We start from the raw sequence: 113,756 nt of genomic DNA, 5'->3' as shown, positions 1-113,756 counted from the left end.
TTTGTATGGACAAAGTCAAAAGATCGCAGCCTTCGGCAGCTCCTACATGGATTCGTTTTAGATTTTTGCAGTGACGACCATTTTCTTGGCGTGAGCCAGGGATTCCTTGGTGAGATCGATCCCGCCCAGCATTCGCGCCACTTCTTCTACGCGATCGTTCTTGCTTAATTTGGAGACGGCCGTGCGAGTGGCATCTTCGCCCCGGACTTTGTGCACGAACAGGTGCTGATGCCCTTGTGCGGCAACTTGGGGCAGGTGCGTGACCGTCAGGACCTGCCCGCGTTCACCAAGCCTGCGCAGCAATTGGCCGACGATTTCTGCAGTCGGTCCGCCAATGCCGACGTCCACTTCGTCGAACACCAAGGTCGGGACCCGGGACGTTTGCGCGGTGATTACCTGGATCGCCAGGCTGATACGCGACAGTTCGCCACCCGATGCCACCTTCGCCAGGGCTTTTAATGGCTGCCCCGGGTTAGCGCTAACCAACAGTTCCACCTGTTCGAGTCCGTTCGGAAGCAATTCATTGCTGCTGTTCGGTCGCAGCTCAATGGCAAAGCGCCCTCCGGGCATGCCCAGGCGCTGGATCTCCTGTTCCACCGCGTTGGCCAGGCTGCTGGAGGCTTGGTGGCGCAGGTCGCTCAACTCTCGAGCCTTCTCCTGATAATGACGGGCATAAGACGCCAGCTCATCACTCAGTCGCTCGATGGATTCATCGTTGGCGTTCAGGGTTTCGATTTCATCCAGTAACCGCTGTTGCATCTCTGCGACCTCGGTTGGCTGGATGCGGTGCTTGCGTGCCATGGTGTAGATCGCATCGAGGCGTTCTTCCAGGTATTGAAGGCGCGCCGGGTCTGCGTCGAAGTTATCCAGGAAGCGGTTCAGCTCACCCACGGCTTCTTCAACCTGGATCTGCGCGCTGGTCAGCAAGCTGCTGGCTTCGCCCAGCGCGCCAATCGAGTTGTTCACGCTCGACAGGCGATTAAGGCTTGCAGTCAGGGCGTTCAGGACATTGCCGGAATCACTCTCGCTACATTGTTCGACCACTTGCCGGCAGATACCCAGCAAGGTTTCCGCGTTGGTCAGGTTCTTGTGTTCCTGTTCCAACTGCTCCAGCTCGTTGTCGCCGAGGCCAAGGTTTTCAAGCTCTTCAAGTTGGTAGCTGAGCAACTGATGGCGAGCGCGCTGCTCGTCGCCGGAGTTGGACAGTCGCTCAAGCTCCTGGTGAGTCTGGCGCCAGCGCTGGGCGGCCAGGTGCACCTGGCGGGCAAGGTCCGTGGCACCGGCGTATTCGTCGAGCAGGCGGCGATGGGTATCGGTCTTGAGCAGGGACTGGTGTTCATGCTGGCTATGGATGTCGATCAGCAGTTCGCCCAGGGCCTTGAGGTCGCCCAGCGGGCAGGGGGTGCCGTTGATGTAGCCGCGCGAGCGCCCTTCGGCGGTAATGACTCGGCGCAGGATGCACGGGCCGTCGTTCTCGAGGTCGCGTTCGGCGAGCCAGGCGCTGGCTTCCGGGATGTCGGCCAGGTCAAAGGTTGCCAGGATGTCGGCTTTGTCTGCGCCGGGGCGGACCACGCCGCTGTCGGCTCGATCGCCGAGGGTCAGGCCCAGGGCGTCGAGCATGATCGACTTGCCGGCGCCGGTTTCCCCTGTGATCACGCTCATGCCTCGATCGAGTTCAAGATCGAGATGTTCAACGATGGCGTAGTTATGTACGGACAGGTGCACCAGCATGAAGGCCGCTCCCAGGCTTTAGGTCTGGTTATTTATACAGTGTTTTATTTGCGGCTGACAATGCCCCTCGTTAGCTCGATTTGCTTGATCCGACGAAATCCTTAGCGCGGAGGGGAATGACAATGCAGCTGTTTTTTGTAGGGTTAATGTTTGATCAGCCCTTGAAGCCGGATTTTGCGGCCCCATATAGCTGGACAGAAGCGCGAGTCAGGCTCGCGGACGATATTGAAAGGAGAATTCTATGGCTGACGAACAGACAGTGGATACGCAAAATCTAGACGCCGATCAGGCTTCCCAGGCTTCGGGTGATGACCTGGCGGCTCGTGTACAAGTGCTCGAAGAGCAACTGGCAGGTGCGCAGGATCAGGCTTTGCGTGTAGCCGCCGATCTGCAGAACGTCCGCCGTCGCGCCGAGCAGGATGTAGAAAAAGCTCACAAGTTCGCGCTGGAAAAATTCGCCGGCGACCTGCTGCCGATCATCGACAGCCTGGAGCGTGGCCTGGAATTGTCCAGCCCGGATGACGAAAGCATTCGTCCGATGCGTGAAGGCATCGAGCTGACCCTGAAAATGTTCCAGGACACCCTGAAGCGTTATCAGCTGGAAGCGATCGATCCGCATGGCGAGCCGTTCAACGCCGTTCTTCATCAGGCAATGGCCATGCAGGAAAGCGCTGACCTCGAGCCAAACAGCGTGCTCAAGGTGTTCCAGAAGGGCTACCAGCTTAACGGTCGCCTGCTGCGCCCGGCGATGGTCGTGGTCAGCAAGGCTCCGGCGCCAGTTTCGCCTTCTATTGACGAGCAGGCTTGAAATTAGCCGCAAGGCCCCCATTTAGAAGTCAAGCGTTTAAGTGCTACCGCAGTTAGCCACCACTGCTGCGGCAACCAAATCCAAAGTTTCGGGAGAGTGAACATGGGCAAAATTATCGGTATCGACCTGGGGACCACCAACTCCTGCGTCTCCGTGCTTGAAAACGGCGTAGCCAAAGTTATTGAAAACGCCGAAGGCGCGCGTACCACGCCGTCGATCATCGCTTACGCCAACGATGGCGAAATCCTGGTCGGCCAGTCCGCCAAGCGTCAGGCTGTGACCAACCCGCATAACACCCTGTACGCCGTGAAGCGTCTGATCGGTCGCAAGTTCGACGAAGAAGTCGTGCAGAAAGACATCAAGATGGTTCCGTACAAGATCGCCAAGGCTGACAACGGTGACGCCTGGGTTGAAGTGAACGGCCAGAAGATGGCGCCGCCACAAATCTCGGCTGAAATCCTGAAGAAGATGAAGAAGACCGCCGAAGACTACCTCGGCGAGCCAGTGACTGAAGCGGTGATCACCGTTCCGGCCTACTTCAACGACAGCCAGCGTCAGGCGACCAAGGACGCCGGCCGCATCGCGGGCCTGGACGTGAAACGTATCATCAACGAACCAACCGCGGCTGCTCTGGCTTACGGTATGGACAAGGCCAAGGGCGATCACACCGTGATCGTTTATGACCTGGGTGGCGGTACTTTCGACGTTTCCGTGATCGAGATCGCTGAAGTCGATGGCGAGCACCAGTTCGAAGTGTTGGCCACCAACGGCGACACCTTCCTGGGTGGTGAGGACTTCGACATTCGTCTGATCGACTACCTCGTCGACGAATTCAAGAAAGAAAGCGGCATGAACCTCAAGGGTGATCCGCTGGCGATGCAGCGCCTGAAAGAAGCCGCTGAAAAAGCCAAGATCGAGCTGTCTTCCGCTCAGTCGACCGACGTCAACCTGCCGTACATCACTGCAGACGCTACCGGTCCTAAGCACTTGAACGTGAAGATCTCCCGCGCCAAGCTGGAAGCGCTGGTTGAAGACCTGGTTCAACGCACTATCGAACCTTGCCGCATTGCGCTGAAAGACTCCGGTATCGACGTTGGCGCGATCAACGACGTGATCCTGGTCGGCGGTCAGACCCGTATGCCTCTGGTTCAGAAGCTGGTGACCGAGTTCTTCGGTAAAGAAGCACGTAAAGACGTGAACCCGGACGAAGCTGTTGCCATGGGTGCTGCCATCCAGGGTGCGGTACTGGCCGGTGACGTGAAAGACGTTCTGCTGCTGGACGTTAGCCCGCTGACCCTGGGTATCGAAACCATGGGTGGCGTGATGACTGCGCTGATCGAGAAAAACACCACGATTCCTACCAAGAAATCGCAAGTGTTCTCGACTGCCGACGACAATCAGGGCGCCGTGACCATTCACGTGCTGCAAGGTGAGCGTAAGCAGGCTGCACAGAACAAGTCCCTGGGCAAGTTCGACCTGGCCGAGATTCCACCAGCACCACGTGGCGTGCCACAAATCGAAGTGACCTTCGACATCGACGCTAACGGCATCCTGCATGTAGGCGCCAAGGACAAGGCCACCGGCAAGACTCAGTCGATCGTGATCAAGGCCAACTCCGGCCTGTCCGATGAAGAGATCGAGCGCATGGTGCGTGACGCCGAGGCCAATGCCGAGGAAGACCGCAAGTTCGAAGAGCTGGCCGCTGCCCGTAACCAGGGTGATGCACTGGTTCACTCGACGCGCAAAATGGTCGCTGACGCTGGCGACAAGGTAAGCGCTGAAGAGAAGACTGCGATCGAAGCTGCCGTGGTTGCCCTGGAAGCCGCTGTAAAAGGCGACGACAAGGCTGCTATCGAAGCCAAGGTTGAAGAGCTGTCGAAAGTCTCCGCTCCAGTGGCGCAGAAGATGTACGCCGAACAGGCTCAGCCTGCTGAAGGCGCGGCACCGCACGACGACAAGGCGCAAAAGGCAGACGACGTTGTCGATGCTGAGTTCGAAGAAGTAAAAGACCACAAGTAAGTTGTTGGTCGGCCGGTTGACTGCCTTCAGGCGGTGACTGGTAGGATGTCGCCGCGCGGGAGCTTGCTCCCGCGTTGGCGTGTCTGGAGTCAGCGAATTTTTACAGCATGCGACACGGTTCGCTTGTTGGCGGCATGGTCGGGAATGCTCCTGCTTTCCGAGCCGAAAGTGCCACATTGAAACAAAGACCAGGATCGTTGAATTGACGTGAGTTGGGTCCGGGCCTGTATTGGGGCTCAACGAGTTTGACGAGGCTCAGGAGAGGTTTGTCGAACGTCCTCAAGAGTGCAGAGACTTATGGCAAAGCGTGACTATTACGAAGTATTGGGTGTTGAGCGAGGTTCAAGCGAGGCGGACCTGAAAAAGGCCTACCGTCGCCTGGCGATGAAGCATCACCCGGACCGTAATCCTGATGACAAGGCGTCGGAAGAGATGTTCAAGGAGGCCAACGAGGCCTACGAAGTGCTCTCCGATTCCAGCAAGCGTGCGGCCTACGACCAGTACGGTCATGCCGGTGTCGACCCGAGCATGGGTGGTGGCGGCGCCGGTTTCGGTGGCCAGAACTTCTCGGACATCTTTGGTGATGTCTTCAGCGACTTCTTCGGTGGCGGTCGCGGTGGTTCCCGCGGTGGTGCCCAGCGAGGCAGCGACCTGCGTTACACGTTGGAGCTGAACCTGGAAGAAGCGGTGCGTGGCACCAGCGTGAATATTCGCGTTCCGACACTGGTCAACTGCAAGCCATGTGACGGCTCGGGTGCCAAGAAAGGCTCTTCGCCGGTGACCTGCCCGACCTGTGGCGGTATCGGCCAGGTGCGCATGCAGCAAGGGTTCTTCTCGGTGCAGCAAACCTGTCCGCGTTGCCACGGCCAGGGCAAGATCATTTCCGATCCTTGCGATTCCTGCCATGGCGAAGGTCGTGTCGAAGAGTACAAGACCCTGTCGGTCAAAGTGCCGGCCGGTGTCGATACCGGTGACCGCATTCGCCTGTCGGGCGAGGGCGAGGCGGGTGCCCAGGGCGGGCCAACCGGCGATCTGTACGTGGTGATCAACGTGCGCGAGCACTCGATTTTCCAGCGTGACGGCAAGCATCTGTTCTGTGAAGTGCCTATCAGCTTCGTCGATGCGGCGTTGGGTGGCGAGCTGGAGATTCCGACCCTCGATGGTCGAGTCAAGCTGAAAATCCCTGAGGGGACTCAGACCGGCAAGCAGTTCCGCGTGCGTGGCAAGGGCGTTGCGCCTGTGCGTGGCGGCGGTGCGGGTGACTTGATGTGCCGTGTGGCAGTCGAGACGCCAGTCAACCTGAGCCGTCGCCAGCGTGAAATGCTCGAAGAGTTCCGCAGCTCCCTGGCGGACGACAACAGTCATTCCCCGAAAACCACGGGCTGGTTCGAAGGCGTGAAGCGCTTCTTCGGCGATTTGTAAGGAGACAGGCATGCGACGTATAGCTGTGATGGGCGCCGCCGGGCGCATGGGCAAAACCCTGATCGAGGCTGTGCAACAGGCGCCAGGTGCCGGCCTGACGGCGGCAGTGGATCGTCCTGACAGTACGCTGGTCGGCGCGGACGCCGGTGAGCTGGCGGCTATCGGTCGCATCGGCGTGCCGCTGTCGGGTGACCTGGATCGCGTGGTCGATGAGTTCGACGTGCTGATCGACTTCACTCATCCGACGGTGACCCTGAAAAACCTCGCCTTCTGCCGCAAGCACAACAAGGCGATGATCATTGGCACCACCGGCTTCAGTATTGAAGAGAAGCAGTTGCTGGCAGAGGCGGGCAAGGATATCCCGATCGTCTTCGCGGCCAATTTCAGTGTCGGTGTAAACCTGTGCCTGAAGCTGCTCGATACCGCCGCCCGGGTGCTGGGCGATGATGTCGATATCGAGATCACCGAAGCTCACCATCGGCATAAAGTCGATGCGCCGTCCGGTACGGCCGTGCGCATGGGTGAGGTGATTGCCGATGCCCTGGGTCGCGACCTGAAGAAAGTCGCGGTTTACGGTCGTGAGGGCCAGACCGGTGCTCGCGAGCGCGAGACCATCGGTTTTGCCACGGTGCGCGCTGGCGATATTGTGGGTGATCACACTGTGTTGTTCGCAGCCGACGGTGAGCGTGTCGAGATCACTCACAAGGCCTCCAGCCGCATGACCTTCGCCAAGGGTGCGGTGCGTGCTGCTTTGTGGCTCGACGGGCGTGAAGCGGGTCTTTATGACATGCAAGACGTGCTCGACCTGCGTTAAGATGCACCCTAAATCGGGCTCGCGCACAGCGTGTGAGCCCGGTTTTACCCCGCCAAGCGACGACCTGTCGCATTCTCCAGCCTTTAAGGCTCATTGGCGGTAGACCAAAAATGCCTTTTTCTGTAAGCTACAGCTTTAGTGTGTCCACTAAAAGCGCGCAGAATAATTCAGTGAAGAAGCGGGGTGACGTGTCCATACGTCACTCCGCTTTTTTACAACCTGCGATCGCCCTTTCAGGCTTTATTTACGGGAGGTCTTCTTGACTAAGCCAGCCATACTCGCCCTTGCTGATGGCAGCATTTTTCGCGGCGAAGCCATTGGAGCCGACGGTCAAACCGTTGGTGAGGTGGTGTTCAACACCGCAATGACCGGCTATCAGGAAATCCTTACCGATCCTTCCTACGCCCAACAGATCGTTACCCTGACTTACCCGCACATCGGCAATACCGGCACCACGCCGGAAGACGCCGAGTCCAACCGCGTCTGGTCTGCTGGCCTGGTCATCCGTGACCTGCCGCTGGTGGCGAGCAACTGGCGTAACACGATGTCCCTGTCGGACTACCTGAAGGCCAACAACGTCGTGGCCATCGCCGGTATCGACACTCGCCGCCTGACGCGCATCCTGCGTGAAAAAGGTGCGCAGAACGGCTGCATCATGGCCGGTGACAACATTTCCGAAGAAGCCGCCATCGCCGCTGCCCAAGGCTTCCCTGGCCTCAAGGGCATGGACCTGGCGAAAGTCGTCAGTACCAAAGAGAAGTACGAGTGGCGTTCGACTGTCTGGGATCTGAAGACCGACAGCCACGCGACCATCGAAGCCTCCGAACTGCCGTACCACGTGGTGGCCTACGACTACGGCGTCAAGGTGAACATCCTGCGCATGCTGGTCGAGCGCGGTTGCCGCGTGACCGTGGTGCCTGCACAAACTCCAGCCGCCGAAGCGCTGGCCCTGAAGCCGGACGGCGTGTTCCTGTCCAACGGCCCTGGCGATCCCGAGCCTTGCGACTACGCGATCCAGGCGATCAAGGATGTGCTGGAAACCGACATCCCGGTGTTCGGTATCTGCCTCGGTCACCAACTGCTGGCCCTGGCCTCCGGCGCCAAGACCCTGAAAATGGGTCACGGCCACCACGGTGCCAACCACCCGGTCCAGGATCTGGACAGCGGCGTGGTGATGATCACCAGCCAGAACCACGGTTTTGCGGTAGACGAAGCCACCCTGCCTGCCAACGTTCGCGCGATTCACAAATCGCTGTTCGACGGCACCCTGCAAGGTATCGAGCGTACCGACAAGAGCGCCTTCAGCTTCCAGGGTCACCCTGAAGCCAGCCCTGGCCCGAACGACGTAGCACCTCTGTTCGATCGCTTCATCAACGAGATGGCCAAGCGACGCTGATCGCTCGCCCTGATGTTGCAAAGCTTGAGGGTGGTCCCGATATCGGCGACCCCTTCAAGTCTTCACAGATTGAACAAGACGGCTTGCCGACTGACCTGCGGATTTGAGTGACAAACCCATGCCAAAACGTACAGACATTAAAAGCATCCTGATTCTTGGCGCTGGCCCGATCGTGATCGGCCAGGCCTGCGAATTCGACTACTCCGGCGCCCAGGCCTGCAAAGCCCTGCGCGAAGAGGGCTACCGCGTCATCCTGGTGAACTCCAACCCGGCCACCATCATGACCGACCCGGCCATGGCCGACGCCACCTACATCGAGCCGATCAAGTGGCAGACCGTTGCCAAGATCATCGAGAAAGAGCGTCCGGACGCGCTGCTGCCGACCATGGGCGGCCAGACCGCCCTGAACTGCGCCCTGGACCTGGAGCGCGAAGGCGTCCTGGAGAAGTTCGGCGTAGAAATGATCGGTGCCAACGCCGACACCATCGACAAGGCTGAAGACCGTTCGCGTTTCGACAAGGCGATGAAATCCATCGGCCTGGCGTGCCCGCGTTCCGGCATCGCCCACAGCATGGAAGAGGCCAATGCGGTCCTCGAGAAGCTGGGCTTCCCGTGCATCATCCGTCCGTCCTTCACCATGGGCGGCACCGGTGGCGGTATCGCGTACAACCGTGAAGAGTTCGAAGAAATCTGCGCCCGCGGCCTGGACCTGTCTCCGACCAAAGAGCTGCTGATCGACGAATCGCTGATCGGTTGGAAAGAATATGAAATGGAAGTTGTCCGCGACAAAAAGGACAACTGCATCATCGTCTGCTCCATCGAAAACTTTGACCCGATGGGCGTGCACACGGGTGACTCGATCACCGTGGCGCCGGCACAGACCCTGACCGACAAGGAATACCAGATCCTGCGTAACGCCTCCCTGGCGGTACTGCGTGAGATCGGCGTGGAAACCGGCGGTTCGAACGTTCAGTTCGGTATCTGCCCGAACACCGGCCGCATGGTCGTGATCGAAATGAACCCGCGTGTATCCCGTTCCTCGGCACTGGCCTCGAAGGCTACCGGTTTCCCGATCGCCAAGGTCGCGGCCAAGCTGGCTGTGGGCTACACCCTGGACGAGCTGTCGAACGACATCACCGGCGGCAAGACCCCGGCGTCCTTCGAACCGTCCATCGACTACGTCGTGACCAAGCTGCCACGTTTCGCCTTCGAGAAGTTCTCCAAGGCTGATGCGCGCCTGACCACTCAGATGAAGTCGGTAGGTGAAGTCATGGCCATCGGCCGCACCTTCCAGGAATCCCTGCAGAAAGCCCTGCGCGGCCTGGAAGTCGGTGTTTGCGGTCTGGACGAGAAGGTTGACCTGCGCAACCCGGAAAGCATGAGCATCCTCAAGCGCGAACTGACCGTGCCGGGCGCCGAGCGTATCTGGTACGTGGCGGACGCCATGCGCGCTGGCATGAGCGTTGAAGACATCTTCGGCATGACCATGATCGATCCTTGGTTCCTGGTGCAGATGGAAGATCTGATCAAGGACGAAGAGAAGGTCAAGACCCTGGGTCTGACCAGCATCGACCGTGACCTGATGTTCCGTCTCAAGCGCAAGGGCTTCTCCGACATGCGCCTGGCCAAGCTGCTGGGTGTGACCGAGAAGAGCCTGCGTGCCCACCGCCACAAGCTGGAAATCTTCCCGGTCTACAAGCGCGTCGACACCTGCGCCGCCGAGTTCGCCACCGATACCGCGTACCTGTACTCCACGTACGAAGAAGAGTGCGAAGCCGCGCCGTCGGGCCGCGACAAGATCATGATCCTGGGTGGCGGTCCTAACCGTATCGGCCAGGGTATCGAGTTCGACTACTGCTGCGTGCACGCGGCACTGGCCCTGCGCGATGACGGTTACGAGACCATCATGGTCAACTGCAACCCGGAAACCGTTTCCACCGACTACGACACCTCCGATCGCCTGTACTTCGAACCAGTGACCCTGGAAGACGTGCTGGAAATCGTCCGCGTCGAGAAGCCAAAAGGCGTGATCGTTCAGTACGGCGGCCAGACCCCGCTGAAACTGGCCCGTGCCCTGGAAGCCGCTGGCGTGCCGATCATCGGCACCAGCCCTGACGCCATCGACCGCGCCGAAGACCGCGAGCGCTTCCAGCAAATGGTCCAGCGCCTGAACCTGCGTCAGCCGCCAAACGCCACCGTGCGCAGCGAAGACGAAGCGATTCGTGCAGCCAGCAAGATCGGTTACCCGCTGGTGGTGCGCCCGTCCTATGTACTGGGCGGTCGTGCGATGGAAATCGTCTACGAAGAAGAAGAACTCAAGCGCTACCTGCGTGAAGCGGTTCAAGTGTCCAACGACAGCCCGGTGCTGCTGGACCACTTCCTCAACTGCGCCATTGAAATGGACGTGGATGCGGTCTGCGACGGCAAGGACGTAGTGATCGGCGCGATCATGCAGCACATCGAGCAGGCCGGCGTTCACTCCGGTGACTCCGCGTGCTCGCTGCCGCCATACTCCCTGCCGGCGCACATCCAGGACGAAATGCGCGAACAGGTCAAGAAAATGGCCCTGGAACTGGGCGTGGTCGGCCTGATGAACGTTCAGTTGGCGCTGCAAGGCGAAGACATCTACGTCATCGAAGTCAACCCGCGCGCTTCGCGTACCGTACCGTTCGTGTCCAAGTGCATCGGTGTTTCCCTGGCGATGATCGCAGCGCGCGTGATGGCCGGTAAAACCCTGCAGGAGCTGGGTTTCACCAAGGAAATTATCCCGAACTTCTACAGCGTGAAAGAAGCGGTGTTCCCGTTCGCCAAATTCCCTGGCGTCGACCCGATCCTCGGCCCAGAGATGAAGTCGACCGGCGAAGTGATGGGCGTGGGCGACACCTTCGGTGAAGCATTCGCCAAGGCCCAGATGGGTGCCAGCGAAGTACTGCCGACCGGCGGTACTGCGTTCATCAGCGTACGTGATGACGACAAGCCACTGGTTGCAGGCGTGGCCCGTGATCTGATCAACTTGGGCTTTGAAGTGGTTGCCACTGCCGGTACTGCCAAGCTGATCGAAGCCGCAGGCCTGAAAGTGCGCCGCGTGAACAAGGTGACCGAAGGGCGTCCGCACGTAGTCGACATGATCAAGAATGACGAAGTCACCTTGATCATCAACACCACCGAAGGCCGTCAGTCGATCGCTGACTCCTATTCCATTCGTCGCAATGCCCTGCAGCACAAGATTTACTGCACCACCACCATTGCTGCTGGCGAAGCGATCTGTGAAGCGCTGAAGTTCGGTCCCGAGAAGACCGTACGCCGCTTGCAGGATCTACACGCAGGATTGAAGGCATGAGCATAACGAAGTACCCGATGACCGTTCAGGGCGCTCGCGCCCTGGAGGAAGAGCACGCTCACCTGACCAAAGTCGTCCGTCCAAAGCTCAGCCAGGACATCGGTACGGCCCGTGAGTTGGGCGACTTGAAGGAAAACGCCGAATACCACGCTGCTCGCGAGCAGCAGGGTATGGTCGAGGCGCGGATTCGTGACATCGAAGGCCGGATTCAGAATCAGGTCATCATCGACGTCACGACCATTCCTCACACTGGCAAGGTTATCTTCGGCACCACCGTCGAAATCGCCAACGTCGAGACTGATGAAAGCGTCACTTACCACATCGTGGGTGAGGATGAGGCTGACTTCAAACTCGGCAAGATTTCGGTCGGTTCACCCTTGGCTCGAGCCTTGATCGGCAAGGAAGAGGGTGATGTGGTCGTCGTCAAAACGCCTGGTGGCGTTATCGAGTACGAGATTGTCGAAGTCCGTCACATCTGAAGCAAGGCGCCCGCTGAATGCGGGCGCCATGCTCTGGCAGCTGGCCCAGATGTTGTGGGTCGGCGGTCTGTGGCTGGTGCATCTCGGTTTGCAGCCGGTGTTGGGCCGAATTGGCCTGGCACCGTTGCTGATCGATGAGATCGCCGGCATGTTCGAGACGGTGGTGGTGGGGTTTGCCGCCGTGTGCGTGATCTTTCAGGCTTTAGTGCTGGTACAGGCTAATGGCCTTGCCAGTCTATGGCGGGATTTTCGTGGGCAGGTGCTGCTGGTCGCGTTGTGCGCCTGTGCGATGTTTGTGGCCGTGCCTATCGGCTGGCCGGATGCGCAGCGCTGGCAGGTGTTCAGCTATCTGGTTTTGGGGTTCTCGGGGCTGGTGCTGATTATGCAGCCGGTGCCCGGATGGAGTGTCAGGGTGCGCGAAGCACACCCTTGACCCTTGTCATCACTTGAAGCGATGGACGTTCGACAGCTGCTTGTTGACGCTGAAGTTCTTGCGGTAAATCAGTGCCATCTTGCCGATGACCTGTACCAGATCCGCTTTGCCAACCTTGCACAGCTCGGCAATGGATGCCAGGCGCGATTCGCGATCGAGGATATTGAGCTTGATCTTGATCAGTTCGTGATCCGCCAATGCGCGTTCAAATTCGGCTAACACACCTTCAGTCAAACCGTTGTCAGCCACAATCAAAACCGGTTTCAGATGGTGGCCAATGGATTTGTACTGTTTCTTCTGCTCTTGAGTGAGCGGCATAATCTGACCCTTTCGTCTGGATTCTGTAAAATGGCGGCCATTTTACCCGAGGGTTCGTGGATCCGCCCAACTAATCACGACCCTTATCATCGAGGTGCCCAATGGCGCGTTCCAAGACAAGCCTTGGTTGGCTGAAAAGACATGTCAATGATCCCTATGTGAAGCAGGCGCAGAAGGATGGCTACCGCTCGCGTGCGAGTTACAAGCTTCTGGAGGTCCAGGAGAAATACAAGCTGATCCGTCCGGGCATGACCGTTGTTGACCTGGGGGCGGCGCCTGGTGGCTGGTCGCAGGTCACTAGCCGGCTGATCGGTGGTCAGGGGCGCCTGATCGCCTCGGATATCCTGGAAATGGACAGCATTCCGGACGTGACTTTCATCCAGGGGGACTTTACCCAGGACGAAGTGCTCGCTCAGATCCTGGACGCCGTCGGTAATTCGCCGGTGGACCTTGTGATTTCCGATATGGCCCCCAATATGAGTGGTACGCCTGCCGTAGATATGCCCAAAGCCATGTTTCTTTGCGAGCTGGCGCTTGATCTGGCAGCCCGGATACTCAAGCCGGGTGGTAATTTTGTGATCAAGGTTTTTCAGGGTGAAGGGTTTGATGCTTACGTGAAGGACGCTCGTCAGAAATTCGACAAGGTCCAGATGATCAAGCCGGACTCTTCCCGAGGCAGCTCCCGCGAGCAATACATGCTGGCTTGGGGCTACCGCGGCCGGAGTGAATAAAGCGCGGTTTTTTTGCAGGGCAATAGGAATTTCGTATTTCGCCCTGTGGGAAATAGCGAATATTGTGTAGGAAGAGTTTCACAAAGGGTTACAGACGGCGCCTGCCAGAGTTGTAGGTAATGTAGTAAGTTAGGCCGGTGAATATCATGCGAAGCGCGCGCCAACAGCGGCGCTTGCTTCAGAGGGTAGTTAATTGAACGATATGGCAAAGAATCTGATCCTGTGGTTGATCATCGCGGCTGTCCTGGTGACAGTGATGAACAACTTCTCCAGCCCTAACGAGCCGCAGACCCTCAACTATTCCGACTTCATCCAGCAGGTCAAGGATGGCAAGGTCGAGCGCGTGGCGGTTGATGGCTACGTGATTACCGGCAAGCGCAACGATGGCGACAGCTTCAAGACCATTCGTCCGGCAATCCAGGACAACGGCCTGATCGGCGACCTGGTGGATAACCACGTCGTGGTCGAAGGCAAGCAGCCTGAACAGCAAAGCATCTGGACCCAACTCCTGGTCGCGAGCTTCCCGATCCTGGTGATCATCGCCGTGTTCATGTTCTTCATGCGCCAGATGCAGGGCGGTGCCGGTGGCAAGGGCGGGCCGATGAGCTTTGGCAAGAGCAAGGCGCGCCTGCTCTCCGAAGACCAGGTGAAAACCACCCTGGCAGACGTTGCCGGTTGCGACGAAGCCAAGGAAGAAGTCGGTGAGCTGGTCGAGTTCCTGCGTGATCCGGGCAAGTTCCAGCGCCTGGGTGGCCGCATTCCTCGTGGCGTATTGATGGTCGGTCCTCCGGGTACCGGTAAGACCTTGCTGGCCAAGGCGATTGCCGGCGAAGCCAAGGTGCCTTTCTTTACCATTTCCGGTTCCGATTTCGTCGAGATGTTCGTCGGTGTCGGTGCAAGCCGTGTTCGCGACATGTTCGAACAGGCCAAGAAACACGCTCCATGCATCATCTTCATCGATGAAATCGACGCCGTCGGTCGCCACCGTGGTGCCGGCATGGGCGGTGGTCACGACGAACGCGAGCAGACACTCAACCAGTTGCTGGTGGAGATGGACGGCTTCGAAATGAACGATGGCATCATCGTGATTGCCGCGACCAACCGTCCTGACGTGTTGGACCCTGCGCTGCTGCGTCCGGGCCGTTTCGACCGTCAGGTCGTGGTCGGTCTGCCGGATATCCGTGGTCGCGAACAGATTCTCAAGGTCCACATGCGCAAGGTGCCAATGGGCGACGACGTCGCTCCGGCAGTGATCGCTCGTGGTACCCCGGGTTTCTCCGGTGCCGACCTGGCCAACCTGGTCAACGAGGCGTCGTTGTTCGCTGCCCGTGCCGGCAAGCGCATCGTCGAAATGAAAGAGTTCGAACTGGCCAAGGACAAGATCATGATGGGCGCCGAGCGCAAATCCATGGTCATGTCCGAGAAAGAAAAGCAGAACACGGCTTATCACGAAGCTGGCCACGCCATTGTGGGTCGCGTCGTGCCTGAGCATGACCCGGTTTACAAGGTCTCGATCATCCCGCGCGGTCGTGCGCTGGGCGTGACCATGTTCCTGCCGGAAGAAGATCGCTACAGCCTGTCCAAGCGTGCGCTGATCAGCCAGATCTGCTCGCTTTACGGTGGCCGTATCGCTGAAGAAATGACCCTGGGCTTCGATGGCGTCACCACCGGTGCGTCCAACGACATCATGCGTGCCAGCCAGATTGCACGGAACATGGTGACCAAGTGGGGTCTTTCCGAAAAACTCGGTCCGCTGATGTACGCTGAAGAGGAAGGTGAAGTGTTCCTCGGTCGCGGAGGCGGTGGCCAGAGTGCAAGTTTCTCCGGTGAGACAGCCAAGCTGATCGACTCGGAAGTGCGCAGCATCATCGACCAGTGCTACGGCACCGCCAAGCAGATCCTCACGGACAACCGTGACAAGCTCGACGCCATGGCCGATGCCCTGATGAAGTATGAAACCATCGATGCCGAGCAGATCGACGACATCATGGCTGGACGCACACCTCGCGAGCCTCGCGACTGGTCGGGTGGCACGGGTACCTCCGGTACGCCGCCAGCGGTGCAGGGTGAGCGTCCGGAAACACCTATCGGCGGTCCCGCTGCTGACGTTTAAGGTTTGAAATGACTTTTGTTCAGTCCTCGACCCGGTTGCCTTGCGGCAACCGGGTTCTTGATTTGTCCCAGACGCATGTCATGGGCATTCTCAATGTCACTCCCGATTCTTTCTCCGATGGTGGCAAATTCAGCCAGCTCGATACGGCGTTGCGCCATGCGCAAGCCATGGTTGCGGCTGGCGCCACCTTGATCGATGTTGGCGGCGAGTCTACTCGGCCAGGCGCGAGGGCGGTTTCACCGCTCGAAGAGCTTGAGCGCGTGGCACCAATCGTTGAAATGATTCACCGTGAACTGGATGTGATCATCTCGGTCGATACCTCCACGCCCGCGGTCATGCGCGAATCGGCGCGGCTGGGTGCCGGCCTGATCAATGACGTGCGTTCCTTGCGCCGCGAGGGTGCCCTGGATGCGGCGGCGGCGACCGGCTTGCCCGTTTGCCTGATGCATATGCTCGGTGAGCCGGGTGACATGCAGGACAACCCGCACTACCAGGACGTCACCCAAGAGGTGGGCGAGTTTCTAGCCGAGCGCATGGCTCAATGTGCGACGGTGGGGATTCCAGCTGAGCGGATCATTCTTGATCCGGGTTTTGGGTTCGCAAAAAATCTGCAGCACAATCTAAGCTTGTTCAAGCATATGGAAGCCTTGCATGCCTTGGGGCGCCCGTTGTTGGTTGGGGTGTCGCGAAAGAGCATGATCGGTCAAGCGTTGAGTCGCCCTGTCGGTGAGCGCCTGTATGGCGGTCTTGCCCTGGCGGCGCTGGCAACGCACAAGGGCGCGCGTATATTGCGTGTCCATGACGTAGCTGAAACAGTTGATGTGGTGAAAATGATCACCGCAGTGGAATCAGCCGAATAAGAATTATGGAGTAGTTATGACAAAGAAATATTTTGGCACCGACGGCATTCGCGGTCGGGTCGGTGTTTATCCGATCACTCCTGACTTCATGCTCAAGCTGGGCTGGGCTGCCGGCATGGCGTTCCGCAAGATGGGTGCGTGCAAGGTGCTGGTGGGCAAGGACACGCGGATTTCCGGTTACATGTTCGAATCGGCGCTCGAGGCCGGGCTGACATCGGCGGGTGCCGACGTGATGCTCCTGGGCCCGATGCCGACACCGGCCATCGCCTACCTGACGCGTACCTTTCATGCCGAAGCCGGCATCGTGATCAGTGCTTCGCACAATCCCCATGACGACAATGGCATCAAGTTTTTCTCCGGGAAGGGCACCAAGCTTCCCGATGAGATCGAGCACATGATCGAAGAGTTGCTCGACACCCCGATGACCGTGGTTGAGTCGAGCAAGATCGGCAAGGTCTCGCGAATCAACGATGCCTCTGGCCGCTATATAGAATTCTGCAAGAGCAGCGTGCCAACCGGCACCAGCTTCTCCGGTCTGAAAATCGTCATCGATTGCGCCCACGGTGCGACGTACAAGGTGGCGCCAAGCGTATTTCGCGAGCTGGGTGCCGAGGTCGTGGTTCTGTCCGCGCACCCCAATGGCCTGAACATCAACGACAACTGCGGTTCAACCCACATGGGCCAATTGCAGGCTGCCGTCTTGGCCGAGCATGCCGACCTGGGTATCGCATTTGATGGTGACGGCGATCGGGTGTTGATGGTTGATCACACCGGTGCCATCGTCGATGGCGACGAGCTGCTGTTTATCATCGCTCGCGATCTGCATGAACAGGACAAGCTGCAAGGCGGCGTAGTCGGTACGTTGATGAGTAACCTGGGGCTGGAGCTCGCCCTCGCGGACCTGGCGATTCCCTTTGTGCGCGCCAACGTCGGTGACCGTTATGTGATCGCGGACCTGCTGGAGCGTAACTGGCTGATCGGTGGCGAGAACTCGGGGCATATCGTGTGCTTCCATCACACCACGACCGGTGATGCGATCATTGCCGCGTTGCAGGTGTTGATGGCGTTGAAGACTCGTTCGCAAGGGTTGGCAGAGGCTCGTCAGGCGTTACGCAAGTGCCCTCAGGTATTGATCAATGTGCGTTTCGGTGGCGGTGCAAACCCGCTCGAGCATGCGTCGGTCAAGGAAGCCAGCGAGCGTGTCACCCAGGCCATGGCGGGTCGCGGGCGCGTGTTGTTGCGCAAGTCCGGGACCGAGCCGCTGGTGCGTGTGATGGTCGAAGGCGAAGACGAAACCCTGGTTCGCGGCTATGCCGAAGAGCTGGCAAAACTGGTTACTGAAGTTTCTGCCTGAATTCGGCTTGCCAGCCTCGATTGTGTTGGGTAACATCTGCGCCCACTTTGACCGACGAGGTACAGCATGCGTCGCCCTATGGTAGCTGGTAACTGGAAGATGCACGGTACCCGCGCCAGCGTCGCTGAGCTGATCAACGGCCTACGTGACTTGGCCTTGCCGAGCGGTGTTGAAGTAGCGGTATTCCCGCCTTTGTTGCATATCAGCCAAGTGGTTGATGGCTTGAAAGGAAAGTCGATTTCGGTCGGTGCGCAGAATTCTGCGGTGGAATCCGGACAAGGTGCACTGACCGGTGAGGTCTCGCCTAGTCAGTTGGTGGATGCAGGTTGTTCCCTGGTTCTTGTCGGGCATTCCGAGCGCCGCCAGTTAATGGGTGAGCAGGACGGAGTGCTGATTCGCAAGTTCGCAGCGGCACAGGCAAGTGGCCTGGTTCCGGTGTTGTGCATAGGGGAAACCCTTGAGCAGCGTGAAGCCGGGAAGACCCTTGAGGTTGTCTCGCAGCAATTGGGCAGCATCATCGATGAGTTGGGTGTCGGTGCGTTTGCAAAGGCAGTAATTGCTTACGAGCCGGTCTGGGCCATTGGCACCGGGCTGACTGCTTCGCCGCAACAGGCGCAGGATGTGCACGCAGCCATTCGCGCGCAGTTGGCGGCAGAGAATTCTGAAGTCGCACAAGGTGTGCGGCTTCTATACGGCGGCAGCGTGAAGGCGGCCAATGCGGTCGAACTGTTCGGCATGCCGGATATCGATGGGGGCCTCATTGGTGGGGCTTCCCTGAATGCAGATGAGTTCGGTGCGATTATTCGCGCCGCGGGAAACTGAAAAAATGCTGGAAACAGTCGTAGTCGTTTTTCATCTGCTGGGTGCATTGGGCGTAGTAGCTCTGGTTTTGCTGCAGCAGGGTAAAGGTGCGGACGCTGGCGCGTCTTTCGGAGCAGGTGCTTCAAATACTGTGTTCGGAAGCCAAGGTTCCTCTACCTTTCTTAGTAAGTTTACTGCTATACTTGCCGCAGGTTTCTTCATAACCAGCTTAGGGTTAGGTTACTTTGCTAAAGAGAAAGCTCACCAGCTGACTCAAGTAGGTCTCCCAAATCCAGCAGTGTTGGAAGTACCAAAGCAACAACCGGCTTCTGATGATGTCCCGGTGCTTCAAGAGCAAAAGTCGGCTACTCCAGCGACTGACGTGCCTCCAGCTCAAGAGCAGAAGTAAGAAGGGTTTCAAACGTAGTATTGCCGAGGTGGTGGAATTGGTAGACACGCAACCTTGAGGTGGTTGTGCCCATAGGGTGTAGGGGTTCGAGTCCCCTTCTCGGTACCAATTAGTCAGGAGAGCCCGCTGTTGCGGGCTTTCTTGCAGGTGGAAGGTTACATTGACCCTGTCGGGGATCGGTCGTATACTTCCGCCCCAGCTTTGTCGCGGGGTGGAGCAGTCTGGTAGCTCGTCGGGCTCATAACCCGAAGGTCGTCGGTTCAAATCCGGCCCCCGCAACCAGTTTAAGGAGCCCCTTTTAAGGGGCTTTTTGTTAGCTGGACACTTCCAACGCCGCTGTTCGACGGCGTTTCAAGGATGGGCGCTTCGCCCATTTTTTTATTTTGCATAGCATGCACATACATGCACGAGGGGGTTCAGGTGTCGAGCAAGCTAGAAGAGTTGCAGGCCTTGCTGGCCCCGGTGGTCGTGGCCCTAGGCTATGAATGCTGGGGTATCGAGTTTTCGGCTCAGGGTCGTCACTCGATGTTGCGCGTTTATATTGATAAAGAGGGCGGTGTGCTGGTGGACGATTGTGCCATCGTCAGCCGTCAGATCAGCGGTGTGCTGGATGTTGAAGATCCAATCTCCGTTGAATACACCCTCGAAGTTTCCTCGCCAGGCATGGAACGCCCGCTGTTCACTCTTGAGCAGTTTGCAAAATTTGCCGGTGAACAAGTGAAGATCAAGCTGCGCTCGCCTTTTGAAGGACGACGCAACTTTCAGGGCCTTCTGCGCGGTGTAGAAGAGCAGGACGTCGTGGTGCAGGTAGAAGACCATGAGTTCCTGTTGCCGATCGATATGATCGACAAGGCCAACATTATTCCCAGTTTTGACTGAGGCGTGCCAGATACTGCGGATCCCGCGGATCCAATGGCTTGCGAAAGGCGAGGCGTACGATGAGCAAAGAAGTACTGCTGGTTGTTGAGTCGGTATCCAATGAAAAGGGCGTACCGGCTAACGTAATTTTTGAAGCGCTGGAGCTCGCTCTGGCCACGGCTACCAAAAAGCGTTTCGAGGACGAAGTCGATCTGCGTGTGGAAATCAACCGCCACACCGGTGCGTACGAGACTTTCCGTCGCTGGACGGTCGTCGAAGAAGACGATCTTGACGATCCGGCCATCGAAACCTGGCCAAGCAAGGTTGCCGAGACGCATCCTGGCGCCAAGGTCGGTGACGTTGTCGAAGAGAAGATCGAGTCCATCGAATTCGGCCGTATCGCTGCACAGACTGCCAAGCAAGTCATCGTGCAGAAGGTTCGCGAAGCCGAGCGCGCCCAGGTTGTCGACGCTTACCGCGAACGCCTGGGTGAAATCATCTCCGGCACCGTGAAAAAAGTTACCCGCGACAACGTGATCGTTGATCTGGGCAACAACGCCGAAGCGTTGCTGGCCCGTGAGGACATCATTTCTCGCGAAACTTTCCGGGTTGGCGTGCGCTTGCGTGCGCTGCTCAAGGAAATCCGCACCGAGAACCGCGGCCCGCAGTTGATCCTGTCGCGTACCGCGCCGGAAATGCTGATCGAGTTGTTCCGCATCGAAGTGCCGGAAATTGCTGAAGGGCTGATCGAAGTAATGGCTGCGTCCCGTGATCCGGGTTCGCGCGCCAAGATCGCCGTTCGCTCCAAGGACAAACGCATCGACCCGCAGGGCGCTTGCATCGGTATGCGCGGTTCGCGCGTCCAGGCAGTGTCGGGCGAGTTGGGCGGTGAGCGTGTGGACATCGTCCTGTGGGACGACAACCCGGCTCAGTTCGTGATCAACGCCATGTCCCCGGCTGAGGTTGCGGCAATTATCGTTGACGAAGATGCCCATGCAATGGACATCGCCGTCGGCGCAGACAATCTGGCTCAGGCCATCGGTCGTGGTGGTCAGAACGTGCGTCTGGCCAGCCAGTTGACTGGCTGGACCCTGAACGTGATGACCGAATCGGACATCCAGGCTAAGCAGCAAGCAGAAACCGGCGACATCCTGCGCAACTTCATCGACGAGCTGGAAGTCGACGAAGATCTGGCACAGGTGCTGGTCGATGAAGGCTTTACCAGCCTGGAAGAGATTGCCTACGTACCGCTGGAAGAAATGCTCAACATCGACGGCTTTGACGAAGACACCGTCAACGAGCTTCGCGCTCGTGCCAAGGATCGTTTGTTGACCAAAGCCATCGCTACTGAGGAAAAGCTGGCAGACGCCCATCCGGCCGAAGACCTGCTCTCGCTTGAGGGTATGGACAAGGATTTGGCGATGGAACTGGCGGTGCGCGGCGTAATTACCCGCGAAGACCTGGCCGAGCAGTCTATTGACGACCTGCTCGACATCGACGGCATTGACGATGATCGTGCCGGCAAGTTGATCATGGCCGCCCGAGCCCACTGGTTCGAGTAATTAGGCGCGGCCTGAGGAGAGAAATGCATGACGCAAGTCACGGTGAAACAACTGGCCGATGAGGTCAAAACACCGGTAGAGCGCCTGTTGCAGCAGATGCGTGAGGCAGGTCTGCCGCACACCGCCGCCGAAGAAAGTGTGACTGACAGTGAGAAGCAATCGTTGCTGACTCACTTGAAGAGCAGTCACAAGGCGAAAGTGGAAGAACCACGCAAGATTACGCTGCAGCGTAAAACCACCAGCACCCTGCGTGTTGCTGGCAGCAAAAGCATCAGCGTTGAAGTACGCAAGAAGAAAGTCTTCGTACAGCGCAGCCCGGAAGAAATCGAAGCCGAGCGCAAGCGTGAACTGGATGAACGTCGCGCAGTAGAAAATGCTGCACGTCAGAAGGCTGAAGAAGAAGCCAAGCGCCGCGCCGAAGAAGAAGCGCGTCGCCAGCCAGCTGCTGCGCCGACCGCCCAAGCCCAACCTGCTGCAGCGCCAGCTGCGGTGGCCGAGCCTGTGCGCGAAAGCGCGCCGGTCGTGGCTGCCGCTCCGGCACCTGCAGCCGATACCCGCAAGCGCGACGAGCAGCGTCGTCCGGATAAGCCACGTGCCGACGACAACAGTCGTCGCGGTGGCGGCGATGGTGAGCGCAAAAACGCTCCGCATCGTGCTTCGGTCAAGGAGAAGGCGCCTGCGCCACGCGTTGCCCCACGTACTACCGACGAAGAAAGCGATGGCTTCCGTCGTGGTGGTCGCGGCAAGGCCAAGCTGAAGAAGCGCAACGCCCACGGTTTCCAGAGCCCAACCGGCCCTGTCGTGCGCGAAGTGAAGATCGGCGAGACCATCACTGTGGGCGATCTCGCCCAGCAGATGTCGGTCAAGGCTGCTGAAATCATCAAGTTCATGTTCAAACTGGGTACCCCAGCGACCATCAACCAGGTACTGGACCAGGAAACTGCCCAGCTGGTTGCCGAAGAGCTGGGCCACAAAGTGACCCTGGTCAGCGACACCGCCCTGGAAGATTCCCTGGCTGAGTCCCTGAAGTTTGAAGGTGAGGCGGTTTCCCGTGCACCGGTCGTGACCGTAATGGGCCACGTTGACCACGGTAAGACTTCCCTGCTCGACTACATCCGTCGTGCCAAGGTAGCTGCTGGCGAAGCCGGCGGTATCACCCAGCACATCGGTGCCTACCACGTTGAAACCGACCGTGGCATGGTGACGTTCCTCGACACCCCTGGTCACGCCGCGTTTACCGCAATGCGTGCCCGTGGTGCCAAGGCGACTGACATCGTGATCCTGGTGGTTGCGGCGGACGACGGCGTGATGCCACAGACCATCGAGGCTGTTCAGCACGCCAAGGCTGCTGGCGTTCCGCTGGTTGTCGCAGTGAACAAGATCGACAAGCCAGGTGCTGACCTCGATCGCATTCGTAGCGAGCTGTCGGTACACGGCGTGACGTCGGAAGAGTGGGGTGGTGACACTCCATTCGTACCGGTTTCGGCGAAAATGGGTACTGGCGTCGACGAATTGCTCGAAGCGGTACTGCTGCAAGCCGAGGTCCTGGAACTGACTGCAACGCCATCGGCTCCTGGCCGTGGTGTCGTGGTTGAATCCCGTCTGGACAAGGGTCGTGGCCCGGTGGCTACCGTTCTGGTTCAAGACGGTACCCTGCGCCAGGGCGACATGGTCCTGGTCGGTTCGAACTATGGCCGCGTTCGTGCCATGCTCGACGAGAACGGCAAGCCAATCAAGGAAGCCGGTCCGGCCATCCCTGTCGAGATCCTCGGCCTGGACGGTACCCCGGACGCTGGCGACGAGATGAGCGTGGTTGCCGACGAGAAGAAAGCCCGTGAAGTGGCTCTGTTCCGTCAAGGCAAGTTCCGCGAAGTCAAGCTGGCCCGTGCTCACGCCGGCAAGCTGGAAAACATCTTTGAAAACATGGGTCAGGAAGAGAAGAAGACGCTCAACATCGTCCTCAAATCCGACGTCCGTGGTTCGCTGGAAGCGTTGAACGGTGCCCTGAACGGCCTGGGCAACGACGAAGTGCAAGTGCGCGTGGTCGGTGGCGGTGTTGGTGGTATTACCGAATCCGACGCCAATCTGGCACTGGCTTCCAACGCTGTACTGTTCGGCTTCAACGTGCGTGCCGATGCCGGCGCTCGCAAGATCGTCGAGCAGGAAGGTCTGGATATGCGTTACTACAACGTGATCTACGACATCATCGAAGACGTCAAGAAAGCCTTGACCGGTATGCTCGGCAGCGACGTTCGCGAGAACATCCTGGGCATCGCCGAAGTGCGTGACGTGTTCCGTTCGCCGAAGTTTGGCGCGATCGCCGGTTGCATGGTGATCGAAGGTGTTGTTCACCGTAACCGTCCAATCCGTGTACTGCGTGAAGACATCGTTATCTTCGAAGGCGAGCTGGAATCCCTGCGTCGCTTCAAGGATGACGCTTCCGAAGTACGTGCCGGCATGGAATGCGGTATCGGCGTGAAGAGCTACAACGACGTCAAGGTCGGTGACAAGATCGAAGTTTTCGAGAAGGTCCAGGTTGCTCGCAGCCTCTAACTCGCGCACTTCAAGAGCCGTGATGGCCAGCCGCATGCAATTGCGCGGCGCATCGCCCGGACTCTAAACGCAACGCCCGGTCTGGCTTTTGTCAGGCCGGGCGTTTGCCGCTTTCAGACCTTACGGGTTTCACCGTGGGGCAGTAACAGGTAACAAGACATGGCAAAAGAATACAGCCGTACCCAACGTATCGGCGATCAGATGCAGCGTGAGCTGGCACAACTGATCCGTCGTGAAGTCAAAGACCCGCGCGTCGGCCTGGTCACCATTACCGCTGTGGAAGTCAGCCGTGACGTCGGTCACGCCAAGATTTTCATCACCGTGATGGGCCAGGACAGTCACGAAGAGATCGCGCAAAGCATCAAGGTGCTCAACTCCGCCGCTGGCTTCCTGCGCATGCAGCTGGCTCGCGAGATGAAGCTGCGCAGCGTTCCACAGTTGCACTTCCACTACGATGAAAGCGTCGTGCGCGGTGCGCATCTGTCGGCCTTGATCGAGCGCGCAGTGGCTGAAGACAACCAGCACTCGGTTGCGGCACAAGCCGAAGACACCAAGGAGTAATCGGTGGCTCAGGTCAAACGTATCCGTCGTAACGTCAGCGGCATCATCCTGCTCGACAAGCCGCTGGGGTTCACCTCCAACGCAGCCTTGCAGAAGGTCCGCTGGTTGCTCAACGCCGAGAAGGCCGGGCACACCGGTAGTCTCGATCCGCTGGCCACTGGCGTGTTGCCGCTGTGCTTCGGTGAGGCCACCAAGTTCTCGCAGTACCTGCTCGATTCCGACAAGGGTTACGAAACCCTCGCGCAACTGGGCAAGACAACCACCACGGCCGATGCCGAGGGCGAGGTTTTGCAGGAGCGCCCGGTGACCGTTGGTCGCGCCGATATCGAAGCTGTATTACCGCAATTTCGTGGGCAAATCAGTCAGATACCGCCGATGTACTCGGCTCTCAAGCGTGATGGGCAGCCCTTGTACAAGCTGGCCCGTGCAGGTGAAGTAGTGGAGCGCGAACCGCGTTCTGTTACTATTACGCGCTTGGAATTGCTGGCCTTCGAAGGGGATACTGCGCGGCTTGCGGTGGATTGCACCAAAGGCACCTATATTCGCACCCTGGTGGAGGATATCGGTGAGCAACTCGGTTGTGGCGCTTACGTTGCAGAACTGCGACGTACCCAGGCCGGGCCTTTCACCCTGGCGCAGACCGTGACCCTCGAAGAGCTGGAAGCGGTACATGCCGAAGGCGGCAACGAGGCGGTCGACCGCTTCCTGATGCCATCGGACAGCGGCCTGCTGGATTGGCCACTGTTGCAGTTCTCGGAAGCGAGCGCGTTCTACTGGCTCAATGGCCAGCCGGTACGCGCCCCGGATGCCCCGAAGTTCGGCATGGTACGGGTACAGGATCACAATGGTCGCTTCATCGGTATTGGTGAAGTGAGCGAAGACGGGCGCATCGCGCCGCGTCGACTGATTCGGTCAGAATGACCGGACGAGTGTGGCTGTTAGCAGGCACGGTCACTACTCATTTTTAGATACAGGGATTTGTCCCTGGCCTGTTGAAACTGTTTTTGAAACAGTTTCCTGATAAAAGGATTGCCACATGGCTCTCGACGTTCAAGAAAAAGCTCAAATCGTAGCTGACTACCAGCAAGCTGTTGGTGACACTGGTTCGCCAGAAGTGCAAGTTGCACTGCTGACCGCCAACATCAACAAACTGCAAGGTCACTTCAAGGCCAACGGTAAAGATCACCACTCCCGTCGTGGTCTGATCCGCATGGTTAACCAGCGTCGTAAGCTGCTGGACTACCTGAAAGGCAAGGACGTGAGCCGTTACAGCGCTCTGATCGCTCGCCTGGGTCTGCGTCGCTAATCAGCGATTGCGCTAGAGGTTGGTTGTCTGTCATGCGTCAGCGGGTTTCCGCCGGTGCATGGCAGGCTCCCAGCCTCAAGTTTTATCTGGATACTCGTTTTGCCTGTGCAAGAGCACCCAGGACAACCCGTCGGGCCGATTCCCGGTGTTGCCCAAGAATTTCGCAAGAACCCAGTTTCCCCAAGAGCCACAAAAGAAGGTAGGACACCGTGAACCCGGTAATCAAAAAATTCCAGTTCGGTCAGTCGACCGTTACCCTCGAGACTGGCCGTATCGCCCGTCAGGCCTCCGGCGCAGTATTGGTCACCGTTGACGACGACGTCAGCGTATTGGTGACCGTCGTTGGTGCCAAGCAAGCCGATCCAGGCAAGGGTTTCTTCCCACTGTCTGTTCACTACCAGGAAAAGACTTACGCTGCCGGTAAGATCCCTGGCGGTTTCTTCAAGCGCGAAGGCCGTCCTTCCGAGAAAGAAACCCTGACTTCCCGACTGATCGACCGTCCGATCCGTCCGCTGTTCCCTGAAGGCTTCATGAACGAAGTGCAGGTTGTCTGCACCGTCGTGTCCACCAGCAAGAAGACCGATCCGGACATCGCTGCGATGATCGGTACCTCGGCTGCCCTGGCCATCTCCGGCATTCCTTTCGATGGCCCGATCGGCGCTGCCCGCGTTGCCTTCCACGAAAGCACCGGCTACCTGCTGAACCCGACTTACGAACAACTGAAGGCTTCGAGCCTGGACATGGTCGTTGCCGGTACTTCGGAAGCCGTCCTGATGGTTGAATCGGAAGCCAAAGAGCTGACCGAAGACCAGATGCTGGGCGCAGTATTGTTCGCCCACGACGAATTCCAGGCCGTGATCCAGGCCGTCAAGGAGCTGGCTGCCGAAGCTGCCAAGCCAACCTGGACCTGGGCTCCGCAAGCCGAAGCCACTGAACTGCTGGGTGCGATCCGCGCCGAGTTCGGCGAGGCGATCTCCCAGGCCTACACCATCACCATCAAGGCTGACCGTTACGCTCGCCTGGGTGAGTTGAAGGACCAGGTCGTCGCCAAGCTGTCCGGCGAAGAAGGCCAGCCTTCCGCTGCTGAAGTCAAAGCGGCTTTCGGCGAAATCGAATACCGCACCGTTCGCGAAAACATCGTGAACGGCAAGCCACGTATCGACGGTCGCGACACCCGTACCGTACGTCCGCTGAACATCGAAGTCGGCGTTCTGCCGAAGACTCACGGTTCGGCCCTGTTCACCCGTGGCGAAACCCAGGCCCTGGTAGTTGCGACGCTGGGTACTGCCCGTGACGCACAACTTCTGGACACCCTGGAAGGCGAGAAAAAAGACCCGTTCATGCTGCACTACAACTTCCCTCCGTTCTCGGTGGGCGAGTGTGGTCGCATGGGTGGCGCTGGTCGTCGTGAAATCGGTCACGGCCGCCTGGCACGTCGTTCGGTTCAGGCCATGCTGCCTGCCGCTGACGTGTTCCCGTACACCATCCGCGTTGTATCGGAAATCACCGAATCCAACGGTTCGAGCTCCATGGCTTCCGTTTGCGGTGCTTCCCTGGCCCTGATGGACGCTGGCGTCCCAATGAAGGCACCGGTTGCCGGTATCGCCATGGGTCTGGTTAAAGAAGGCGAGAAATTCGCCGTCCTGACCGACATCCTGGGTGACGAAGACCACCTGGGCGACATGGACTTCAAGGTAGCCGGTACCGCCAAAGGCGTGACCGCGCTGCAGATGGACATCAAGATCAAGGGCATCACCGAAGAGATCATGGAGATCGCTCTGGGCCAAGCCCTGGAAGCGCGCCTGAACATCCTCGGCCAGATGAACCAGATCATTGGCCAGTCGCGTACCGAGCTGTCGGAAAACGCTCCGACCATGATCGCGATGAAAATCGACACCGACAAAATCCGTGATGTCATCGGTAAAGGCGGCGCGACCATTCGTGCGATCTGTGAAGAGACCAAGGCTTCGATCGACATCGAAGACGACGGTTCGATCAAGATCTTCGGTGAAACCAAGGAAGCTGCAGAAGCTGCTCGTCAGCGCGTCCTGGGTATTACCGCTGAAGCCGAAATCGGCAAGATCTACGTCGGTAAGGTTGAGCGCATCGTCGACTTCGGCGCATTCGTCAACATCCTGCCTGGCAAGGACGGTCTGGTTCACATCTCCATGCTGAGCGATGCTCGCGTAGAGAAAGTGACTGACATCCTGAAAGAAGGTCAGGAAGTGGAAGTGCTGGTACTGGACGTGGACAACCGCGGCCGTATCAAGCTGTCCATCAAGGACGTAGCAGCGGCGAAGGCTTCGGGCGTTTAATCACTCCCGCATCTGACCGCTGAACAACAAAACGCCCCGACTGGTTCGGGGCGTTTTGCCATGTGCAGAAAAATCAAAGGATCGTAGCCTTATGCGGGCGTTGCAGAAGGCTGCGATCTTTTGATTTTTAACAGTGTTCGAAGTTGCCTGGCCCCATGGTCAGTGCTAGGTTTAGCCCACTGCCCGTGTAGCTCAGTCGGTAGAGCAGCGCACTCGTAACGCGAAGGTCGCAGGTTCGATTCCTGTCTCGGGCACCAGCGACACGTTGTTTTCAGATGATCCCGAATGGTTCTGAAGGCCAGAAAAGCCGGGCTTCACGCGGTTTTTTTGCGTCAGAGAGATCCTTGATGATCCAGATCCATCTTCCATTCCCCCGATCAAAGAGAACGCCATGACCGTTAAAGAATTGTCTCAAGAAGCCAGACACGAAGAAGCCCTCAAGAAATACGTGCTGGACGTACCCCATTTGCTGGAAGAGATCAAGGACTTGCCACCCGATGATCAGAAGGACCAGATCCAGTGGGCATTCGAGGATGAAGCCGAAGCCCAGGGCTTGCAGCCGTGGGAGTTGACGCTCAAGTACACCTCGACCCCTGAAGAGTACGAGACCGAACGCCTGAAACTGCACAAGGAAGCGGCCGAGGTCTTGGGTGTGGAATGGGAAGAGTACTGCGAGATGAACAATCTGGTGGTCTGACAAAAACGCTCTTTAAGAGGCCGGCTTGCCGACGATAGCGTCCTTCAGATCGCCATCGCCGGCAAGCCGGGCTTCTACAGGTATGCGTTGCTGGTCACAGACTCAGTCGCATCGACAGATCGACAGCCTTCACATCCTTGGTCATCGCCCCAATCGAAATGTAATCCACCCCGGTTTCGGCAATCGGCAGCAGCGTGCTTTCGTTGATCCCGCCGCTGGCCTCCAGCTTTGCCTTGCCGTTGTTCAAGCGCACGGCTTCGCGCATGTCATCCAGGCTCAGCTCATCAAGCATGATGATGTCGGCACCGGCCGCCAGGGCCTCCTTGAGTTCATCCAGGCTTTCCACTTCGACTTCTACCGGCTTGCCCGGCGCAATCTTGTGGGCGGCGGCGATGGCCTGCGGGATGCCACCGCTGGCGGCGATATGGTTTTCCTTGATCAGGAAGGCGTCATACAGGCCGATGCGGTGGTTGTGGCAACCGCCACAGGTTACGGCGTACTTCTGCGCCAAACGCAGCCCTGGCAGGGTTTTGCGGGTGTCGAGCAGTTTAACTTGGGTATTGGCAACGAAGTCCGCCAACTGCTGCGCGCGAGTGGCAACGCCAGAGAGCATTTGCAGGAAGTTCAGCGCGCTGCGCTCCCCCGTCAGCAGCGAGCGAGCTGGCCCTTCGAGGTGGAACAGTACCTGATTGGGTTTGACCCGCTCGCCATCGGCAACCTGCCAGTGCACCGCAACCCGTGGGTCGAGCTGGCGAAACACGGTATCCACCCAGGCGGTGCCGCTGATGACGGCAGCGTCGCGAGTGATGATGGTGGCTTTGGCCAGGCGTTCAGCAGGGATCAGCTGTGCGGTGATGTCGCCGCTGCCGATGTCTTCGAGCAACGCGCGGCGCACGTTGGCTTCGATTTCGGCGTTCAAGTCGGCGAGACGTAGATTCGGCATAAGGCGCTCCACAAACAAAGTGCCCCGATTATAGGGCCATGGTACTGAGCAACCCAAGGCGTCAGAACGGTTGCTGGCGTTCTGAAGCCTGCATTTGGTCGATTGCGTGTGTGATGCCCCCTTGGGGCTGCCTCCTTTTCCTGCGAAGTACGCGCCGGGGTGGCGCAAGGACGCCCTTTACCTGATAATTCGCCTTGGATTTGACGTCATGGCTTTGACGGTCTGGAATTTCAGGAGGCTGGATGCACATCGACGGGAATGTAGTGCCATTGCGCAGGGTCGCTAGTGACCAGGCGACGCAACTGCCACTCGCCCGCCTGCCTGTCATTGTGTTGCAGGTTCGCGACAAGGCAACGCAACAGCTCAGGCAGGGCTTGCAGGCGCTGTTCGATAATGCCGACGATACCCTCTTCGAAATGGCCGACCGGGCACCTGACGATGTTGAGCAGAATCTTTTCTTTGAGGCGATGCGCGATTTGCGTTTGAAACGCAAAAGTATCGAGCGGTTGTTTTTCGAGCAACTCTTCAAGGCGTTCATCAACCTCGGCCAATGCGATCTCGCCTACAGGATGCTGCCTCGGTCATTGTCTCCCAATGCCAGTGTTGCGCCGACTGATGACGCGCCCGAACGCAACCTGGCTGTGCAAGCGATGGTCAACAAGGTGCTCTACCGCGACGGTTTCGCCCTCGACCAGCTCACCGCACGCCTCAGTACGTTGTTGGGACGGACGCTGATCGAACAGCACAATCCCCTGGGGCCCACGGTGCTCTGCAAGTGCTTCCTGGCGGCCGGGCGTCACCTGGGCGTGGACATCAAGGTCAAGCTGATCATCCTCACGCTGTTTGATCGCTATGTGCTCAGTGGCGCCGGCCAGTTTTACGCCCAGGCCAACCAACTGTTGATCGCCACCGGCGTGCTGCCAGGCCTGACACCTGCCCCTACAAACGACGCGATGGATAACAACACCGCTTCTGAGCTTGCCATGCCGGAAGGTGAGCAAGCTGACGCGCTCACCCGTGACGAACGCCGTCGCAGCGAACGGCTGGAGCAGCGGATTCGTGATGCCGAAGAAAGCCGCGCCCAGACCGCTTTGGCCCGACAGCGAGTAGAGCAAGCTTTGAACCAGGCTCTGCTGGGTAAGACATTGCCGCAAAGTGTGCTGGCATTCGTGCTCGACACTTGGAGCAAGGTATTGCTACTGACCTGCCTCAAGCGTGGCCATCTGTCACTGCAGTGGCAGGCTGATGTGCAGACCATGATGCAATTGATCTGGAGCGTCCAACGTCATGACCCGCCCGATGCTCGTGAGCATTTGTTGACGCTGGTTCCGGGGTTGCTAAAGGCTTTGCGCGAAGGGCTGAGCGGTTCGGCGTTCGATCCATTTGCGACCCGTGCGTTTTTCAGCGAGCTGGAGTGCTTGCACGTTCAAATGTTCGAGCATCCAGGGCATTCGCGAGCCGATGCGACAGCGACGGTCGAGGTATTGGAGCCAATCATCCTGCCTACGGCTGAGGAAGGTCCGGTTGATACTGCACGTGTGTTCGACGATGGCGTATTGTTTGAACCAGACCTGGCTTCAGTGATGGGCAAATTGCAGTACCTCAATCGCGTCAAATGATCGCCCCCGATGGCCTATCGCGGCATACTGGCGCCAACACAGTCGTCGTTGAAGGAACCTGTATGCAGTTGGACCCCGCCAGCGGTTGGTGCAAAGGCGTGCATTTATGCCCCTCGCCCAACTTCAATGCGCGCCCCGAGGGCGAAATTTCCCTGCTGGTGATCCACAACATCAGCCTGCCGCCAGCGCAGTTCAAGACTGGAAAGGTGCAGGAGTTTTTCCAGAACCGCCTGGATGTCACGGAGCATCCCTATTTTGAAGGGATTGCGCACCTGCGGGTTTCCGCGCACTTTCTGATCGAGCGTGACGGCACCGTCACTCAGTTTGTTTCTTGCCTTGAGCGTGCCTGGCATGCGGGCGTGTCGAGTTTTGAAGGGCGGGAAACCTGTAACGATTTTTCCATAGGTATCGAACTCGAAGGCACGGATGATCTGCCGTTCGACGATGCGCAATATCGAGCGTTGACGACCCTGACCCGGCAGTTGCAATCGGCATTTGCGGCCATCACCACGCAGCGTATCTGCGGGCACAGCGATATCGCCCCTGGGCGCAAGACCGATCCGGGACCCGCGTTCGATTGGGCACGCTATCGCGCGGCCTTGGCACAAGAGGAAGGATAATGAGTTTTCTGGTGTTGCTGTTGGCGGTATGGATCGAGAAGTTTTCGGCCCTGCGCCACCGGGTTCAGCACGACGCTGGCTGGATTCGTGAGCTGAACAAGCTAGAGCTCAGCCCGCGTCTGGTAGAGCGGCCGTGGCTGGTCCTTGCCGTGCTGGTGTTGTTTCCAGTGGCGGTGCTGGGCTTGCTGCTGGTGGTGCTCGACCCCGTAGCCTACGGTCTGTTGGCGTTGCCGGTGCATTTGCTGGTGGTGATCTACAGCCTGGGGCGTGGTGACCTGCTGGGGGAGCTAGGATCCTTTCGCGATGCCTGGCGTCGCGAAGACCTGCAAGCGGCGGCTCATGTGGCCAAGCGTGACCTGGACATCTGCGCCGACAATGCCGAGCAACTGCTGGAGCGGGTCGAAGGGCATTTGCTGTGGGAGGCCTACCAGAGCTTTTTCGCGATCATTTTCTGGTACTTCCTGCTCGGGCCGGTGGCCGCGCTGAGTTATCGATTGCTGGCGCTGGCCGAAGAACACGGGCAAAACCCGGCTGTGGTCGAGCGCGCGGCGCAACTGCGCCATGCATTCGACTGGGTGCCGGTGCGTCTGTTGGCAGCGAGCTTTGCCCTGGTCGGCAACTTTGTCGCGGTCAGCCGGGTGATGTTGCACGAACTGTTGAACTGGAACATCAGCGCTGCCCAATTGATCGAAAAGGTCGGGCTGGTAGCCGGTGAGATTCCAGCCCCGGTGGTCGGGCCTGAAGGCGTCAACAGCCTCGATCGCATCTGGGAGTTGCTGCTGCGAGCGGCAGTGCTCTGGTATGCGGGGTTTGCGTTGTGGACGGTTCTGCCGTAGGCGCTGGGTTGCCGGGGAACCAGGCGCCGCGGTGTGTCTGTAGCACCGCGTCATCGTTCTTCGCGGGAATGCCGTCACTCTTAAAATGTGTCTTCCGTTAACCTTAAGTTACAAAAATCTCCCCTGATTTACGCTATACAGAGATAGCGCCGAATACTGGCTATCTGCCGTCTCGCTGCGCCCGCCAATAAAAATAAGAAATCGAAGGGAGACTTCCAGTGAAGAGCTTGCTCTATCCCGCCGTCGCGCTGATGAACCGCCTGAGCTTCGGCATGAAGTTCAGCCTGATCAGCGTACTGTTCCTGGTGCCGATGCTGGTAACCAACTTCTACCTGGTGCGTGATTCCTATCGCGAGTTCCAGGGCACCCGGGTCGAATTGCAGAGCCTGGATCTGTTGGGTAGCAGTCTCGCGTTAAGGCGTGATCTGGAAACCCTGAACAATCTTGTGCAGATCAACGTCGCCTTGGGCCAGTCGGGCAAGGCGGGAAATGTCGAGACGCAGATCGGTACGCTTGAACAAGGTGTCCTGGCACGTTTGCAGGGCTTGACGGCAATGGCCACCGATCCGGAGCAGGTCGTGCTGTTCGATGCCAAGCGCGATGAAATGATCAGCGCATTCAAAGCGCAGCAGACGGAAAAGTCCCTGCAAAGCAAAAGTGCACTGATCAGCAAGCTGCTCGGCAATGCACAGGTCTTCGGCCAGATCATCGCCAGTCAGGCCGGCCTCAGCCACGATAGCCAGAGTGACATGCGTCAGCTGAGCGAGCTCGTCACCAACATCACTCCGCGCGTTACCCAGATGCTGGGTGAAGGTCGCGCGTTGGGCTCCTCTTCCTTGGGCCAGGGGTTTCTCAATTCGTCGTCGAGCACGCGTTTCGATGAATTGCTGGTACAGCTCGACAAGCTCCATGCCGAGTACGGCCTGAAGCTGCAGGACGCAACGGGCTCGAGCAACGCCGCACGTGAAACCCTGGCGACCCAGGCTGACAGCAGCAAGGCCTCGTTGAAAAAGGCCAGCGAACTGTTCGAAGAGCAGGTGGTGATGGCCGACACGCTCGATGCACCATGGCAGGCCTTTTACGATCAGGTCTCGGCGCTGATGGGCCAGACCTATCAACTCAATGAAGCCACCTTGAAATTTCTCGGCACCCAGTTGCAACAACGCCTGGAACAGAACCGCACGCACATGATTCTGCAGGCCGTGGCGCTGTCGGTGGTGTTTGTGCTGATTTTTTATCTGTACGGTGCGTTCTACGCCTCGACCCGCACCACCCTCAAGCGTCTTGGCGAGGTCATGGACAAAGTGGCGGCCGGCGACATGACGGTCACTTTCAACGCCCACAGTCGTGATGAGCTGGGTGAGTTGGGCGAGGTGTTCAACGGCACCGTGAAAAAGATCCATGACTTGATCGAGCGTGTCGGACAGACCGTCGGCGAGGTCGAGCGCCAAGCCGGGCAAGTAGAGAGTGTCTCCGCGCAAAGCAACCAGGCCGTGGCTGGTCAGCGCTCGCAGATCGAGCAGGTCGCCACGGCGATGAATCAGATGTCGGCCACGTCCCTTGAGGTGGCGCGCAGCGCTGCCGCCGCCGTCAGCAGCGCCCACAGTGTCAACGACGAAACGGCGAGCGGTCGTGGGCTGGTGGAATCGCAGCAGGGCAGCATCGCTGCGCTGGCCAGTGAAATCGACCAGTCGGTGCAGGTGATTAACCAACTGGCCAGCGACAGCCAGTCCATCAGTCGTGTGCTGGAGGTGATCAAGAGCATTGCCGAACAGACCAACTTGCTGGCACTCAATGCCGCTATTGAGGCAGCCAGGGCGGGTGAGCAGGGGCGCGGATTTGCGGTGGTGGCGGATGAAGTCCGCACACTGGCCAAGCGCACCCAGCAATCGACCGAAGAGATCGAACAGATGATCGCCAAGCTGCATGGCGGTGTTGGGGCCGCGGTCAAGGCGATGAGCGTCAGCCATGAGATGGCCAATGGAACGGTGGGGCAGTCGGAAAAGGTCCAGCAAGCCCTGGACAATATCCTGGGCGCTGTCGGCATGATCGTCGATCAGAACCAGCAGATTGCCGCGGCTGTGGAGCAGCAGACCGCCGTGGCCCACGACATTGACCAGAACATTGTCGAGATCAATCGTGCCGGAGAGCGTACTGCCGAAGGTGCGCACCAGACGGAGGATGCCAGTCGCGCGCTGTCGGCGCAGGTGGTGCAGCTCAAGCAGTTGATCAGCGCCTTCCGGGTCTGAAGACATCTCACCAACCTGTGGGAGTTCAGTCCCACAGGTTGGTGAGCGCCTGAAATTTCTGTAGTACCTCATCCTCTTCTTTTGTAGGAAAGGTCCTTATTTTCTTAGGAACTGCTTTTTTCGTCTTCAATGAAGGACTATCAACGTCACTGACCGCATGGAGGAGGCACGGTTATGGCTGTCGCAACACTTGGTATCCAGGGGCGCTGTGGACATTGCCAGCGCACGCTATTGCTCAAACCCTGGCAACTCAATGCCATTGCAATCAACGAAGCATTCACCTGTACCCACTGTCAGAAAGCCCTGCAACTGAGCGACCCGAAACAGATCAGGCGCTTCAAGACCCTGGACTCGTTAGCCATGTTGAAGGCCAGCCTGCTAATCATGATTTGCAGCACATTGCTGGTGGCGTTGGTACTGGAATGGATTGGAATGCTCAGCGTCGTGGAGCAACTGAACATTTCACTGGTGGCGATTTTCGTCTACTTCGTTGCTCTTCGATTCGCCCGCCAGCGTCAGCACATGACGTTGATTCTCGAGGCCGCCAAGGCCCACGTCGACTGATTACCAGTTGAACAGTTCACGGGCGTTGGCGCTGCTCGCGGCGGCCAGTTGTTCCGGGGCGAGCGACATGATTTGCGCCAGCGCCGTGCAGATCGCTGGCAAGTGCGCCGGGCTGTTGCGCTGGCCGGGGAACATTGCTGGCGCCATGTCCGGCGAGTCGGTTTCCAGCACCACCGACTCCAGTGGCAAGTGGGCGAGTACGCGGTGCATGCGCAGCGCCTGGGGCCAGGTCGCAGCGCCGCCGAGGCCGAGCTTGAAACCGAGCTTGATGTATTCGCGCGCTTCTTCCTGACTGCCCGCGAAGGCGTGGATGATTCCGGCGCGTTTCAACTTGAAACGCTTGAGCGTGGCAATCACCGCCGCATGACTGCGCCGCACATGGATCAGCGCGGGCAGGTGGAAATCCACCGCCAGTTGCAGTTGCGCATCGAACAACGCCTGCTGTCGTTCGCGGTCCAGGGTTTCGATGAAGTAGTCCAGGCCGATCTCGCCCACCGCACACAGCTGGCGATGGCCGGCCAGTCGCCCCAGCCAGTCGCCCAGTTCGGTGAGATGTTCGGGGCGATGATCCTCCAGGTACACAGGGTGCAAACCGAACGCCGCATGCAGGTCGGGATCGCTTTGCACCAATTCCCAGACGCGCTGCCAATTACCCTGATACACCCCCAATACCACCATTTCACGTACCCCGAGAGCTCGGCTCTGGGCCATCAGTGCCTGACGATCCGCGTCGAAGTCGGGGAAGTCCAGGTGGGTGTGGGTGTCGATCAGGTCCATGGCTCAGTCCTGGCGAATACGTTGTTTGAACGTCCGCGCGATGGCCAGCACACCGGGTTGGTAATCGGACTGCTCGATGGCTGCCAGGGCGAGTGCGAGCGCCTTGTCGGCAATCAATTGGTGTTGTTGTGCCATGGCGTTCACCGGCAGCGGCAGGAAATCCAGCAACTGGGTGTCTCCAAATGTGCCGAGACGCAGCGGGCGGGTTTTCAACGGGAAATCGTGCAACGCATCGAACACACCCTGAAGCAGTACATAGGACGTCGTCACCAGGGCCTCGGGCAAATGTCCTACGCGTTGGATCAGTTCTTCCATCAACTGCTTGCCGCACTCACGGCTGAACGAATCAGCGTGTTCGATGAGCACTTCGCCGTCGTACCCGACCAGGGCCTGATTGAAGCCAGCAGCCCGTTCCTGGCTGATGCTCAATTCGGGACGCGCGCCGATCAAGGCGATCTGCTTGGGCAACGGCTCAAGCAGGCTTTGGGTCAGGTGCAGGCTGGCCTCTCGGTCATCGCTGATCACCGAGCAGAAATATTCAGGCTCCATGACCCGGTCGATGGCGATGATCGGAATGCCTTTGGCTTGCAGTTGGCGATAGCTGTCGTCACCCCGCGGCAGGCAACTGGCAACGATCAGGGCATCACAACGACGGGCGCGGAACAGTTGCAGCAATTGCCGTTCGCTGTCGGGTGCATCGTCGGAACTGGCAATCAATAGCTGGTAGCCACGCGCCCGGGCACCTTGTTCAAGGAGCTTGGCGATCCGCGCGTAACTGGGGTTTTCCAGGTCCGGCAGAATGAAGCCCAGGGTCCGGGTGTGGCGACTGCGCAGGCCGGCCGCCTGGGGATTAGGCGTGAAACCATGTTCTTCGACGACCGCGCGCACGCGCTCAACGGTGGCGCTGCTGATACGTTGCTGTTCGGCCTTGCCGTTGATGACGTAGCTGGCGGTGGTGACGGACACACCGGCCAGCTGGGCTATATCACTGAGTTTCAACCCGCTATTCCTTGTTTTTTCGAGCTTGCCTCGACATTTTCATCAATCCTACCCGATTCAGGCAGGCGACCTTGGTCACAACGCATCCGACAAGTTGGGCTTCAACGATGCACCATTATCGAGTAACGTGCCAATCACTCTAGATTAAACGATTCAGCAAGCGTATTTTCTACATTAATGGCTGCTTTGGCCGGTTCTGCCGTGAAACCGCCGAAGATTGTTTTAAGACAAAGGCCTAAGCTGAATCATTCAAAAACAATACCTGGCGCCCCAAGGGCGCCAACAGGAGACAGCATGCTCGAGCTCACCATAGAGCAGATATCCATGGGCCAGTCGGCTGTGGATAAATCCGCCGCGCTGCAACTGCTGGCCAGGCACCTGGTCGACGATGGTCTGGTTGACGAAGGCTACCTCGCCGGCTTGCAGGCACGCGAAGCCCAGGGCTCGACTTTTCTTGGTCAAGGTATTGCCATCCCCCACGGTACGCCAGAAACCCGCGACCAAGTGTTTTCCACGGGCGTGCGCCTGATGCAGTTCCCCGACGGCGTGGACTGGGGTGACGGACAGATCGTCTACCTGGCGATCGGGATTGCCGCCAAATCCGACGAACACCTGCGCCTGCTGCAACTGCTGACCCGCGCGCTCGGCGAGACCGACCTTGGCCAAGCCTTGCGTCGCGCCAGCAGCGCCGAGGCCTTGCTGAAACTGCTGCAAGGCGCGCCGCAAGAGCTGGCGCTGGATGCGCAGATGATCGGCTTGGGCGTCGCTGCCGAAGATTTCGAAGAGCTGGTCTGGCGTGGCGCGCGGTTACTGCGTCAGGCCGACTGCGTCAGCAATGGTTTCTCCGCCGTGTTGCAGCAAGTCGAAGCGCTGCCGCTGGGCGATGGGCTGTGGTGGCTGCACAGTGAACAAACGGTCAAGCGTCCAGGCCTGGCGTTCGTCACCCCGGACAAACCGCTGCGCTACCTCGGTCAACCGCTGAGCGGCCTGTTTTGCCTGGCCAGCCTGGGCGAGGCCCACCAAGCGTTGCTCGAACGCCTGTGTGCGTTGCTGATTGAAGGTCGCGGCCATGAGTTGGGCCGTGCCACCAGTTGCCGCGCGGTGCTTGAAGTGCTCGGCGGCGAGTTGCCGGCAGACTGGCCGAGCGCACGCATTGCGCTGGCCAACGCCCACGGTCTGCATGCCCGTCCGGCGAAGATCCTCGCGCAACTGGCGAAAAGTTTTGAAGGCGAGATTCGCATCCGCATCGTCGACGGCCAGGACAGTGCGGTGTCGGTGAAAAGCTTGAGCAAACTGCTCAGCCTGGGCGCCCGTCGTGGGCAGGTGCTGGAAATCATCGCCGAGCCGAGCATCGCCGCCGATGCCTTGCCCGCTCTGTTGACCGCGATTGAAGAGGGCCTCGGTGAAGAAGTCGAGCCGTTGCCAGCGGTGAGCCAGCCTCGTGAAGAAATCGTCGAGGTGGCCCAAGTACTGCTCGCCCCGGCGCCGGGCAGTCTGGTGCAGGCCATCGCCGCCGCTCCAGGAATCGCCATCGGCCCGGCGCATATCCAGGTACTGCAAACCATCGATTACCCGCTACGGGGAGAGTCCGCCGCCATCGAGCGTGAGCGCCTCAAGCAAGCGCTGGCGCACGTGCGCCAGGACATCGGCGGCTTGATCGAACGCAGCAAGGCCAAGGCTATCCGCGAGATTTTCATCACCCACCAGGAAATGCTCGACGACCCGGAGTTGACCGATGAGGTCGACACCCGTCTCAAGCAGGGCGAAAGCGCGGAAGCGGCGTGGATGTCGGTGATCGAAGCCGCTGCCAGGCAACAGGAGTCCTTGCAGGACGCCTTGCTCGCCGAGCGCGCCGCCGATCTGCGCGATATCGGCCGTCGAGTGCTGGCGCAGCTCAGTGGTGTCGAAACACCGCATGAACCTGAGCAGCCCTACATTCTGGTGATGGACGAAGTCGGTCCGTCCGATGTGGCGCGCCTTGATCCGGCCCGTGTCGCCGGTATTCTCACCGCCCGCGGTGGCGCCACCGCTCACAGCGCGATTGTTGCGCGGGCCTTGGGAATTCCAGCCCTGGTCGGTGCCGGTGCCGCGGTGTTGCTGCTGGCGCCGGGCACGCCGCTGTTGATCGATGGCCAACGCGGGCGTTTGCATGTGGACGCCGACGCGGCGACCTTGCAGCGCGCCACCCAGGAGCGTGATACCCGCGAGCAACGCCTGAAGGCCGCCGCCGAACAACGCCATCAACCGGCGTTGACCACCGATGGCCATGCCGTCGAAGTGTTCGCCAATATCGGTGAAAGTGCCGGCGTCACCAGTGCGGTAGAGCAGGGCGCCGAAGGCATTGGTCTGTTGCGCACCGAATTGATTTTCATGGCCCACCCGCAAGCGCCGGACGAGGCGACCCAGGAAACCGAATACCGCCGTGTTCTCGATGGCCTGGCCGGTCGTCCGCTGGTGGTGCGCACCCTTGATGTCGGTGGCGATAAACCGCTGCCGTATTGGCCGATCGCCAAGGAAGAAAATCCGTTCCTCGGGGTGCGCGGCATTCGCTTGACCCTGCAACGGCCGCAGATCATGGAAGCCCAGTTGCGCGCCTTGTTGCGCGCCGCCGACAACCGCCCGCTGCGGATCATGTTTCCGATGGTCGGCAGCGTCGACGAGTGGCGCCAGGCGCGGGACATGACCGAACGCCTGCGCCTGGAAATTCCAGTGGCGGACCTGCAATTGGGCATCATGATCGAAGTGCCGTCGGCGGCCTTGCTGGCGCCGGTGCTGGCCAGGGAAGTCGACTTTTTCAGCGTTGGCACCAATGACCTGACGCAATACACCCTGGCCATCGACCGTGGCCATCCAACCTTGTCGGCCCAGGCCGATGGCTTGCATCCGGCGGTGCTGCAGCTGATCGACATCACCGTGCGCGCGGCCCATGCCCATGGCAAATGGGTCGGTGTGTGCGGCGAGTTGGCGGCCGATCCGTTGGCGGTACCGGTGTTGGTTGGCTTGGGCGTGGATGAACTCAGTGTCGGCGCACGCAGCATTGCCGAGGTCAAGGCGCGGGTTCGCGAACTCAGCCTGACCCAGGCTCAAACCCTTGCCCAACAGGCACTTGCCGTGGGCAGCGCGAATGAAGTGCGCGCATTAGTGGAGGCTTTGTAATGGCCAGGATTTTAACCCTGACCCTCAACCCGGCGCTGGACCTCACCGTCCAGCTTGCGCGCCTGGAACCCGGTCAGGTCAACCGTAGCGACACCATGCACACCCATGCTGCGGGCAAAGGGGTGAACGTGGCGCAGGTGTTGGCGGACCTCGGGCATCAATTGACCGTCAGCGGTTTTCTCGGTGAAGACAATCAGCAAGCTTTCGAAAACCTGTTCGCCAAACGCGGTTTTGTCGATGCGTTCATTCGTGTTCCCGGTGAGACGCGCAGCAACATAAAGCTGGCGGAAAGCGATGGACGTATCACCGACCTCAATGGGCCAGGGCCGCTGGTCAGCGCCGCGGCGCAGCAGGCATTGCTCGAGCGTCTCGACCAGATAGCGCCGGGGCATGATGCGGTAGTGGTTGCCGGCAGTCTGCCCCAAGGCATCAGCCCGCAGTGGTTGCAGGCATTGATCGGGCGATTGAATGATCTGGGCTTGAAGGTCGCCCTGGACACCAGTGGGCAAGCATTGCGGGCGGCGCTCAAGGCTGCTCCATGGTTGATCAAGCCCAATGCCGAGGAGTTGGCTGAAGTGCTCGGCGGCGAGACGGTGTCGGTCCTGGCCCAGGCGCAAGCCGCGAGTCGCCTGCACGCCCAAGGCATCGAGCATGTGGTGATTTCCCACGGTGCCGAGGGTGTGAACTGGTTCAGCGTCGGTTCGGCGCTGCATGCCACGCCGCCGAAAGTCAGCGTCGCCAGTACGGTAGGCGCGGGCGATTCGTTGTTGGCCGGCATGCTCCACGGGTTGCTCAGTGCCGATACGCCTGAACAAACCTTGCGCACCGCCACGGCGATTGCCGCGATGGCGGTCACCCAGATCGGCTTCGGTATCAGCGATGCAGCGCAACTGGCGCAGCTCGAACAGGGCGTGCGCGTGCGCCCCCTGACAGAACAATAAGAGGGTTGGTCATGAAGTTAGCCATTGTTACTGCCTGCCCGAACGGCATGGTCACCAGTGTGCTGTGCGCCCGGTTGCTCGATGCCGCGGCCCAGCGTCAGGGCTGGAGCACCAGCGTGGAGATCAGCGATTCGGCACATCCCGAACGGCAACTGTCGGCCGCCACGATCGAGGCGGCCGAGTGGGTGTTGCTGGTGACCAGCGCGCCTGTGGATATGTCGCGTTTTGTCGGTAAGCGTTTGTTCCAGAGTACCCCTGCCCAAGCGCTGCAAGACGTCGAAGCGGTATTGCGCCGTGGTGCTGAAGAGGCTCAGGTGTATGTCGCACCGCAAGCCGTGGTTGAGCCGGTGGCCGTCGTTAAAAACGCGCCGCGACTCGTTGCCGTGACGGCCTGTCCAACCGGTGTCGCCCACACTTTCATGGCCGCCGAAGCCTTGCAGCAAGCGGCCAAGCGCTTGGGCTATGACTTGCAGGTGGAAACCCAGGGTTCGGTCGGCGCACGCAATCCGCTGAGCGCCCAAGCGATTGCCGACGCCGATGTGGTGCTGCTGGCGGCGGACATCGAAGTGGCCACCGAGCGATTCGCTGGCAAGAAAATCTACCGTTGCGGCACCGGCATTGCCCTCAAGCAGGCTGAAGCGACACTCAATAAAGCATTGGCCGAAGGCAAGCAGGAAAGCGCTTCGACCGGTGCCAAGGGGCCGGTCAAACAAGAGAAGACCGGGGTCTACAAACACCTGTTGACCGGCGTGTCGTACATGTTGCCGATGGTGGTGGCAGGCGGCTTGATGATTGCCTTGTCGTTCGTATTCGGCATCACCGCCTTCAAGGAAGAGGGGACGCTGGCGGCGGCGCTGATGCAGATCGGCGGCGACACCGCGTTCAAGCTCATGGTGCCGCTGCTGGCAGGCTACATCGCTTATTCGATTGCCGACCGTCCGGGCCTGGCGCCGGGGATGATCGGCGGCCTGCTGGCCAGCACCCTGGGTGCCGGTTTTATCGGCGGGATCATTGCCGGTTTCCTCGCCGGGTACGCGGCGCAGGCGATCAATCGTTATGCGCGGTTGCCGCAGAGTCTCGAGGCGCTGAAACCGATCCTGATCATCCCCTTGCTGGCAAGCCTGTTCACTGGCCTGGTGATGATCTACGTGGTCGGCAAGCCGGTGGCGGGCATGCTCGCCGGGCTCACGCATTTCCTCGACAGCATGGGCACGACCAACGCGATTCTGCTCGGCGTGCTGCTGGGCGGCATGATGTGTGTCGACCTTGGCGGGCCGATCAACAAGGCCGCGTATGCGTTTTCGGTCGGGCTGCTGGCGTCGCAGAGTTATGCACCGATGGCGGCGACCATGGCCGCCGGCATGGTGCCGCCGATCGGCCTGGGCATCGCCACGTTCATTGCCAGGCGCAAGTTCGCCCAGACCGAACGCGAGGCGGGTAAAGCGGCCTTGGTACTGGGGCTGTGCTTTATCTCCGAAGGCGCGATTCCATTTGCCGCCAAAGACCCGCTGCGGGTGATCCCGGCGAGCATTGCCGGCGGTGCGCTGACCGGTGCGTTGTCGATGTACTTCGGCTGCAAGTTGATGGCGCCCCATGGTGGGTTGTTTGTGTTGGCGATTCCGAATGCGATCAACCATGCATTGCTGTACTTGCTGGCGATTGTGGCGGGGAGTTTGTTGACGGCGGTGGTGTATGCGCTGGTCAAGCGGCCGGAAGTGGTGGAGATGGCGGTGGAACCCGTCAACGCCTGACACTGGCCCCCTGTAGGCGCTATCAGGCTCCGGGCGTTAAATCAGATTGATCGTTCCCACGCTCTGCGTGGGAACGCAGCCCGGGACGCTCCGCGTCCCTTCCGGAGCCGAACGCGGAGCGTCCGTTGAGGCATTCCCACACAAAGCGTGGGAATGATCACTGTAGGGTCAGTAAACGTCGCGGCGGTAGCGGCCTTGTTCGATCAAGCGCTCGACTTCGGCGGTGCCCAACACATCGTTCAGCACCTGATCGACGCCTGCGGCCATCCCCTGAAGACTGCCGCAGATGTAGATCACCGCACCCTCCGCCAGCCATTTCTTCAGCTCTTCGGCCGAATCGCGCAAGCGATCCTGCACGTAGATCTTCTCGGCTTGATCACGCGAGAATGCCAGGTCCAGGCGCTGCAAGTCGCCGGAAATCAACCACTCCTCCAGCTCGTCGCGGCACAGGTAATCGTGTTCGCGATTGCGCTCACCGAACAACAACCACTGGCGTTGCTGGCCATCGGCGATGCGCGCCTTGAGCAGGCTACGCAAGCCAGCGAGTCCCGTGCCGTTGCCCAGCAGGATCATCGGCACCGGTTCATTGGGCAGGTGGAAACCGCTGTTGCGCCGCACGCGCAGGCTGATGCTGCCGCCCACGGCGGCGTGTTCGGTCAGCCAGCCGGAGCCGACGCCAAGGGTGCCATCAGGGTGCAGCTCCTGGCGCACGATCAATTCCAGGATGCCGTCGGCGGCTATCGAGGCGATGGAGTATTCGCGCATGGCCAACGGCACGAGGGCATCCACCAGGGACTGCGCATGCAGGCCGACCAAATGGCTGCGGTTCTCGGGCAGCTGCCGGCTGGCGAGGGCTTGTTCCAGCGGTTGCGACAAACCCTCGTGGGTAATCGTCGCGCGACCGTCGATCCCCAATCCTTCGAGGAAGTGCTCGATGGCCCAAGGGCAATTGCGCGGCAGCACCTCCACCAGGTCACCGGCCAGCCAGCTGTTGGTACCTGGCGCCTTCAGGCCCAGCAAGTACACCGATGAGCCGCTGCTGTCGGGGTTGAGCAATTCCCTGCGGACCAGCGTCCAGTTTTCGTAGCTCGGTGCTTGCCAGGTGCCCACAGGCGCCTGACCGGTCAACAGGCCCAGTTGCTGCTGCCAGTGACGCAAGGCATAGGGATCGCCGCTGTCGACTTCCACCGGCGCGAACAAGGTCTTGCCGCCGTGCTCGCCCAGCCACTTGTGCAGGCGCTGGGCAAACCCGCAGAAGTGTTGATACTGCCGGTCGCCGAGTCCCAGCACGGCATAGTTCAGGCTGTCGAGGCTTAACGACCGACCCAGCACCTTGCGCTCGAAACCCCGGGCGCTGTCCGGCGCTTCGCCGTCACCGAAGGTGCTGACCACAAACAGCGCGTTGTTCGAAGCATGCAGGTCCTGCTCGCTGACATCCGCCAGTGGCTGCACCTTCACCGGCAGGCCCGCCGCCTGCAACTGGCCGGCGGTCTGCCAGGCCAATTGCTCGGCAAAGCCACTCTGGCTGGCGAAACCGATGAGCCAGGCCGGGGTGTTACTGTCGGGTTGTGCCAGGCCTTTGCGGGCGTCCTTGATCTGGCGTTTCTTGCGTCGACGATCCAGGTACAGCAGCCATCCGGTGACGAAGAACAGCGGCATGCTCAGGGCCGTGAGCGTCAGGATGATGCGCCCGACGATGCCGAAATAGCTGCCCACGTGCAGCGCGTAGATGCTGGTCAACAGCTGCGCCTTGAAACTCTTGTCGCTGTAGCGGTCATGCCGTTTGATCGCGCCGGTCACCGGGTCCAGGGTGATCTGGTTCAGCGCGCGGTCGTGGGGCGAGTTCTTCAACAGGTAGAAAACGCTTGCCGGTTGCCCGGCTACGGCCGGCATGCGGGTGTTATAGAAACTCAGGTCGGGACCGGCAGCGCTGTAGATGCTGCTCCACATCGCCGAGTAGTCGACCACCGGTGCCGGACCGCTTGGCCCAGGGCCGCGTCCACCGCGAACACGTTCATTCTGTGGCGAATCGGAGAGCAGGCGTGTCAGGCCCTTGTTGTACCACTCGTAAGACCAGGACAACCCGGTCAGCGCGGCCAGGAGATAAAACACCAGGCACCAGGTGCCGGCAACCGAGTGCAAGTCCCAATTGAAGCTGCGGCCTTTTTTCTTCCAGTCGAGGGTCAGCCATGCGCGCCAGCTTTTCCACTGGCGAGGCCAGCGCAGGTACAGGCCGGACAGGCAGAAGAACACCAGGATCAGGGTGCAGGCGCCCGTGATTTGCCGGCCGGTGTCGCCCATGGCGAGGAAGCGGTGCAGTTGCAACATCAGGCCGAAGAAGCCTTGGCCGGTGGCGTCGCCCAGGAGTTCGCCGGTGTAAGGGTCGACGTAACGCATGGGGCCGCGACGCTCGCCCGCTGGCGGGGTGAAGAACACTTTTGCGGCAACGTCGCTGTCGATGCCGACCGAGAGCATCGCCACTTTCATCTGTGTCGCCGCCTCGATCTTCTCCACCAGGTCAGCCGGTGGCAGCACGCCGGCGACTTGTTTCTGGACCTGCAACACGGAAGGGTTCAGCGCGTACAGGATTTCATCCTGGAACGAGACCGTCGCCCCGGTAATGCCCATCAGGGCCAGGACGAGACCTGCGCTGATGCCAAAAAACCAGTGCAACTGGAACAGGGTTTTCTTCAACACGTCGCTCGCCTTGCTCGTTTAAAAATAGTCATCACGGCGCGCATTATGCCGTGGGTTATCGAGGAACATTCCCTTTACACACAAAAGCCCCGTTCACTTGGATGAACGGGGCCTGACCCCTGTAGGAGCTGCCGCAGGCTGCGATCTTTTGATCTTGATTTTGGGCGGTGGTGCAATCGCCGAAGATCAAAAGATCGCAGCCTGCGGCAGCTCCTACAGGTTTGTGTCCATGCTTCTGTTATCAGAAGTGGAAGTTGGTGCTCAACAAGGCAGTCCGGCCCGCCGCCTGGTTGGCGAAGTGGTTGGAGAACGCCTTGTCGTAGTAGGTAACGTCGGTCAGGTTCTGCACGTTCAGCTGCAGGTCAATGTTCTTGGTCAACTTGTACGCGGCCATCGCGTCGTAGCGCACATAGTCATTGACCATGGTGGTGTTGGCCACGTTACCGAACACGTCGTCGACATAGAACGCACCGCCACCGATGGTCAGCCTTGGCGTGACCTGGTAGGTCGTCCAAAGGCTGGCGCTGTTTTTCGGCGTGTTAGGCAGTTCGTTGCCGTCGTTGGCTTTGTTTGCCGGCAGGTCACCACCGTCGACTTGCTCGCTGTCCATGTAGGCGTAACCGGCGAAGACTTGCCATTTGTCGGTGATCTTGCCAGTGGCCGAAAGCTCGACACCCTGGACGCGGGTCTTGCCAGCGTTTTCGTACGTGGTGGTATCGACCTGGACGCGGGCGTTGTCTTTTTCGGTGCGGAAGATATCGGCAGTCAGCGACAAGCGATCGTTGAGCAGGTCCCACTTGGTACCGATTTCGTAGTTCTTGGTGGTCTCCGGCTCCAGGTCGCTTTTCAGCAGGTTGCCGTTGCGATCCGGGGTGCCGCCCAGCGGATTGCCGTCCTGACCTTCGCCAAGCGTGGAGCCCGGAGGTATCGCGGACGTTGCGTAGGACGCATAGATGCTGCCGTTCTCCGCTGGTTTGTAGACCACACCGAACTGACCGGTTACGAATTCGCTGACGTCATCGCCCTTGAAGGTCGTGGTGCCTGCGGCGTTGTAGGTCTTGTAGTCGGTGTCGAAATGGTCGTAGCGCAGGCCCATGTTCACCAGCCACTGTTCGGACAATGTCAGAGTGTCGAACACGTAAAGCGCATAGGTTTTACCCGTGGTGTCGGTGCCGGCGTAGTTGCGGGTGATCGAACCGTTCCATGGATCGTTCGGGTTCGGGTTCGACAGCGAGGTGCAGTTGTATCCGCTCGGAGCTCCGATCATCCCCGGAGTGCATTGGGTGCCTGGATCCCTTGGTGTAACTGGAGTCCCTGGCGTGGTGTCGGTGTTGACGGTATACGAGGACTTCTTGCTTTCCTCGCGGCTCAACTCGATACCGGTCGCGAAGCTGTTCTTGAAGCCTGCGATGTAGACGTCACCAAACAGGTCGGTCTGGTTGGTCGTCGTATCGGTGTTGCTGACGCGGGTGTTGGCCCGACGCCACACGGTACCGTTGTTGACGTTGCCCTTGCTGTCGTCCGGCTGGGTCAGGATGTAGTCCTGCATGCTGCTGCCGTGGCGCAGGGTGTTCTTGACGGTCAACGCGTCGTTCAGGTCGTGCTCGATGGCGATGGTCGCGGTGTCGGTACGACCCTTGCGGAAGTCACGATCGGTCAGGCCGTAGAAGTTGCTGCTATCGCCGCCGGCATAGGGCTTGTCCGGATTGGACTTGGTGCGGGCAGCCGAGCCACCGGCCGGGATGGTGTAGGGAATACCCGAATCTGGCGTGTCGTTGCTTTCCAGATGGTAGTAGTCAAGGTTGACACGGGTGTCGGTGCCCAGGCCGAAGGCCAGAGAAGGCGCGACGCCCCAGCGATCGTAGTCGACGCTTTCGCGACCGGCGACATTGCTTTCGTGGCTCATCAGGTTCAGGCGACCGGCAACGGTGTCGGAGAACTGGTAGTTGCCGTCCATGGTGTAACGCTGGGTCTGGTCCGAACCCCAGGTAAAGCCACCGTCGAACGAGTCGCCCAGATGCGCTTTCTTGCTCACCAGGTTGATGCTGCCACCGGCAGCGCCGCGACCGCCAATGGCGGAGTTAGGGCCCTTGCTGACTTCGATCGATTCAACGGCAAAGATCTCACGGCTCTGCGAACCGGTATCGCGCACGCCGTCCAGGTAGGTATCGCCCTGGGCATCGAAACCGCGGATGAACGGACGGTCGCCCTGAGGGTTACCGCCTTCACCGGCACCGAAGGTGATGCCCGGGACGGTACGCAGTGCGTCCTGCATGTTCAGGGCGCCGGTGTCCTTGAGGACTTGTTGCGGGATGACAGTGATCGAGCGCGGAGTGTCGACCAGGGGCGCGGTGTACTTGGGCGAGGAGGCTTTTTCGACGTTGTAGGAGGTCTCATCCTGGGCTTCGCCGGTGATCGCGGTTGCGCCGAGGGAAATCGTGTTGCTCGGTGCCTGCTCGCTGGTTTTTTCCGCCGCGAAAACCATTTGGCCCGCAGAGCCGGCAGTGATCGCCACGCCAATTGCAGAAGCGAGTAAACGCGGTGAACTGACCGGTAGTTGTGGTTGTTGGCGTGACATTTTTATTCCCCTCCCCAAGGATTTGAGGCCGCGGAATATAGTGTAAACACGTATTTGTATCAATTGCGAAAAATTACTATTCGCACTGAATTTACAATCTTTACAATTTAGCCTTACGGTTTTTACTGTTTCATTCGTCTCGCGGGTTTTACAAGGGCAATAAGAATCAATACCATTGGCATCCCTTTGCTTTCTGGTGCTTGCCCCATGCTGCTGCACATTCCCGGCTTGTTCGAAAAAGAAGAAGTGCAGCGCATTCGCGAGGCTCTGCAACAGGCCGATTGGGCTGATGGCAAGATCACGGCCGGGTACCAGTCGGCCAAGGCCAAGCACAATCTGCAATTACCGGAAGGCCACCCGCTGGCCAAGGAAATCGGCGCGGCCATGCTGGAGCGGCTGTGGAAAAACCCGCAGTTCATGTCAGCAGCGTTACCGCACAAGGTGTTTCCTCCGTTACTGAACTGTTACATGGCTGGCGGCAGTTTCGATTTCCACATCGACAACGCGGTGCGTCAGCCCAAGGGCAGTATCGAACGGGTGCGCACCGACCTCTCGGCCACTTTGTTCTTCAGCGAGCCTCAGGATTACGACGGCGGGGAGCTGGAAATCCAGGACACCTACGGCACCCAGCGGGTGAAGTTGCCGGCGGGTGACATGGTGCTGTACCCCGGCACCAGCCTGCACAAGGTCAACGCCGTCACCCGTGGTACGCGCTACGCCTCGTTTTTCTGGACCCAGAGCCTGGTGCGCGAAGACAGCCAGCGTGCGCTGCTGTTCGAGATGGACGGGGCGATCCGGCAGTTGACCCAGGACGTGCCAGATCACCCGTCATTGATCAGCCTGACGGGCACGTATCACAACCTGTTGCGCCGTTGGGTCGAGGTATGAGTTTTCAATTGCGCCGCCAAGAGGTACTCGATGGAGACCGTCTCAAAGCCATGCTCGACGAAAGCCCGGCCCGTGCGGCCCAGGCGATCGTAGCAGCAGCCCGCGAGGGGCTTGTCGATGCCCAGGCGCTGCTTGGGCAGATCCTGCTGGACGGAAATGGAATCGCCCAGGATCAACCGCTGGCGTTGCGCTGGTTCGACATCGCCGCCCGACAAGGGCACCTGATGGCCCGCAACATGCTGGGGCGATGTCACGAACACGGCTGGGGGTGTGTGGCCGATGCAGCGGCGGCTGCCCGGCATTATCGAATCGCCGCAGAAGCGGGGCTGGATTGGGCGATGTACAACTACGCCAATCTGCTGGCGACCGGGCGTGGGGTGGCTGAGGATCAATCGTCGGCGCTGAACCTGTATCGCCGCGCTGCCGAGCTTGGCCACGCGAAATCGATGAACCTGCTGGGACGCTATCTGGAAGAGGGGCGTGTTTGCCCGGCAGATCCCCAAGCGGCTCGGGACTGGTATCGGCGCTCGGCAGAGGGAGGGGATTTTCGTGGGCAGTTCAGTTTTGCGGCGGTGTTGGCCGCAGAGGGGAGTATCGATACTGCATTGGTCTGGCTACGCAAGGCATTGGCCAATGGCAATCTGAACTTTCTTCGGGTGGCAAGCCAGGCGCTCATGGGCGCAACCGAGCCCCGGATTCACGCAATGGCCGACGACTACGCCAAACGTTGCGCCGAACTGTAGGCACACCTGAAGACAGATCGTTCCCACGCAGAGCGTGGGAACGATCAGGTACAAAAAATTTCAGGCACAAAAAAGCCCATGACTCGTCATGGGCTTTTTGATTTCGGCGTGTAGCGCTTACACGTAGAACGACTTCAACGGCGGGAAGCCATTGAATTCAACCGCGCTGTAGCTGGTGGTGTAGGCGCCGGTCGACAGCCAGTACAGGCGATCACCGATCGCCAGGTTCAGCGGCAGGCCGTACTTGTAGTTTTCGTACATGATGTCGGCGCTGTCGCAGGTTGGGCCGGCGATGACGACTTCTTCCATCTCGCCTTTCTTTTCGGTCCAGATCGGGAACTTGATGGCTTCGTCCATGGTTTCGATCAGGCCGGAGAACTTGCCCACGTCCGTGTACACCCAACGCTCGACGGCGGTGCGGGATTTACGGGCGACCAACACCACTTCGCTGACCAGGATGCCGGCGTTGGCGATCAGCGAGCGGCCTGGTTCCAGGATGATTTCCGGGAGGTCGTCGCCGAAGTCTTCCTTGAGGAAGCGAATGATTTCTTCGGCGTAGGTTTCCAGGCTGTTGGTGCGGGTGATGTAGTTGGCCGGGAAGCCACCGCCCATGTTGATCAGCTTCAGTACGATGCCGTCTTCTTCCTTCAGGCGTTCGAAGATCACCTTGACCTTGGCGATCGCGGCGTCCCAGACGCTGATATCGCGCTGCTGCGAGCCTACGTGGAAGGAGATGCCGTACGGCACCAGGCCCAGGTCACGGGCGAGGATCAGCAAGTCCATGGCCATGTCGGTCTGGCAGCCGAATTTGCGCGACAGAGGCCAGTCGGCAGTGGTCGAGCCTTCGGTCAGGATGCGTACGTAGACTTTCGAGCCCGGTGCGGCCTTGGCGATGTTGCGCAAGTCGGCTTCGGAGTCGGTGGCATACAGGCGCACGCCCTTCTCGAAGAAGTAGCGGATGTCCTTGGATTTCTTGATGGTGTTGCCGTAGCTGATCTGGTCGGCGCTGACGCCGCGGCTCAGCACCTTGTCCAGCTCGTAGATCGAGGCGATGTCGAAGCTCGAGCCTTTCTCTTTGAGCAAGTCGATGATTTCCACCGCCGGGTTGGCCTTGACCGCGTAGTAGACCTTGGCGAATTCGAAACCGGCGCGCAGGTCATCGTAGGCCTGGCTGATCATCGCGGTGTCGATCACCACGAACGGGGTTTCTTGCTTGTCGGCGAACGCCTTCATTTTCTGGAAGGTTTCACGCGCGAAATAGTCTTCGACCTGGATCGACATGCTGGGAACTCCTACTGGCAAACTGAAATTATCAATGGGTGCAAATGAACGTCCTCCGTATCCCCACTTTGGTTCGCCTACTTCCCAAGGCATGTCGCCGAAAGCAAAAAGGCCATGGGAAGCGCTGCTTTCCCTTGGCCTTGCTGTCTCGTCGTCAGTACTTGAGCCGGATGGATCGTTTCCAGCATGGACGTTCGGCGCGAACTTTAGGGCGTGAGGGGCTTGAGATCAACAAAAAATGTCGCGTTTTTGCACGCATCCGTCGTAAGGCAGCCTACAGCTACCTGTGTAACCGACAGGGATGACGGATTGATGTTCCCCCAGGAGGGAGATTTGAAAGGAATTCGAACGGTTTTTGTGGCGAGTGAGCAAGCTCCTTCACCACAAAAACTTTGTTTCGGTGGAAAAGTCAGCAGTAAAGTGACTACATGTGTTGGGTTGCTGGCTTGGTGATTTTTAAAACTAGATTTGATTAAACTGCATTGACAGCAAATGTCGTGGTTGCTTTCAGGTTTGGATAGTTATGCACTGTTGCAGTTACTGTTACGTTGTAGCTTCTCTGTACACTAGGCAAATGGATTCTTGCGAATTGAGTGCCAGTTTTAATGGCAGTCATATTGGAATCCGGCTGCGATGATACTTCCCAGTTGATAAACTCATTGGGGAATGTACTTCCGTTTGGGCCGTGCACGCTCACGCCGGTGTTAGCATTGAGGGGGTTTCCGGTTCTTATAGGCTGTGTAGGGATGCCGCTAATTCTGATTTCATTCGGCACGTTTTTCACACTTTCAGTTGTTTCAGTTTTCATTAATCTAATCCTTGATTCGAAAAAGTTATTGGTCACTCGAGCAAGCTGTTGTGATTCAGATATTTTGTTTGAATCCGGACTGATGGTGTCACGAGTCGAAAGGTGTTGAAACTATCTGAAGTGTTAGTTTTAAGAGTTAAAAAGAATGGAAATTGTGTTTTTGTGAGAGTTTTCTATTTCTAATAGGGGGCAGCTCCTAAAATATAAAGCAGCCTATTACCCCCCTCCATCGGTTGAACGCGGTCGGTTGAAGCAGGCTATCAGGCCGACACAGTTTCGGCCGGCGAAACGATTTGGGTCTTGCCGCCACGTGACTTGCCGGAGCTCAGATACTCGGCAATCGATTCTTGCGTCACCTCGCCCAGAAACACTCGTTCGGCATCCATCACCGGTAGCCACGCTCGATTGAACTCATACATGCGCGACAGCAGGATACGCAAATGCTCGTCGTAGGCCGCCGTAGCGTTGAACTCGCGCAAGTACTGCGCGCAGGCACCGGTCTGACGGTGCAGGTCGCGGCGTCGTACATAACCCAGCGCCTTGTTCTCACCGTCGGTGACCACGACATAACGCCGGTCATGCTCGTCCATCAGTTCCAGCGCCTCGGCCACCAAGGTCTCCGGGCTGACGGACGGGGCGTTATCCGCCGCGTCTTCAGCCTTGACCAGCAACAAGCGCTTGAGAGTGCTGTCCTGGCCGACGAAGTTGCTGACAAAGTCGTCAGCCGGGTGGGCCAGCAGGGTGTCCGGGTGGTCAATCTGCAGCAATTTGCCAGCACGAAAGATCGCGATCTTGTCGCCGAGCTTGATGGCTTCGTCGATGTCATGGCTGACCATGATCACGGTCTTGTTCAGCGCCCGCTGCATCTCGAAGAATTCGTTCTGGATCATTTCGCGGTTGATCGGGTCGACGGCGCCGAACGGTTCGTCCATCAGCAACAGTGGTGCATCAGCGGCCAGCGCGCGAATCACGCCGATCCTCTGTTGCTGGCCACCGGACAATTCCCGAGGGTAGCGATGCAGGTACTGCTTGGGTTCGAGCTTGATCATGCTCATCAACTCGCGGGCGCGGTCGTGGCACTTCTGTTTGTCCCAGCCGAGCAGTTTCGGCACCACCACGATGTTCTCCTCGATGGTCATGTTCGGGAACAGACCGATCTGCTGGATCACATAGCCGATGTTACGGCGCAGGGTCACTGCGTCGAGACCGGTGGTGTCTTCACCATTGATCAGGATCTTGCCCGAGGTCGGTGTGATCAGGCGGTTGATCATCTTCAGCGTGGTGCTTTTGCCGCAACCCGAAGGCCCGAGGAACACGCAAATTTCGCCTTCATTGACGGTCAGGCTCACCGAGTCCACGGCTTTCACGTCTTTGCCGTTGCTTTGGAAGGTCTTGCTGAGGTTTTGAAGTTCGATCATTTGAGCAGTCCTTTAGGAGTCAGCGAGCGTTGCAGCCATTGCAGGAGCAGGTCGGCGAAGATGGCCAGCAGGCTGACCAGCACGGCGCCGACAATCAGCATCGACATGTCGCTGCGGCTGATGGAAGCGAGGATGAGCACGCCGAGGCCGCCGGCACCGATGGTCGCGGCAATGGTCATCACGCCGATGTTCATGACCACGGCGGTGCGCACGCCGGCAAGGATTACCGGCACGGCAATCGGCAGTTCGACCATGCGCAGGCGCTGGCCAAAGGTCATGCCGATACCGCGCGCGGCTTCGCGGATGCCCGGTTCGACGTTGGTCAGGGCCAGGTAGGTGTTGCGCATGATGGGCAGCAGCGAGTACAGGAACACCGCGGTGATGGCCGGCATCGGGCCCAGGCCCTGGCCGAATTTCGAGTAGAACGGCAGCAGCAGGCCGAACAGGGCAATCGATGGTACGGTCAGCAGTACGGTGGCGCTGGCCTGCAGCGGCCCGGCGAGCGTCGGAAAGCGCGTCATCAGGACGCCCAGCGGCACGCCAACCACGATCGCCAAGGTCACGGCGATGCCGACCAGGGTGATGTGTTGCCCGGTCAGGTGCAGTACCTGTGCCCAGTCGAGGTGGGAAAAGGCGTTGATAAATTCCATGGCTTTTCCTCCTTATTTGATTGGATGCTGGCGCAGGAAATCTGCGGCAACGGACGAAGGGCTTTCGTGATCGACATCGACCCGCGCGTTGAGCTGGCGCATGGTTTCGTCATCGAACAGTTCGGCCAGCGGCTTGATCTCTTGCGCCAGTTGCGGATGGGCATCGAGGTAATCCTGACGCACCACCGGCGCAGCGGTGTAGTCCGGGAAGTAATGCTTGTCGTCTTCAAGCAACTTGAGCTTGAAGGCGTTCAGGCGACCGTCGGTGGTGTAGACCAGGCCTGCGAACACCTGGCCATTGCGCAGGGCGGTGTAGACCAGCCCGGCATCCATCTGGCGGATGTTTTTGCGGGTCAGGTTCATGCCGTAGAGGTCAACCATGCCGTCCAGACCGTCGGAACGGTTGGCGAACTCAGTGTCCAGCGCGACAAGGTGATTGGTTTTCGCCTCAGCCTGCATCACGGTGTTCAGTTCGCTGATGGAGTTGATCTGCGGGTAGGCCTTTGCGGTTTTTTCCGGCAGCGCCAATGCGTATGTGTTGCTGAACTTCGACGGAGTGAGCCAGATCAGGCCTTTTTTCGCGTCGAGTTCTTTCACCTTGGTGTAGGACTGTGCGCTGTCGAGTTTTTCGGTGACATGGTTGTAGGCCACCAGCGACACGCCGGTGTATTCCCACATCAGATCCAGTTGGCCACTTTCCTGGGCGCTGCGGGCCAGGTTACTGCCCAAGCCACCGGTCACCCGGGTGTCATAACCCTTGGCGCGCAGGTATTGAGAGGTGATTTCCGCGAGCAGGGTTTGCTCGGTGAATACCCGGGCGCCGATGCGGATAACGGGTTTATCCGCGGCTTGGGCAAATCCTGCGAACAGCAGCATGCAGCCTAGTAAAAAGCTTGATGTTTTCATGATGATTCCTTTGCCGGGGCTTAAGACGGGCGCAAACCGCGTTCGAGCCAGAGACGGCTGGCGAGTGTCACCAGGCCGTCGAGCAGCAACGCCAGCAGGGCGGTGCAGGCCGCACCCAGCAGCAGTTGCGGCTGGTTGTTCAGGGCGATGCCTGGGAAGATCAGGCTGCCCAGGCTGTTGGCACCGATCAGGAACGCCAGCGGCGCCGTCCCGACGTTGATCGCCAAGGCGACGCGCACGCCGCCGATGATGATCGGCACGGCATTGGGCAGTTCGACCCGCCACAGCACCTGAGACGGGGTCATGCCGATGCCGACGGCCGCTTCCTTGAGCGAACCCTGGACGTTTTTCAGGCCTTCGTAGGTGTTGCGCACGATCGGCAACAATGAAGCGAGGAACAGGGCGAAGATCGCGGGGCCGCTGCCGATGCCAAGGACGCCCAGGGCAATGGCCAGTACGGCGAGAGGTGGCACGGTGTTGCCGATGTTGAAGACCTGCATGAAGCGTTCGGCGCGTCCAACCATGGTCGGGCGGCTGAGGAAGATGCCGGCAGGAATGCCCACAATGAGGGCGGCCAGCATGGAAGCGAGGACGAGAATCAGATGAGCTTGCAGGTAAAACAACAAATCGTCGCGGTAGTGTTCGATCGTGTTGATGCCGATCCAGTGGACCAGCAGGGCCAGAAGGGCGATTACCAGCGCGCCTCCTATCAGCCCTTTGCCATAGCGAATAGCCACAGGCGGACTCCTTTTTTTCAGTCGGCGAACACTTTCTCGTGTGGCAACGCCATTCCTGGCTGCCGAAAAAATGATCGCGAGAAGCAGCTCATGCCGGGCGCGGTCCCCTGTAGGAGCGAGCATGCTCGCGAAAAACCTTCAGACAACGCGCACATTCAAGTACCCAGCGTTGTCGTTAACGTCCATCGCGAGCTTGCTCGCTCCTACAGGGGGAGGCGTACGGCTATTGAGCCATGAGCACAGCCTCGTCAGGCCGCTTTGCAGGTATTTCAAGCCCCCGACGAGTGGTCGTTACGGGGGAGTGGACGTCTCCGTGTATTAAAAGGTTCCCATCTGAAGAATCATTTGGCCACCCCTAATGTGCTCAACGGTTCGGTTATTGAATCAAGTTGGGCTATAATCTGCGCCCTTTTTTGAATCACCTGCCAGGCGATTTCCCATGACCAAACAGGCCGCCGAAGTCGCGAAACGCCGCACTTTCGCCATTATTTCCCACCCCGATGCCGGTAAGACCACCATCACCGAGAAGCTCTTGCTGATGGGCAAGGCGATTGCGGTAGCCGGTACGGTGAAATCTCGTAAGTCCGACCGCCATGCCACCTCCGACTGGATGGAAATGGAAAAGCAACGTGGTATTTCCATTACCACGTCGGTCATGCAGTTCCCGTATCGCGAGCACATGATCAACCTGCTCGACACCCCGGGCCACGAAGACTTCTCCGAAGACACCTACCGCACCCTGACGGCAGTGGACTCGGCCTTGATGGTCCTCGACGGCGGCAAGGGCGTTGAGCCACGGACCATCGCCCTGATGGACGTCTGCCGTCTGCGTGACACGCCGATCGTCAGCTTCATCAACAAACTCGACCGTGACATTCGCGACCCGATTGAACTGCTCGACGAAATCGAAGCGGTCCTCAAGATCAAGGCTGCGCCGATCACCTGGCCGATCGGCTGCTACCGTGACTTCAAGGGCGTGTACCACCTCGCCGACGACTACATCATTGTCTACACCGCCGGTCACGGTCACGAACGCACCGAAACCAAGATCATCGAGAAGCTCGATTCAGATGAAGCCCGCGCCCACTTGGGTGACGAGTACGAGCGCTTCATCGAGCAACTGGAACTGGTGCAGGGCGCCTGCCACGAGTTCAACCAGCAGGAATTCCTCGACGGTCAACTGACCCCGGTGTTCTTCGGTACTGCATTGGGTAACTTCGGTGTCGATCACGTTCTCGACGCCGTCGTTGATTGGGCGCCGCGCCCGCTGGCACGAGTGGCCAACGAGCGTACCGTGGAGCCGGTGGAAGAGAAGTTCTCGGGCTTCATCTTCAAGATCCAGGCGAACATGGACCCGAAACACCGCGACCGTATCGCCTTCATGCGTATCTGCTCCGGCAAGTACGAAAAAGGCATGAAGATGCGCCACGTGCGCACCGGCAAGGACGTGCGGATCGGCGATGCGCTGACGTTCTTCTCCTCCGAGCGTGAGCAACTGGAAGAAGCGTTTGCCGGTGACATCATCGGTTTGCACAACCACGGCACCATCCAGATCGGCGATACCTTCACCGAAGGCGAAGTCCTGGGCTTTACCGGCATCCCGCACTTCGCCCCGGAACTGTTCCGCCGCGTACGCCTCAAGGACCCGCTGAAATCCAAGCAACTGCGCCAGGGCCTGCAACAATTGGCCGAAGAAGGTGCGACCCAGGTTTTCTTCCCGGAGCGCAGCAACGACATCATCCTCGGCGCCGTCGGTGTGCTGCAGTTCGACGTGGTCGCCAGCCGCTTGAAGGAGGAATACAAGGTCGAGTGCTCCTACGAGCCGATCACCGTGTACTCCGCGCGCTGGATCGAGTGCAGCGACAAGAAGAAGCTTGAGGAATTCTCCAACAAGGCCGTGGAAAACCTGGCACTGGACGGCGGTGGTCACCTGACCTACCTCGCGCCGACCCGGGTCAACCTGGCACTGATGGAAGAACGCTGGCCGGACGTGAAATTCCGTGCGACGCGTGAGCACCACTAAGCGTTGACTTGAAACACCGAAAACCCCGTTGCGAAAGCTGCGGGGTTTTTTGTTGGCGAACCCAATCGTTCCCACGCTCTGCGTGAGAGCTGCCGAAGGCTGCGATCGTTTGATCTTTTCGGCATAACGCTTATTGCCAACCATTCTCCCTGTCCACGGCATTTCCGCCCAGCCGTTAGCGTCCTATCTGGAGAACCCGGCTGATCGGAACTAGATTTCACAGAGCGCCAGCCAGGCACAGAAATTTCACCTGCAAAAGGATGGATTCGACTATGAACAGGTTGCTACGCATTGTGTTGCTGTTGAAGGTTTTGCTGATGCTGGCACTCGGCAGCTCTGCGGTCTGGGCCGAATGCGAGGATCACGAAACCCAGGCGTCGAGCGGGCAGGGAACCCATGGTGATCTGATGATCGCCAAGTCCGAATCGGAACCGGGCGATAAGGGGCAGGGTGGTGCCGACAACGATGATGACTCGACCACCGATGAGCCGGACTCCGATGATGAAGAAGGTGACAGCCAGACGTAAATCGCAGACAAAAGAAAACCCCGTCTCTCCCGATTAATGCGCAATCGAAATAGAAGGGGTTGGATGAACGAGCAAAATCCCTGTGGGAGCGGGCTTGCTCGCGAAGGCAGCGTGTCAGTCGCTATCTTTGTCGACTGATAGACCGCTTTCGCGAGCAAGCCCGCTCCCACATTTTTATGCCGCGCCGTGCACGAACTGCTCGGCGTAGTGGCAAGCCACCTGACGATTATCGAGAGGGCGCAGGGCTGGCTCTTCGGTTTTGCAACGCTCAGTCGCATACGGGCAGCGCTTGTGGAAGGCGCAGCCGGGCGGCGGGTTCAACGGGTTGGGCAACTCGCCGACAATCTTGATCTTCGGCTTGCTGGGGTCTGGGTGAATGGTTGGGGTGGCCGACAGCAAGGCCTGGGTGTACGGGTGCAGGGGACGCTCGTAGATGTCGTTTTTCGGACCGATTTCTACCGGGCGACCGAGGTACATCACCATCACGTCATCGGCGACGTGTTGCACCACCGCCAGGTTGTGGGAGATGAACACGTAGGCGGTGTTGAACTCTTGCTGCAAATCCATGAACAGGTTCAGCACCTGCGCCTGGATCGACACGTCCAGCGCCGAGGTCGGTTCGTCCGCCACCAGCACTTTCGGTTGCAGCATCATGGCGCGAGCCAGGGCGATCCGCTGGCGCTGACCACCGGAGAACATGTGCGGATAACGCTGGTAATGCTCAGGGCGCAACCCCACCTGTTTCATCATCGCCTGGACCTTGTCGCGACGCTCGGTGGCCGATAGGTTGGTGTTGATCAGCAAAGGCTCGGCCAGTTGATCACCGATTTTCTGCCGAGGGTTCAGCGACGCGTAGGGGCTCTGGAACACCATCTGCACGTCTTTGCGCAGTTGCTTGCGCTGGGCCTTGTCGGCGCCGGCGACTTCCTGGCCGGCGATTTTCAGGGACCCGGAGGACGGTTCCTCGATCAGGGTCAGGGCCCGGGCCAGGGTGGATTTGCCGCAGCCTGACTCACCGACGACGGCGAGGGTCTTGCCGGCTTCCAGCTCGAACGACACACCGTTGAGGGCGCGTACGGTGGCGTGACCCTTGAACAGGCCACGGGACACTTCGTAGTGACGGGTCAGGTCGCGGGCGGTAAGAACGACGGCCATTACGCCACCTCCTGGTTCAGCGGGTAGAAGCAGCGGGCGAGGCTGTTGCTTTTCGGGTCAAGGGCTGGACGCTGCACGCGGCAGTTGTCCTGCACGTACGGGCAGCGCGGCGAGAGCAGGCAGCCTTGCGGACGGTCGTAGCGACCCGGGACGATGCCCGGCAGGGTCGACAGGCGCGAGGCGCCCAGACTGTGTTCTGGGATCGCCTTGAGCAGCGCTTCGCTGTACGGGTGGGCCGGGATGTCGAACAGTTGCGGCACCTGGCCGACTTCGACCGCTTGGCCGGCGTACATCACGCACACGCGCTGGGCGGTTTCAGCCACGACCGCGAGGTCGTGGGTGATCAGCACCAGGCCCATGTTCTGCTCTTTCTGCAACGCCAGCAGCAGGTCCATGATCTGCGCCTGGATTGTCACGTCCAGTGCGGTGGTCGGTTCGTCGGCGATCAGCAGTTTCGGTTCGCCGGCAATCGCCATGGCGATCGCAACGCGCTGGCTCATGCCACCCGACAGTTGATGCGGGTAGGCGTCCATACGGCTGGCGGCGCCCGGGATTTCGACTTTTTCCAGCAGTTCGATGGCGCGTTTGCGCGCTTGCTTGCCGGACATTTTCAGGTGCAGGCGCAGCACTTCTTCGATCTGGAAACCGACGGTGTAGCTCGGGTTCAGCGCGGTCATCGGGTCCTGGAAGACCATCGACAGGTCTTTACCGACGATTTGACGACGCTGGCGATTGTTGAGCTTGAGCATGTCCTTGCCGTCAAAGCTCAGCGAGTCGGCGGTGACGATACCTGGATGCTCGATCAGGCCCATCAGCGCCATCATGGTCACGGACTTGCCCGAACCCGACTCGCCAACGATGGCCAGCACTTCGCCCTTGTCGACTTTCAGGTCGAGGCCATCGACCACGGGCGTAGCGTTCTTGTCGCCGAAGCGAACGTTGAGATTCTTGATTTCTAGCAGTGACATTGGAATCTCCTCAGGCGGCGTTCTTGAGTTTCGGGTCCAGCGCATCGCGCAGGCCGTCACCCATCAAGTTGATTGCCAGCACGCTGAGCAAAATGGTCAAGCCAGGCAGGCTGACGACCCACCAGGCGCGTTCGATGTAGTCGCGGGCCGAGGCCAGCATGGTGCCCCACTCAGGGGTTGGCGGTTGTACGCCAAGGCCGAGGAAGCCCAGGGCGGCGGCATCGAGAATCGCAGACGAAAAACTCAAGGTCGCCTGAACGATCAGCGGCGCCATGCAGTTGGGCAGCACGGTGACGAACATCAGACGCGGCAGGCCGGCACCGGCCAGGCGCGCGGCGGTCACGTAGTCGCGGTTCAACTCGCCCATGACCGCGGCGCGGGTCAGGCGAACATAGGACGGCAGGGACACCACGGCGATGGCGATCACGGTGTTGATCAGGCCAGGGCCGAGGATGGCGACGATCGCCACGGCCAGCAGCAGGGACGGCAGGGCCAGCATGATGTCCATCAGGCGCATGATGGTCGGGCCGACCGCTTTGGGGAAAAAGCCGGCAAACAGGCCCAGCAGGATCCCCGGGATCAGCGACATCACCACTGACGACAAACCGATCAGCAGCGACAGGCGCGAACCCTGGATCAGGCGCGACAGCAGGTCGCGGCCCAGTTCATCGGTACCCAGCAAGAACTGGATCTGCCCACCTTCCAGCCAGGCTGGCGGGGTGAGCAGGAAGTCGCGGTACTGCTCGCTCGGGTCATGGGGTGCAACCCACGGGGCGAAGATGGCGCAGAAAATCACCAGCAGCATGAACATCAGGCCGGCGACGGCACCTTTGTTCTTGGAAAACGCTTGCCAGAATTCTTTGTACGGCGACGGATACAGCAGGCTTTGATCCACGGCGGACGTGGTGGTGGCTACTGAGGATGTTGGAGTGCTCATGGGGTTTGACCTCAGCGCTGATGACGGATGCGTGGGTTGGCAAAGCCGTAGAGGATGTCCACTACGAAGTTGACCAGAATCACCAGGCAGGCGATTAACAGGATGCCGTTTTGCACGACCGGGTAGTCCCGGGCGCCAATGGCTTCGATCAGCCATTTGCCGATGCCCGGCCAGGAGAAGATGGTCTCGGTCAGGACCGCGCCCGCCAGCAGGGTGCCGACTTGCAGGCCGACTACGGTCAGCACCGGAATCAACGCATTACGCAGACCGTGCACGAACACCACGCGCGACGGCGACAGGCCCTTGGCCTTGGCGGTACGGATGTAGTCTTCACGCAGCACTTCGAGCATCGACGAACGGGTCATCCGCGCGATAACAGCCAGCGGGATGGTGCCGAGCACGATGGCCGGCAGGATCAGGTGGTGCAGGGCATCGAAGAACGCGCCGACGTCATCGGCCAGCAGCGTGTCGATCAGCATGAAGCCGGTTCGCGGCTCGATGTCATAGAGCAGGTCGATCCGCCCGGACACCGGGGTCCAGCCCAGGGAGACCGAGAAGAACATGATCAGGATCAGGCCCCACCAGAAGATCGGCATCGAGTATCCCGCCAGGGAGACACCCATCACCCCATGGTCGAACAGGGACCCTCGCTTGAGTGCCGCGATCACCCCGGCCAGCAGGCCCAGGATACCGGCTAACAACAGGGCGGCCATGGACAGTTCCAAGGTCGCGGGGAATAGGGAGGTGAACTCGTTCCAGACGCTTTCACGGGTACGCAGGGATTCCCCGAGATCGCCGTGGGCCAGTTTGCCGATGTAATCCAGGTACTGGGCATACAGGGGTTTGTTCAGACCTAGGCGTTCCATTGCCTGAGCGTGCATTTCCGGGTCGACTCTGCGTTCGCCCATCATGACTTCCACAGGGTCGCCAGGGATCATGCGAATCAACGCGAAAGTCAGCAGGGTGATGCCGAAGAACGTGGGGATCAGTAACCCCAGTCGGCGGGCAATAAAACTAAACATCGTAAGGTGTACCTCATCAGCCGGTTAGGCGTGCCCGGCATGCCTGGGTCAGGAATGCCGGGAGTTTCTTATCTACTTCACCTGGGTGGTGGCGAAGTTATTCGTGGTGAGGGGGCTAATGTGGTAGCCCTCTACGTTGTTGCGCATTGCGGTAAACATTCTAGTGTGCGCCAGGCTGATCCATGGCTGGTCCTGGTTAAAGATAACCTGAGCCTGTTCGTACAGTGCTGCACGTTCGGCCGGGTCGGTTTTTTCACGGGCCTGGTCGATCAGGGCCTGGAATTTTTCATTGCACCAGCGTGCGTAGTTTTCGCCGTTCTTCGCCGCCTCGCAACTGAGCATAGGCGTCAGGAAGTTATCCGGGTCGCCGTTATCGCCCGCCCATCCGGCGGAAACCATATCGTGCTCGCCGTTTTTCGCGCGCTTGAGCATTTCGCCCCACTCCATGACGCGGATGTCGATCTTGATCCCGATCTTGGCCAGGTCAGCCTGCATCATCTGCGCGCCGAGCATGGGGTTGGGGTTGGTCGCACCGCCGCCGTTGCGGGTGAACAGCGTGAACACGGTGCCTTCCGGCACGCCGGCTTCCTTGAGCAGGGCGCGGGCCTTATCCAGGTCACGGACAGGGTTCTTCATGTCGTGGTTGTAGCCCAGCAGGGTGTCCGGAAACGGGTTGACTGCCGCGGTCGCATTGCCTTTGCCGAACAGCGCGTTGACGGCCGCTTCCTTGTCGAAGGCGATGTCGATGGCTTTACGTACGCGCACGTCACTCAGGTATTTGTGCTGGGTGTTGATGGCGATGTACGCGACGGTCATCGCATTCAGTTCATCAACCTTCAGCTTGGCGTCTTTCTTGATGCTCGGAATGTCATCCGGCTTTGGATACAGCGCAACCTGGCATTCGTTGGCCTTGAGCTTTTGCAGGCGCACGTTGTTGTCAGTGGCGATGGCGAAGATCAACGAGTCGGCCGGCGCCTTGCCACGGAAGTAGTCCGGGTTGGCCTTGAAGCGAACCTGGGCGTCCTTGTTGTATCGCTGGAAGACGAACGGGCCGGTGCCGATCGGCTTGTTGTTCAGTTCACCGGTCTTGCCGGCCTTGAGCAGTTGGTCGGCATACTCGGCGGAGTAGATCGAGGAGAACGCCATGGCGATGTCGGCCAGGAACGGCGCTTCGCGGCGGGTCAGGGTGAATTTGACCGTGTTGTCGTCGACCTTCTCGACGTTTTTCAGCAGTTCCTTGAAGCCCATGCTTTCAAAGTACGGGAAGCCTACGCTCGACAGTTTGTGCCACGGGTGGTTCGGGTCCAGCTGACGCTGGAAGCTCCAGACCACGTCGTCGGCATTCATGTCGCGGGTGGGCTTGAAGTATTCGGTGGTGTGAAACTTGACGCCTTGGCGCAGGTGGAAGGTGTAGGTCAGGCCGTCTTCGCTGATGTCCCAGGATTCGGCCAGTGCCGGAATCACATCAGTGGTGCCAGGCTTGAAGTCCGCCAGGCGATTGAAGATGGTCTCGGCCACCGCATCGGCTGTGACTGCAGTCGTGTACTGGACCATGTCGAAGCCTTCGGGGCTGTTTTCGGTACAAACCACCAGGGGTTTGGCCGATACGCCAACAGCGACACTCAGTAACGCGGCCGCGATGGCCGCTCGTAGGGGAAGCATTTTCATCAAGAACCCTCTGCAATCGGTTGGTTTGGAAAACCTGGCGGCCGACTGGTCACGAGCCGGCCGTCGGGTTGGCGTATTTACAGAATGTTGAACGGAACCGTGGTCACCAGACGGAACTCGTTGATGCTGCCATCAGCCTGGTTTTCACTGGCGCGGTGCGCGGTGTAGGTACCACGAATAGTGGTGGCCTTGAACGGGCCGCTCTGTACAGCGTAGGTGGCACCGATGCCGTATTCGTAATGGTGTTCGCCGTCTTGCGACTGGATGCCGTCGTAGCCTTTGTCGGCCACACCTTTGTTGCCGGTGTAGTGGGTGCCGTCGATGCCCCAGCCGCGCGCCTGGTAGATGTTGAACTTCAGGCCTGGTACGCCGTATTCGGCCATGTTCAAGCCGTAGGCAACCTGGAACGACTTCTCGTTCGGGCCGTTGAAGTCCGACAGCAGGGAGTTGGCCAGGTAGATGCCGTTCGTTTCGTGCAGGTAGTCGAAGTACTCGTTACCGTTCACTTCCTGGTACGAGAAGGTCAGGCTGTGAGCCTGGTGGGTCAGGCCGAACGACAGGGAATAGGTGTCGTTGTCGATGTCGCCGATCAGCGCCTTACCTTCTTCCTGGGTCTTGTAGTAGTTCAGGCCGGTGGTCAGGCTCAGTACCTGGCTGTCGCCCAGTACGTGGGTGGCGCCGAAATAGTACTGGTTCCAGATGTCTTCGGCCTGGGTGGCCCAGAGGCTGGTGGTCAGGCTGGCGAACGGGGTGTAGGTGATACCGCCGGTGTAGACGTGGTCGGTTTCAACGATGCCATTGGCGTATTCGGTGCGGAATTTGCGCTGGCTTTGTTCGGTACGCGGTGAATTGCGATCGAAGGTGGCCAGGTCGAACGCCAGGTTGTTCAGCTCTTCGCTGTGGATCGCCACACCCTGGAAGCTCGAAGGCAGCGCACGGTTGCCGATGACGTCGACCATCGGGCTGCTGAAGTTCTGACGACCGGCGGTCAGGGTGGTGTTGGAAATACGTGCCTTGACGTTCGCCAGGCCTAACTTGCTCCACTGGCCAACGGCGTCGCCGCCTTCTTCGGTCAGGGTACGGTTGTTGCCTGCGCCTGGGCGAGTGCCCGGTGCGCCGCCGTTGTTGGACGCCAGGTCCTTGCGGTCCTGGTCCAGGGCGATGGCGTTGTAGGCCGCCACTTCAGTGCTGACGCCAACGGTGCCTTCGGTGAAGCCCGAGTTGTACTTGAGGATCGTGCCCTGGACCCAGTTGATACGGCGGTCAGTTGGCGTTGAAACACCATTTTTCTTGTAAGCGAAATTGGCGCCCCGCTTCAGTTGTTCGTTGGCGTACCAGTTGCGAGTGGTGCCGGTGATCGACTGGCCTTCGAGAAAGCCGGTGGCTTCGCTCTGGGCACTTTTCTCATTCACGGTCACCGGGGTGTACGCCTGGCTCTGGGTTTCAGCGTATGCCGTGGCGGTAATGCTGCTGATGGCCAGGGCCAGTAGCGCGGTGCTGCTCAGTTTCATGGGTGAAGCTCCTTGGTTTCTATTATTAATGCCGGCCTTTTTTGGTGGTTCGGCTATTTGCTTTTGAACTCATTGACGCGTTGCAAACGTTTGCCTGGTGCCAAATTGGCGAATTACGGCAATACGCTTGCGGGAGGGCGCAATGCGCCCCCAAGCGTTTTCAGCTACACGGTTTTATTTTTCGATGCTGACACCCGAGAAAACGTTGCGACCGAAAGGGCTGACCTTGAACCCTTCGATTTTGGCGCTCAACGGCTGATTGACCGTCGAGTGGGCGACCGGCGTGATCGGTACCTGCTGCTTGAGGTACTGCTGCGCCTGTTTGTAGAGCAGGGTGCGTTGGTCGCGGTCAGTCACGACCTTGGCCTGCTTGATCAGCTTGTCGTAAGCCGGATCACACCACATGGAGTAGTTGTTGCCGCCGATGGCATCGCAGCTGTACAGCGTGCCGAGCCAATTGTCCGGGTCACCGTTGTCACCGGTCCAGCCGATCAGGCTGATGTCGTGCTCGCCATTCTTGGTGCGCTTGATGTACTCGCCCCATTCGTAGCTGACAATCTTGACCTTGAGGCCGATCTTCGCCCAGTCAGCCTGGAGCATTTCGGCCATCAGCTTGGCGTTGGGGTTGTAGGGGCGCTGTACGGGCATGGCCCACAGGGTGATTTCGGTACCTTCCTTCACGCCGGCAGCCTTGAGCAGTTCCTTGGCTTTTTCCGGGTTATAGGCAGCGTCCTTGATCGTCTCATCGTAGGACCATTGGGTCGGCGGCATGGCGTTGACCGCCAGTTGCCCTGCACCTTGGTAAACGGCATTGAGAATGCCTTGCTTGTTCACCGCCATGTCCAGCGCCTGGCGCACTTCGAGCTGGTCGAATGGCTTGTGACGGACGTTGTAGGCGATGTAGCCGAGGTTGAAACCGGGCTTTTCGATCAATTGCAGCTTGGGGTCGTTTTTCAGCGCGGTGACGTCGGCAGGGCGTGGGTGCAGGGTAATCTGGCACTCATTGGCCTTGAGTTTCTGCACGCGCACCGAAGCGTCGGTGTTGATGGCGAAAATCAGGTTATCGAGCTTGACCCGGCTCGGGTCCCAGTAATGCTTGTTACCGGTGTAGCGGATGTTCGAGTCTTTCTGGTAACTCTTGAACACGAACGGCCCGGTGCCGATCGGCTTCTGGTTGATGTCGCTCGGCTTGCCTTCGGCGAGCAGCTTGTCGGCGTACTCGGCGGAGAGGATCGCGGCGAAGCTCATGGCGATGTTCTGGATGAACGCGGCGTCCACGCTGTTGAGCGTCATGACCACGGTCAGCGGCCCGGTCTTTTCGACCTTGGCGATGTTTTTGTTCAGGCTCATCCCGTTGAAATAGGGGAATTCGGTCGGGTAAGCCTTACGGAAAGGTTGCTGCGGGTCGAGCATGCGATTGAACGTGAACAGCACGTCATCGGCGTTGAAGTCGCGGGTCGGTGTGAAGTACTTGGTTGTATGAAACTTCACCTCTGGGCGCAGGTGAAAGGTGTACGTGAGACCGTCTTCGGAAATATCCCAACTGGTGGCCAGGCCGGGTACGACGTTGGTTGAGCCTTTTTCAAACTCTGCCAGGCGGTTGTACAGCGGTTCGGCGGCGTCGTTGTCGGTCGCGGTGGTGTACTGCGCAGTGTCGAAACCGGCGGGACTGCCTTCGGAACAGAACACCAGGCTGTTGGAGGCAGCCTGACTCATGGACGTGGCGGCCAACAGGCCAGTGCCCAGCAATGCGGATAAAACCAAGGTATGACGCATGACGCTCTCTCTCTTGTTCAGTGTTGTGTCAATGAGCCTTCGTCCCGTGCGCAGACGGGGAGGGTCACTGGTTCCAGTCATGGCGTGCAGCAAGAAAACCGAGGGCCCACGCATTCGCTGGTCAGATCCCGACGGTAGGCACCGTGGGTCCGGCAGTAAATACGAAAAGTCCGAAAGACTTGTGGGAAAAGACGACGCGTCCTAGCACCCGCCTGTAGTCAGTGGGCGATTTGGATGTAGGTAATTTCCTGCTTTCTCGGTCGGCAAAGTAACGGCGACGTCATGGACGTCGCCGTTACCAAACCTTATTTGCTGACGCTGACGCCGTAGAAGGAGTTCAAGCCAAACGGGCTGATCTTGAAGTCCTGCACATTGGCGCGCATGGGTTGGAACACCGTCGAGTGAGCGATAGGTGTCATCGGCGTCTGGTCTTTAAGGATGTGTTGCGCCTGCTTGTACAGTTCGGTGCGCTTGCCTTGATCCGAAGTGCGCTTGGCTTGCTTGACGATGTCGTCAAACGGCTTGTAGCACCATTTCGAGAAGTTGTTGCCTTCCAGCGAGTCGCAACCGAACAGCACGTTCAGCCAGTTGTCCGGATCACCATTGTCACCGCTCCAGCCAATCAGCATCGCCTGGTTCTCGCCGCCTTTGGAGCGCTTGATGTACTCGCCCCATTCGTAGCTCTGGATCTTGACCTTGAGGCCGATCTTCGCCCAGTCGGACTGCAGCATTTCTGCCATCAGCTTGGCGTTCGGGTTATACGGACGCTGTACCGGCATGGCCCAGAGAACGATTTCGGTGCCGTCCTTGACGCCGGCTTCCTTGAGCAGCTCTTTGGCTTTCTCAGGATTGTACGGCGCATCCTTGATGGTGGTGTCGTAGGACCACTGGGTCGGAGGCATGGCGTTGACGGCCAGTTGGCCAGCGCCCTGGTACACCGAGTCGATGATCTGTTGCTTGTTGACTGCCATGTCCAGTGCCTGGCGCACTTTCAATTGGGCCAACGGGTTTGGCTCATTGCTGCCCTTGACCTTGTCCATCACGTTGTAGGCGATGTAGCCCAGGTTGAAACCAGCCTGGTCAGGCAGCTTCAGGGTCTTGTCTTCGCGCAGCGCTTTCAGGTCGGCTGGACGAGGGAACAGGGTGACCTGGCATTCGTTTTTCTTCAGTTTCTGGATACGTACCGACGGGTCGGTGGTGATGGCGAAGATCAGGTTGTCGATCTTGACGTCGTCCGGCTTCCAGTAGTCCTTGTTCCCGGTGTAGCGGATGTTGGAATCTTTCTGGTAGCTCTTGAACACGAACGGACCAGTGCCGACCGGCTTCTGGTTGATGTCGGCGGCCTTGCCATCTTTCAGTAGCTGGGCGGCGTATTCGGCGGACTGGATCGAGGCGAAGCTCATGGCCATGTTCTGGATGAACGCGGCATCGACGTCCTTGAGGGTGAACTTGACTGTCTTGTCGTCGACTTTATCGATCTTGGTGATGTTGGTGTCCATCCCCATGTCGGTGAAGTACGGGAATTCGGTGGGGTACGCTTTGCGGAACGGGTCATCCTTGCTAATCATGCGATTAAAGGTGAACAGCACGTCGTCGGCGTTGAATTCGCGGGTCGGCTTGAAATACGGGGTGGTGTGGAACTTGACACCGTCACGCAGGTGGAAGGTGTACGTCAGGCCGTCATCGGAGACGTCCCAGCTGGTCGCCAGGCCAGGAATTACGGCGGTGCCGCCGCGCTCGAACTGGGTCAGGCGGTTGAACATGGTTTCGGCAGAGGCGTCGAAGTCGGTTCCGGTGGTGTATTGACCTGGATCGAAACCGGCCGGGCTCCCTTCGGAGCAGAACACCAGGTTAGTCGCAGCTTGAGCGAACGGCGCACTAGCCAAAAGGCTGGCGCCGACTAAAAACGGAATGACCGCGTGTTTAAGCATGGTGGCCTCATGATTTGTTGTCATTTTTGATTTTGAGGACGACCTCGTGAGTCGTGCCTGCGGATACTTATGCAGGGGCCATACCCAATGCAAGATCCAGAGCGACTACAAGCCTTAAACAGTGGCACGAACGTACCTTAATGTCGCAATTGTATAAAACTCGACGCATTTGATCGTTTGCGCGGCCTTTTTGTAGTGCAACTGGCGCACTTTTTTGGTGCGTTGAAGCCTTGGGGTGCCCGTGGGTGGGGCAAGGTGTTACCTATTTATACCCCGTCCTTGAGGGGTGTGTGGCGGTTAATCGAAGTGGTTATCGTTGCACGGGTACTGATCGCAAGGTGCGAGTTGTACAAGGTGCAACTTTTCATTTCGGCTTGTACGACATCTCTGTAGGAGATGCCGCAGGCTGCGATCTTTCGGTCGCCACTGAAATGTCCTTGAGAGCATAGAACAAGATCAAAAGATCGCCCGAACGCGCCCGAGACTGCGTCAGTTCCTGCAGGGGGCGCAAAAAAAACGGCGATCAGTTGAGTGATCGCCGTTTTTGTAATTCATGTCATCGAATCAAGGCATCAGCACTTCAATCGAGCCATCGGCCGTCATGCTGACCTGGCTGGTGCCGGCTTCCACTTCCGGCGTCACTGGAGCGGCATCCATGCTGGCGGCTTTCATCATCATCGGCCCGCGCATATACGGTTGTGGATAACCGTTGCTGTTGAGGTTCAGGTTGACGATTTTGTAGCCCTTGCCACCCAGGGCGTCGGTGGCCAATTGGGCACGGGCCTTGAAGGCGCTAACGGCGTCCTTGAGCAGGGCGTCTTCGCTGGCTTTGCGGGTTGGCGTGGCGATGGCGAAGTCCATGCCGCCCATTTTCAGGTCGGTGAGGAGTTCGCCGGTCAGCTTCGACAGTGCGGCGAAGTCCGAGCTTTCCAGGCGCAGTTCAGCGCGTTCGCGCCAGCCAGTGATCTTCTGACCCTTGGTGTCGTAGATCGGGTAGCTGTTGCGGCTGCCCTGACGCAGGGTGATGTCCTTGACCTGCTTGGCCTGAGCCAGGGCCTTGTTCATGGTGGTGCTGACGTCCGCGGCAAGTTTGGCCGGGTCGGTATTCTGCTCTTCGGTGTAGAGGGTCACGATCATCAGGTCGCGAGCCACTTCCTGGCTGACTTCGGCGCGCAGGGAAATCTGGTTGTAATGAAGCTCGTCGGCGGCCAGGGCCGGAAGGGCGGCGAGAGTGCCGGCACTCAGGGCGAGGAGGGCGGCGCTACGGCGGAATGTGTGCATGAAGGCTCCTAAGTGGGTGCGCAGGTTGTGTCCCTGCGTGAACCCATCAGACTCTAGCGTTGATGATCTGGTTCGCACAGTTACAACTTCTATACAGGTGTACATCACCCCCTGTAGGAGCGAACATGCTCGCGATGAACCCGAGAGCACCGCGGGGTGCCAGATTCCCAGCGTTATCGTTGACGATCATCGCGAGCGTGCTCGCTCCTGCATGTGGCCGTTTGCCGCACTTTCGCCTGTCAGCCCCCGCGCTTGGTTATACTCCCGTCGATCCGCCTGGAGCGCTCATCAGGAGAGCTCATGCTCGCCCCCGTCCAAATTACTTCCGCCACGCGCCAGAATCTCTGGCGGTTGACGTTTATCCGCACCTTGGTCCTGGCCGCTCAAGCCGGTTCCGTAGGCCTGGCCTACTGGCTCGAACTGCTGCCACTGCCCTGGTTCCAACTGGCCGCGACGCTCGGCTGTTCGATGCTGCTGTGTGCTTTCACGGCCATTCGGCTGCGCACCACTTGGCCGGTCACCGAGCTCGAATACGCGGTGCAACTGGCCTGCGATCTGTTTATCCACAGCGCATTACTGTATTTCTCGGGGGGGTCGACCAACCCCTTCGTCTCTTATTACCTGGTGCCGCTGACCATCGCGGCAGTGACCTTGCCATGGCGTTACTCGGTGATTCTGTCGGGCATCGCCTTGACCCTGTATACCTTGCTGCTCGCACGCTTCTATCCGCTGCAAACCTTCCCGATCGCCCGGGAAAACCTGCAGGTGTACGGGATGTGGTTGAGCTTCGCCCTGGCGGCGGCAGTCATCACGTTCTTCGCCGCGCGCATGGCCGAAGAGCTGCGTCGCCAGGAAGAGTTGCGGGCCATCCGCCGGGAAGAAGGCCTGCGCGACCAGCAACTGCTGGCAGTCGCCACCCAGGCGGCGGGCGCTGCCCATGAGCTGGGTACACCGCTGGCAACCATGAGCGTGTTGCTCAAGGAGATGCAACAGGACCATCCTGACCCGATGCTGCAGGATGACCTGAAGGTGCTGCAGGACCAGGTCAAGTTGTGCAAAGAGACCTTGCAGCAGCTTGTTCGAGCGGCGGAAGCCAATCGCCGGCTGGCGGTGGAGATGCAGGACGTCACCGACTGGCTCGACGAAGCGCTCAATCGCTGGCACCTGATGCGCCCGGAAGCCAGTTATCGCTTCCAGCGCCTTGGCCAGGGCACGGTGCCGCGCATGGCGCCGCCGCCGGACCTGACCCAGGCGTTGCTCAATTTGCTCAACAACGCGGCGGATGCCTGTCCCGAGGGGCTGCAAGTTACCCTGGACTGGAATGCAGAGGATTTGACCATCAGCATCCGCGACCACGGTGCCGGTGTGCCGCTGGCCATCGCCGAGCAGATCGGCAAGCCATTTTTTACCACCAAGGGCAAAGGTTTCGGCCTGGGCCTGTTTTTGAGCAAGGCCAGCGTGACACGCGCCGGCGGCTCAGTGAAACTCTACAGTCATGAGGAAGGCGGCACGCTCACCGAGCTGCGCCTGCCCCACGGCGCCCGAGGAGACCAACATGAGTGACGAAATCCAAGTCGAAGGCGAAGAACTGCCGCATTTGCTGCTGGTCGACGACGACGCGACCTTTACCCGGGTGATGGCCCGCGCCATGGCCCGCCGTGGCTTTCGCGTCAGCACTGCCGGTTCCGCTGAAGAGGGGCTGACCATCGCCCAGGCCGACCTGCCGGACTATGCCGCCCTGGACCTGAAAATGGATGGCGATTCCGGTTTGGTATTGCTGCCCAAGCTGCTGGAAATGGACCCGGAAATGCGCGTGGTGATCCTCACCGGTTATTCGAGCATCGCCACCGCCGTGGAGGCGATCAAGCGTGGCGCCTGCAACTACCTGTGCAAACCGGCCGACGCCGACGACGTGCTGGCCGCGCTGTTGTCCGAACACGCCGACCTCGACAGCCTGGTGCCGGAAAACCCGATGTCCGTGGACCGCCTGCAGTGGGAACACATCCAACGCGTGTTGACCGAGCACGAAGGCAACATCTCCGCCACCGCCCGCGCCCTGGGCATGCACCGCCGCACGCTGCAGCGCAAACTGCAGAAGCGCCCGGTTCGTCGCTGAACCAGCGCTGAACGAATGCGGGCCGCTCCTCGCGACAAACCGAACCGATCATCTATGATCGGTTCGTGCACGTACTTTTTCTTATCGAGCCTTATCCATGAATCAGAACGCTGAGTACTCCGCGGTCAATGATGTTGTGCGCGGGCAGTTTTTCCGAAAAGTCTGGGCGATGATCACGCCTTACTGGCGCAGTGAAGAAAAGGTCAAGGCCTGGACGTTGCTGATCGCAGTGATTGCGCTGTCGTTGATGGGGGTGGGGATCTCGGTGTGGTTCAACACCTGGTACAAGGATTTCTACAATGCCTTGCAGCAAAAGGACGAGGCGGCATTCTGGCGGCTGATCCTGTATTTCTGCGCGATTGCCGCGGTGGCGATTGTCGGTGCGGTGTACCGGCTCTACCTTACACAGATGCTGACGATTCGCTGGCGGGCGTGGCTCACCGAAAAACATTTCGCTCGTTGGCTGAGCAACAAGAACTATTACCAACTGGAGCAGGGCGGTTACACCGATAACCCGGACCAGCGCATTTCCGAAGACCTCAACAATTTCACCTCCGACACCTTGAGCCTGGGCGTTGGGCTGCTGCGCAATATCGTCAGCCTGGTGTCGTTCTCGATCATCCTCTGGGGTGTTTCGGGGAGCATCGAAGTGTTCGGTGTGACCATTCCCGGCTATATGTTCTGGTGCGTACTGGTCTACGCGGTGGTAGGTAGCTGGCTGACGCATTTGATCGGTCGCCGGTTGATCGGCCTGAATAACCGCCAGCAACGCTTCGAAGCCGACCTGCGTTTTTCCATGGTACGGGTTCGCGAGAACGCTGAAAGCATCGCGTTGTACAACGGCGAGCCCAACGAGAACCGCCGCTTGACCCATCGCTTCTCGATGGTCTGGCACAATTTCTGGGACATCATGAAGGTGTCCAAGCGCCTGACCTTCTTCACGTCCGGTTACGAGCAGGCGGCCATCATCTTTCCCTTCATGGTTGCCGCGCCGCGTTACCTGTCGGGCAAGATCGAACTGGGCGAGCTGATGCAGATCAGTTCGGCGTTCGGCAATGTCCAGGACAGCTTCAGCTGGTTTATTACCGCCTACCAGAGCCTCGCCTCATGGCGCGCCACCTGCGATCGTCTGCTCAGCTTCCGTCAGGCGATGACGGACAACGAGCAACGCGCCCCGGCCATCGACGTGCAGAACTCGGGATCAGCCTTGAAGGTGCACAACCTCGGCCTCGACCTGGCTGACGGTCGCCACCTGTTGACCAATAGCGACATGACCGTGCAAGAGGGTGAGCGCGTAATGCTCAGCGGTCGTTCAGGCAGCGGCAAGTCGACCTTGCTGCGGGCGATGGGGCACCTGTGGCCTGCGGGGCACGGCAGTATTCGCCTGCCAGCGGCGCGCTATCTGTTCCTGCCGCAAAAACCTTACTTGCCGATCGGCACACTGCGTGAGGCGCTGAGTTATCCACAGGCCGGCGATACCTATCCGAATGAGCGCTACGTGCACGTCCTGGAAACCTGCCGCCTGCCGCACCTGGTGGCGCGCCTCGACGAAGCCAATCACTGGCAGCGCATGTTGTCGCCGGGTGAGCAGCAACGCCTGGCCTTTGCGCGTGCGTTGCTTTACGCCCCGCAATGGCTGTACATGGACGAAGCGACTTCAGCGATGGATGAAGAAGACGAAGCGTCGCTGTATCAGGCGCTGATCGATGAGTTGCCAGGGCTGAGTATCGTCAGCGTCGGGCATCGCAGCAGCCTCAAGCGGTTCCACCCACGGCATGTTCGTATCGAGAACGGCCATCTGGTGGATCAGACCGTGACCGCATAAGCACCGCGCCCCCTGTAGGTGATCGTACAACCGCGTTGCGCTATGATGCGGTTTCAGCAGCCGAATTTGTCGAGACAGATGTTCACCATGGAAAACCCGAACGCCTCACCACGCCTCCCTCGCAAGCGCCGCAGCCTCGCTCAGGAACTGGTGACGGTGCTGTCCGAGCAGATCCGCGATGGTCACCTCAAGCGTGGCGACAAGTTGCCCACAGAGTCGGCGATCATGGATGCCCATGGCGTCAGCCGCACGGTGGTGCGCGAGGCGATTTCCCGTTTGCAGGCGGCCGGTCAGGTGGAAACCCGTCACGGCATCGGCACCTTCGTGCTTGATACCCCGAGCCCGAGTGGTTTTCGCATCGACCCGGCGACCGTCGTCACCCTGCGTGATGTGCTGGCCATCCTGGAACTGCGCATCAGCCTCGAAGTGGAGTCCGCCGGCCTGGCCGCGCAACGTCGCAGCCCCGAGCAGTTGGCGCTGATGCGCGCGGCGCTGGATGCCCTCAATGAAAGTGTTTCCCACGCCAGCGATGCCGTGGCCTCGGACTTCCAGTTCCACCTGCAGATTGCCCTGGCGACCGGCAACCGCTACTTCACCGACATCATGACTCACCTGGGCACCAGCATTATCCCGCGCACTCGCCTCAACTCCGCGCGACTGGCCCATGACGACCAGCAGCACTACATGAATCGCCTGAGCCGCGAGCACGAAGAGATCTACGACGCGATCGCCCGCCAGGACTCCGATGCGGCGCGTGCGGCCATGCGCTTGCACCTGACCAACAGCCGCGAGCGGTTGCGTCATGCCCATGAAGAGGCTGAGGCGCAGCGCGGTTGAAACCGGCGGCTTGAGTTACGGCTCTATGCGTAGCTCGAGAGGGTAGGAGCTGGTCACATCACCTGACTCGTTGCAGCTTTGGTAGCGTAGCTGTACGAACTTGTTCACCCATTTCCCTAACTCATCCTTGGATACGTCCGTACTAAAATCCTGCGCTCTTTCCACCTCTCCGGACTCCTCATTCCATCGTGCGAACTGGGCGTAGGGACCGGTCCAGTCCGGTTCCTCGGCATCATCCCCCAAAATGGCACGGACATTGTGCTCCAGTTGTATATCAGCCGAATTCGGGATGCTGATTGCCAGTGCGCCTTTCAGCTTCGACAGCAGTACGACATTGGTGGCGAGATCTTTAAGACCGGGGACTGGATGCGTCATGGCGAGCCTCTTTCTGGTCGAGTCTGGCCACAGGTTGATGGCCGTGGAGCGTTTTATCTCCCATGGCCGCTTCGACCGTAACTGTTAGAAATATCAGTCACGACGAATGGCGTCCGTACCACAGCTTCCTCGATTCTTTCAGTTGTCGAGAGAGGCATTACGACAACGTATGACCTCGTGCCACACAAGCGGCTTATAAATAATCCATATCCATTTTTCCTTAAAACGCCTGAAAGCCCCGTGATTCAAGGTGTTTTCAGTGGAGTACAGTGGTTCCCTTGCCCACAGGATTTGCACTGGAGATGAAATGCAGTTGACGATTGTATTTTAAGTTGTACGATGACCTACAACTTCAGCGCAGGCTGAACGGTTTTTCACACAACGTCGCTACCCAGGGTGTTCGAATAATGAATCCACAAGAACTGAAGTCCATCCTCTCTTCCGGTCTGCTGTCTTTCCCGGTCACCGATTTCAATGCCCAGGGCGATTTCAATCGCGCTGGCTATATCAAGCGCCTGGAGTGGCTGGCCCCGTACGGCGCCTCGGCTTTGTTCGCCGCGGGCGGCACCGGTGAGTTCTTCTCCCTGGCGGCCAGCGAATACTCGGAAATCATCAAGACAGCCGTCGACACCTGCGCCACCAGCGTGCCGATCCTCGCCGGTGTCGGCGGTTCGACCCGCCAGGCCATCGAATACGCCCAGGAAGCCGAGCGTCTGGGGGCCAAAGGCCTGCTGCTGCTGCCGCACTATCTGACCGAAGCCAGCCAGGACGGCGTTGCCGCTCACGTTGAAGCCGTGTGCAAGTCGGTCAATATCGGCGTGGTGGTCTACAACCGTAACGTCTGCCGCCTGAACGCGCCGCTGTTGGAACGTCTGGCCGAGCGTTGCCCGAACCTGATCGGCTACAAGGATGGCCTGGGTGATATCGAGTTGATGGTGTCGATCCGTCGCCGCCTCGGAGATCGTTTCAGCTACCTGGGTGGTCTGCCGACCGCCGAAGTCTACGCCGCAGCCTATAAGGCGCTGGGCGTACCGGTGTACTCCTCGGCGGTGTTCAACTTCATCCCGAAAACCGCGATGGATTTCTACCACGCCATCGCCCGTGAAGATCACGCCACCGTCGGCAAGATCATCGACGACTTCTTCCTGCCGTACCTGGACATCCGTAACCGCAAAGCCGGTTACGCGGTGAGCATCGTCAAGGCCGGGGCCAAGATTGCCGGTTATGACGCGGGCCCTGTGCGTGCGCCGCTGACCGATCTGACCGGCGAAGAGTACGAAATGCTCGCCGCGCTGATCGACAAGCAGGGCGCGCAATAACAATGATCAAACCGAAGCCGCTGAGCGATCAGCGGCTTTTTGCGTGAGGAGAACGACTCGTGACAAAGCGCTACGACAACTACATCAACGGTGAATGGGTCGCCGGTGCCGATTACTCGGTCAACATCAACCCGTCCGAACTGAGCGACGCCATCGGCGATTACGCCAAGGCTGATCTGGCTCAGGTCCACGCCGCCATCGACGCCGCCCGTGCCGCATTCCCGGCGTGGTCGGTTTCGGGCATTCAGGCCCGTCACGATTCCCTGGATAAAGTCGGTAACGAGATCCTCGCCCGCCGCGAAGAACTCGGCACCCTGCTGGCCAGGGAAGAGGGCAAGACCCTGCCCGAAGCCATCGGCGAAGTGACCCGCGCCGGCAACATATTCAAGTTCTTCGCCGGTGAATGCCTGCGCCTGTCCGGCGACTACCTGCCGTCGGTGCGTCCGGGCGTCAATGTTGAAGTCACCCGCGAAGCCCTGGGTGTGGTCGGCCTGATCACACCGTGGAATTTCCCGATAGCGATCCCCGCCTGGAAAATCGCTCCGGCCCTGGCCTACGGCAACTGCGTGGTGTTGAAACCGGCTGATCTGGTGCCGGGCTGCGCCTGGGCGCTTGCGGAAATCATCTCCCGCGCAGGCTTCCCGTCCGGTGTCTTCAACCTGGTGATGGGCAGCGGTCGTGTGGTTGGCGATGCACTGGTCAACAGCCCGAAAGTCGACGGCATCAGCTTCACCGGTTCCGTGGGTGTCGGTCGTCAGATCGCCGTGAATTGCGTGTCGCGCCAGGCCAAGGTGCAGCTGGAAATGGGTGGCAAGAACCCGCAGATCATTCTCGACGACGCCGACCTCAAGCAAGCGGTCGAGCTGTCGGTACAGAGCGCGTTCTACTCCACCGGCCAGCGTTGCACGGCATCGAGTCGCTTCATCGTCACCGCCGGGATCCACGACCAGTTCGTCGAAGCCATGGCTGAGCGCATGAAATCGATCAAGGTGGGTCACGCATTGAAAGCCGGCATCGACATCGGTCCGGTGGTGTCGCAAGCGCAGCTTGAACAGGACATGAAATACATCGACATCGGCCAGTCCGAAGGTGCGCGCCTGGTCAGTGGCGGTGGCCTGGTGACCTGCGACACCGAAGGCTACTTTCTCGCGCCAACACTGTTTGCCGACAGCCAAGCCTCGATGCGCATCAGCCGCGAAGAGATCTTCGGCCCGGTGGCCAACATCGTTCGCGTAGCCGATTACGAAGCCGCACTGGCCATGGCCAACGACACCGAGTTCGGTCTGTCGGCGGGCATCGCCACCACTTCCTTGAAGTATGCCAACCACTTCAAGCGCCACTCCCAGGTCGGGATGGTGATGGTCAACCTGCCGACCGCCGGCGTGGATTACCACGTTCCGTTCGGCGGGCGTAAAGGTTCATCCTATGGATCACGTGAGCAAGGTCGCTATGCGCAAGAGTTCTACACGGTCGTAAAAACGGCCTACGTCGGCTCCTGATACACCGCAATACCTTGTAGGAGCCGGCTTGCTGGCGATGCAGGCACCGCGGGGTGTCATTTACACCGCGGCGACGCGATCGCCAGCAATCGAGCGTCGACCGGCCGTTCCTACAGGCTGCAACGTTATTACCCGCATAAAAATAATCAGTGGGAGTACATCTACATGCAATCGACCAAGAAGCCGACTCACGTCCGCTATTTGATCCTGCTCATGCTGTTTCTGGTGACCACGATCAACTACGCCGACCGCGCCACCATTGCCATCGCCGGCTCCAGCCTGCAAAAAGACCTGGGCATTGACGCAGTCACCCTCGGCTATATCTTCTCCGCATTCGGTTGGGCCTACGTGGCCGGGCAAATTCCCGGTGGCTGGCTGCTGGACCGTTTCGGTTCGAAAAAAATCTATGCACTGAGCATCTTCACCTGGTCGCTGTTCACCGTGTTACAGGGTTATGTCGGCGAGTTTGGCATGTCCACGGCGGTGGTTGCGCTGTTCATGCTTCGCTTTCTCGTCGGTCTGGCCGAAGCGCCGTCCTTCCCCGGCAACGCACGAATCGTCGCGGCCTGGTTCCCGACCGCTGAACGTGGCACCGCTTCAGCGATCTTCAACTCGGCGCAATACTTTGCCACGGTGTTGTTCGCACCGCTGATGGGCTGGATCGTCTACAGCTTCGGCTGGCAGCACGTGTTCATCGTCATGGGCGTGATCGGCATCATTTTCTCGGGCATCTGGCTGAAGGTTATCCACAGCCCGCGCCAGCACCCGATGATCAACGACGCCGAGTTCAAGCACATCGCCGACAACGGCGGCATGGTTGACATGGACCAGGACAAAGGCAAGGGCAAGAAGGGCGACGGTCCGAAGTGGGACTACATCCGCCAGTTGCTGACCAATCGCATGATGTTGGGCGTATACCTCGGCCAATACTGCATCAACGGCATCACTTACTTCTTCCTGACCTGGTTCCCGGTGTACCTGGTTCAAGAGCGCGGCATGACCATCCTCAAGGCCGGTTTCATCGCCTCGTTGCCGGCGATCTGCGGCTTCATCGGCGGTGTGCTCGGCGGGGTGATTTCCGATTACCTGCTGCGCAAAGGCCATTCCCTGACCTTCGCCCGCAAGGCGCCGATCATCGCCGGCCTGCTGGTCTCCAGCAGCATCGTCGCGTGCAACTACGTGGACGTTGAGTGGATGGTCGTGGGCTTCATGGCGCTGGCATTCTTCGGCAAAGGCGTGGGTGCCTTGGGTTGGGCGGTGGTGTCCGATACTTCACCGAAGCAGATCGCCGGTCTTAGCGGTGGCCTGTTCAACACCTTCGGCAACCTGGCGTCCATCACCACGCCGATCGTCATTGGCTACATCATCAGTTCTACTGGTTCGTTCAAATGGGCGCTGGTGTTTGTCGGTTGCAACGCACTGGTCGCGGTGTTCAGCTACCTGGTGATCGTCGGTCCGATCAAGCGTGTGGTGCTCAAGGAACCGCCGGTCAACGGTCCTGAAGCATCCGGTAAATTGTCTCAAGCGCATTCCTGAGGAGCGGCGTCATGCAGTTGATTGAACATTCCGATTCGCCGCGCTACATCCGCCTGCACGAGCGAGACAACGTGGTGATCGTGGTCAATGACCAGGGGGTGCCGGCCGGCACCGAGTTTTCCGATGGCCTGGTCACCGTCGACTTCGTGCCACAGAGCCACAAGGTCACCCTGGAGGACATTCCCGAGGGTGGCCAGGTGATTCGTTACGGGCAGGTCATCGGCTACGCCCTGCAGCCGATTCCCCGTGGCAGTTGGGTCAAGGAAGATCAATTGCGCATGCCGACCGCGCCGCCGCTGGACAGCCTGCCGCTGTCCACCGAGGTGCCGGCCGCGCAGGCACCGCTTGAAGGCTTCACCTTCGAGGGTTATCGCAACGCCGACGGCACCGTCGGCACGCGCAACATTCTGGGTATCACCACTACGGTGCAATGCGTCACCGGCGTGCTGGATCACGCGGTCAAGCGCATCAAGGAAGAGCTTCTGCCCAAGTACCCGCACGTCGATGACGTGGTGGCGCTGACCCACAGCTATGGCTGTGGCGTGGCGATCACCGCCACCGACGCCGACATCCCGATTCGCACTGTGCGTAACCTGGCGCGCAACCCGAACCTGGGTGGCGAAGCGCTGGTGATCAGCCTGGGTTGTGAAAAATTGCAGGCCGGGCAGGTGATGCACGAGGGCGATGCCTCGGTGGATCTGAGCGAGCCGTGGTTGTATCGCCTGCAGGATTCCAGTCACGGTTTTACCGAGATGATCGAGCAGATCATGGAGCTGGCTGAAACCCGTTTGAAGAAGCTCGATCAACGTCGCCGGGAAACCGTGCCCGCGTCCGAGCTGATCCTGGGCATGCAGTGTGGCGGCAGCGACGCGTTTTCCGGGATTACCGCCAACCCGGCGCTGGGCTATGCCTCGGACCTGTTGTTGCGTGCGGGTGCGACGGTGATGTTTTCCGAAGTCACCGAAGTGCGCGATGCGATCTACCTGCTGACCTCCCGTGCGCAAACCAAAGAAGTTGCCCAGGAGCTGGTACGGGAAATGGACTGGTACGACCGTTACCTGGCCAAGGGCGAAGCGGACCGTAGCGCCAACACCACGCCGGGCAACAAGAAGGGCGGTTTGTCGAACATTGTCGAGAAGTCCCTGGGTTCGATCGTCAAGTCCGGTAGCAGCGCCATCACGGGTGTGCTCGGCCCAGGCGAACGGTTCAAGGAAAAAGGCCTGATTTTCTGCGCGACCCCGGCCAGTGACTTTGTCTGCGGCACGTTGCAGTTGGCGGCGGGCATGAACCTGCACGTGTTTACCACGGGCCGCGGCACGCCTTACGGGTTGGCCATGGCGCCGGTGGTGAAGGTATCGACCCGGACCGAACTGGCGCAGCGCTGGCCGGATCTGATCGACATCGACGCCGGGCGTATTGCCACCGGGCGCGCATCCATCGAGGAACTTGGCTGGGAGTTGTTCCACTACTACCTGGATGTAGCCAGTGGCAAGCAGCAGACGTGGGCTGAAAAGCACAAGCTGCATAACGACATCACGTTGTTCAACCCGGCGCCGATTACGTAATAAGATCGTTCCCATGCTCCGCGTGGGAATGCAGTCAGGGACGCTCTGCGTCCCAAAGCGTGACGCGGAGCGTCACAAGAGGCATTCCCACGCAGGGCGTGGGAACGATCCGGGTGAAAGTGGCTTATCATTAGCCTCCTAACGACGCCCACCTCAAGGTCCTCCCCGGCATGCTGGCAATTTTCCTCGAAACCCTGAACATCACCGCACCGGTGTTCGCCATGCTGTTTCTGGGGGTGTTGCTCAAGCGCATCGACTGGATCAACGACAACTTCATTCACACCGCCTCGTCCCTGGTGTTCAACGTCACCATGCCGGCACTGCTGTTTCTGGGCATCCTGCACGCCGACTTGCACGCCGCATTGCAACCGGCCCTGCTGATCTACTTCTCCCTCGCGACCCTGGTGTGCTTTGCCATCGCCTGGGGCTGGGCGATCTTCAGGTGCCCGCGTGAAGACCGGGGGATCTACACCCAGGGCGCTTTTCGCGGTAACAACGGGGTGATCGGCCTGGCACTGGCCGCGAGCATGTACGGCGACTACGGGATATCCCTCGGGGCGATCCTGGCGGCGCTGGTGATTCTGTTCTACAACACCCTCTCGACCATTGTGCTGGCGGTGTACAGCCCGGTAATCAAGTCCGATCCATGGAGCATCTGCAAAAGCGTGATCAGTAACCCGCTGATCATCAGCGTGATTGCGGCCGCGCCCTTTGCTTACTTCAAGATCAGCTTGCCAGGATGGCTGGAGACGTCCGGCCAGTATCTGGCGCAAACCACCTTGCCGTTGGCGTTGATTTGCATCGGCGGCACGCTGTCACTGGCGGCGATGCGAAAAAGTGGCTCGATGGCGCTCAGTTCAAGTCTGTTGAAGATGCTCGGCCTGCCAATCCTGGCGACCCTGGGCGCGTGGCTCTGGGGCTTTCGCGGTGCGGAGCTGGGGATTCTGTTCCTGTACTTCGGCAGCCCGACCGCCGCCGCCAGTTTCGTCATGGCCCGGGCAGCGAATGGCAATCATGAACTGGCGGCGGCGATCATTGTGCTCACCACGCTGATGGCGGCGGTGACCACCAATGTCGGGATCTTTTTGTTGCAGTGGGGGGGCTGGATTTAGCGCTTGGCCAGGTCGGGTAGGGTTTTACACGTGGGCCCGTTCTCTGGAGGGGCAGCGGTCGGGTAGTGCTCAGGCATGATTTGCACCGGTGTGGTGACGACAAAACCATCGGCGAAGGTCGCCTCTAGAAATGTCGCAGCCCAGCCCTGCTCGGGTGTTTCCATATGCACCTGTGCCTGCAACGGGGTGGAAGGGGTGATATGCAGGGGCTGATAGCGAATTGCGCAAGCATCCCGGAAGTCTCGAGCCGTCGGATTCACGGCGGTCCACTGAGTCACCTGGGCAGGCGGCTCGCTGAACTGCAACGAAACGGATTTGCCGGTGCCGTGGGTTGTTGTGCTAGTCGTCAGGGAGGGTAGCGGGCGATTTTGCTGCCATCGGTTGACTACGGTAATAAGCGAGCTTTCAACGAATTGCCGAATCCCGCCGTGGCTGGAATTGGGAGCGACCCGTAGGCTTTTCGGCCCGGGCAGACGGTCGAAATAGAAGTCTGTGTTATCTGGAACGAAAAAGTCATCACTACTGGCGTTGACGATGTACTTCGCAATTGACAGCCGCTCGGCATAGGCGCTGTCCAGATAAGCCAAGGGGTCCTCGATGGTCATCAGTTTCTGGAAGTTTTCGCTGTGCCGCCTCTGGATCACCTCTTCACGGTGATAGTCATAGAATGCCAGCGGCCAGTTTTTTCCAAAGGTTTGAAAGGTATGTTCGAACACTTTGTCTGAGCCGAGAATATCAATGACAAAGGGTACGACCGCGTTGACGCGCTCATCCGCAATAGCGGTGAGCCAGGCCACCCAAGCGCGTTTCGACAAGCCACTGGCGATGAATCGTTCGACTTTCCAAGGTTTGAGTTCTTTCTGGGCAAGGTCCATCGCCTTGACCATGGAAGCCATCATCGGCAAATGAACGGACATGTAGGGGCGCGCTTCGGGATTTTCGAGAAATAACTTCCAGCTATGGGCGACGCTTGAGTCTTCTGTACGGGCAATCCCGTCGTCGGCGTAAGTGAGATATTGATTGGGGATATTACTGAGAGAGATGACGATTGTCCGAGTTCTACGTGCAACTTCCAGGGCCATGGATTGAGTGAAATCCGTAGGTTCAGTTTCGACCTTGTTTCCAGCGGGAATATTGGTGCCGTTATTCGCTACCAATATTGCTTGCTCAAGGTTGGCATTATGCGGGATATAAATATCGACACTATGTTTCCATTGTTTCGGACTGACTAGCCCTTCGGGTGACCACTGCTGAGCCGAAAGCTCAAAGCTGCGCTTTTCTACGCCCGGAAAGAGTTGAATGCCTTTTGCAGCGTAGAGTAATGGCTTTGACGCTTCCTGGTTTTTGTAGCAATTTAGCACTTCGCTGAAATCTTGGATTGGTACTGAGCACCTGTCTACCAAGGTTTCGGCATGTGCAGCGGGGCTTGCCAGTGCAAGGGTTATCAGTATGTTCTGGACCGTGGCAAAAAAGGCGGGTCGCATTGAATCTTCTCGCTTGTTTCAAGTTGTTTAGGAATTGCTGTGACGGTTTTTTTGCGATGGGAGAAGATTGTCTTTGTATTATCGATATGGAAAGGTTTTTCGGGCGTGTTATTTTTCGAGATATTTATATTTGGAAAGTATCGGTGCAAATATGCATCCGTCGGATTTCAGGCAGTCGAAAACATTCGACGGGGCGCCGCAGTCAATTACGTTCCCGTCGAACGAAGTTTTAAACGAGGAGGGTTACTGATATTGCTCGATAACTTCCTGCGCCGCCCGAAACGCATCAATCGCCGCTGGGACACCGGCATACACCGCGCAATGCAGTAGCGCTTCGCGTATCTCTTCCACGGTGCAGCCGTTGTTCAGCGCCCCGCGCACGTGGCCTTTCAATTCCTGCGGGCACTTCAGCGCCGTCAGCGCTGCGAGCGTGATCAGGCTGCGGGTTTTCAAGGGCAGGCCTTCGCGATTCCAGACTCCGCCCCAGGCATGTTCGTTGACGAAATCCTGCAGCGGCTGGGTGAACTCCGTAGCGTTGCCCAGTGCGCGGTCGACAAAGGTGTCGCCCATCACTTGGCGACGTACTTCAACGCCGGTTTTCTTGTTCTCGGTCATGGCAATTCCCTCTTATGGTGTTGGCGACGCCAGGCGCGCAATGACGTGAACAACAAGAACGCCACGAGCGCTGGCAGGACGAAAAACAGCATCAGGTGTTCAAGCTTGCCGGCCAGCGGCATGCCGGTGGTGAACGACACCACGTGCAGTCCGTAAGCCAGGTACAAGCCCAGGAACAGCAGGCCTTCGGCGCGGGTCACGCGGTAACCGGAATAGAACACCGGCAGGCATAGCACCGCGACGCCAAGCATTACCGGCAGGTCGAAATCCAGGGCGTTTGGCGATACCGACAGCGGCGCTGGCGCGACTAACGCGGTCAGGCCCAGCACACCCAGGAGGTTGAACAAATTGCTGCCAATCACGTTGCCCACGGCAATATCACGCTCGCCGCGCATCGCGGCGATCAACGAAGTGGCGAGCTCAGGCAGTGATGTGCTGACAGCGACGATGGTCAGGCCGATGATCCGCTCCGACAGCCCAAGATCGGTGGCGACCGCAACGGCAGCCCCCAACAGCAGGTGCCCGGCGTACACCAGCATCGCCAGCCCGGCGATAATCATCAGCAGGCTGCTCAGCCATGGCGCCTGGCCGTTGTGCTCATGGCTCGAAACCGGGCGCGCCGAATGCCGTGACTGGCGCAGCAACAAGCCCAGGTAAATCGCCAGTGCCATCAACAGCATCACGCCGTCGGCACGGGTCAGTTCTTCATTCCAGGCGAGTACGAATACCAGCAGGCTGGCGCCGATCATCAGGGGAATATCCAGGCGCACCAGTTGGCGTGACACCCGCAACGGGATGATCAGCGCCGACAATCCGAGGGTGACGAGGATGTTGAAAATGCTGCTGCCGATCACACTGCCGACGGCAATGTCGGCGTTGTGCGCCAAGGTGGCTTGCAAGCTGACCGCCATCTGCGGTGCGCTGCTGCCGAGGGCGACGATGGTCAGGCCGATGATCAGTGGGCGTACATGCAGGCGTGCTGCCAGGCGCACGGCAGCGCGCACCATCAGTTCGGCGCCGGCGATCAGCAACGCCAGCCCGCTGAGCAATTCAATCACGCTGATCAGGGGTAAATCGGCTAGTCCGAAAATGGTCGGGGCTCCGTCGGTCAGTCGAGGGCTTGCACGCGAACCCGCGCGGTGCCGCTCTTGAGCATGCCCAGTCGTTCGGCGGCTTCATGGGACAAATCAATCAGGCGGCCACGGGTGTGCGGGCCACGATCATTGATGCGCACTACGCAGGATCTGTCGTTTTTCAGGTTGGTGACCTTCACCCGTGTACCGAAGGGTAGCTGGCGATGGGCGGCGGTCAGGGAATTCTTGTCGAAACGCTCGCCACTGGCGGTGCGTTTGCCTTGGTGTTTGGCGCCGTAATAGGAGGCAACGCCGGTTTTGTCATAGCCGTGCGGGTCGACGGTGTCGGTGCTGGCGCAACCGGCGAGCAGGGAGAGCAGGGCGCAAAGTCCAAGTAGGCGCTTCATAGAAGTTTTCCCGAAACAAAAAGTGAGAGCGACGGTGCGGCGATCCGACCTGCTCGCGAATGCCAATCTGACAGTCAATTTTGTGTTGAGTGCCAAACCCCATTCGCGAGCAGGCTCGCTCCCACAGTAAAATGGAGCCAGATTTTAGAGCTGGCTCCATTCCGGTCAGCCTTCGAGCTTGCTTTTCAGCAGTTCGTTGACCTGTTGCGGGTTGGCCTTGCCTTTCGATGCCTTCATGGCTTGGCCGACGAAGAAGCCGAACATCTTGCCGCGCTTGGCTTCGTCTGCCGCGCGGTATTGCTCGACCTGCTCGGCATTGGCCGCGAGCATTTCGTCCAGCACCGCCGAGATCGCGCCGGTGTCGGTCACTTGCTTGAGGCCGCGCTTTTCGATGATCTCGTCTGCGCTGCCTTCGCCGTTGGCCATGGCTTCGAACACCACCTTGGCGATCTTGCCGGAGATGGTGTTGTCCTTGATGCGCAGCAGCATGCCGCCCAGTTGCTCGGCCGAAACCGGCGACTGCTCGATATCCAGGCCTTGCTTGTTGAGCAGGCTGCCCAGTTCAACCATGACCCAGTTGGCCGCCAGCTTGGCGTCGCCGCCGATGCTCGCGACCTTCTCGAAGTAGTCGGCTTGTTCGCGGCTGGTGGCCAGCACGCTGGCGTCATAGACCGACAGACCGAATTGCTCCTGGAAACGCTCGCGTTTCTGCGGTGGCAATTCGGGCAGGGTGGCGCGCACGTCGTCGAGGAACGAGTTTTCGATCACGACAGGCAGCAGGTCCGGATCGGGGAAGTAACGGTAGTCGTTGGCTTCCTCCTTGCTGCGCATCGGACGGGTTTCGTCCTTGTTCGGATCGTACAGGCGGGTCTGCTGGATCACCTTGCCGCCGTCTTCGATCAGCTCGATCTGACGCTGGATTTCGCTGTTGATCGCCTTCTCGATGAAGCGGAACGAGTTGACGTTCTTGATCTCGCAGCGCGTACCGAACTCGACCTGGCCCTTTGGACGGATCGATACGTTGCAGTCGCAACGCAGCGAACCTTCGGCCATGTTGCCGTCGCAGATGCCCAGGTATCGCACCAGTGCGTGGATCGCCTTGACGTAAGCCACGGCTTCCTTGGCGCTGCGCATGTCTGGCTCGGAAACGATCTCCAGCAGTGGCGTGCCCGCGCGGTTCAGGTCGATGCCGGTGGCACCGTTGAACTCTTCGTGCAGGCTCTTGCCGGCGTCTTCTTCCAGGTGCGCGCGGGTGATGCCGACACGTTTGACCGTACCGTCTTCCAGGGCGATGTCCAGGTGGCCCTTGCCGACGATCGGCAATTCCATCTGGCTGATCTGGTAGCCCTTGGGCAGGTCCGGGTAGAAGTAGTTCTTGCGTGCGAACACGTTGTGCTGGCCGATCTCGGCGTCAATCGCCAGGCCGAACATCACCGCCATGCGCACCGCTTCCTGGTTCAGCACCGGCAGTACGCCGGGCATGCCCAGGTCTACGAGGCTGGCCTGGGTGTTCGGCTCGGAACCGAAGGTGGTGGAACTACCGGAAAAGATTTTCGACCGGGTGGTGAGCTGGGTGTGAATCTCCAGCCCGATCACGACTTCCCATTGCATGTGTGTCTCCTCAGAAGCCGGTTGGGGTGCGGGTGTGCCAGTCAGTGTTCAACTGGTACTGGTGCGCAACGTTGAGCAAGCGGCCTTCCTGGAAATACGGAGCGAGCAGCTGCACGCCTACTGGCAAACCATCGACAAAACCGGCCGGCATCGACAGGCCTGGCAGGCCGGCGAGGTTGGCGGTGATGGTGTAGACGTCTTCCAGGTAGGCAGCGACCGGGTCGCTGTTCTTGGCGCCGAGCTTCCAGGCCGGGTTTGGCGTGGTTGGGCCGAGAATGATGTCGACCTCGTTGAAGGCCGCCATGAAGTCGTTCTTGATCAAGCGACGAATCTTCTGCGCCTTCAGGTAGTAGGCGTCGTAGTAGCCGGCGGACAGGGCGTAGGCGCCGACCATGATGCGGCGCTGCACTTCTGTGCCGAAACCTTCGCCACGGGAGCGCTTGTACAGGTCTTCCAGGTTTTTCGGGTCTTCGCAGCGATAGCCGAAGCGCACGCCATCGAAACGCGACAGGTTGGAAGAGGCTTCCGCCGGGGCGATCACGTAGTACGCAGGAATCGCGTGCTGCATGTTTGGCAGGCTGATTTCCTTGATCACGGCACCGAGCTTTTTCAGCTCTTCGACGCTGGCCATCACCAGGTCGGCGATGCGCGGGTCGAGACCGGCGCTGAAATACTCTTTCGGCACGCCGATGCGCAGCCCTTGCAGCGAACCGTTGAGGCTGGCGCTGTAGTCCGGCACGGGTTCATCGATGCTGGTCGAGTCGTTCGGATCGAAGCCGGCCATACCTTGCAACAATATTGCGCAGTCTTCGGCAGTGCGCGCCAACGGACCGCCCTGATCGAGGCTGGACGCGTAGGCGATCATGCCCCAACGCGATACGCGACCGTACGTCGGTTTCAGGCCTGTGAGGTTGGTCAGCGCCGCTGGCTGGCGGATCGAACCGCCGGTATCGGTGCCAGTGGCGGCAGGCAACAGGCGAGCGGCCACTGCAGCCGCGGAGCCGCCGGAGGAACCGCCCGGCACGTATTCCAGGTTCCACGGGTTTTTCACCGCGCCGTAGTAGCTCGACTCGTTGGCCGAGCCCATGGCGAATTCGTCCATGTTGGTCTTGCCCAGGGTCACGGCCCCGGCAGCGGCCAGCTTGGCGACGACGGTGGCGTCGTACGGTGCCTTGAAGTTGTCGAGCATCTTCGAGCCGCAACTGGTGCGGATGCCCTGGGTGCAGAACAGGTCCTTGTGGGCGATCGGCGCACCCAGCAGGGCGCCGCTCTCACCATTGGCCCGGCGGGCATCAGCGGCTTTCGCCTGCGTGAGCGCCAGGTCTTCAGTGAGGCTGATGAAGCTGTTGAGCTGTGGGTCGAGCTGGGCGATGCGCGCCAGCAGGACTTTGGTCAGCTCTTCGGAGGAAAACTTTTTATCGGCGAGTCCGCGGGCGATCTCGGCCAGAGTCAATTGATGCATTGCAGGCTCTTTCCCTTTAGTCGATGACTTTCGGAACCAGGTACAGGCCGTTTTCGACCGCTGGTGCGATGGACTGGTAGGCCTCGCGATTGTTGCTCTCGGTCACGACGTCTGCACGCAGGCGCTGGCTGGCTTCCAGTGGGTGGGCGAGCGGCTCGATACCATCGGTATTCACCGCCTGCATTTCGTCGACCAACCCGAGAATGCTGTTGAGGGCCGAAGTGATGTGTGGAAGATCGGCATCATTGAGGCCAAGGCAGGCCAGATGAGCGATTTTTTCCACGTCGGAGCGTTCAAGCGCCATTGGGATTCTCCAGTGGAAAACAAGACGGACGGCGTCCGTGTGTTAGATTGTCGGAACACTACCGCACTTCTACGGTCATATGGCCGCGATTGTGGGGTTTGGTGCACAGAAAAACGGCCAATTTAACATATTGGCGCCTTGCCCAAAATCCCTGTCGTTGTTAGAGTTTGCCGCACTTTTTTACCCACGCGTTGCCTAGGGTCCCTTTCCCATGTTCAAGAAACTGCGTGGCATGTTTTCCAGCGATCTTTCCATTGACCTGGGCACTGCCAACACCCTTATTTACGTGCGTGAGCGCGGTATCGTCCTGAATGAGCCATCGGTTGTGGCCATTCGGACACACGGTAACCAGAAAAGTGTCGTTGCTGTCGGCACCGAAGCGAAGCGCATGTTGGGCCGTACGCCGGGCAATATTGCTGCCATTCGTCCGATGAAAGACGGCGTGATCGCCGACTTCAGCGTCTGCGAAAAGATGCTGCAGTATTTTATCAACAAGGTTCATGAAAACAGCTTCCTGCAGCCTAGCCCTCGAGTGCTGATCTGCGTCCCATGCAAGTCCACCCAGGTTGAACGTCGCGCCATCCGTGAATCGGCGCTCGGTGCCGGTGCCCGTGAAGTGTTCCTGATCGAAGAGCCGATGGCTGCTGCGATCGGTGCCGGTTTGCCGGTTGAAGAAGCCCGCGGTTCGATGGTCGTGGATATCGGTGGCGGTACCACCGAAATCGCGCTGATCTCGCTGAATGGCGTGGTCTATGCCGAATCCGTACGGGTAGGTGGCGACCGTTTCGACGAAGCGATCATCACGTATGTGCGTCGCAACTACGGCAGCCTGATCGGTGAGTCCACTGCCGAGCGCATCAAGCAGGAAATCGGTACCGCTTACCCGGGTGGCGAAGTTCGCGAAGTCGACGTTCGTGGCCGCAACCTGGCCGAAGGCGTTCCACGCGCATTCACCCTGAACTCCAACGAAGTGCTCGAAGCGCTGCAAGAGTCGCTGGCGACCATCGTTCAGGCCGTGAAGAGCGCGCTGGAGCAGTCGCCGCCGGAGCTGGCTTCCGACATCGCCGAGCGTGGCCTGGTGTTGACCGGTGGTGGCGCCTTGCTGCGTGACCTCGACAAGCTGCTGGCACAGGAAACCGGCCTGCCGGTGATCGTTGCCGAAGACCCGTTGACCTGCGTTGCTCGCGGCGGTGGCCGTGCATTGGAAATGATGGATAAACACACCATGGACCTGCTCTCCAGCGAATAAGTCGCCGGATCGCCTCTATGCTGTGAGCGCGCAGGCGGCACTTTGCAGTGCTGCCTGTTCGCGTTTATCTTCTGTCGTCTGCATCCAGGCCGGTTTGATGCCGTATGAATAAAGAGAACATTTGCCTGGGAGGAGCGGCTTATTAAACCGCTTTTCACCAAGGGTCCCTCACTGGGCGTGCGCTTGTTGGTGCTGGTCGTGCTGTCGGTCGCGCTGATGGTGGTCGATGCCCGCTTCACACTGCTCAAGCCAGTGCGTAGCCAGATGTCGCTGGTGTTGATGCAGTCTTACTGGATCACCGACCTGCCGCAGCGGCTATGGCAGGGTGTGGCCAGCCAGTTTGGCAGCCGCACCGAACTGATCGCCGAAAACGAAAAGCTCAAGAGCGAAAACCTGCTGTTGCAGGGGCGCATGCAAAAGCTTGCCTCCCTTACCGAGCAGAACGTTCGGCTGCGCGAGTTGCTCAACTCTTCGGCACTGGTGAACGAAAAGGTCGAAGTGGCTGAGTTGATCGGCATGGACCCCAACCCATTCACCCATCGCATCATCATCAACAAGGGTGAACGCGACGGCGTGGTGCTCGGGCAGCCGGTGCTCGATGCCCGTGGCCTGATGGGCCAGGTGGTCGAGTTGATGCCCTACACCTCCCGGGTCCTGCTGCTGACCGATTCCACCCACAGCATTCCGGTGCAGGTCAACCGCAACGGCCTGCGCGCCATTGCCAGCGGCACCGGCAACCCGGAACGCCTCGAATTGCGCCACGTGGCCGATACCGCCGATATCAAGGAAGGCGACCTGTTGGTCAGCTCCGGCCTGGGCCAGCGTTTCCCGGCAGGTTACCCGGTGGCGACGGTCAAGGAAGTGATCCATGACTCCGGCCAGCCGTTCGCCATTGTTCGCGCCGTACCGACCGCCGCCTTGAACCGCAGCCGTTATTTGCTGCTGGTGTTCAGCGACACTCGCACTGCCGAGGAGCGCGCCAACGACGCTGCCCAGGCCCAGGAAAGCCTGGATGCGCAGGGTGGGGGGCCGATCATTCCGGCGACCGTGCCGAGACCGGCGGTTGTACCGGCAGCAGTCGCGGCTCCGGCTGTTCCGGCGACGCCAGCGGCTACTCCGGCGGTCACGACCCCGGCCAAGCCTGCCGCCAAACCCACCACGACTGCACCCGCCAAGCCACCGGCGACACAACCCGCTGTCGTCAAGCCCGTTGCTGTCAAGCCTGCTGCCAAACCGCCTGTCTCCGCACCGGCTACCACTGGGGGACGAGAATAATGGTCGGTGTCACAGCTTCTCGAAACGGCTGGATCGTCTGGCTGACATTTGCCGTCGGCATGTTGCTCAGCGTATCGCCGCTGCCGCAATTCATGGAGATCCTGCGCCCCCTGTGGCTGGCCTTGCTGCTGGCGTTCTGGGCACTGGCGCTGCCGCAGAAAGTCGGGATGGTCACCGCCTGGTGCCTGGGCTTGGCCGAGGACGTGCTGTACGGCACGCTGCTGGGCCAGAATGCATTGATCCTGACGCTCATCACCTACCTGGTGCTGGCGCTGCAACAACGCCTGCGAATGTTCCCGATGTGGCAGCAGAGCCTGGTGATCCTGGTGATCTTCGGCCTCGCCCAGCTGGTGCAACTATGGCTCAGCGCCTTGACTGGCAATCGTCAGCCAACCCTGGCCCTGGTATTGCCGGCACTGGTCAGCGCGTTGCTCTGGCCCTGGGTCAGCTTCGGTTTGCGCGGATTGCGTCGACGCTACAAAATCAATTAATTCGTTCGGGCATTAGACAGGGAGAGGTCTTGATGAAACGGTTGTACCTCGCCTCTGGCTCACCGCGTCGGCGTGAACTGCTCACGCAGATCGGCGTGCCGTTCACCGCCATCAGCGCGGATATCGATGAAACCCCTTTGAATCATGAATCCCCGTCGGCCTATGTCGAGCGCTTGGCGCGTGGCAAGGCCGAGGCCGGACGCGGCGCAGTCGCGTCTGATGCGTCCTGCTGCGTGCTCGGTGCAGATACCGCCGTGGTGCTTGATGGAAAAATTCTTGGCAAACCGGTTGATGAAGGCGACGCGTGCGCCATGCTGAAGATGTTGTCCGGGCGCGAGCATCAGGTCCTGACCGCGATAGCGCTGCTCGATTTTGATCGTTGCGAGTCGTTGGTGGTCACCAGTCACGTACGTTTTCGTGAAATCAGCCCAGATGAAGCGGCGGCCTACTGGGCCAGCGGTGAACCTCGGGACAAGGCCGGTGGCTACGGCATTCAAGGGCTGGGCGCAGTGTTTGTCGCCGGGCTCACTGGGAGTTACTCGGCGGTGGTTGGACTGCCGCTGTGCGAAACCGCGCAACTGCTCGGCCATTTCGGCATACCCTGTTGGCAACCCAATAACGCACGCTAAGCGTCGTACCCGGCCATTATTGTGAACATGCCTGAACGAGACCCTGCCATGAGTGAAGAGATCCTGATCAACATCACGCCGATGGAATCGCGCGTGGCGGTGGTCGAAAACGGTGTCCTGCAAGAAGTTCATGTCGAGCGCACGCAAAAGCGCGGGATCGTCGGCAACATCTACAAAGGCAAGGTCGTGCGGGTATTGCCCGGCATGCAGGCGGCGTTCGTCGATATCGGCCTGGACCGCGCCGCGTTCATTCATGCATCCGAAATCTCCTTGCGTGAAGGTCCGGCCGTCGAGAGCATCAGCGCGTTGGTGCACGAAGGCCAGAGCCTGGTGGTGCAAGTCACCAAGGACCCCATCGGCTCCAAAGGTGCGCGCCTGACCACGCAGCTGTCGATTCCTTCTCGTTACCTGGTGTACATGCCGCGCACCGCCCACGTCGGTATTTCGCTGAAAATCGAAGACGAGGCCGAGCGCGATCGCCTCAAGCAAGTGGTCACCGATTGCGTGGCCAAGGAAGGCATCAAGGAAGCGGGCGGGTTCATCCTGCGCACGGCCGCCGAAGGGGCCGGTGCCGATGAAATCCTCATGGACATCCGCTACCTGCGCAGGCTATGGGACCAGATCAGCGAGCAGATCAAGACCATCAGCGCGCCGAGTGTGATCTATGAGGACCTCGGCTTGGCGCTGCGCACGCTGCGCGACCTGGTGAGCCCGAAGATCGAGAAGATTCGCATCGACTCCCGGGAAACTTTCCAGAAAACCACGCAGTTCGTCGCCGAATTGATGCCAGAGATCGCAGATCGTCTGGAGCACTATCCGGGCGAGCGACCGATTTTCGACCTGTACGGTGTCGAAGATGAAATCCAGAAGGCCCTTGAGCGCAAAGTCCCGTTGAAGTCCGGCGGTTATCTGGTGGTCGACCCGGCGGAAGCCATGAGCACCATCGACGTCAACACCGGTGCGTTCGTCGGGCATCGCAATCTTGAAGAAACCATCTTCAAGACCAACCTCGAAGCGGCGACCGCCATTGCCCGACAATTGAGGCTGCGCAACCTGGGCGGGATCATCATCATCGACTTCATCGACATGGAGGATGAAGAACACCAGCGCCAGGTCCTGCGCACGCTCGAGAAGCAACTGGAGCGCGACCACGCCAAGACCAACATCATCGGCATCACCGAGTTGGGCCTGGTGCAGATGACTCGCAAGCGCACCCGCGAAAGCCTCGAACAGGTCCTGTGCGAGCCGTGCACCAGTTGCCAGGGGCGCGGCAAGCTGAAAACCCCGGAAACCATTTGCTATGAAATCTTCCGCGAAATCCTGCGTGAGGCTCGCGCCTATCAGGCGGAAGGCTATCGTGTATTGGCGAACCAGCGGGTTGTCGATCGTCTGCTCGATGAGGAGTCGGGTAACGTCGCCGAACTTGAAGTATTTATCGGGCGCACCATCCGATTCCAGGTCGAAACCATGTATTCCCAGGAACAATACGACGTCGTGCTGCTCTGAACTGCTTCGTCCTGAATTTTCCTGAATGGCTGGCCTCAGCTTTCTGCAGAACTTTTGCCATGGGAGCCACCTGACATGGAGCGTCTGACACGCATATTGGCCGCACTGACCCGCTGGGGTCTGGGCCTGTGCGCGTTGGTTTTGGTGGTGATGGCGTTGTACGTCAGCCTGGGCCGGGAACTGGCGCCGTTGGTGGCCGAGTACCGTGGCGAAGTCGAAACCAAGGCCAGCGAGGCCTTGGGCATGCCCCTGCAAATCGGCGAGCTGAAAGGCAGCTGGAGTGGCTTCGCGCCCATTCTGTCGGCTCACGACGTGACCGTAGGCGAGGGGGCCAACGCCCTGCACCTGGAAAACGTGCGGGCTGTCCCGGACCTGTGGGAGAGTCTGCTGGCCCGCGAGGTGCGCATCGCCAATCTGGAACTCAATGGCCTGAAGATCAGCCTCAAGCAAGGCGATGACGGCGCGTGGGCGCTGGAAGGCTTGCCGGTCAAGGACGATCAGCCATTTGAGCCGGAGCAGCTACTCAATCGCATGCAAATGATCCAGCAACTGTCGGTACTCGACAGCCAGGTCACGTTGCAGCCTTGGGGAGAATCGCCGCTGACCCTGACGTACGTTGGCGCGACGCTGAAAACCGGCGCATCCCGCCAACGACTCGATGCCCGCTTGACCCTGCCCGATGGCCAGCCATTGGCCTTGAGTGTGCGTACCCGTATTCGAGCCAGCCAGTGGCAGGACGGCGAGGCGCAAGTCTATGTGAGCTTGCCGCAAAGCGACTGGTCGAAATGGTTGCCCGAAACCCTGACCCAGCAGTGGAATTTCTCCGAACTCAAGGCGGGTGGCGAGCTGTGGGCAACCTGGGGCAAAGGCGCCTTGCAAAGCGGCGCCGTGCGGTTGAATGCGCCGCAATTCAAAGGGGCCTATGCCGAACGCAAGCCGATCCAGATCAACAACCTGGCGCTTAACGGTTATTTCCAGCGCAGCGCCGAGGGCATGCTGGTAACGGTTGACTCCCTGGCCATGAACCTTGGCGAGACCCGCTGGGAATCACGACTGCAATTGAAGCAGGTCACGGCCTCGGACCAGACGCAAAACATCTGGCATCTGCAAGCCGACCGTCTCGACCTGACACCACTCACGCCGGTGCTCAACGCCCTGGCGCCATTGCCGGAAGGGGTCGCCACGGTGGTCGAGCGGCTCAAGGTCACCGGTGGGTTGCGCAACGTGCTGATCGACGTGAAGCCCAATGCCACCGATGACAGCCGGTTCAGCTTCGCAGCCAACCTTGATCGCGTCGGCTTTGACGCGTATCACGGTGCCCCAGCGGCACGTAATGTCACGGGCAGCATCAGCGGCGACCTTGGCCATGGCGAGTTGCGCATGGACAGCAAGGATTTCATGCTGCACCTGGACCCGATTTTCGCCAAGCCATGGCAATACATCCAGGCCAACGCGACCTTGACCTGGAAGCTCGACAAGGAAAGTTTCACGCTGATCGCGCCGTACCTGAAGGTGTTGGGCGAGGAAGGCAAGATTGCCGGCGACTTCTTGATCCGCCTGTTTTTCGATGAGGCACGGGAAGACTACATGGACCTGCGGGTTGGTCTGGTGGACGGCGACGGTCGCTACACCGCCAAATACCTGCCGACCGTCCTCAGCCCGACGCTGGACGAATGGCTGCGCACGGCGATTCTCAAAGGTGCGGTGGATCAGGGATTCTTCCAGTACCAAGGCTCGTTGAACCACGGCGCAGAGGAAACGGCACGCAGCATCAGCCTGTTTTTCAAGGTCCACGATGCCGAGCTGGCGTTCCAGCCTGGCTGGCCGCATGTCAGCAAGGTCACGGGTGACGTATTCGTTGAAGACAGTGGCGTACGGATTCTGGCCAGCAAGGGGCAATTGCTCGACACCCAGGTCCGCGATATCTACGTCAACATTCCCCATGTGCCCGCCGGGCAAAACAGTCACCTGTTTCTCGACGGTGCGTTCGCCGGTGGATTGGGTGATGGCCTGAAAATCCTCAAGGAAGCGCCGATAGGCACTGCCGAGACTTTCGCGGGTTGGGAAGGCGAGGGCGATCTGCAAGGCAAACTGAAGCTGGATATTCCGCTGGCCAAGGGCGAACAGCCCAAGATCCTGGTTGACTTCAAGACGGCAAAGGCCCGTTTGAAACTGCCCGAGCCCCCCCTCGAGCTGACTCAGCTCAAGGGTGACTTCCGTTTTGACAGCAGCAAAGGCTTGAGTGGGCAGAACATCAGTGCGCGCGCCTTCGATAAGCCGGTCACTGCGCAAATTTTCGCCGACGGTCGTGAAGGCAAGCTCAACACCCGGGTCACCGCTTCCGGGCAGGTCGAAGTCAAGAAGCTCAAGGATTGGCTGGGCGTGACCCAGCCGTTGCCAGTGAGTGGCGTTATCCCGTACCAACTGCAACTGACCCTGGATGGTGCCGATAGCCAATTGATGGTCAATTCCAGTCTCAAGGGTGTGGCGGTCGATCTGCCGGCGCCCTTTGGCCTGGCGGCGGATGTCGGGCGCGACACTTCGTTTCGCATGACCCTGCAAGGAGCGGAGCGGCGCTACTGGGCAAATTACGGGGAGCTGGCGAGCTTCACGTTTGCTGCACCGGCCGGCAATTTTGCCGGCGGTCGCGGTGAATTGTTTCTCGGCAATGGCACGGCCGCGCTGCCCGGGGCCAAGGGTTTGCGCATTCGTGGCGTGCTCTCGGAACTGGATGTCGGCCCCTGGCAGGACCTGGTGAGCAAGTATGCCGGCCAAGACCCCGGTGGCAACGCCAAGCAGTTGCTCAGCGGAGCGGACATCAAGGTCGGCAAGCTCAGCGCCTTGGGTACCACCCTGGATCAGGCGGTGGTGCAGCTGACGCGCAAACCGTCCTCGTGGGCCCTGCAACTCGACAGCCAGCAGGTCAAGGGCGCCGCCAGCATCCCCGATGCCAAGGCTGCGCCGATGGTGATCAACCTGCAAACGGTGCGCCTGCCCGCCCCGGACCCAAAGGTTCTGGCCGACGAAAACTCGCCGGATCCCCTGGCCTCGGTGGACCCGACCAAGATCCCGGCGTTGGATATCATCATCAATCAGTTGTATCAGGGCAACGACCTGGTGGGCGCCTGGTCGCTGAAGGTGCGTCCGACGGCCAGGGGTATCGCGCTCAACTCGCTGGACATGGGCCTCAAGGGCATGTTGTTGCAAGGCAGCGGCGGATGGGAAGGTCCACCTGGTGCCAGCACCAGTTGGTACAAGGGGCGGATCAGCGGCAAGAACCTGGCGGATGTCCTCAAGGGCTGGGGCTACGCGCCGAGCGTCACCAGCCAGGAATTTCACATGGATGTCGACGCCCGCTGGCCGGGCTCGCCGGCATGGATGGGGACCAAGCGTCTCTCTGGCACCCTCGATGCGTCGCTCAAGGAAGGCCAGTTTGTCGAGGTCGAAGGCAGTGCCCAGGCGTTGCGTGTATTTGGCCTGCTCAACTTCAACTCCATTGGCCGCCGCTTGCGCCTGGACTTCTCCGACCTGTTCGGCAAAGGCCTGAGCTATGACCGGGTCAAGGGCCTGCTGGTGGCGACCAACGGGGTGTACGTGACACGGGAGCCAATCCGCCTGACCGGTCCATCGAGCACCATTGAGCTCGACGGCACCCTGAATATGGTGGCCGATCAGATCGATGCGAAACTGCTGGTGACCCTGCCAGTGACCAACAACCTGCCCATCGCCGCGCTGATCGTCGGCGCACCGGCGATCGGTGGGGCACTGTTCCTGATCGACAAGTTGATCGGTGACCGTGTGGCGCGCTTCGCCAGCGTGAAGTACACCGTCAAGGGACCGTGGAAAGAACCGAAAATCACCTTCGACAAGGCTTTTTGACGCCATCCTCCAAACCTATGGAGTAGCATGGCCTTAACTCCACTGTAGGAGCTGCCGCAGGCTGCGATCTTTTGATCTTGATCTTAAAAGCAACATCAAAAGATCGCAGCCTGCGGCAGCTCCTACAGGTATGCGTTGGTATCCGATCAGGGAAAGGCCATGTCTGTAGCGGTAATTCAAATGGTCAGCCAGAGCGATGTGCTGGCCAACCTGGCCCGGGCGCGTCAGTTGCTGGAACAAGCGGCCGTGGGCGGTGCGAAATTGGCTGTGCTGCCGGAAAATTTCGCCGCCATGGGCCGGCGCGACATCGCCGACATCGGTCGCGCCGAGGCGTTGGGCGAAGGCCCGATCCTGCCCTGGTTGAAACAGACGGCCCGCGACCTCAAGTTATGGATTGTGGCGGGCACCTTGCCGTTGCCGCCGGTGGATCAACCGTCGGCCAAGGTGCATGCCTGCTCGTTGCTGGTTGACGACCAAGGCGAAACGGTCGCTCGCTACGACAAGCTGCACCTGTTTGACGTGGACGTGGCAGACAATCGCGGCCGTTATCGCGAATCCGATGACTATGCTTATGGCAGCGGGATAGTGGTTGCGGATACGCCGGTCGGCCGAGTCGGCCTGACGGTTTGTTATGACCTGCGCTTCCCGGAGCTCTACAGTGAATTGCGTGCTGCCGGCGCGGAACTGATTACCGCGCCGTCGGCTTTCACCGCCGTAACCGGCGCCGCGCACTGGGATGTGCTGATTCGTGCGCGAGCCATCGAAACCCAGTGTTATGTGCTCGCGGCCGCCCAGGGTGGAACGCATCCGGGGCCAAGGGAAACCTGGGGACACGCGGCAATCGTCGACCCATGGGGACGGGTGCTGGCACAACAGGGTCAAGGCGAGGCCGTGCTGCTGGCCGAACGCGATAGCAGCGAACAGGCGTCCATCCGGGCGCGGATGCCGGTGTCCAGTCACCGGCGCTTTTTCTCGCAGGGCGCCCAGCGGCCTGCCTCAGAACGATGAATTTAAGGCGTAAAGCATATGAGCGAGTTGTTGTCCTCAGTCAGTGAGCACCTCCTGGCACCCGGTGGCGTAACGATCGAAAGCCTGCAAGGTGTGCTTGGCGACCTGGCCGGCCCTGGCATCGATGCCGCCGACCTGTATTTCCAGGGGCAGATTTCCGAGTCCTGGGCGCTGGAAGACGGCATCGTCAAGGAAGGCAGCTTCAACCTCGACCAAGGGGTTGGTGTTCGCGCGCAATCCGGTGAGAAGACCGGTTTTGCCTACAGCAATGCCATCACCCTGGAAGCCTTGGGCGCGGCTGCCCGAGCCGCCCGGTCGATCTCCCGGGCCGGACAGAATGGCACCGTGCAAGCGTTCACCACCCAGGATGTGGCGCAGTTGTACGGGCCGGACAATCCGCTGGAAGTGCTGACCCGTGCCGAGAAAGTCGACCTGCTCAAGCGCATCGATGCCGCCACCCGTGCCCTTGATCCGCGTATCCAGCAAGTCACCGTGAGCATGGCCGGGGTCTGGGAGCGGATCCTGGTGGCGTCCACCGATGGCGGCCTGGCGGCGGATGTCCGGCCACTGGTGCGCTTCAACGTCAGTGTGATCGTCGAACAGAACGGCCGTCGCGAACGCGGTGGTCACGGCGGTGGCGGGCGTACCGATTACCGTTATTTCCTGGCTGAAGATCGCGCCATGGGTTATGCCCGTGAAGCGTTGCGCCAGGCGCTGGTCAACCTGGAAGCCATTCCGGCGCCGGCCGGAACCTTGCCGGTGGTGCTGGGCTCCGGCTGGTCGGGCGTGCTGCTGCATGAAGCGGTCGGCCACGGCCTGGAAGGCGACTTCAACCGCAAGGGCAGTTCGGCCTACAGCGGGCGCATGGGCGAGATGGTGGCGTCCAAGCTGTGCACCATCGTCGATGATGGCACCTTGGCCGGTCGTCGTGGCTCCTTGAGCGTTGACGACGAAGGCACGCCAACCGAGTGCACCACACTGATCGAAAACGGCGTACTCAAGGGCTACATGCAGGACAAGCTCAACGCCCGCCTGATGGGCGTAGCCCGCACCGGTAACGGTCGTCGCGAATCTTACGCGCACCTGCCGATGCCGCGCATGACCAACACCTACATGCTGGCCGGCGAAAGCGACCCGCAAGAAATCATCGCGTCGGTGAAGCGCGGCATCTACTGCGCCAACCTCGGCGGCGGCCAGGTGGACATCACCAGCGGCAAGTTCGTGTTCTCCACCAGCGAGGCGTACCTGATCGAAGACGGCAAGATCACCGCCCCGGTCAAAGGCGCGACGTTGATCGGCAACGGCCCGGAGGCCATGAGCAAGGTGTCGATGGTCGGCAATGACTTGGCGCTGGACAGCGGTGTGGGGACGTGTGGCAAGGATGGTCAGTCGGTGCCGGTGGGTGTCGGCCAGCCAACGCTGAAGATTGATGCGATCACCGTGGGTGGCACGGGCGCTTAGGCACATACATCCCCCTGTAGGAGCTGCCGCAGGCTGCGATCTTTTGCTTTTTAAAAGATCAAAAGATCGCAGCCTGCGGCAGCTCCTACAGGGGATGGACGAGAATCAACGCAGACCGCGTTGAGTTTCGTCCAGCTCACGGATGTACTTGAAGATTTTACGGCTGGATGCAGGAGGCTTGTTTTGCGCAACCTCGTGCTGCGCCTGACGGATCAGGGAACGCAATTGCTGGCGGTCCGCGTCCGGGTAGTCGACGACGAATTTTTCCAGTACGGCATCGTCGCCGGCGATCAGGCGATCGCGCCAACGTTCCAGGTTATGGAAGCGTTCGTTGTACTGGCGAGTGGAGGCATCGAGTTGATCGAGCAAAACCAGAATTGCGTCAGTGTCCTGATCGCGCATCAGTTTGCCGATGAACTGCAGGTGCCGTTTACGCGCGATGTTCGCGGTGTGCTTGGGCGCATCGGCCAGGGCCCGGCGCAAGGCGTCGGTCAACGGCAGTTTTGCCAGCAAGTCAGGCTTGAGCGTTGTAAGGCGCTCGCCGAGGTCAACCAGAGCATGCAGCTCGCGTTTAACCTGGGATTTGCTTTTTTCTCCCGTATCGAGGGAGTCGTCGTAAGAATCAACCATGGTGGCCGTCCGCAAAGAAACGCCGCCATGATAACCAGTCGGGGGCCGCTTGTCCGGCCCGGTCGCTCGATGACCGTTACCGAAAGCAGAATTTGAGTGGAGAACAGCATGAGTGCAGTTGAAAGCGTCGGCCCACAAGCGTTGCCGGCACTGCAAGAACAAGTCGAGCAAATCATCGCTGAAGCCAAGCGACAGGGCGCCAGTGCCTGTGAAGTGGCGGTGTCCCTTGAGCAGGGCCTGTCGACCACCGTTCGCCAGCGCGAAGTCGAAACCGTCGAGTTCAACCGCGACCAGGGTTTTGGCATCACCTTGTATGTCGGTCAGCGCAAGGGCTCGGCCAGTACGTCGGCCAGTGGGCCAGAGGCGATTCGCGAAACCGTTGCCGCTGCCCTGGCTATCGCCAAGCACACCTCTGAAGACGAAGCCTCGGGCCTGGCGGATGCCGCGCTGATGGCCAGGGATGTTCAGGACTTCGATTTGTTCCACCAATGGGACATTACCCCGGAACAGGCGATTGAGCAGGCGCTGGCCTGTGAGGCCGCAGCGTTTGCCGCCGACAGCCGGATCAGCAATGCCGATGGCACCACCCTGAGCACGCATCAGGGCTGCCGCGTCTACGGCAACAGCCACGGGTTTATCGGCGGTTATGCGTCGACCCGGCACAGTTTGAGTTGCGTGATGATCGCCGAGGCTGATGGCCAGATGCAGCGCGATTACTGGTATGACGTGAACCGCCAGGGCAATCTGCTGGCGGACCCGGTGAGCATCGGCCAGCGTGCTGCGCAACGCGCCGCAAGCCGTCTGGGTGCGCGTCCGGTGCCGACCTGTGAAGTGCCGGTACTGTTCTCCGCGGAACTGGCCGGCGGCTTGTTCGGCAGTTTCCTCTCGGCGATTTCCGGTGGCAGCCTGTACCGTAAATCCTCGTTCCTCGAAGGTACGCTGGGGCAGAAGCTGTTTCCGGAATGGCTGACCATCGACGAGCGGCCGCACCTGATGCGGGCCATGGGCAGTGCAGCGTTCGATGGGGATGGCCTGGCAACCTACGCCAAGCCGTTTGTCGAAAAGGGCGAGTTGGTGTCCTACATCCTCGGCACCTACTCAGGCCGCAAGCTTGGCATGCCGAGCACCGCCAATGCGGGTGGCGTGCACAACCTGTTCGTTACCCATGGCGATGAGGACCAGGCTGCCCTGCTGCGTCGTATGGGGCGCGGCCTGCTGGTCACCGAATTGATGGGCCAAGGCCTGAACATGGTCACCGGTGATTACTCCCGTGGAGCGGCGGGTTATTGGGTCGAGAACGGCGAAATCCAGTTCGCGGTCCAGGAAGTGACCATCGCCGGCAACATGCGAGACATGTTCAAGCAGATCGTTGCCGTGGGCAATGACCTGGAACTGCGCAGCAACATTCGAACGGGCTCGGTGTTGATCGAGCGGATGACGGTGGCGGGCAGCTAAGCTTCGCCCGTTGGACAAAAAGGCGCGCCACCCATTGGGTGGCGCGCCTTTTTTGTCGGGCTTTGGCAAAACCTGTGGTAGCTGGCTTACCAGCGATGGCGCCAGAAAGATCATCCTGATGTTCAAGGCCGCCTTCGCCAGCAAGCCCCGGCTCGAGCCGGGTTCGGACGGTCCTTGACCTTTACTCGCCTTCGTCGAAGTAGTTATTGATCAACGCCACCAGCGCATCCAGCGCTTCCTGTTCCTGCTCGCCTTCGGTGCTCAGATAAATCCTGGTGCCCTTGCCAGCGGCCAGCATCATCATTGCCATGATGCTTTTACCATCGATGGTGGTTTCTGGCGTGCGTCCTACCCTGATCGTGCAATCCTTGAATTGACCGGCAACCCCAACGAATTTTGCCGAAGCGCGGGCATGCAGGCCCAGCTTGTTGATGATTTCGATTTCCAGAGCAGGCATCGCGGTGTAAATCCTTTAGCTGAGGTCGCGGTGGCGAACCTGGACATTCTTCAGGGATTGCTGCAGGACCTGGCCAAGACGTTCAGTCAGGTAGACGGAGCGGTGATGGCCGCCGGTGCAGCCAATGGCTATGGTGACATAGGCACGGTTGCTGGCGGCAAAGCGTGGCAGCCATTTGAGCAAGTAGGTAGAAATGTCCTGGAACATTTCCTCGACATCGGGTTGCGCAGCCAGGTACTCGGCCACCGGTTGGTCGAGCCCGGACTGCTCGCGCAGTTCCGGCTTCCAGTAAGGGTTGGGTAGGCATCGCACATCGAATACCAGGTCGGCGTCGACCGGCATACCACGCTTGAACCCGAACGACTCCACGAGAAACGCCGTACCGGGTTCCGGTTGGTTTAGCAGGCGCAGCTTGATGGTATCGCGCAGTTGATACAAATTCAGACTGGTGGTGTTGAGCTTGAGATCGGCAAGGTCGGCAATCGGACCGAGCAGGGTGGTCTCGTCGTTGATCGCTTCGGCCAGCGAGCGGTTGGCGTTGCTCAGCGGGTGACGCCGACGGGTTTCCGAGAAACGTTTGAGCAGGGTTTCTTCGTCGGCATCCAGGTACAGGACATCGCACTGGATGTGGCGACTGCGCACTTCTGCCAGTAACTCGGGGAACCGCGACAAGTGGCTTGGCAGGTTGCGAGCATCGATGGACACGGCAACCAGTGGCTGTGCCAGTTCGGTGTGTATCAGCGCTCGCTCGGCCAGTTCAGGCAGCAACCCGGCAGGCAGGTTGTCAATGCAGTAGTAGCCGTTGTCCTCGAGGACGTCGAGGGCGGTACTTTTACCTGAGCCGGAGCGGCCGCTGACGATGATCAAGCGCATGATTACTGCCCGTTCTGCTCGTCCAGGACAACCTGATACAAGGCTTGATTGCTCGCAGCGTTGCGCAGTTTGTCGCGCACGTCCTTGCGGTCGAGCATGCTGGCAATCTGGCGCAACAACTCAAGGTGCGCATCGGTAGCGGCTTGCGGGACCAGTAGCACGAACAACAGGTCAACCGGAGCGCCGTCGATGGCGTCGAAATCGATAGGGGCGTCCAGGTGCATCAAGGCACTGATGGGCGCATCACAGCCCTTTAGACGGCAGTGGGGAATGGCGATGCCATTACCAAAGCCGGTGGAGCCGAGTTTTTCACGGGCGACCAGGCTCTCGAAAACATCCTGCATGGCCAGATCCGGCACTTCGCGATGGATGAGGTTGGCAATTTGCTCGAGGGCTTTCTTTTTACTGCCGCCCGGCACGTTCACCAGGGAACGGCCGGGGGTCAGGATGCTTTCAAGTCGGATCATGGGTTGGGAGTGTTAACGACCCGTAGCGCCCTGGAGGAGGCTCTGAGTCTTTTCCTTATGCTTTTTGAGTTGTTTATCCAGCTTGTCGGTCAGTGCGTCGATTGCCGCGTACATATCGGTATGTTCCGCGTTGGCGACGACCTCATTGCCGGGTATATGCAGCGTGGCTTCGATTTTCTGCTTCAACTTTTCGACGCACATCGTGACTTGCACGTTGGTGATCTTGTCGAAATGCCCCTCGAGCTTCTTGAACTTGAGCTCGACGTATTCACGCAGGGGCTTGGTCACTTCCAGTTGGTGTCCACTGATGTTGACTTGCATACAGCTTCTCCTTCGTTGCCAGTGCATAAAGCGGCAGATCCAGATGATCTGCCACTGGAACGCTGTGGCGTGGCCCTACATCAACCGCTTGCGTTCGCTCGAAGGCGCGATCCCGAGGGATTCGCGGTACTTGGCGACGGTGCGGCGAGCCACCTGAATGCCTTGTGCCTCCAGTAAACCAGCGATCTTGCTGTCACTCAACGGCTTTTTCTGATTTTCCGCCGCCACCAGTTTTTTGATGATCGCGCGAATCGCCGTGGACGAGCATTCTCCGCCCTCGGAGGTGCTGACGTGACTGGAGAAAAAGTATTTCAGTTCATAAATGCCCCGAGGGGTATGCATGAATTTCTGCGTGGTAACCCGCGAAATCGTCGACTCATGCATGCCGACCGCTTCGGCGATGTCATGCAGGACCAATGGCTTCATGGCTTCGTCGCCATACTCCAGGAAGCCGCGCTGATGCTCGACGATCTGCGTGGCCACTTTCATCAGGGTTTCGTTGCGGCTTTGCAGGCTCTTGATGAACCAGCGGGCTTCCTGCAGTTGATTGCGCATGAAGGTGTTGTCGGCGCTGGTGTCGGCACGACGAACGAAGCCCGCATACTGGGCGTTGACCCTCAGGCGGGGCACCGACTCCTGGTTGAGCTCCACCAGCCAGCGTTCGTTATCCTTGCGCACGATCACGTCCGGAACCACGTATTCGGCTTCGGTCGACTCGATTTGCGAGCCCGGGCGCGGGTTGAGGCTCTGGACCAGCTCGATCACCTGGCGCAGCTCATCTTCCTTGAGCTTCATGCGGCGCATCAGCTGGCTGTAGTCGCGGCTGCCGAGCAAGTCGATATAGTCAGTGACCAGGCGCTTGGCTTCGGCCAGCCAAGGCGTCTTGGCGGGCAGTTGGCGCAATTGCAACAGCAGGCATTCACCCAGGTTGCGTGCGCCGATGCCGGCAGGTTCGAATTGCTGGATGCGGTGCAGGACGGCTTCGATTTCGTCCAGTTCGATGTCCAGTTCCGGATCGAAGGCTTCGAGGATTTCCTCCAGCGTCTCGTCCAGGTAGCCCTGGTTGTTGATGCAGTCGATCAGGGTCACGGCGATCAGGCGATCGGTGTCGGACATCGGTGCCAGGTTCAATTGCCACAGCAGGTGGCTTTGCAGGCTCTCGCCGGCTGATGTGCGGGTGGTGAAATCCCACTCGTCGTCATCGTTGCTCGGCAGGCTGCTGGCGCTGGTCTGGTAGACGTCTTCCCAGGCGGTGTCGACAGGCAGTTCGTTGGGAATGCGCTCGTTCCAGTCGCCTTCCTCGATATTATCGACGGTCGTGGCGCTTTCCTGGTAGGAGGGTTCCTGGGTGTCGGTACTGGGTTTGTGTTCGGCGTTGTCGGCCAGCGGGTCGGAATTGTCGAAGTCGTCGCCTTCTTCCTGGCGCTCGAGCATCGGATTGGACTCCAGGGCCTCCTGGATTTCCTGTTGCAGGTCCAGGGTCGACAATTGGAGCAGGCGGATGGCCTGTTGCAGCTGCGGTGTCATCGTCAGCTGCTGGCCCATTCTCAAGACTAGCGATGGTTTCATGGCAGGGGCTTAACACCTTATTCGCCGGCGCACATGCGCCATCCACTACAGGGCGCCGGAGCGCCAAACATAAGCAAATTATATGCCCGAAACCGCGGCGTTTGCCTAGAGCGCTGTAACAATAAAAAAAGGTTGATTTTTTATTGCGCCAAGCGCTCTGCCGACTCGCCGGACACCGCGATGCTTACAGGCGGAATTCATGCCCCAGGTACACTTCTTTCACCAGGTCATTGGCCAGGATGGTTTCAGCGTCGCCTTCGGCGATCAGTTGACCATCGTTGACAATATAGGCGGTTTCGCAGATATCCAGGGTTTCGCGGACGTTGTGGTCGGTGATCAGTACGCCGATGCCCTTGGCCTTGAGGTGGTGGATGATCTGCTTGATGTCACCCACGGAGATCGGGTCAACGCCGGCGAACGGTTCGTCGAGCAGGATGAATTTCGGGTTGGTGGCCAGTGCCCGGGCGATTTCCACGCGACGGCGTTCGCCACCGGACAGGCTCATGCCGAGGTTGTCGCGGATGTGGCTGATGTGGAACTCCTGCAGCAGGCTTTCCAGTTCCTTGCGGCGACCGGCCTTGTCGAGTTCCTTGCGGGTCTCGAGGATGGCCATGATGTTGTCGGCCACGGAGAGTTTGCGGAAGATCGACGCTTCTTGCGGCAGATAACCGATACCCGCCTTGGCACGACCGTGCATCGGCTGGTGGCTGACATCGAGGTCATCAATCAGCACGCGCCCCTGATCAGCCTGTACCAGGCCGACGATCATGTAGAAGCAGGTGGTCTTGCCGGCGCCGTTGGGGCCGAGCAGGCCGACGATCTGGCCGCTGTCGATGGACAGGCTGACGTCTCGCACGACCTGGCGGCTCTTGTAGCTCTTGGCCAGGTGCTGGGCTTTCAGAGTTGCCATTAAGGGGCCTTTTGCTCGTCGGTTTTCTTTTTCGGCTGGATCACCATGTCGATGCGCGGACGCGACTCGGTCACCTTGCTGCCCGTTGCGCGACCGGCGCTGGCCAGCTTTTTCTCGGTGTCATAGACGATTTTCTCGCCTTGAGTGACGTTGCTGTCCTTGTCGATGACCTTGGCGCGGTCGATCAGCACGACACGATTTTGCTTGGCGAGGTACTGGATGGTCACGCCCCATCCCTGCACGGGCTTGGTGTCGCCTGCGGTCTGCAGTTGCTCGAAGTAGGCCAGGTTACCCACCGAGGTCACCACGTCGACGTCGCCATCGGGGGCGCGGGTCATGGTCACCTTGTTGCCCTTGACAATGATCGAGCCCTGGGTGATGACCACATCGCCCGTATAGGTGGCCACACCGTTCTTGTCGTCCAGTTGGGCGTCGTCGGCCTGGATGCGGATGGGTTGCTGCTGATCGTCCGGCAGAGCCCAGGCGCTCACGCTTCCCAGTGCTGCGCCCAGACTGAGCAAAATAGGGAGGGTTTTAACGAGCCTCATACTGTCCTCTTACGTTCGATAGCAGGTGTATCCTGCTTTCTTTCAAATACGCCTTCATGCCGACACCAGTCGATACACCGCCAGCGCCGTCGATTCTAACGGGTTGCTGGGTCTGCGCATATTGCTGCTGCGGGAACACGGTCATGCGAGTACTGGTGATCAGGGTGTCGCGGTTCTTTTCGTCGGTACGCTTGACGCGCACGTTGTCGATCAGTTCGACCTCGGTCCCGCCGGAGTTCACCTCACCGTGATCGCTGGTCACATGCCACGGAAAATCAGTGCCGCGGTACATGTTCAGGTCGGGTTTGGTCACCAGCGTGATGTCGGTTGCCTTGACGTGCTCGGCTTTTTCCGACGTCATTTCGTATTGCACCTTGCCGTCTTCGAGGTACTGCAAGGTGTGAGTGTTGGTCGCGTACCAGTCGATCGGGCTTTCTTCAGTCTTGGCCGGTGGCTTGTCGAGAAAGCGTTCCGGGCTGATGTTCCAGTAGCCGACCGCGGCGAAAATCGCCACGATGCAACTGACCACCAATGTCTTGCGAACTTTTTTGCTGAACATGATTTGGCTCACAGGTACGCGGCATTGGCCGCATCGAGGCGGCCCTGGGCGCGCAGGATCAATTCGCAGAACTCGCGGGCAGCACCTTCGCCGCCACGGGCCAGGGTGATGCCATGTGCGTGTTCGCGCACGAAGCTGGCGGCGTTGGCCACTGCCATGCCCAGGCCGACGCGGCGGATCACCGGCAGGTCCGGCAGGTCGTCACCGAGGTAGGCGACCTGTTCATAGCTTAGGCCGAGTTGCGCAAGAAGCTCGTCGAGTACCACCAGTTTGTCTTCGCGGCCCTGGTACAGGTGGGGAATGCCGAGGTTCTTCGCGCGTCGTTCGACTACCGGGGTTTTGCGGCCGCTGATGATCGCGGTCTGTACGCCGGCGGCCATCAGCATCTTGATGCCCTGGCCGTCGAGGGTGTTGAACGTCTTGAATTCGCTACCGTCTTCGAGGAAGTACAGGCGCCCGTCGGTCAGGACGCCGTCGACGTCGAACACCGCCAGTTTGATCTGTTGGCCGCGTTGCAGCAGGTCCGTGCTCATTACATTACTCCCGCACGCAGCAAGTCGTGCATGTTCAGGGCACCGACCGGGCGATCTTCGCTGTCGACCACGACCAGCGCGTTGATTTTGTGATCTTCCATTATTTTCAGGGCCTCGGCGGCGAGCATTTCGGAACGGGCCGTCTTGCCATGGGCCGTCATGACCTGATCAATAGTGGCGGTGTGGATGTCGATGCTGCGGTCCAGCGTGCGGCGTAAATCACCATCGGTGAAGATCCCGGCCAGCTTGCCGTCGGCCTCCATTATCACGGTCATGCCCAGGCCCTTGCGGGTCATTTCCATCAGCGCATCCTTGAGCAGGGTGCCGCGTTGTACCTGCGGCAGCTCTTGCCCGGCGTGCATGACGTCTTCCACTTTCAGCAGCAGGCGTCGGCCCAGCGCACCGCCCGGATGGGAAAAGGCGAAATCCTCAGCGGTAAAACCGCGAGCTTCCAGCAGCGCGACGGCGAGGGCGTCACCCATGACCAGTGCCGCGGTCGTCGACGAGGTGGGCGCCAGGTTCAATGGGCAGGCCTCGTGGTCGACCTGTACATTCAGGTTGACCTCTGCCGCCTTGGCCAGCGGCGAGTCGGGCTTGCCCGTCATGCTGATCAGCTGGATGCCCAGGCGCTTGATCAGCGGCAGCAGGGTGATGATTTCATTGGTCGAGCCGGAGTTCGACAGTGCCAGGATGATGTCATCACGGGTAATCATGCCCATGTCGCCATGGCTGGCTTCGGCCGGGTGCACGAAAAAGGCCGTGGTACCGGTACTGGCCAGGGTGGCGGCGATCTTGTTGCCGATGTGCCCCGATTTGCCCATGCCGACCACGACGACGCGGCCTTTGCTGGCCAGAATCATTTCGCAGGCGCGCACGAAATCCTTGTCGATACGGGGCAGCAAGCTTTTTACGGCTTCCAGTTCGAGGCGAATGGTGCGTTGTGCTGACTTGATCAGGTCGCTGGATTGGCTCATTTTGAAAATGTTTGGCCTGATGAAAAGGCGGCGATTATAGCCGGTATGGTTGAAACCCTCACGCAAGTTCGTTGCCCATCGTCATCTGTTGTTACCGAATCCCCTCTAGATGGAGCTTTCTGGCTGTCATGTCGCTGAACATGGTCTGGCATTGGCCTTGGGCGCGTGACGCTTGCAGTGATATAGTTCGCCGCCAGTTCGGCCCGCCCAGGAGTATGTGCTTTTGTCAGGAAGCCCGGCGTCCGAGTGTGAGGCTGCATCGCAAGGAGTTTAGATGAGTGCCGATAACGCCTACGCGGTCGAGCTGAAGGGACTGACCTTCAAGCGCGGTGCGCGCAGCATTTTCAATAACATTGATATCCGCATCCCGCGCGGCAAGGTCACCGGCATCATGGGGCCTTCCGGGTGTGGCAAGACCACGCTATTGCGCTTGATGGGCGCGCAGTTGCGGCCTGCCAGTGGCGAAGTATGGGTCAATGGTCAGAACCTGCCGGCGTTGTCGCGCAGTGATCTGTTCGATGCACGCAAGCACATGGGTGTGCTGTTTCAGAGTGGCGCACTGTTTACCGACCTCGATGTCTTCGAGAACGTCGCGTTTCCGTTGCGCGTTCACACCGAGCTGCCCGAAGAAATGATCCGCGACATCGTCCTGCTCAAATTGCAGGCCGTGGGATTGCGCGGTGCGATCGACCTGATGCCCGACGAACTGTCCGGCGGCATGAAGCGTCGTGTCGCACTGGCGCGGGCGATTGCGCTCGATCCGCAGATTCTCATGTATGACGAGCCCTTCGTCGGCCAGGACCCCATTGCCATGGGCGTGCTGGTGCGCCTGATCCGCTTGCTCAACGATGCGCTGGGCATTACCAGTATCGTGGTTTCCCATGACCTGGCCGAAACCGCCAGCATCGCCGACTACATCTATGTCGTGGGCGACGGGCAGGTGTTGGGGCAGGGCTCGCCCGACGAGCTGATGAACTCGGACGATCCGCGTATCCGTCAATTCATGACAGGCGAGCCCGACGGTCCGGTCCCCTATCACTTTCCAGCGACGGATTACCGCGCAGATCTCCTGGGGAAGCGTTGATGCGCAAGATTTCACTTTTGGAAAGGGTGCGCCGGTTCGGCCAGGGCGGCATCGACGTGCTGGCGGTGTTCGGGCGCTCTTCGCTGTTTCTGTTTCACGCACTGCTGGGGCGTGGTGGCATCGGTGGCGGGTTTGGCCTGCTGGTCAAGCAACTGCATTCGGTGGGCGTGATGTCCCTGGTGATCATCGTGGTCTCCGGGATATTCATCGGCATGGTGCTGGCGCTGCAAGGCTTCAACATCCTGTCCAGCTACGGTTCGGAGCAGGCGGTGGGGCAGATGGTGGCGCTGACGCTGCTGCGTGAGTTGGGGCCGGTGGTCACGGCATTGCTGTTCGCCGGGCGTGCCGGTTCGGCACTGACCGCGGAAATCGGCAACATGAAGTCCACCGAACAGCTCTCCAGCCTGGAGATGATCGGGGTGGACCCGCTCAAGTACATCATTGCCCCGCGCCTGTGGGCCGGCTTCATTTCCTTGCCGGTGCTGGCGATGATCTTCAGCGTGGTGGGTATCTGGGGCGGTTCCTGGGTGGCCGTCGACTGGCTGGGCGTGTATGAAGGCTCCTACTGGTCGAACATGCAGAACAGCGTGACCTTTGTCGACGATGTGCTCAACGGCATCATCAAAAGCATTGTCTTCGCCTTTGTCGTGACCTGGATCGCCGTATTCCAAGGCTATGACTGTGAACCCACTTCAGAGGGGATCAGTCGTGCCACTACCAAGACCGTGGTGTATGCCTCTTTGGCTGTGCTCGGCCTGGACTTTATTCTGACCGCCTTGATGTTTGGAGATTTCTGATGCAAAACCGCACCCTGGAAATCGGTGTCGGCCTTTTCTTGCTGGCTGGCATCCTGGCTTTGCTGTTGCTGGCGTTGCGGGTCAGTGGACTGTCCCCGAGCCCGAGCACCGAAACCTATAAACTTTATGCGTATTTCGACAATATCGCCGGTTTGACTGTCAGAGCTAAAGTGACCATGGCCGGTGTGACCATCGGCAAGGTCACGGCAATCGATCTGGATCGCGACAGTTTCACCGGTCGGGTAACCATGCAACTGGAGAAGCGCGTAGATAACCTACCGGCAGATTCCACTGCATCTATCCTGACCGCTGGCCTGTTGGGCGAGAAGTACATCGGCATCAGTGTGGGCGGGGAAGAGGCTCTGCTCAAGGATGGCGGGACCATCCACGACACCCAGTCGTCGCTGGTGCTCGAGGACCTGATCGGTAAATTCCTGCTCAATACCGTTAGCAAAGACGCCAAATGAGGAGCTTTTGAATGATCTCTACCTTGCGACGTGGCCTGTTGGTTTTGCTCGCGGCCTTGCCGATGATGGCCCATGCCGTGGCGGCGCCTAGCGCGCACGAGCTGGTCCAGGACACCACCAACCGGCTGCTGGCCGACCTGGCCGCCAACAAAGAGAAGTACAAGCAGGATCCGCAGGACTTCTACGCGGCGCTCAACAGCATTGTCGGGCCTGTAGTGGATGCCGAAGGTATTTCCAAGAGCATCATGACGGTCAAGTACTCGCGCAAGGCGACCCCTGCGCAAATGAAGACCTTTGAAGAAAACTTCAAGAAGGGTCTGTTCCAGTTCTATGGCAATGCCTTGCTTGAGTACAACAACCAAGGCATCACCGTTGATCCTGCCAAGGACGAGTCGGGCAACCGTACGAGCGTCGGCATGACAGTCAAGGGCAGCAACGGCGCTATCTATCCTGTGTCCTATACACTGGAAAAGATCGGCGGCGAGTGGAAGCTGCGCAACGTCATCATCAACGGTATCAACATTGGCAAGCTGTTCCGTGATCAGTTCGCTGATGCGATGCAGCGCAATGGCAACGACCTGGACAAAACCATCAATGGTTGGGCCGGGGAAGTCGCCAAGGCCAAGGAAACCGC

At 59.5% G+C, this 113,756-nt stretch carries 97 protein-coding genes, 3 tRNA genes and 1 pseudogene (1 of these 101 cut by a window edge); 60 read left to right on the top strand and 41 right to left on the bottom strand.

Going from position 1 to position 113,756, the window contains the following annotated elements; translation table 11 throughout:
* Nucleotides 1–57: 57 nt before the first annotated feature.
* Entirely contained in the window at nt 58–1,731 is a 1,674-nt protein-coding gene (gene recN / locus AC1Q8Q_RS02685) for a DNA repair protein RecN (RefSeq protein WP_492614782.1), read from the bottom strand.
* Between the two features lie 241 nt (nt 1,732–1,972).
* On the opposite strand from recN, the gene grpE reads away from it, so the two are divergent.
* The 8 genes from grpE (at nt 1,973) to AC1Q8Q_RS02645 (ending at nt 12,442) form a co-directional block, all read left to right on the top strand.
* Complete coding sequence (gene grpE, locus AC1Q8Q_RS02680) at nt 1,973–2,539, top strand: nucleotide exchange factor GrpE (RefSeq protein ID WP_020796523.1); 567 nt, start codon at nt 1,973–1,975, stop codon at nt 2,537–2,539.
* A gap of 102 nt (nt 2,540–2,641) precedes the next feature.
* A complete protein-coding gene (dnaK, locus tag AC1Q8Q_RS02675) occupies nt 2,642–4,558 on the top strand; it encodes a molecular chaperone DnaK (RefSeq protein ID WP_020796524.1) in 1,917 nt (638 codons plus the stop codon).
* Between the two features lie 297 nt (nt 4,559–4,855).
* On the top strand, nt 4,856–5,980 hold the full coding sequence (dnaJ, locus tag AC1Q8Q_RS02670) for a molecular chaperone DnaJ (protein WP_020796525.1): 1,125 nt from the start codon (nt 4,856–4,858) through the stop codon (nt 5,978–5,980).
* A 10-nt stretch (nt 5,981–5,990) separates the two neighbouring features.
* The gene (gene dapB / locus AC1Q8Q_RS02665; protein ID WP_492614781.1) at nt 5,991–6,794 is read left to right on the top strand and encodes a 4-hydroxy-tetrahydrodipicolinate reductase; all 804 of its coding nucleotides are present in this window, start codon (nt 5,991–5,993) and stop codon (nt 6,792–6,794) included.
* A gap of 259 nt (nt 6,795–7,053) precedes the next feature.
* Complete coding sequence (gene carA, locus AC1Q8Q_RS02660; RefSeq protein WP_020796526.1) at nt 7,054–8,190, top strand: glutamine-hydrolyzing carbamoyl-phosphate synthase small subunit; 1,137 nt, start codon at nt 7,054–7,056, stop codon at nt 8,188–8,190.
* Nucleotides 8,191–8,308: 118 nt separating this feature from the next.
* The gene (gene carB, locus AC1Q8Q_RS02655) at nt 8,309–11,530 is read left to right on the top strand and encodes a carbamoyl-phosphate synthase large subunit (protein ID WP_020796527.1); all 3,222 of its coding nucleotides are present in this window, start codon (nt 8,309–8,311) and stop codon (nt 11,528–11,530) included.
* Between the two features lie 2 nt (nt 11,531–11,532).
* Nucleotides 11,533–12,009, top strand: a complete 477-nt coding sequence (gene greA / locus AC1Q8Q_RS02650) for a transcription elongation factor GreA (RefSeq protein ID WP_032831479.1) — start codon at nt 11,533–11,535, stop codon at nt 12,007–12,009.
* 28 nt (nt 12,010–12,037) lie between these two features.
* Complete coding sequence (locus tag AC1Q8Q_RS02645) at nt 12,038–12,442, top strand: hypothetical protein (protein WP_020796528.1); 405 nt, start codon at nt 12,038–12,040, stop codon at nt 12,440–12,442.
* A gap of 9 nt (nt 12,443–12,451) precedes the next feature.
* Here AC1Q8Q_RS02645 and AC1Q8Q_RS02640 read toward each other — a convergent pair whose 3' ends face one another.
* Entirely contained in the window at nt 12,452–12,760 is a 309-nt protein-coding gene (locus AC1Q8Q_RS02640; protein ID WP_020796529.1) for a YhbY family RNA-binding protein, read from the bottom strand.
* A 101-nt stretch (nt 12,761–12,861) separates the two neighbouring features.
* On the opposite strand from AC1Q8Q_RS02640, the gene rlmE reads away from it, so the two are divergent.
* From rlmE to AC1Q8Q_RS02555, 17 genes are all read left to right on the top strand, one after another.
* Entirely contained in the window at nt 12,862–13,491 is a 630-nt protein-coding gene (gene rlmE, locus AC1Q8Q_RS02635; RefSeq protein ID WP_008057410.1) for a 23S rRNA (uridine(2552)-2'-O)-methyltransferase RlmE, read from the top strand.
* 202 nt (nt 13,492–13,693) lie between these two features.
* Nucleotides 13,694–15,604, top strand: coding sequence for an ATP-dependent zinc metalloprotease FtsH (gene ftsH / locus AC1Q8Q_RS02630; RefSeq protein WP_020796530.1), 1,911 nt, complete (start codon nt 13,694–13,696; stop codon nt 15,602–15,604).
* A gap of 8 nt (nt 15,605–15,612) precedes the next feature.
* Nucleotides 15,613–16,464: a dihydropteroate synthase gene (gene folP, locus AC1Q8Q_RS02625; protein ID WP_020796531.1), complete on the top strand. Its 852-nt coding sequence runs from the start codon at nt 15,613–15,615 to the stop codon at nt 16,462–16,464.
* A gap of 16 nt (nt 16,465–16,480) precedes the next feature.
* A complete protein-coding gene (gene glmM, locus AC1Q8Q_RS02620) occupies nt 16,481–17,818 on the top strand; it encodes a phosphoglucosamine mutase (protein WP_020796532.1) in 1,338 nt (445 codons plus the stop codon).
* Nucleotides 17,819–17,884: 66 nt separating this feature from the next.
* The gene (gene tpiA / locus AC1Q8Q_RS02615; protein WP_033045245.1) at nt 17,885–18,640 is read left to right on the top strand and encodes a triose-phosphate isomerase; all 756 of its coding nucleotides are present in this window, start codon (nt 17,885–17,887) and stop codon (nt 18,638–18,640) included.
* Between the two features lie 4 nt (nt 18,641–18,644).
* Nucleotides 18,645–19,028, top strand: a complete 384-nt coding sequence (gene secG, locus AC1Q8Q_RS02610; RefSeq protein ID WP_017336473.1) for a preprotein translocase subunit SecG — start codon at nt 18,645–18,647, stop codon at nt 19,026–19,028.
* A 22-nt stretch (nt 19,029–19,050) separates the two neighbouring features.
* A tRNA-Leu gene (locus tag AC1Q8Q_RS02605) sits at nt 19,051–19,136 on the top strand.
* A gap of 97 nt (nt 19,137–19,233) precedes the next feature.
* Nucleotides 19,234–19,310: transfer RNA gene (locus AC1Q8Q_RS02600), tRNA-Met, on the top strand.
* A 138-nt stretch (nt 19,311–19,448) separates the two neighbouring features.
* A complete protein-coding gene (rimP, locus tag AC1Q8Q_RS02595; RefSeq protein ID WP_007973115.1) occupies nt 19,449–19,907 on the top strand; it encodes a ribosome maturation factor RimP in 459 nt (152 codons plus the stop codon).
* Nucleotides 19,908–19,966: 59 nt separating this feature from the next.
* Nucleotides 19,967–21,448 (top strand): transcription termination factor NusA, encoded by a 1,482-nt coding sequence (gene nusA, locus AC1Q8Q_RS02590; protein WP_020796534.1) that lies wholly within the window; start codon nt 19,967–19,969, stop codon nt 21,446–21,448.
* Between the two features lie 27 nt (nt 21,449–21,475).
* The gene (gene infB / locus AC1Q8Q_RS02585) at nt 21,476–24,001 is read left to right on the top strand and encodes a translation initiation factor IF-2 (protein ID WP_033039869.1); all 2,526 of its coding nucleotides are present in this window, start codon (nt 21,476–21,478) and stop codon (nt 23,999–24,001) included.
* 159 nt (nt 24,002–24,160) lie between these two features.
* Complete coding sequence (gene rbfA / locus AC1Q8Q_RS02580; protein WP_033039870.1) at nt 24,161–24,562, top strand: 30S ribosome-binding factor RbfA; 402 nt, start codon at nt 24,161–24,163, stop codon at nt 24,560–24,562.
* A gap of 3 nt (nt 24,563–24,565) precedes the next feature.
* Nucleotides 24,566–25,483 carry a tRNA pseudouridine(55) synthase TruB gene (gene truB, locus AC1Q8Q_RS02575; protein ID WP_020796537.1) on the top strand — a complete coding sequence of 306 codons (918 nt, stop codon included), beginning with the start codon at nt 24,566–24,568 and terminating at the stop codon, nt 25,481–25,483.
* Nucleotides 25,484–25,598: 115 nt separating this feature from the next.
* Nucleotides 25,599–25,868 carry a 30S ribosomal protein S15 gene (gene rpsO / locus AC1Q8Q_RS02570; protein ID WP_011332409.1) on the top strand — a complete coding sequence of 90 codons (270 nt, stop codon included), beginning with the start codon at nt 25,599–25,601 and terminating at the stop codon, nt 25,866–25,868.
* Nucleotides 25,869–26,077: 209 nt separating this feature from the next.
* Entirely contained in the window at nt 26,078–28,183 is a 2,106-nt protein-coding gene (pnp, locus tag AC1Q8Q_RS02565) for a polyribonucleotide nucleotidyltransferase (RefSeq protein WP_020796539.1), read from the top strand.
* Nucleotides 28,184–28,364: 181 nt separating this feature from the next.
* A tRNA-Thr gene (locus AC1Q8Q_RS02560) sits at nt 28,365–28,440 on the top strand.
* A gap of 134 nt (nt 28,441–28,574) precedes the next feature.
* Nucleotides 28,575–28,880: a DUF6388 family protein gene (locus AC1Q8Q_RS02555; protein WP_020796540.1), complete on the top strand. Its 306-nt coding sequence runs from the start codon at nt 28,575–28,577 to the stop codon at nt 28,878–28,880.
* Between the two features lie 94 nt (nt 28,881–28,974).
* On the opposite strand, the gene nadC is transcribed toward AC1Q8Q_RS02555, so the two are convergent.
* Nucleotides 28,975–29,823 carry a carboxylating nicotinate-nucleotide diphosphorylase gene (nadC, locus tag AC1Q8Q_RS02550; RefSeq protein ID WP_020796541.1) on the bottom strand — a complete coding sequence of 283 codons (849 nt, stop codon included), beginning with the start codon at nt 29,821–29,823 and terminating at the stop codon, nt 28,975–28,977.
* Nucleotides 29,824–30,065: 242 nt separating this feature from the next.
* On the opposite strand from nadC, the gene AC1Q8Q_RS02545 reads away from it, so the two are divergent.
* The 6 genes and pseudogenes from AC1Q8Q_RS02545 to AC1Q8Q_RS02520 all read left to right on the top strand — a co-directional run bounded on the left by AC1Q8Q_RS02545 (nt 30,066) and on the right by AC1Q8Q_RS02520 (nt 35,711).
* Entirely contained in the window at nt 30,066–31,442 is a 1,377-nt protein-coding gene (locus AC1Q8Q_RS02545; protein WP_492614780.1) for a DUF1631 family protein, read from the top strand.
* Nucleotides 31,443–31,504: 62 nt separating this feature from the next.
* Nucleotides 31,505–32,062, top strand: a complete 558-nt coding sequence (gene ampD, locus AC1Q8Q_RS02540; protein ID WP_020796543.1) for a 1,6-anhydro-N-acetylmuramyl-L-alanine amidase AmpD — start codon at nt 31,505–31,507, stop codon at nt 32,060–32,062.
* Entirely contained in the window at nt 32,062–32,898 is an 837-nt protein-coding gene (gene ampE, locus AC1Q8Q_RS02535; protein WP_020796544.1) for a regulatory signaling modulator protein AmpE, read from the top strand. The genes ampD and ampE overlap by 1 nt, the downstream gene beginning before the upstream one ends.
* Nucleotides 32,899–33,149: 251 nt before the next feature.
* Nucleotides 33,150–34,241 (top strand): annotated as a pseudogene (locus AC1Q8Q_RS02530) (methyl-accepting chemotaxis protein); the annotation flags it as partial.
* Nucleotides 34,218–35,147, top strand: coding sequence for a methyl-accepting chemotaxis protein (locus AC1Q8Q_RS02525; protein WP_492614808.1), 930 nt, complete (start codon nt 34,218–34,220; stop codon nt 35,145–35,147). The pseudogene AC1Q8Q_RS02530 and the gene AC1Q8Q_RS02525, both read left to right, overlap by 24 nt.
* A gap of 174 nt (nt 35,148–35,321) precedes the next feature.
* Nucleotides 35,322–35,711, top strand: coding sequence for a hypothetical protein (locus tag AC1Q8Q_RS02520; RefSeq protein WP_168757225.1), 390 nt, complete (start codon nt 35,322–35,324; stop codon nt 35,709–35,711).
* Here AC1Q8Q_RS02520 and AC1Q8Q_RS02515 read toward each other — a convergent pair whose 3' ends face one another.
* Both AC1Q8Q_RS02515 and cra read right to left on the bottom strand, forming a co-directional pair.
* Nucleotides 35,712–36,488: a TatD family hydrolase gene (locus AC1Q8Q_RS02515; RefSeq protein WP_020796547.1), complete on the bottom strand. Its 777-nt coding sequence runs from the start codon at nt 36,486–36,488 to the stop codon at nt 35,712–35,714. It lies immediately after the preceding gene.
* 3 nt (nt 36,489–36,491) lie between these two features.
* The gene (gene cra / locus AC1Q8Q_RS02510) at nt 36,492–37,487 is read right to left on the bottom strand and encodes a catabolite repressor/activator (RefSeq protein ID WP_492614779.1); all 996 of its coding nucleotides are present in this window, start codon (nt 37,485–37,487) and stop codon (nt 36,492–36,494) included.
* Between the two features lie 294 nt (nt 37,488–37,781).
* Here cra and ptsP point away from each other — a divergent pair, with 294 nt between their 5' ends.
* The 3 genes from ptsP to AC1Q8Q_RS02495 are packed head-to-tail and all read left to right on the top strand — an operon-like array spanning nt 37,782 to nt 43,335.
* Nucleotides 37,782–40,643: a phosphoenolpyruvate--protein phosphotransferase gene (gene ptsP, locus AC1Q8Q_RS02505; protein WP_020796549.1), complete on the top strand. Its 2,862-nt coding sequence runs from the start codon at nt 37,782–37,784 to the stop codon at nt 40,641–40,643.
* Nucleotides 40,643–41,584: a 1-phosphofructokinase gene (gene pfkB, locus AC1Q8Q_RS02500; RefSeq protein WP_020796550.1), complete on the top strand. Its 942-nt coding sequence runs from the start codon at nt 40,643–40,645 to the stop codon at nt 41,582–41,584. Before ptsP ends, pfkB begins: the two co-directional genes overlap by 1 nt.
* Nucleotides 41,585–41,595: 11 nt before the next feature.
* Nucleotides 41,596–43,335: a PTS fructose-like transporter subunit IIB gene (locus tag AC1Q8Q_RS02495; RefSeq protein ID WP_020796551.1), complete on the top strand. Its 1,740-nt coding sequence runs from the start codon at nt 41,596–41,598 to the stop codon at nt 43,333–43,335.
* A 168-nt stretch (nt 43,336–43,503) separates the two neighbouring features.
* On the opposite strand, the gene AC1Q8Q_RS02490 is transcribed toward AC1Q8Q_RS02495, so the two are convergent.
* The gene (locus AC1Q8Q_RS02490) at nt 43,504–46,032 is read right to left on the bottom strand and encodes a PepSY domain-containing protein (RefSeq protein ID WP_168757226.1); all 2,529 of its coding nucleotides are present in this window, start codon (nt 46,030–46,032) and stop codon (nt 43,504–43,506) included.
* Nucleotides 46,033–46,273: 241 nt separating this feature from the next.
* Nucleotides 46,274–48,610 carry a TonB-dependent receptor gene (locus AC1Q8Q_RS02485; RefSeq protein WP_168757227.1) on the bottom strand — a complete coding sequence of 779 codons (2,337 nt, stop codon included), beginning with the start codon at nt 48,608–48,610 and terminating at the stop codon, nt 46,274–46,276.
* 207 nt (nt 48,611–48,817) lie between these two features.
* Here AC1Q8Q_RS02485 and AC1Q8Q_RS02480 point away from each other — a divergent pair, with 207 nt between their 5' ends.
* On the top strand, nt 48,818–49,498 hold the full coding sequence (locus tag AC1Q8Q_RS02480) for a Fe2+-dependent dioxygenase (protein ID WP_168757228.1): 681 nt from the start codon (nt 48,818–48,820) through the stop codon (nt 49,496–49,498).
* A complete protein-coding gene (locus AC1Q8Q_RS02475; RefSeq protein ID WP_020796554.1) occupies nt 49,495–50,241 on the top strand; it encodes a tetratricopeptide repeat protein in 747 nt (248 codons plus the stop codon). Before AC1Q8Q_RS02480 ends, AC1Q8Q_RS02475 begins: the two co-directional genes overlap by 4 nt.
* A 117-nt stretch (nt 50,242–50,358) precedes the next feature.
* Here AC1Q8Q_RS02475 and AC1Q8Q_RS02470 read toward each other — a convergent pair whose 3' ends face one another.
* From AC1Q8Q_RS02470 to AC1Q8Q_RS02445, 6 genes are all read right to left on the bottom strand, one after another.
* Entirely contained in the window at nt 50,359–51,522 is a 1,164-nt protein-coding gene (locus AC1Q8Q_RS02470; RefSeq protein WP_020796555.1) for a type III PLP-dependent enzyme, read from the bottom strand.
* A 472-nt stretch (nt 51,523–51,994) separates the two neighbouring features.
* Entirely contained in the window at nt 51,995–52,330 is a 336-nt protein-coding gene (locus tag AC1Q8Q_RS02465; protein ID WP_492614778.1) for a hypothetical protein, read from the bottom strand.
* Nucleotides 52,331–52,590: 260 nt separating this feature from the next.
* On the bottom strand, nt 52,591–53,748 hold the full coding sequence (locus AC1Q8Q_RS02460; RefSeq protein WP_020796557.1) for an osmoprotectant ABC transporter ATP-binding protein OsmV: 1,158 nt from the start codon (nt 53,746–53,748) through the stop codon (nt 52,591–52,593).
* On the bottom strand, nt 53,745–54,398 hold the full coding sequence (locus tag AC1Q8Q_RS02455; protein ID WP_020796558.1) for an ABC transporter permease: 654 nt from the start codon (nt 54,396–54,398) through the stop codon (nt 53,745–53,747). The genes AC1Q8Q_RS02460 and AC1Q8Q_RS02455 overlap by 4 nt, the downstream gene beginning before the upstream one ends.
* Before the next feature lie 12 nt (nt 54,399–54,410).
* The gene (locus AC1Q8Q_RS02450; protein WP_020796559.1) at nt 54,411–55,304 is read right to left on the bottom strand and encodes a glycine betaine ABC transporter substrate-binding protein; all 894 of its coding nucleotides are present in this window, start codon (nt 55,302–55,304) and stop codon (nt 54,411–54,413) included.
* A gap of 20 nt (nt 55,305–55,324) precedes the next feature.
* The gene (locus AC1Q8Q_RS02445; protein ID WP_033040109.1) at nt 55,325–56,041 is read right to left on the bottom strand and encodes an ABC transporter permease; all 717 of its coding nucleotides are present in this window, start codon (nt 56,039–56,041) and stop codon (nt 55,325–55,327) included.
* A 439-nt stretch (nt 56,042–56,480) separates the two neighbouring features.
* On the opposite strand from AC1Q8Q_RS02445, the gene AC1Q8Q_RS02440 reads away from it, so the two are divergent.
* On the top strand, nt 56,481–58,064 hold the full coding sequence (locus tag AC1Q8Q_RS02440) for a peptide chain release factor 3 (RefSeq protein ID WP_033040112.1): 1,584 nt from the start codon (nt 56,481–56,483) through the stop codon (nt 58,062–58,064).
* Between the two features lie 272 nt (nt 58,065–58,336).
* Nucleotides 58,337–58,591: a hypothetical protein gene (locus tag AC1Q8Q_RS02435; protein ID WP_033040114.1), complete on the top strand. Its 255-nt coding sequence runs from the start codon at nt 58,337–58,339 to the stop codon at nt 58,589–58,591.
* A 174-nt stretch (nt 58,592–58,765) separates the two neighbouring features.
* On the opposite strand, the gene AC1Q8Q_RS02430 is transcribed toward AC1Q8Q_RS02435, so the two are convergent.
* The 9 genes from AC1Q8Q_RS02430 to AC1Q8Q_RS02390 all read right to left on the bottom strand — a co-directional run bounded on the left by AC1Q8Q_RS02430 (nt 58,766) and on the right by AC1Q8Q_RS02390 (nt 70,840).
* The gene (locus AC1Q8Q_RS02430; protein ID WP_151140473.1) at nt 58,766–59,746 is read right to left on the bottom strand and encodes a peptide ABC transporter ATP-binding protein; all 981 of its coding nucleotides are present in this window, start codon (nt 59,744–59,746) and stop codon (nt 58,766–58,768) included.
* Nucleotides 59,746–60,714, bottom strand: a complete 969-nt coding sequence (locus AC1Q8Q_RS02425) for an ABC transporter ATP-binding protein (RefSeq protein WP_020796604.1) — start codon at nt 60,712–60,714, stop codon at nt 59,746–59,748. Before AC1Q8Q_RS02425 ends, AC1Q8Q_RS02430 begins: the two co-directional genes overlap by 1 nt.
* 10 nt (nt 60,715–60,724) lie before the next feature.
* Nucleotides 60,725–61,651, bottom strand: coding sequence for an ABC transporter permease subunit (locus AC1Q8Q_RS02420; RefSeq protein ID WP_020796605.1), 927 nt, complete (start codon nt 61,649–61,651; stop codon nt 60,725–60,727).
* Nucleotides 61,652–61,662: 11 nt separating this feature from the next.
* A complete protein-coding gene (locus tag AC1Q8Q_RS02415; protein ID WP_492614777.1) occupies nt 61,663–62,673 on the bottom strand; it encodes an ABC transporter permease subunit in 1,011 nt (336 codons plus the stop codon).
* A gap of 72 nt (nt 62,674–62,745) precedes the next feature.
* Nucleotides 62,746–64,341: an ABC transporter substrate-binding protein gene (locus AC1Q8Q_RS02410; RefSeq protein WP_083348220.1), complete on the bottom strand. Its 1,596-nt coding sequence runs from the start codon at nt 64,339–64,341 to the stop codon at nt 62,746–62,748.
* A gap of 77 nt (nt 64,342–64,418) precedes the next feature.
* Complete coding sequence (locus tag AC1Q8Q_RS02405; protein WP_020796609.1) at nt 64,419–65,852, bottom strand: OprD family porin; 1,434 nt, start codon at nt 65,850–65,852, stop codon at nt 64,419–64,421.
* Between the two features lie 174 nt (nt 65,853–66,026).
* A complete protein-coding gene (locus AC1Q8Q_RS02400; RefSeq protein WP_020796610.1) occupies nt 66,027–67,628 on the bottom strand; it encodes an ABC transporter substrate-binding protein in 1,602 nt (533 codons plus the stop codon).
* Nucleotides 67,629–67,933: 305 nt separating this feature from the next.
* Entirely contained in the window at nt 67,934–69,559 is a 1,626-nt protein-coding gene (locus AC1Q8Q_RS02395; protein WP_033040118.1) for an ABC transporter substrate-binding protein, read from the bottom strand.
* Nucleotides 69,560–70,123: 564 nt separating this feature from the next.
* Nucleotides 70,124–70,840 (bottom strand): SIMPL domain-containing protein, encoded by a 717-nt coding sequence (locus AC1Q8Q_RS02390; protein ID WP_020796612.1) that lies wholly within the window; start codon nt 70,838–70,840, stop codon nt 70,124–70,126.
* 300 nt (nt 70,841–71,140) lie between these two features.
* Here AC1Q8Q_RS02390 and AC1Q8Q_RS02385 point away from each other — a divergent pair, with 300 nt between their 5' ends.
* The 4 genes from AC1Q8Q_RS02385 (at nt 71,141) to AC1Q8Q_RS02370 (ending at nt 75,618) form a co-directional block, all read left to right on the top strand.
* A complete protein-coding gene (locus AC1Q8Q_RS02385) occupies nt 71,141–72,403 on the top strand; it encodes an ATP-binding protein (protein WP_020796613.1) in 1,263 nt (420 codons plus the stop codon).
* The gene (locus AC1Q8Q_RS02380; RefSeq protein ID WP_008057484.1) at nt 72,396–72,956 is read left to right on the top strand and encodes a response regulator transcription factor; all 561 of its coding nucleotides are present in this window, start codon (nt 72,396–72,398) and stop codon (nt 72,954–72,956) included. The genes AC1Q8Q_RS02385 and AC1Q8Q_RS02380 overlap by 8 nt, the downstream gene beginning before the upstream one ends.
* A gap of 97 nt (nt 72,957–73,053) precedes the next feature.
* Nucleotides 73,054–74,781: an ABC transporter ATP-binding protein/permease gene (locus AC1Q8Q_RS02375; RefSeq protein WP_492614776.1), complete on the top strand. Its 1,728-nt coding sequence runs from the start codon at nt 73,054–73,056 to the stop codon at nt 74,779–74,781.
* 87 nt (nt 74,782–74,868) lie between these two features.
* Nucleotides 74,869–75,618, top strand: coding sequence for a FadR/GntR family transcriptional regulator (locus AC1Q8Q_RS02370; RefSeq protein WP_042955306.1), 750 nt, complete (start codon nt 74,869–74,871; stop codon nt 75,616–75,618).
* A 15-nt stretch (nt 75,619–75,633) separates the two neighbouring features.
* On the opposite strand, the gene AC1Q8Q_RS02365 is transcribed toward AC1Q8Q_RS02370, so the two are convergent.
* Nucleotides 75,634–75,993, bottom strand: coding sequence for a hypothetical protein (locus AC1Q8Q_RS02365; protein ID WP_050511563.1), 360 nt, complete (start codon nt 75,991–75,993; stop codon nt 75,634–75,636).
* Between the two features lie 407 nt (nt 75,994–76,400).
* Between AC1Q8Q_RS02365 and kdgD the strand changes: the two genes are divergently transcribed.
* The 5 genes from kdgD (at nt 76,401) to AC1Q8Q_RS02340 (ending at nt 83,024) form a co-directional block, all read left to right on the top strand.
* Complete coding sequence (kdgD, locus tag AC1Q8Q_RS02360; protein ID WP_020796617.1) at nt 76,401–77,312, top strand: 5-dehydro-4-deoxyglucarate dehydratase; 912 nt, start codon at nt 76,401–76,403, stop codon at nt 77,310–77,312.
* A 59-nt stretch (nt 77,313–77,371) separates the two neighbouring features.
* A complete protein-coding gene (locus tag AC1Q8Q_RS02355; RefSeq protein ID WP_020796618.1) occupies nt 77,372–78,811 on the top strand; it encodes an aldehyde dehydrogenase family protein in 1,440 nt (479 codons plus the stop codon).
* Nucleotides 78,812–78,976: 165 nt separating this feature from the next.
* Nucleotides 78,977–80,347, top strand: coding sequence for an MFS transporter (locus tag AC1Q8Q_RS02350; RefSeq protein WP_168757235.1), 1,371 nt, complete (start codon nt 78,977–78,979; stop codon nt 80,345–80,347).
* An 11-nt stretch (nt 80,348–80,358) separates the two neighbouring features.
* The gene (gene garD / locus AC1Q8Q_RS02345) at nt 80,359–81,912 is read left to right on the top strand and encodes a galactarate dehydratase (RefSeq protein WP_168757236.1); all 1,554 of its coding nucleotides are present in this window, start codon (nt 80,359–80,361) and stop codon (nt 81,910–81,912) included.
* Nucleotides 81,913–82,082: 170 nt separating this feature from the next.
* Entirely contained in the window at nt 82,083–83,024 is a 942-nt protein-coding gene (locus AC1Q8Q_RS02340) for an AEC family transporter (protein WP_020796621.1), read from the top strand.
* On the opposite strand, the gene AC1Q8Q_RS02335 is transcribed toward AC1Q8Q_RS02340, so the two are convergent.
* The 7 genes from AC1Q8Q_RS02335 to gatC all read right to left on the bottom strand — a co-directional run bounded on the left by AC1Q8Q_RS02335 (nt 83,021) and on the right by gatC (nt 89,980).
* Entirely contained in the window at nt 83,021–84,508 is a 1,488-nt protein-coding gene (locus AC1Q8Q_RS02335) for a PhoPQ-activated pathogenicity-related family protein (RefSeq protein ID WP_454866564.1), read from the bottom strand. The genes AC1Q8Q_RS02340 and AC1Q8Q_RS02335 overlap by 4 nt on opposite strands.
* Before the next feature lie 243 nt (nt 84,509–84,751).
* Nucleotides 84,752–85,123: a carboxymuconolactone decarboxylase family protein gene (locus tag AC1Q8Q_RS02330; protein ID WP_020796623.1), complete on the bottom strand. Its 372-nt coding sequence runs from the start codon at nt 85,121–85,123 to the stop codon at nt 84,752–84,754.
* The gene (locus tag AC1Q8Q_RS02325) at nt 85,120–86,181 is read right to left on the bottom strand and encodes a calcium/sodium antiporter (RefSeq protein ID WP_020796624.1); all 1,062 of its coding nucleotides are present in this window, start codon (nt 86,179–86,181) and stop codon (nt 85,120–85,122) included. The genes AC1Q8Q_RS02330 and AC1Q8Q_RS02325 overlap by 4 nt, the downstream gene beginning before the upstream one ends.
* A gap of 50 nt (nt 86,182–86,231) precedes the next feature.
* Nucleotides 86,232–86,603 carry a septal ring lytic transglycosylase RlpA family protein gene (locus AC1Q8Q_RS02320; protein WP_020796625.1) on the bottom strand — a complete coding sequence of 124 codons (372 nt, stop codon included), beginning with the start codon at nt 86,601–86,603 and terminating at the stop codon, nt 86,232–86,234.
* Between the two features lie 165 nt (nt 86,604–86,768).
* Nucleotides 86,769–88,214: an Asp-tRNA(Asn)/Glu-tRNA(Gln) amidotransferase subunit GatB gene (gatB, locus tag AC1Q8Q_RS02315; RefSeq protein ID WP_020796626.1), complete on the bottom strand. Its 1,446-nt coding sequence runs from the start codon at nt 88,212–88,214 to the stop codon at nt 86,769–86,771.
* Between the two features lie 10 nt (nt 88,215–88,224).
* Nucleotides 88,225–89,676, bottom strand: a complete 1,452-nt coding sequence (gene gatA, locus AC1Q8Q_RS02310; RefSeq protein ID WP_020796627.1) for an Asp-tRNA(Asn)/Glu-tRNA(Gln) amidotransferase subunit GatA — start codon at nt 89,674–89,676, stop codon at nt 88,225–88,227.
* Between the two features lie 16 nt (nt 89,677–89,692).
* Nucleotides 89,693–89,980 carry an Asp-tRNA(Asn)/Glu-tRNA(Gln) amidotransferase subunit GatC gene (gene gatC / locus AC1Q8Q_RS02305; protein WP_008054345.1) on the bottom strand — a complete coding sequence of 96 codons (288 nt, stop codon included), beginning with the start codon at nt 89,978–89,980 and terminating at the stop codon, nt 89,693–89,695.
* A gap of 211 nt (nt 89,981–90,191) precedes the next feature.
* Here gatC and mreB point away from each other — a divergent pair, with 211 nt between their 5' ends.
* The 8 genes from mreB (at nt 90,192) to tldD (ending at nt 101,478) form a co-directional block, all read left to right on the top strand.
* On the top strand, nt 90,192–91,229 hold the full coding sequence (mreB, locus tag AC1Q8Q_RS02300; RefSeq protein WP_002555108.1) for a rod shape-determining protein MreB: 1,038 nt from the start codon (nt 90,192–90,194) through the stop codon (nt 91,227–91,229).
* A 141-nt stretch (nt 91,230–91,370) separates the two neighbouring features.
* On the top strand, nt 91,371–92,504 hold the full coding sequence (gene mreC / locus AC1Q8Q_RS02295; RefSeq protein WP_080725290.1) for a rod shape-determining protein MreC: 1,134 nt from the start codon (nt 91,371–91,373) through the stop codon (nt 92,502–92,504).
* Entirely contained in the window at nt 92,504–92,995 is a 492-nt protein-coding gene (gene mreD, locus AC1Q8Q_RS02290) for a rod shape-determining protein MreD (protein ID WP_008054347.1), read from the top strand. The genes mreC and mreD overlap by 1 nt, the downstream gene beginning before the upstream one ends.
* Nucleotides 92,996–93,027: 32 nt before the next feature.
* The gene (locus AC1Q8Q_RS02285; protein WP_033040138.1) at nt 93,028–93,624 is read left to right on the top strand and encodes a Maf family protein; all 597 of its coding nucleotides are present in this window, start codon (nt 93,028–93,030) and stop codon (nt 93,622–93,624) included.
* A 48-nt stretch (nt 93,625–93,672) separates the two neighbouring features.
* Entirely contained in the window at nt 93,673–95,130 is a 1,458-nt protein-coding gene (rng, locus tag AC1Q8Q_RS02280; protein ID WP_020796631.1) for a ribonuclease G, read from the top strand.
* A 75-nt stretch (nt 95,131–95,205) separates the two neighbouring features.
* On the top strand, nt 95,206–99,009 hold the full coding sequence (locus tag AC1Q8Q_RS02275) for a YhdP family protein (RefSeq protein WP_492614775.1): 3,804 nt from the start codon (nt 95,206–95,208) through the stop codon (nt 99,007–99,009).
* A gap of 159 nt (nt 99,010–99,168) precedes the next feature.
* Nucleotides 99,169–100,017 (top strand): carbon-nitrogen hydrolase family protein, encoded by an 849-nt coding sequence (locus tag AC1Q8Q_RS02270; protein WP_020796633.1) that lies wholly within the window; start codon nt 99,169–99,171, stop codon nt 100,015–100,017.
* A gap of 18 nt (nt 100,018–100,035) precedes the next feature.
* Nucleotides 100,036–101,478: a metalloprotease TldD gene (gene tldD, locus AC1Q8Q_RS02265; protein ID WP_020796634.1), complete on the top strand. Its 1,443-nt coding sequence runs from the start codon at nt 100,036–100,038 to the stop codon at nt 101,476–101,478.
* Between the two features lie 105 nt (nt 101,479–101,583).
* On the opposite strand, the gene yjgA is transcribed toward tldD, so the two are convergent.
* A complete protein-coding gene (yjgA, locus tag AC1Q8Q_RS02260) occupies nt 101,584–102,108 on the bottom strand; it encodes a ribosome biogenesis factor YjgA (RefSeq protein ID WP_008054354.1) in 525 nt (174 codons plus the stop codon).
* A 108-nt stretch (nt 102,109–102,216) separates the two neighbouring features.
* Between yjgA and pmbA the strand changes: the two genes are divergently transcribed.
* Nucleotides 102,217–103,563 (top strand): metalloprotease PmbA, encoded by a 1,347-nt coding sequence (gene pmbA, locus AC1Q8Q_RS02255; RefSeq protein WP_020796635.1) that lies wholly within the window; start codon nt 102,217–102,219, stop codon nt 103,561–103,563.
* 181 nt (nt 103,564–103,744) lie between these two features.
* Here pmbA and AC1Q8Q_RS02250 read toward each other — a convergent pair whose 3' ends face one another.
* The 10 genes from AC1Q8Q_RS02250 to AC1Q8Q_RS02205 all read right to left on the bottom strand — a co-directional run bounded on the left by AC1Q8Q_RS02250 (nt 103,745) and on the right by AC1Q8Q_RS02205 (nt 110,774).
* Entirely contained in the window at nt 103,745–104,020 is a 276-nt protein-coding gene (locus tag AC1Q8Q_RS02250) for an HPr family phosphocarrier protein (RefSeq protein WP_179056747.1), read from the bottom strand.
* Nucleotides 104,021–104,035: 15 nt separating this feature from the next.
* Nucleotides 104,036–104,893, bottom strand: coding sequence for an RNase adapter RapZ (gene rapZ / locus AC1Q8Q_RS02245; RefSeq protein ID WP_020796638.1), 858 nt, complete (start codon nt 104,891–104,893; stop codon nt 104,036–104,038).
* 2 nt (nt 104,894–104,895) lie between these two features.
* Complete coding sequence (gene ptsN / locus AC1Q8Q_RS02240; protein WP_151140482.1) at nt 104,896–105,360, bottom strand: PTS IIA-like nitrogen regulatory protein PtsN; 465 nt, start codon at nt 105,358–105,360, stop codon at nt 104,896–104,898.
* A gap of 12 nt (nt 105,361–105,372) precedes the next feature.
* Nucleotides 105,373–105,681: a ribosome hibernation-promoting factor, HPF/YfiA family gene (gene hpf, locus AC1Q8Q_RS02235; RefSeq protein ID WP_020796640.1), complete on the bottom strand. Its 309-nt coding sequence runs from the start codon at nt 105,679–105,681 to the stop codon at nt 105,373–105,375.
* Nucleotides 105,682–105,756: 75 nt separating this feature from the next.
* Nucleotides 105,757–107,250: an RNA polymerase factor sigma-54 gene (locus AC1Q8Q_RS02230; RefSeq protein WP_033044849.1), complete on the bottom strand. Its 1,494-nt coding sequence runs from the start codon at nt 107,248–107,250 to the stop codon at nt 105,757–105,759.
* 184 nt (nt 107,251–107,434) lie between these two features.
* A complete protein-coding gene (gene lptB / locus AC1Q8Q_RS02225; protein WP_008054366.1) occupies nt 107,435–108,160 on the bottom strand; it encodes an LPS export ABC transporter ATP-binding protein in 726 nt (241 codons plus the stop codon).
* On the bottom strand, nt 108,160–108,708 hold the full coding sequence (gene lptA / locus AC1Q8Q_RS02220) for a lipopolysaccharide transport periplasmic protein LptA (RefSeq protein ID WP_033044848.1): 549 nt from the start codon (nt 108,706–108,708) through the stop codon (nt 108,160–108,162). The genes lptB and lptA overlap by 1 nt, the downstream gene beginning before the upstream one ends.
* Nucleotides 108,695–109,267, bottom strand: a complete 573-nt coding sequence (gene lptC, locus AC1Q8Q_RS02215; RefSeq protein WP_020796643.1) for an LPS export ABC transporter periplasmic protein LptC — start codon at nt 109,265–109,267, stop codon at nt 108,695–108,697. The genes lptA and lptC overlap by 14 nt, the downstream gene beginning before the upstream one ends.
* Nucleotides 109,268–109,275: 8 nt before the next feature.
* Nucleotides 109,276–109,800 (bottom strand): KdsC family phosphatase, encoded by a 525-nt coding sequence (locus tag AC1Q8Q_RS02210; RefSeq protein WP_020796644.1) that lies wholly within the window; start codon nt 109,798–109,800, stop codon nt 109,276–109,278.
* Nucleotides 109,800–110,774, bottom strand: a complete 975-nt coding sequence (locus AC1Q8Q_RS02205) for a KpsF/GutQ family sugar-phosphate isomerase (protein WP_020796645.1) — start codon at nt 110,772–110,774, stop codon at nt 109,800–109,802. Before AC1Q8Q_RS02205 ends, AC1Q8Q_RS02210 begins: the two co-directional genes overlap by 1 nt.
* A 274-nt stretch (nt 110,775–111,048) precedes the next feature.
* On the opposite strand from AC1Q8Q_RS02205, the gene AC1Q8Q_RS02200 reads away from it, so the two are divergent.
* The 4 genes in view from AC1Q8Q_RS02200 to AC1Q8Q_RS02185 are tightly spaced (at most 11 nt apart) and all read left to right on the top strand, a layout consistent with a single transcriptional unit that may run on beyond the window.
* On the top strand, nt 111,049–111,858 hold the full coding sequence (locus AC1Q8Q_RS02200; RefSeq protein ID WP_020796646.1) for an ATP-binding cassette domain-containing protein: 810 nt from the start codon (nt 111,049–111,051) through the stop codon (nt 111,856–111,858).
* Complete coding sequence (gene mlaE, locus AC1Q8Q_RS02195) at nt 111,858–112,655, top strand: lipid asymmetry maintenance ABC transporter permease subunit MlaE (protein ID WP_020796647.1); 798 nt, start codon at nt 111,858–111,860, stop codon at nt 112,653–112,655. The genes AC1Q8Q_RS02200 and mlaE overlap by 1 nt, the downstream gene beginning before the upstream one ends.
* Nucleotides 112,655–113,122 carry an outer membrane lipid asymmetry maintenance protein MlaD gene (gene mlaD, locus AC1Q8Q_RS02190; protein ID WP_008054374.1) on the top strand — a complete coding sequence of 156 codons (468 nt, stop codon included), beginning with the start codon at nt 112,655–112,657 and terminating at the stop codon, nt 113,120–113,122. The genes mlaE and mlaD overlap by 1 nt, the downstream gene beginning before the upstream one ends.
* Nucleotides 113,123–113,133: 11 nt before the next feature.
* Nucleotides 113,134–113,756 carry the 5' portion of an MlaC/ttg2D family ABC transporter substrate-binding protein gene (locus AC1Q8Q_RS02185; protein WP_020796648.1) on the top strand. It continues 31 nt past the right edge of the window, so 623 of the gene's 654 nt are visible here — the first part of the coding sequence; it begins with the start codon at nt 113,134–113,136; its stop codon lies beyond the right edge, outside the window.

This window comes from Pseudomonas sp. GW823-FHT06B06 (assembly GCF_058795195.1).
Note: the sequence above shows the minus strand (reverse complement) of the source record. Positions and strands in the feature narration are given on the sequence as shown.

Bases quoted from the DNA above. Each gene is read 5' to 3' on its own strand.
- recN (WP_492614782.1), bottom strand. From the start codon at position 1,731: ATGCTGGTGCACCTGTCCGTACATAACTACGCCATCGTTGAACATCTC.
- grpE (WP_020796523.1), top strand. From the start codon at position 1,973: ATGGCTGACGAACAGACAGTGGATACGCAAAATCTAGACGCCGATCAG.
- dnaK (WP_020796524.1), top strand. From the start codon at position 2,642: ATGGGCAAAATTATCGGTATCGACCTGGGGACCACCAACTCCTGCGTC.
- dnaJ (WP_020796525.1), top strand. From the start codon at position 4,856: ATGGCAAAGCGTGACTATTACGAAGTATTGGGTGTTGAGCGAGGTTCA.
- dapB (WP_492614781.1), top strand. From the start codon at position 5,991: ATGCGACGTATAGCTGTGATGGGCGCCGCCGGGCGCATGGGCAAAACC.
- carB (WP_020796527.1), top strand. From the start codon at position 8,309: ATGCCAAAACGTACAGACATTAAAAGCATCCTGATTCTTGGCGCTGGC.
- AC1Q8Q_RS02645 (WP_020796528.1), top strand. From the start codon at position 12,038: ATGCTCTGGCAGCTGGCCCAGATGTTGTGGGTCGGCGGTCTGTGGCTG.
- AC1Q8Q_RS02640 (WP_020796529.1), bottom strand. From the start codon at position 12,760: ATGCCGCTCACTCAAGAGCAGAAGAAACAGTACAAATCCATTGGCCAC.
- rlmE (WP_008057410.1), top strand. From the start codon at position 12,862: ATGGCGCGTTCCAAGACAAGCCTTGGTTGGCTGAAAAGACATGTCAAT.
- ftsH (WP_020796530.1), top strand. From the start codon at position 13,694: ATGGCAAAGAATCTGATCCTGTGGTTGATCATCGCGGCTGTCCTGGTG.
- folP (WP_020796531.1), top strand. From the start codon at position 15,613: ATGACTTTTGTTCAGTCCTCGACCCGGTTGCCTTGCGGCAACCGGGTT.
- glmM (WP_020796532.1), top strand. From the start codon at position 16,481: ATGACAAAGAAATATTTTGGCACCGACGGCATTCGCGGTCGGGTCGGT.
- tpiA (WP_033045245.1), top strand. From the start codon at position 17,885: ATGCGTCGCCCTATGGTAGCTGGTAACTGGAAGATGCACGGTACCCGC.
- secG (WP_017336473.1), top strand. From the start codon at position 18,645: ATGCTGGAAACAGTCGTAGTCGTTTTTCATCTGCTGGGTGCATTGGGC.
- nusA (WP_020796534.1), top strand. From the start codon at position 19,967: ATGAGCAAAGAAGTACTGCTGGTTGTTGAGTCGGTATCCAATGAAAAG.
- infB (WP_033039869.1), top strand. From the start codon at position 21,476: ATGACGCAAGTCACGGTGAAACAACTGGCCGATGAGGTCAAAACACCG.
- rbfA (WP_033039870.1), top strand. From the start codon at position 24,161: ATGGCAAAAGAATACAGCCGTACCCAACGTATCGGCGATCAGATGCAG.
- rpsO (WP_011332409.1), top strand. From the start codon at position 25,599: ATGGCTCTCGACGTTCAAGAAAAAGCTCAAATCGTAGCTGACTACCAG.
- AC1Q8Q_RS02555 (WP_020796540.1), top strand. From the start codon at position 28,575: ATGACCGTTAAAGAATTGTCTCAAGAAGCCAGACACGAAGAAGCCCTC.
- nadC (WP_020796541.1), bottom strand. From the start codon at position 29,823: ATGCCGAATCTACGTCTCGCCGACTTGAACGCCGAAATCGAAGCCAAC.
- AC1Q8Q_RS02545 (WP_492614780.1), top strand. From the start codon at position 30,066: ATGCACATCGACGGGAATGTAGTGCCATTGCGCAGGGTCGCTAGTGAC.
- ampD (WP_020796543.1), top strand. From the start codon at position 31,505: ATGCAGTTGGACCCCGCCAGCGGTTGGTGCAAAGGCGTGCATTTATGC.
- ampE (WP_020796544.1), top strand. From the start codon at position 32,062: ATGAGTTTTCTGGTGTTGCTGTTGGCGGTATGGATCGAGAAGTTTTCG.
- AC1Q8Q_RS02525 (WP_492614808.1), top strand. From the start codon at position 34,218: ATGACGGTCACTTTCAACGCCCACAGTCGTGATGAGCTGGGTGAGTTG.
- AC1Q8Q_RS02520 (WP_168757225.1), top strand. From the start codon at position 35,322: ATGGCTGTCGCAACACTTGGTATCCAGGGGCGCTGTGGACATTGCCAG.
- AC1Q8Q_RS02515 (WP_020796547.1), bottom strand. From the start codon at position 36,488: ATGGACCTGATCGACACCCACACCCACCTGGACTTCCCCGACTTCGAC.
- ptsP (WP_020796549.1), top strand. From the start codon at position 37,782: ATGCTCGAGCTCACCATAGAGCAGATATCCATGGGCCAGTCGGCTGTG.
- pfkB (WP_020796550.1), top strand. From the start codon at position 40,643: ATGGCCAGGATTTTAACCCTGACCCTCAACCCGGCGCTGGACCTCACC.
- AC1Q8Q_RS02495 (WP_020796551.1), top strand. From the start codon at position 41,596: ATGAAGTTAGCCATTGTTACTGCCTGCCCGAACGGCATGGTCACCAGT.
- AC1Q8Q_RS02485 (WP_168757227.1), bottom strand. From the start codon at position 48,610: ATGTCACGCCAACAACCACAACTACCGGTCAGTTCACCGCGTTTACTC.
- AC1Q8Q_RS02480 (WP_168757228.1), top strand. From the start codon at position 48,818: ATGCTGCTGCACATTCCCGGCTTGTTCGAAAAAGAAGAAGTGCAGCGC.
- AC1Q8Q_RS02475 (WP_020796554.1), top strand. From the start codon at position 49,495: ATGAGTTTTCAATTGCGCCGCCAAGAGGTACTCGATGGAGACCGTCTC.
- AC1Q8Q_RS02470 (WP_020796555.1), bottom strand. From the start codon at position 51,522: ATGTCGATCCAGGTCGAAGACTATTTCGCGCGTGAAACCTTCCAGAAA.
- AC1Q8Q_RS02465 (WP_492614778.1), bottom strand. From the start codon at position 52,330: ATGAAAACTGAAACAACTGAAAGTGTGAAAAACGTGCCGAATGAAATC.
- AC1Q8Q_RS02460 (WP_020796557.1), bottom strand. From the start codon at position 53,748: ATGATCGAACTTCAAAACCTCAGCAAGACCTTCCAAAGCAACGGCAAA.
- AC1Q8Q_RS02455 (WP_020796558.1), bottom strand. From the start codon at position 54,398: ATGGAATTTATCAACGCCTTTTCCCACCTCGACTGGGCACAGGTACTG.
- AC1Q8Q_RS02450 (WP_020796559.1), bottom strand. From the start codon at position 55,304: ATGAAAACATCAAGCTTTTTACTAGGCTGCATGCTGCTGTTCGCAGGA.
- AC1Q8Q_RS02440 (WP_033040112.1), top strand. From the start codon at position 56,481: ATGACCAAACAGGCCGCCGAAGTCGCGAAACGCCGCACTTTCGCCATT.
- AC1Q8Q_RS02435 (WP_033040114.1), top strand. From the start codon at position 58,337: ATGAACAGGTTGCTACGCATTGTGTTGCTGTTGAAGGTTTTGCTGATG.
- AC1Q8Q_RS02430 (WP_151140473.1), bottom strand. From the start codon at position 59,746: ATGGCCGTCGTTCTTACCGCCCGCGACCTGACCCGTCACTACGAAGTG.
- AC1Q8Q_RS02425 (WP_020796604.1), bottom strand. From the start codon at position 60,714: ATGTCACTGCTAGAAATCAAGAATCTCAACGTTCGCTTCGGCGACAAG.
- AC1Q8Q_RS02420 (WP_020796605.1), bottom strand. From the start codon at position 61,651: ATGAGCACTCCAACATCCTCAGTAGCCACCACCACGTCCGCCGTGGAT.
- AC1Q8Q_RS02415 (WP_492614777.1), bottom strand. From the start codon at position 62,673: ATGTTTAGTTTTATTGCCCGCCGACTGGGGTTACTGATCCCCACGTTC.
- AC1Q8Q_RS02410 (WP_083348220.1), bottom strand. From the start codon at position 64,341: ATGAAAATGCTTCCCCTACGAGCGGCCATCGCGGCCGCGTTACTGAGT.
- AC1Q8Q_RS02405 (WP_020796609.1), bottom strand. From the start codon at position 65,852: ATGAAACTGAGCAGCACCGCGCTACTGGCCCTGGCCATCAGCAGCATT.
- AC1Q8Q_RS02400 (WP_020796610.1), bottom strand. From the start codon at position 67,628: ATGCGTCATACCTTGGTTTTATCCGCATTGCTGGGCACTGGCCTGTTG.
- AC1Q8Q_RS02395 (WP_033040118.1), bottom strand. From the start codon at position 69,559: ATGCTTAAACACGCGGTCATTCCGTTTTTAGTCGGCGCCAGCCTTTTG.
- AC1Q8Q_RS02390 (WP_020796612.1), bottom strand. From the start codon at position 70,840: ATGCACACATTCCGCCGTAGCGCCGCCCTCCTCGCCCTGAGTGCCGGC.
- AC1Q8Q_RS02385 (WP_020796613.1), top strand. From the start codon at position 71,141: ATGCTCGCCCCCGTCCAAATTACTTCCGCCACGCGCCAGAATCTCTGG.
- AC1Q8Q_RS02380 (WP_008057484.1), top strand. From the start codon at position 72,396: ATGAGTGACGAAATCCAAGTCGAAGGCGAAGAACTGCCGCATTTGCTG.
- AC1Q8Q_RS02375 (WP_492614776.1), top strand. From the start codon at position 73,054: ATGAATCAGAACGCTGAGTACTCCGCGGTCAATGATGTTGTGCGCGGG.
- AC1Q8Q_RS02370 (WP_042955306.1), top strand. From the start codon at position 74,869: ATGGAAAACCCGAACGCCTCACCACGCCTCCCTCGCAAGCGCCGCAGC.
- AC1Q8Q_RS02365 (WP_050511563.1), bottom strand. From the start codon at position 75,993: ATGACGCATCCAGTCCCCGGTCTTAAAGATCTCGCCACCAATGTCGTA.
- kdgD (WP_020796617.1), top strand. From the start codon at position 76,401: ATGAATCCACAAGAACTGAAGTCCATCCTCTCTTCCGGTCTGCTGTCT.
- AC1Q8Q_RS02350 (WP_168757235.1), top strand. From the start codon at position 78,977: ATGCAATCGACCAAGAAGCCGACTCACGTCCGCTATTTGATCCTGCTC.
- garD (WP_168757236.1), top strand. From the start codon at position 80,359: ATGCAGTTGATTGAACATTCCGATTCGCCGCGCTACATCCGCCTGCAC.
- AC1Q8Q_RS02340 (WP_020796621.1), top strand. From the start codon at position 82,083: ATGCTGGCAATTTTCCTCGAAACCCTGAACATCACCGCACCGGTGTTC.
- AC1Q8Q_RS02335 (WP_454866564.1), bottom strand. From the start codon at position 84,508: ATGCGACCCGCCTTTTTTGCCACGGTCCAGAACATACTGATAACCCTT.
- AC1Q8Q_RS02330 (WP_020796623.1), bottom strand. From the start codon at position 85,123: ATGACCGAGAACAAGAAAACCGGCGTTGAAGTACGTCGCCAAGTGATG.
- AC1Q8Q_RS02320 (WP_020796625.1), bottom strand. From the start codon at position 86,603: ATGAAGCGCCTACTTGGACTTTGCGCCCTGCTCTCCCTGCTCGCCGGT.
- gatB (WP_020796626.1), bottom strand. From the start codon at position 88,214: ATGCAATGGGAAGTCGTGATCGGGCTGGAGATTCACACCCAGCTCACC.
- gatA (WP_020796627.1), bottom strand. From the start codon at position 89,676: ATGCATCAATTGACTCTGGCCGAGATCGCCCGCGGACTCGCCGATAAA.
- gatC (WP_008054345.1), bottom strand. From the start codon at position 89,980: ATGGCGCTTGAACGCTCCGACGTGGAAAAAATCGCTCATCTGGCCTGC.
- mreB (WP_002555108.1), top strand. From the start codon at position 90,192: ATGTTCAAGAAACTGCGTGGCATGTTTTCCAGCGATCTTTCCATTGAC.
- mreD (WP_008054347.1), top strand. From the start codon at position 92,504: ATGGTCGGTGTCACAGCTTCTCGAAACGGCTGGATCGTCTGGCTGACA.
- AC1Q8Q_RS02285 (WP_033040138.1), top strand. From the start codon at position 93,028: ATGAAACGGTTGTACCTCGCCTCTGGCTCACCGCGTCGGCGTGAACTG.
- rng (WP_020796631.1), top strand. From the start codon at position 93,673: ATGAGTGAAGAGATCCTGATCAACATCACGCCGATGGAATCGCGCGTG.
- AC1Q8Q_RS02275 (WP_492614775.1), top strand. From the start codon at position 95,206: ATGGAGCGTCTGACACGCATATTGGCCGCACTGACCCGCTGGGGTCTG.
- AC1Q8Q_RS02270 (WP_020796633.1), top strand. From the start codon at position 99,169: ATGTCTGTAGCGGTAATTCAAATGGTCAGCCAGAGCGATGTGCTGGCC.
- tldD (WP_020796634.1), top strand. From the start codon at position 100,036: ATGAGCGAGTTGTTGTCCTCAGTCAGTGAGCACCTCCTGGCACCCGGT.
- yjgA (WP_008054354.1), bottom strand. From the start codon at position 102,108: ATGGTTGATTCTTACGACGACTCCCTCGATACGGGAGAAAAAAGCAAA.
- pmbA (WP_020796635.1), top strand. From the start codon at position 102,217: ATGAGTGCAGTTGAAAGCGTCGGCCCACAAGCGTTGCCGGCACTGCAA.
- AC1Q8Q_RS02250 (WP_179056747.1), bottom strand. From the start codon at position 104,020: ATGCCTGCTCTGGAAATCGAAATCATCAACAAGCTGGGCCTGCATGCC.
- rapZ (WP_020796638.1), bottom strand. From the start codon at position 104,893: ATGCGCTTGATCATCGTCAGCGGCCGCTCCGGCTCAGGTAAAAGTACC.
- ptsN (WP_151140482.1), bottom strand. From the start codon at position 105,360: ATGATCCGACTTGAAAGCATCCTGACCCCCGGCCGTTCCCTGGTGAAC.
- hpf (WP_020796640.1), bottom strand. From the start codon at position 105,681: ATGCAAGTCAACATCAGTGGACACCAACTGGAAGTGACCAAGCCCCTG.
- AC1Q8Q_RS02230 (WP_033044849.1), bottom strand. From the start codon at position 107,250: ATGAAACCATCGCTAGTCTTGAGAATGGGCCAGCAGCTGACGATGACA.
- lptB (WP_008054366.1), bottom strand. From the start codon at position 108,160: ATGGCAACTCTGAAAGCCCAGCACCTGGCCAAGAGCTACAAGAGCCGC.
- lptA (WP_033044848.1), bottom strand. From the start codon at position 108,708: ATGAGGCTCGTTAAAACCCTCCCTATTTTGCTCAGTCTGGGCGCAGCA.
- lptC (WP_020796643.1), bottom strand. From the start codon at position 109,267: ATGTTCAGCAAAAAAGTTCGCAAGACATTGGTGGTCAGTTGCATCGTG.
- AC1Q8Q_RS02210 (WP_020796644.1), bottom strand. From the start codon at position 109,800: ATGAGCACGGACCTGCTGCAACGCGGCCAACAGATCAAACTGGCGGTG.
- AC1Q8Q_RS02205 (WP_020796645.1), bottom strand. From the start codon at position 110,774: ATGAGCCAATCCAGCGACCTGATCAAGTCAGCACAACGCACCATTCGC.
- AC1Q8Q_RS02200 (WP_020796646.1), top strand. From the start codon at position 111,049: ATGAGTGCCGATAACGCCTACGCGGTCGAGCTGAAGGGACTGACCTTC.
- mlaE (WP_020796647.1), top strand. From the start codon at position 111,858: ATGCGCAAGATTTCACTTTTGGAAAGGGTGCGCCGGTTCGGCCAGGGC.
- mlaD (WP_008054374.1), top strand. From the start codon at position 112,655: ATGCAAAACCGCACCCTGGAAATCGGTGTCGGCCTTTTCTTGCTGGCT.